At 62.1% G+C, this 111,788-nt stretch carries 109 protein-coding genes, 1 tRNA gene and 2 pseudogenes (2 of these 112 cut by a window edge); 77 read left to right on the forward strand and 35 right to left on the reverse strand.

Features of this window, described 5'->3' with window-relative positions; all coding sequences use genetic code 11:
* Positions 1 to 232: the 3' portion of a MarR family winged helix-turn-helix transcriptional regulator gene (locus D5400_RS02980; RefSeq protein WP_126007522.1), read on the forward strand. It extends 245 nt beyond the left edge of the window; 232 of the gene's 477 nt are visible here — the last part of the coding sequence; the start codon falls outside the window, past its left edge; its stop codon occupies positions 230 to 232.
* Complete coding sequence (locus tag D5400_RS02985) at positions 229 to 1,506, forward strand: multidrug effflux MFS transporter (RefSeq protein ID WP_245451409.1); 1,278 nt, start codon at positions 229 to 231, stop codon at positions 1,504 to 1,506. Before D5400_RS02980 ends, D5400_RS02985 begins: the two co-directional genes overlap by 4 nt.
* Positions 1,507 to 1,518: 12 nt before the next feature.
* Here the strand turns inward: D5400_RS02985 and D5400_RS02990 are convergent, their stop codons facing one another.
* Positions 1,519 to 2,745 (reverse strand): argininosuccinate synthase, encoded by a 1,227-nt coding sequence (locus D5400_RS02990; protein WP_126007524.1) that lies wholly within the window; start codon positions 2,743 to 2,745, stop codon positions 1,519 to 1,521.
* A gap of 169 nt (positions 2,746 to 2,914) precedes the next feature.
* Between D5400_RS02990 and D5400_RS02995 the strand changes: the two genes are divergently transcribed.
* Positions 2,915 to 3,556, forward strand: a complete 642-nt coding sequence (locus tag D5400_RS02995) for a LysE family translocator (RefSeq protein WP_126007526.1) — start codon at positions 2,915 to 2,917, stop codon at positions 3,554 to 3,556.
* Between the two features lie 23 nt (positions 3,557 to 3,579).
* On the opposite strand, the gene D5400_RS03000 is transcribed toward D5400_RS02995, so the two are convergent.
* The 3 genes from D5400_RS03000 to D5400_RS03010 form a co-directional block, all read right to left on the reverse strand.
* Positions 3,580 to 4,077: a hypothetical protein gene (locus D5400_RS03000; protein ID WP_126007528.1), complete on the reverse strand. Its 498-nt coding sequence runs from the start codon at positions 4,075 to 4,077 to the stop codon at positions 3,580 to 3,582.
* Positions 4,078 to 4,087: 10 nt separating this feature from the next.
* Positions 4,088 to 5,323: a dual-specificity RNA methyltransferase RlmN gene (gene rlmN, locus D5400_RS03005; protein ID WP_126007530.1), complete on the reverse strand. Its 1,236-nt coding sequence runs from the start codon at positions 5,321 to 5,323 to the stop codon at positions 4,088 to 4,090.
* Between the two features lie 154 nt (positions 5,324 to 5,477).
* A complete protein-coding gene (locus D5400_RS03010; protein WP_126007532.1) occupies positions 5,478 to 5,981 on the reverse strand; it encodes an invasion associated locus B family protein in 504 nt (167 codons plus the stop codon).
* Between the two features lie 379 nt (positions 5,982 to 6,360).
* On the opposite strand from D5400_RS03010, the gene D5400_RS03015 reads away from it, so the two are divergent.
* Positions 6,361 to 6,936, forward strand: coding sequence for a sigma-70 family RNA polymerase sigma factor (locus D5400_RS03015; protein ID WP_126007534.1), 576 nt, complete (start codon positions 6,361 to 6,363; stop codon positions 6,934 to 6,936).
* Positions 6,937 to 6,956: 20 nt separating this feature from the next.
* Here the strand turns inward: D5400_RS03015 and D5400_RS03020 are convergent, their stop codons facing one another.
* The 4 genes from D5400_RS03020 to D5400_RS03035 form a co-directional block, all read right to left on the reverse strand.
* Complete coding sequence (locus D5400_RS03020; RefSeq protein WP_126007536.1) at positions 6,957 to 7,355, reverse strand: YkvA family protein; 399 nt, start codon at positions 7,353 to 7,355, stop codon at positions 6,957 to 6,959.
* Between the two features lie 68 nt (positions 7,356 to 7,423).
* The gene (locus D5400_RS03025) at positions 7,424 to 7,717 is read right to left on the reverse strand and encodes a 4a-hydroxytetrahydrobiopterin dehydratase (protein WP_126007539.1); all 294 of its coding nucleotides are present in this window, start codon (positions 7,715 to 7,717) and stop codon (positions 7,424 to 7,426) included.
* A 40-nt stretch (positions 7,718 to 7,757) separates the two neighbouring features.
* On the reverse strand, positions 7,758 to 8,354 hold the full coding sequence (thpR, locus tag D5400_RS03030; protein ID WP_126007541.1) for an RNA 2',3'-cyclic phosphodiesterase: 597 nt from the start codon (positions 8,352 to 8,354) through the stop codon (positions 7,758 to 7,760).
* A 110-nt stretch (positions 8,355 to 8,464) separates the two neighbouring features.
* Positions 8,465 to 9,109: an arylesterase gene (locus D5400_RS03035; RefSeq protein ID WP_126007543.1), complete on the reverse strand. Its 645-nt coding sequence runs from the start codon at positions 9,107 to 9,109 to the stop codon at positions 8,465 to 8,467.
* An 84-nt stretch (positions 9,110 to 9,193) separates the two neighbouring features.
* Between D5400_RS03035 and D5400_RS03040 the strand changes: the two genes are divergently transcribed.
* From D5400_RS03040 to D5400_RS03055, 4 genes are all read left to right on the forward strand, one after another.
* Positions 9,194 to 9,916: an ABC transporter ATP-binding protein gene (locus D5400_RS03040; protein ID WP_126007545.1), complete on the forward strand. Its 723-nt coding sequence runs from the start codon at positions 9,194 to 9,196 to the stop codon at positions 9,914 to 9,916.
* Positions 9,913 to 12,483: an ABC transporter permease gene (locus D5400_RS03045; protein WP_126007547.1), complete on the forward strand. Its 2,571-nt coding sequence runs from the start codon at positions 9,913 to 9,915 to the stop codon at positions 12,481 to 12,483. The genes D5400_RS03040 and D5400_RS03045 overlap by 4 nt, the downstream gene beginning before the upstream one ends.
* 208 nt (positions 12,484 to 12,691) lie before the next feature.
* On the forward strand, positions 12,692 to 13,426 hold the full coding sequence (locus tag D5400_RS03050; RefSeq protein ID WP_126007549.1) for a Bax inhibitor-1/YccA family protein: 735 nt from the start codon (positions 12,692 to 12,694) through the stop codon (positions 13,424 to 13,426).
* 139 nt (positions 13,427 to 13,565) lie between these two features.
* The gene (locus D5400_RS03055) at positions 13,566 to 14,135 is read left to right on the forward strand and encodes a GNAT family N-acetyltransferase (RefSeq protein WP_126007551.1); all 570 of its coding nucleotides are present in this window, start codon (positions 13,566 to 13,568) and stop codon (positions 14,133 to 14,135) included.
* 20 nt (positions 14,136 to 14,155) lie between these two features.
* On the opposite strand, the gene D5400_RS03060 is transcribed toward D5400_RS03055, so the two are convergent.
* The 3 genes from D5400_RS03060 to acnA all read right to left on the reverse strand — a co-directional run bounded on the left by D5400_RS03060 (position 14,156) and on the right by acnA (position 18,548).
* Positions 14,156 to 14,485 carry a DUF2794 domain-containing protein gene (locus D5400_RS03060; protein ID WP_425364908.1) on the reverse strand — a complete coding sequence of 110 codons (330 nt, stop codon included), beginning with the start codon at positions 14,483 to 14,485 and terminating at the stop codon, positions 14,156 to 14,158.
* 399 nt (positions 14,486 to 14,884) lie between these two features.
* Complete coding sequence (locus D5400_RS03065; RefSeq protein WP_245451410.1) at positions 14,885 to 15,637, reverse strand: DUF1223 domain-containing protein; 753 nt, start codon at positions 15,635 to 15,637, stop codon at positions 14,885 to 14,887.
* 220 nt (positions 15,638 to 15,857) lie between these two features.
* Positions 15,858 to 18,548, reverse strand: coding sequence for an aconitate hydratase AcnA (acnA, locus tag D5400_RS03070; RefSeq protein ID WP_126007555.1), 2,691 nt, complete (start codon positions 18,546 to 18,548; stop codon positions 15,858 to 15,860).
* A 362-nt stretch (positions 18,549 to 18,910) separates the two neighbouring features.
* Between acnA and ccmA the strand changes: the two are divergent.
* The 5 genes and pseudogenes from ccmA to D5400_RS03095 all read left to right on the forward strand — a co-directional run.
* Positions 18,911 to 19,468, forward strand: a pseudogene (gene ccmA, locus D5400_RS03075) (heme ABC exporter ATP-binding protein CcmA); the annotation flags it as partial.
* Positions 19,465 to 20,124 (forward strand): heme exporter protein CcmB, encoded by a 660-nt coding sequence (gene ccmB, locus D5400_RS03080; protein ID WP_126007557.1) that lies wholly within the window; start codon positions 19,465 to 19,467, stop codon positions 20,122 to 20,124. The pseudogene ccmA and the gene ccmB, both read left to right, overlap by 4 nt.
* Positions 20,125 to 20,171: 47 nt before the next feature.
* Positions 20,172 to 20,924 carry a heme ABC transporter permease gene (locus tag D5400_RS03085; RefSeq protein WP_126007559.1) on the forward strand — a complete coding sequence of 251 codons (753 nt, stop codon included), beginning with the start codon at positions 20,172 to 20,174 and terminating at the stop codon, positions 20,922 to 20,924.
* A 9-nt stretch (positions 20,925 to 20,933) separates the two neighbouring features.
* Positions 20,934 to 21,104, forward strand: a complete 171-nt coding sequence (ccmD, locus tag D5400_RS03090) for a heme exporter protein CcmD (protein WP_126007561.1) — start codon at positions 20,934 to 20,936, stop codon at positions 21,102 to 21,104.
* Entirely contained in the window at positions 21,101 to 21,715 is a 615-nt protein-coding gene (locus D5400_RS03095; RefSeq protein ID WP_126007563.1) for a DsbE family thiol:disulfide interchange protein, read from the forward strand. Before ccmD ends, D5400_RS03095 begins: the two co-directional genes overlap by 4 nt.
* A 16-nt stretch (positions 21,716 to 21,731) precedes the next feature.
* Here the strand turns inward: D5400_RS03095 and D5400_RS03100 are convergent, their stop codons facing one another.
* The 7 genes from D5400_RS03100 to D5400_RS03130 all read right to left on the reverse strand — a co-directional run bounded on the left by D5400_RS03100 (position 21,732) and on the right by D5400_RS03130 (position 27,797).
* Positions 21,732 to 22,022: a type II toxin-antitoxin system RelE/ParE family toxin gene (locus D5400_RS03100; RefSeq protein WP_126007565.1), complete on the reverse strand. Its 291-nt coding sequence runs from the start codon at positions 22,020 to 22,022 to the stop codon at positions 21,732 to 21,734.
* Positions 22,019 to 22,252 carry a type II toxin-antitoxin system ParD family antitoxin gene (locus D5400_RS03105; RefSeq protein ID WP_126007567.1) on the reverse strand — a complete coding sequence of 78 codons (234 nt, stop codon included), beginning with the start codon at positions 22,250 to 22,252 and terminating at the stop codon, positions 22,019 to 22,021. The genes D5400_RS03100 and D5400_RS03105 overlap by 4 nt, the downstream gene beginning before the upstream one ends.
* Before the next feature lie 62 nt (positions 22,253 to 22,314).
* Positions 22,315 to 22,992, reverse strand: coding sequence for a septation protein A (locus tag D5400_RS03110; RefSeq protein ID WP_126007569.1), 678 nt, complete (start codon positions 22,990 to 22,992; stop codon positions 22,315 to 22,317).
* A gap of 73 nt (positions 22,993 to 23,065) precedes the next feature.
* The gene (gene ftsY, locus D5400_RS03115) at positions 23,066 to 24,487 is read right to left on the reverse strand and encodes a signal recognition particle-docking protein FtsY (RefSeq protein ID WP_126007571.1); all 1,422 of its coding nucleotides are present in this window, start codon (positions 24,485 to 24,487) and stop codon (positions 23,066 to 23,068) included.
* A gap of 34 nt (positions 24,488 to 24,521) precedes the next feature.
* Positions 24,522 to 25,802 (reverse strand): tRNA (N(6)-L-threonylcarbamoyladenosine(37)-C(2))-methylthiotransferase MtaB, encoded by a 1,281-nt coding sequence (gene mtaB, locus D5400_RS03120; protein ID WP_126007573.1) that lies wholly within the window; start codon positions 25,800 to 25,802, stop codon positions 24,522 to 24,524.
* Complete coding sequence (dapF, locus tag D5400_RS03125) at positions 25,799 to 26,689, reverse strand: diaminopimelate epimerase (RefSeq protein ID WP_245451513.1); 891 nt, start codon at positions 26,687 to 26,689, stop codon at positions 25,799 to 25,801. The genes mtaB and dapF overlap by 4 nt, the downstream gene beginning before the upstream one ends.
* 70 nt (positions 26,690 to 26,759) lie before the next feature.
* Entirely contained in the window at positions 26,760 to 27,797 is a 1,038-nt protein-coding gene (locus tag D5400_RS03130) for an MBL fold metallo-hydrolase (protein WP_425364899.1), read from the reverse strand.
* A gap of 175 nt (positions 27,798 to 27,972) precedes the next feature.
* Here D5400_RS03130 and D5400_RS03135 point away from each other — a divergent pair, with 175 nt between their 5' ends.
* The 12 genes from D5400_RS03135 to D5400_RS03185 all read left to right on the forward strand — a co-directional run bounded on the left by D5400_RS03135 (position 27,973) and on the right by D5400_RS03185 (position 38,116).
* Positions 27,973 to 28,500, forward strand: a complete 528-nt coding sequence (locus tag D5400_RS03135; RefSeq protein WP_126007577.1) for a MarR family winged helix-turn-helix transcriptional regulator — start codon at positions 27,973 to 27,975, stop codon at positions 28,498 to 28,500.
* Positions 28,501 to 28,756: 256 nt separating this feature from the next.
* Positions 28,757 to 30,328 (forward strand): signal recognition particle protein, encoded by a 1,572-nt coding sequence (gene ffh / locus D5400_RS03140; protein ID WP_126007579.1) that lies wholly within the window; start codon positions 28,757 to 28,759, stop codon positions 30,326 to 30,328.
* Positions 30,329 to 30,338: 10 nt separating this feature from the next.
* Positions 30,339 to 30,677: a chorismate mutase gene (locus tag D5400_RS03145; protein WP_126007581.1), complete on the forward strand. Its 339-nt coding sequence runs from the start codon at positions 30,339 to 30,341 to the stop codon at positions 30,675 to 30,677.
* 66 nt (positions 30,678 to 30,743) lie between these two features.
* Positions 30,744 to 31,151, forward strand: a complete 408-nt coding sequence (gene rpsP, locus D5400_RS03150) for a 30S ribosomal protein S16 (RefSeq protein ID WP_126007583.1) — start codon at positions 30,744 to 30,746, stop codon at positions 31,149 to 31,151.
* Positions 31,152 to 31,243: 92 nt separating this feature from the next.
* Positions 31,244 to 31,852, forward strand: coding sequence for a ribosome maturation factor RimM (rimM, locus tag D5400_RS03155; RefSeq protein ID WP_126007585.1), 609 nt, complete (start codon positions 31,244 to 31,246; stop codon positions 31,850 to 31,852).
* Entirely contained in the window at positions 31,852 to 32,553 is a 702-nt protein-coding gene (gene trmD, locus D5400_RS03160) for a tRNA (guanosine(37)-N1)-methyltransferase TrmD (RefSeq protein WP_126007587.1), read from the forward strand. Before rimM ends, trmD begins: the two co-directional genes overlap by 1 nt.
* Before the next feature lie 172 nt (positions 32,554 to 32,725).
* Positions 32,726 to 33,238 (forward strand): 50S ribosomal protein L19, encoded by a 513-nt coding sequence (gene rplS / locus D5400_RS03165; RefSeq protein WP_126007589.1) that lies wholly within the window; start codon positions 32,726 to 32,728, stop codon positions 33,236 to 33,238.
* Between the two features lie 144 nt (positions 33,239 to 33,382).
* Positions 33,383 to 34,186, forward strand: coding sequence for a transporter substrate-binding domain-containing protein (locus D5400_RS03170; RefSeq protein WP_126007590.1), 804 nt, complete (start codon positions 33,383 to 33,385; stop codon positions 34,184 to 34,186).
* Positions 34,187 to 34,239: 53 nt separating this feature from the next.
* Entirely contained in the window at positions 34,240 to 35,094 is an 855-nt protein-coding gene (locus D5400_RS03175) for an amino acid ABC transporter permease (RefSeq protein ID WP_126007592.1), read from the forward strand.
* A 35-nt stretch (positions 35,095 to 35,129) separates the two neighbouring features.
* Positions 35,130 to 35,282, forward strand: coding sequence for a hypothetical protein (locus tag D5400_RS21045; RefSeq protein WP_164527765.1), 153 nt, complete (start codon positions 35,130 to 35,132; stop codon positions 35,280 to 35,282).
* 68 nt (positions 35,283 to 35,350) lie between these two features.
* Positions 35,351 to 36,760 carry a 3-isopropylmalate dehydratase large subunit gene (gene leuC, locus D5400_RS03180; protein ID WP_126007594.1) on the forward strand — a complete coding sequence of 470 codons (1,410 nt, stop codon included), beginning with the start codon at positions 35,351 to 35,353 and terminating at the stop codon, positions 36,758 to 36,760.
* 105 nt (positions 36,761 to 36,865) lie between these two features.
* On the forward strand, positions 36,866 to 38,116 hold the full coding sequence (locus tag D5400_RS03185; RefSeq protein WP_126007596.1) for a GGDEF domain-containing protein: 1,251 nt from the start codon (positions 36,866 to 36,868) through the stop codon (positions 38,114 to 38,116).
* On the opposite strand, the gene D5400_RS03190 is transcribed toward D5400_RS03185, so the two are convergent.
* From D5400_RS03190 to D5400_RS03200, 3 genes are all read right to left on the reverse strand, one after another.
* On the reverse strand, positions 38,117 to 38,980 hold the full coding sequence (locus D5400_RS03190) for a COG3904 family protein (protein WP_126007598.1): 864 nt from the start codon (positions 38,978 to 38,980) through the stop codon (positions 38,117 to 38,119).
* A 4-nt stretch (positions 38,981 to 38,984) separates the two neighbouring features.
* A complete protein-coding gene (locus D5400_RS03195) occupies positions 38,985 to 40,343 on the reverse strand; it encodes a hypothetical protein (protein ID WP_126007601.1) in 1,359 nt (452 codons plus the stop codon).
* 126 nt (positions 40,344 to 40,469) lie between these two features.
* Entirely contained in the window at positions 40,470 to 40,949 is a 480-nt protein-coding gene (locus D5400_RS03200) for a hypothetical protein (RefSeq protein ID WP_126007603.1), read from the reverse strand.
* Positions 40,950 to 41,288: 339 nt separating this feature from the next.
* On the opposite strand from D5400_RS03200, the gene sdhC reads away from it, so the two are divergent.
* From sdhC to D5400_RS03225, 5 genes are read left to right on the forward strand one after another with little or no spacing between them, the layout of a single operon-like run.
* Positions 41,289 to 41,690 (forward strand): succinate dehydrogenase, cytochrome b556 subunit, encoded by a 402-nt coding sequence (gene sdhC / locus D5400_RS03205; protein WP_126007605.1) that lies wholly within the window; start codon positions 41,289 to 41,291, stop codon positions 41,688 to 41,690.
* 9 nt (positions 41,691 to 41,699) lie between these two features.
* Positions 41,700 to 42,080, forward strand: coding sequence for a succinate dehydrogenase, hydrophobic membrane anchor protein (gene sdhD / locus D5400_RS03210; protein WP_126007607.1), 381 nt, complete (start codon positions 41,700 to 41,702; stop codon positions 42,078 to 42,080).
* 7 nt (positions 42,081 to 42,087) lie between these two features.
* On the forward strand, positions 42,088 to 43,938 hold the full coding sequence (sdhA, locus tag D5400_RS03215; protein ID WP_126007609.1) for a succinate dehydrogenase flavoprotein subunit: 1,851 nt from the start codon (positions 42,088 to 42,090) through the stop codon (positions 43,936 to 43,938).
* Positions 43,939 to 43,953: 15 nt separating this feature from the next.
* Entirely contained in the window at positions 43,954 to 44,733 is a 780-nt protein-coding gene (locus D5400_RS03220; RefSeq protein WP_126007611.1) for a succinate dehydrogenase iron-sulfur subunit, read from the forward strand.
* Between the two features lie 6 nt (positions 44,734 to 44,739).
* Positions 44,740 to 45,819 carry a glycosyltransferase family 4 protein gene (locus D5400_RS03225; protein WP_126007613.1) on the forward strand — a complete coding sequence of 360 codons (1,080 nt, stop codon included), beginning with the start codon at positions 44,740 to 44,742 and terminating at the stop codon, positions 45,817 to 45,819.
* Positions 45,820 to 45,881: 62 nt separating this feature from the next.
* On the opposite strand, the gene D5400_RS03230 is transcribed toward D5400_RS03225, so the two are convergent.
* Positions 45,882 to 46,319, reverse strand: a complete 438-nt coding sequence (locus tag D5400_RS03230; protein WP_126007615.1) for an OsmC family protein — start codon at positions 46,317 to 46,319, stop codon at positions 45,882 to 45,884.
* 178 nt (positions 46,320 to 46,497) lie between these two features.
* Here D5400_RS03230 and msrA point away from each other — a divergent pair, with 178 nt between their 5' ends.
* The 10 genes from msrA to D5400_RS03285 all read left to right on the forward strand — a co-directional run bounded on the left by msrA (position 46,498) and on the right by D5400_RS03285 (position 59,518).
* Positions 46,498 to 47,097 carry a peptide-methionine (S)-S-oxide reductase MsrA gene (msrA, locus tag D5400_RS03235; protein ID WP_126012651.1) on the forward strand — a complete coding sequence of 200 codons (600 nt, stop codon included), beginning with the start codon at positions 46,498 to 46,500 and terminating at the stop codon, positions 47,095 to 47,097.
* Positions 47,098 to 47,253: 156 nt separating this feature from the next.
* Positions 47,254 to 47,790: a protease inhibitor Inh/omp19 family protein gene (locus D5400_RS03240; protein ID WP_126007617.1), complete on the forward strand. Its 537-nt coding sequence runs from the start codon at positions 47,254 to 47,256 to the stop codon at positions 47,788 to 47,790.
* Positions 47,791 to 47,848: 58 nt separating this feature from the next.
* Positions 47,849 to 49,009 (forward strand): cell division protein ZapE, encoded by a 1,161-nt coding sequence (gene zapE, locus D5400_RS03245; protein WP_126007619.1) that lies wholly within the window; start codon positions 47,849 to 47,851, stop codon positions 49,007 to 49,009.
* Between the two features lie 162 nt (positions 49,010 to 49,171).
* Positions 49,172 to 50,134: a malate dehydrogenase gene (mdh, locus tag D5400_RS03250; RefSeq protein WP_126007621.1), complete on the forward strand. Its 963-nt coding sequence runs from the start codon at positions 49,172 to 49,174 to the stop codon at positions 50,132 to 50,134.
* Positions 50,135 to 50,181: 47 nt separating this feature from the next.
* The gene (gene sucC, locus D5400_RS03255; protein WP_126007623.1) at positions 50,182 to 51,375 is read left to right on the forward strand and encodes an ADP-forming succinate--CoA ligase subunit beta; all 1,194 of its coding nucleotides are present in this window, start codon (positions 50,182 to 50,184) and stop codon (positions 51,373 to 51,375) included.
* 21 nt (positions 51,376 to 51,396) lie between these two features.
* The gene (sucD, locus tag D5400_RS03260; RefSeq protein ID WP_126007625.1) at positions 51,397 to 52,308 is read left to right on the forward strand and encodes a succinate--CoA ligase subunit alpha; all 912 of its coding nucleotides are present in this window, start codon (positions 51,397 to 51,399) and stop codon (positions 52,306 to 52,308) included.
* A gap of 146 nt (positions 52,309 to 52,454) precedes the next feature.
* The gene (locus D5400_RS03265; protein WP_126007627.1) at positions 52,455 to 55,463 is read left to right on the forward strand and encodes a 2-oxoglutarate dehydrogenase E1 component; all 3,009 of its coding nucleotides are present in this window, start codon (positions 52,455 to 52,457) and stop codon (positions 55,461 to 55,463) included.
* Between the two features lie 57 nt (positions 55,464 to 55,520).
* A complete protein-coding gene (odhB, locus tag D5400_RS03270) occupies positions 55,521 to 56,768 on the forward strand; it encodes a 2-oxoglutarate dehydrogenase complex dihydrolipoyllysine-residue succinyltransferase (RefSeq protein WP_126007629.1) in 1,248 nt (415 codons plus the stop codon).
* Between the two features lie 84 nt (positions 56,769 to 56,852).
* Positions 56,853 to 58,259, forward strand: coding sequence for a dihydrolipoyl dehydrogenase (gene lpdA / locus D5400_RS03275; protein WP_126007631.1), 1,407 nt, complete (start codon positions 56,853 to 56,855; stop codon positions 58,257 to 58,259).
* Between the two features lie 158 nt (positions 58,260 to 58,417).
* Positions 58,418 to 59,518, forward strand: a complete 1,101-nt coding sequence (locus D5400_RS03285) for a transferrin-binding protein-like solute binding protein (RefSeq protein WP_164527766.1) — start codon at positions 58,418 to 58,420, stop codon at positions 59,516 to 59,518.
* A gap of 43 nt (positions 59,519 to 59,561) precedes the next feature.
* On the opposite strand, the gene D5400_RS03290 is transcribed toward D5400_RS03285, so the two are convergent.
* Together D5400_RS03290 and D5400_RS03295 are read right to left on the reverse strand one after the other, a co-directional pair.
* Positions 59,562 to 60,560, reverse strand: a complete 999-nt coding sequence (locus tag D5400_RS03290) for a TraB/GumN family protein (RefSeq protein WP_126012654.1) — start codon at positions 60,558 to 60,560, stop codon at positions 59,562 to 59,564.
* A 202-nt stretch (positions 60,561 to 60,762) separates the two neighbouring features.
* Positions 60,763 to 61,662, reverse strand: coding sequence for a tyrosine recombinase XerC (locus D5400_RS03295; RefSeq protein ID WP_126012657.1), 900 nt, complete (start codon positions 61,660 to 61,662; stop codon positions 60,763 to 60,765).
* Between the two features lie 208 nt (positions 61,663 to 61,870).
* On the opposite strand from D5400_RS03295, the gene D5400_RS03300 reads away from it, so the two are divergent.
* The 11 genes from D5400_RS03300 (at position 61,871) to D5400_RS03350 (ending at position 75,745) form a co-directional block, all read left to right on the forward strand.
* Positions 61,871 to 62,767 (forward strand): GNAT family N-acetyltransferase, encoded by an 897-nt coding sequence (locus D5400_RS03300; RefSeq protein ID WP_126007635.1) that lies wholly within the window; start codon positions 61,871 to 61,873, stop codon positions 62,765 to 62,767.
* A 112-nt stretch (positions 62,768 to 62,879) separates the two neighbouring features.
* Entirely contained in the window at positions 62,880 to 63,572 is a 693-nt protein-coding gene (locus D5400_RS03305; protein WP_126007637.1) for a response regulator transcription factor, read from the forward strand.
* On the forward strand, positions 63,562 to 66,039 hold the full coding sequence (locus D5400_RS03310; RefSeq protein ID WP_245451411.1) for an extracellular solute-binding protein: 2,478 nt from the start codon (positions 63,562 to 63,564) through the stop codon (positions 66,037 to 66,039). The genes D5400_RS03305 and D5400_RS03310 overlap by 11 nt, the downstream gene beginning before the upstream one ends.
* A 194-nt stretch (positions 66,040 to 66,233) precedes the next feature.
* A complete protein-coding gene (locus tag D5400_RS03315) occupies positions 66,234 to 67,187 on the forward strand; it encodes a Bug family tripartite tricarboxylate transporter substrate binding protein (RefSeq protein ID WP_245451412.1) in 954 nt (317 codons plus the stop codon).
* A gap of 1 nt (position 67,188) precedes the next feature.
* Positions 67,189 to 67,719: a tripartite tricarboxylate transporter TctB family protein gene (locus tag D5400_RS03320; RefSeq protein ID WP_126007641.1), complete on the forward strand. Its 531-nt coding sequence runs from the start codon at positions 67,189 to 67,191 to the stop codon at positions 67,717 to 67,719.
* 155 nt (positions 67,720 to 67,874) lie between these two features.
* Positions 67,875 to 69,404 carry a tripartite tricarboxylate transporter permease gene (locus tag D5400_RS03325; RefSeq protein WP_126007643.1) on the forward strand — a complete coding sequence of 510 codons (1,530 nt, stop codon included), beginning with the start codon at positions 67,875 to 67,877 and terminating at the stop codon, positions 69,402 to 69,404.
* An 85-nt stretch (positions 69,405 to 69,489) separates the two neighbouring features.
* Positions 69,490 to 70,734: a 3-methyl-2-oxobutanoate dehydrogenase (2-methylpropanoyl-transferring) subunit alpha gene (locus D5400_RS03330; protein ID WP_126007645.1), complete on the forward strand. Its 1,245-nt coding sequence runs from the start codon at positions 69,490 to 69,492 to the stop codon at positions 70,732 to 70,734.
* Positions 70,735 to 70,825: 91 nt separating this feature from the next.
* Positions 70,826 to 71,839, forward strand: a complete 1,014-nt coding sequence (locus tag D5400_RS03335) for an alpha-ketoacid dehydrogenase subunit beta (protein ID WP_126007647.1) — start codon at positions 70,826 to 70,828, stop codon at positions 71,837 to 71,839.
* 4 nt (positions 71,840 to 71,843) lie between these two features.
* Entirely contained in the window at positions 71,844 to 73,163 is a 1,320-nt protein-coding gene (locus D5400_RS03340) for a dihydrolipoamide acetyltransferase family protein (protein ID WP_126007649.1), read from the forward strand.
* 10 nt (positions 73,164 to 73,173) lie between these two features.
* Positions 73,174 to 74,571 carry a dihydrolipoyl dehydrogenase gene (gene lpdA, locus D5400_RS03345; RefSeq protein WP_126007651.1) on the forward strand — a complete coding sequence of 466 codons (1,398 nt, stop codon included), beginning with the start codon at positions 73,174 to 73,176 and terminating at the stop codon, positions 74,569 to 74,571.
* A gap of 16 nt (positions 74,572 to 74,587) precedes the next feature.
* Positions 74,588 to 75,745, forward strand: coding sequence for an AAA family ATPase (locus tag D5400_RS03350; RefSeq protein WP_126012663.1), 1,158 nt, complete (start codon positions 74,588 to 74,590; stop codon positions 75,743 to 75,745).
* 53 nt (positions 75,746 to 75,798) lie between these two features.
* Here the strand turns inward: D5400_RS03350 and fsa are convergent, their stop codons facing one another.
* Positions 75,799 to 76,452, reverse strand: coding sequence for a fructose-6-phosphate aldolase (gene fsa / locus D5400_RS03355; protein ID WP_126007653.1), 654 nt, complete (start codon positions 76,450 to 76,452; stop codon positions 75,799 to 75,801).
* 94 nt (positions 76,453 to 76,546) lie between these two features.
* On the opposite strand from fsa, the gene D5400_RS03360 reads away from it, so the two are divergent.
* From D5400_RS03360 to D5400_RS03390, 7 genes are all read left to right on the forward strand, one after another.
* The gene (locus D5400_RS03360; protein WP_126007655.1) at positions 76,547 to 78,781 is read left to right on the forward strand and encodes a primosomal protein N'; all 2,235 of its coding nucleotides are present in this window, start codon (positions 76,547 to 76,549) and stop codon (positions 78,779 to 78,781) included.
* An 86-nt stretch (positions 78,782 to 78,867) separates the two neighbouring features.
* Entirely contained in the window at positions 78,868 to 79,227 is a 360-nt protein-coding gene (locus D5400_RS21345) for a DUF4345 domain-containing protein (protein ID WP_205665508.1), read from the forward strand.
* Positions 79,228 to 79,433: 206 nt separating this feature from the next.
* Positions 79,434 to 80,000, forward strand: a complete 567-nt coding sequence (locus D5400_RS03370) for a F0F1 ATP synthase subunit delta (protein WP_205665509.1) — start codon at positions 79,434 to 79,436, stop codon at positions 79,998 to 80,000.
* Positions 80,000 to 81,529: a F0F1 ATP synthase subunit alpha gene (atpA, locus tag D5400_RS03375; RefSeq protein ID WP_126007658.1), complete on the forward strand. Its 1,530-nt coding sequence runs from the start codon at positions 80,000 to 80,002 to the stop codon at positions 81,527 to 81,529. Before D5400_RS03370 ends, atpA begins: the two co-directional genes overlap by 1 nt.
* Before the next feature lie 34 nt (positions 81,530 to 81,563).
* The gene (locus D5400_RS03380) at positions 81,564 to 82,463 is read left to right on the forward strand and encodes a F0F1 ATP synthase subunit gamma (RefSeq protein WP_126007660.1); all 900 of its coding nucleotides are present in this window, start codon (positions 81,564 to 81,566) and stop codon (positions 82,461 to 82,463) included.
* A 28-nt stretch (positions 82,464 to 82,491) separates the two neighbouring features.
* Positions 82,492 to 84,045, forward strand: a complete 1,554-nt coding sequence (gene atpD, locus D5400_RS03385; RefSeq protein WP_126007662.1) for a F0F1 ATP synthase subunit beta — start codon at positions 82,492 to 82,494, stop codon at positions 84,043 to 84,045.
* 90 nt (positions 84,046 to 84,135) lie between these two features.
* Positions 84,136 to 84,543 carry a F0F1 ATP synthase subunit epsilon gene (locus D5400_RS03390; protein WP_126007664.1) on the forward strand — a complete coding sequence of 136 codons (408 nt, stop codon included), beginning with the start codon at positions 84,136 to 84,138 and terminating at the stop codon, positions 84,541 to 84,543.
* A gap of 77 nt (positions 84,544 to 84,620) precedes the next feature.
* Here the strand turns inward: D5400_RS03390 and D5400_RS03395 are convergent.
* The 4 genes and pseudogenes from D5400_RS03395 to D5400_RS03410 form a co-directional block, all read right to left on the reverse strand.
* Positions 84,621 to 85,135: pseudogene (locus D5400_RS03395) on the reverse strand (RNA pyrophosphohydrolase).
* Positions 85,132 to 86,316 (reverse strand): divergent polysaccharide deacetylase family protein, encoded by a 1,185-nt coding sequence (locus D5400_RS03400; protein ID WP_245451413.1) that lies wholly within the window; start codon positions 86,314 to 86,316, stop codon positions 85,132 to 85,134. The pseudogene D5400_RS03395 and the gene D5400_RS03400 overlap by 4 nt, the downstream one beginning before the upstream one ends.
* A 105-nt stretch (positions 86,317 to 86,421) precedes the next feature.
* Positions 86,422 to 87,747, reverse strand: a complete 1,326-nt coding sequence (locus tag D5400_RS03405) for a S41 family peptidase (protein WP_126007668.1) — start codon at positions 87,745 to 87,747, stop codon at positions 86,422 to 86,424.
* Positions 87,737 to 89,023 (reverse strand): murein hydrolase activator EnvC family protein, encoded by a 1,287-nt coding sequence (locus D5400_RS03410; RefSeq protein ID WP_245451414.1) that lies wholly within the window; start codon positions 89,021 to 89,023, stop codon positions 87,737 to 87,739. The genes D5400_RS03405 and D5400_RS03410 overlap by 11 nt, the downstream gene beginning before the upstream one ends.
* 397 nt (positions 89,024 to 89,420) lie before the next feature.
* Between D5400_RS03410 and D5400_RS03415 the strand changes: the two genes are divergently transcribed.
* Positions 89,421 to 91,130: a TadE/TadG family type IV pilus assembly protein gene (locus tag D5400_RS03415; RefSeq protein ID WP_126007670.1), complete on the forward strand. Its 1,710-nt coding sequence runs from the start codon at positions 89,421 to 89,423 to the stop codon at positions 91,128 to 91,130.
* A 21-nt stretch (positions 91,131 to 91,151) separates the two neighbouring features.
* On the opposite strand, the gene rlmH is transcribed toward D5400_RS03415, so the two are convergent.
* A complete protein-coding gene (rlmH, locus tag D5400_RS03420) occupies positions 91,152 to 91,634 on the reverse strand; it encodes a 23S rRNA (pseudouridine(1915)-N(3))-methyltransferase RlmH (RefSeq protein WP_126007672.1) in 483 nt (160 codons plus the stop codon).
* A gap of 159 nt (positions 91,635 to 91,793) precedes the next feature.
* On the opposite strand from rlmH, the gene obgE reads away from it, so the two are divergent.
* From obgE to rsfS, 5 genes are all read left to right on the forward strand, one after another.
* Positions 91,794 to 92,858: a GTPase ObgE gene (gene obgE / locus D5400_RS03425; RefSeq protein ID WP_126007674.1), complete on the forward strand. Its 1,065-nt coding sequence runs from the start codon at positions 91,794 to 91,796 to the stop codon at positions 92,856 to 92,858.
* Positions 92,824 to 94,017, forward strand: coding sequence for a glutamate 5-kinase (gene proB, locus D5400_RS03430; RefSeq protein ID WP_164527768.1), 1,194 nt, complete (start codon positions 92,824 to 92,826; stop codon positions 94,015 to 94,017). Before obgE ends, proB begins: the two co-directional genes overlap by 35 nt.
* Before the next feature lie 28 nt (positions 94,018 to 94,045).
* Positions 94,046 to 95,332 (forward strand): glutamate-5-semialdehyde dehydrogenase, encoded by a 1,287-nt coding sequence (locus tag D5400_RS03435; RefSeq protein ID WP_126012669.1) that lies wholly within the window; start codon positions 94,046 to 94,048, stop codon positions 95,330 to 95,332.
* A gap of 43 nt (positions 95,333 to 95,375) precedes the next feature.
* On the forward strand, positions 95,376 to 95,969 hold the full coding sequence (locus tag D5400_RS03440; RefSeq protein ID WP_126012674.1) for a nicotinate-nucleotide adenylyltransferase: 594 nt from the start codon (positions 95,376 to 95,378) through the stop codon (positions 95,967 to 95,969).
* A gap of 177 nt (positions 95,970 to 96,146) precedes the next feature.
* Positions 96,147 to 96,560 (forward strand): ribosome silencing factor, encoded by a 414-nt coding sequence (gene rsfS, locus D5400_RS03445; protein ID WP_126007676.1) that lies wholly within the window; start codon positions 96,147 to 96,149, stop codon positions 96,558 to 96,560.
* Between the two features lie 62 nt (positions 96,561 to 96,622).
* Here rsfS and D5400_RS03450 read toward each other — a convergent pair whose 3' ends face one another.
* The 4 genes from D5400_RS03450 to D5400_RS03465 form a co-directional block, all read right to left on the reverse strand.
* On the reverse strand, positions 96,623 to 97,120 hold the full coding sequence (locus D5400_RS03450; RefSeq protein WP_126007678.1) for a DUF3833 family protein: 498 nt from the start codon (positions 97,118 to 97,120) through the stop codon (positions 96,623 to 96,625).
* A 70-nt stretch (positions 97,121 to 97,190) separates the two neighbouring features.
* Positions 97,191 to 97,820 (reverse strand): GNAT family N-acetyltransferase, encoded by a 630-nt coding sequence (locus D5400_RS03455; protein ID WP_126007680.1) that lies wholly within the window; start codon positions 97,818 to 97,820, stop codon positions 97,191 to 97,193.
* Between the two features lie 126 nt (positions 97,821 to 97,946).
* Complete coding sequence (gene rpmA, locus D5400_RS03460; RefSeq protein WP_126007682.1) at positions 97,947 to 98,216, reverse strand: 50S ribosomal protein L27; 270 nt, start codon at positions 98,214 to 98,216, stop codon at positions 97,947 to 97,949.
* Between the two features lie 30 nt (positions 98,217 to 98,246).
* A complete protein-coding gene (locus tag D5400_RS03465) occupies positions 98,247 to 98,846 on the reverse strand; it encodes a 50S ribosomal protein L21 (protein WP_126007684.1) in 600 nt (199 codons plus the stop codon).
* Positions 98,847 to 99,210: 364 nt separating this feature from the next.
* On the opposite strand from D5400_RS03465, the gene D5400_RS03470 reads away from it, so the two are divergent.
* The 5 genes from D5400_RS03470 to D5400_RS03490 all read left to right on the forward strand — a co-directional run bounded on the left by D5400_RS03470 (position 99,211) and on the right by D5400_RS03490 (position 102,947).
* Positions 99,211 to 99,300: transfer RNA gene (locus D5400_RS03470), tRNA-Ser, on the forward strand.
* A 61-nt stretch (positions 99,301 to 99,361) separates the two neighbouring features.
* On the forward strand, positions 99,362 to 101,386 hold the full coding sequence (locus D5400_RS03475; RefSeq protein ID WP_126007686.1) for a site-specific integrase: 2,025 nt from the start codon (positions 99,362 to 99,364) through the stop codon (positions 101,384 to 101,386).
* 604 nt (positions 101,387 to 101,990) lie between these two features.
* A complete protein-coding gene (locus D5400_RS03480; RefSeq protein ID WP_126007688.1) occupies positions 101,991 to 102,524 on the forward strand; it encodes a hypothetical protein in 534 nt (177 codons plus the stop codon).
* A complete protein-coding gene (locus D5400_RS03485) occupies positions 102,517 to 102,747 on the forward strand; it encodes a hypothetical protein (RefSeq protein ID WP_126007690.1) in 231 nt (76 codons plus the stop codon). Before D5400_RS03480 ends, D5400_RS03485 begins: the two co-directional genes overlap by 8 nt.
* The gene (locus D5400_RS03490) at positions 102,690 to 102,947 is read left to right on the forward strand and encodes a hypothetical protein (RefSeq protein ID WP_126007692.1); all 258 of its coding nucleotides are present in this window, start codon (positions 102,690 to 102,692) and stop codon (positions 102,945 to 102,947) included. Before D5400_RS03485 ends, D5400_RS03490 begins: the two co-directional genes overlap by 58 nt.
* Before the next feature lie 503 nt (positions 102,948 to 103,450).
* Here D5400_RS03490 and D5400_RS03500 read toward each other — a convergent pair.
* On the reverse strand, positions 103,451 to 104,077 hold the full coding sequence (locus tag D5400_RS03500; RefSeq protein WP_126007694.1) for a GntR family transcriptional regulator: 627 nt from the start codon (positions 104,075 to 104,077) through the stop codon (positions 103,451 to 103,453).
* A 224-nt stretch (positions 104,078 to 104,301) separates the two neighbouring features.
* On the opposite strand from D5400_RS03500, the gene D5400_RS03505 reads away from it, so the two are divergent.
* The 8 genes in view from D5400_RS03505 to D5400_RS03540 are tightly spaced (at most 53 nt apart) and all read left to right on the forward strand, a layout consistent with a single transcriptional unit that may run on beyond the window.
* Positions 104,302 to 105,288 (forward strand): TRAP transporter substrate-binding protein, encoded by a 987-nt coding sequence (locus D5400_RS03505; RefSeq protein ID WP_126007696.1) that lies wholly within the window; start codon positions 104,302 to 104,304, stop codon positions 105,286 to 105,288.
* A 4-nt stretch (positions 105,289 to 105,292) separates the two neighbouring features.
* Positions 105,293 to 105,772, forward strand: coding sequence for a TRAP transporter small permease (locus D5400_RS03510; RefSeq protein WP_164527769.1), 480 nt, complete (start codon positions 105,293 to 105,295; stop codon positions 105,770 to 105,772).
* 4 nt (positions 105,773 to 105,776) lie between these two features.
* A complete protein-coding gene (locus tag D5400_RS03515) occupies positions 105,777 to 107,054 on the forward strand; it encodes a TRAP transporter large permease (RefSeq protein WP_126007700.1) in 1,278 nt (425 codons plus the stop codon).
* A gap of 15 nt (positions 107,055 to 107,069) precedes the next feature.
* On the forward strand, positions 107,070 to 107,762 hold the full coding sequence (locus D5400_RS03520) for a hypothetical protein (RefSeq protein WP_126007702.1): 693 nt from the start codon (positions 107,070 to 107,072) through the stop codon (positions 107,760 to 107,762).
* Entirely contained in the window at positions 107,749 to 108,705 is a 957-nt protein-coding gene (locus D5400_RS03525) for an NAD-dependent epimerase/dehydratase family protein (protein ID WP_126007704.1), read from the forward strand. The genes D5400_RS03520 and D5400_RS03525 overlap by 14 nt, the downstream gene beginning before the upstream one ends.
* Complete coding sequence (locus D5400_RS03530) at positions 108,702 to 109,439, forward strand: SDR family oxidoreductase (RefSeq protein ID WP_126007706.1); 738 nt, start codon at positions 108,702 to 108,704, stop codon at positions 109,437 to 109,439. The genes D5400_RS03525 and D5400_RS03530 overlap by 4 nt, the downstream gene beginning before the upstream one ends.
* Entirely contained in the window at positions 109,439 to 110,254 is an 816-nt protein-coding gene (locus D5400_RS03535) for a sugar phosphate isomerase/epimerase family protein (RefSeq protein ID WP_126007709.1), read from the forward strand. The genes D5400_RS03530 and D5400_RS03535 overlap by 1 nt, the downstream gene beginning before the upstream one ends.
* Before the next feature lie 53 nt (positions 110,255 to 110,307).
* Positions 110,308 to 111,788, forward strand: partial view of a bifunctional sugar phosphate isomerase/epimerase/4-hydroxyphenylpyruvate dioxygenase family protein gene (locus D5400_RS03540; RefSeq protein WP_126007711.1) — the 5' portion only. 409 nt of this gene lie beyond the right edge of the window; 1,481 of the gene's 1,890 nt are visible here — the first part of the coding sequence; it begins with the start codon at positions 110,308 to 110,310; the stop codon falls past the right edge of the window.

A 111,788-nucleotide genomic window follows, 5' to 3' on the forward strand; every position in this document is an offset into this window, starting at 1 on the left:
GGAGCGTCGGGTGGACCCCAGCGATCGCCGCGCACGGCTCGTCTATGCGACGGATGCCGCCGACCAGGTGATCGATGAGGCGCGCGCTGTCGCCGGCTCGGTGCTGGGTGCGGCCATGGAAGGGGTGGCGCCTGCCGACAAGGCCGTCTTCGAAGCGGTTCTGCGCAGTATGAGAGGGTCGCTTCAGAGCATGCTCGGCTGTGATCGCTCAACCAGCGGACAAGCCGCATGACCGACGCCGTCGAACCCGCGGACCGGCCGCTGCTTCAGCCGGGGCGCATGTCGGAGCGCCGCACGAGCCTGATTTCCGCGCTGCTCGTGGCGATCGGTCCCGTGTCGATGGCGCTCTACACCCCGGCGATGCCGGAACTGGTGCAGGCCTTCGACAGCTCGAATGCGGCCATCAAGACCACGCTGACGGTTTATTTTGCCGGCTTTGCGGTGGCGCAACTCGCCGCCGGGCCGCTTGCCGACGCCTTCGGGCGGCGCAAGACGACGCTCGGCTTCCTTCTCGTCTATCTGATAGGTGGCGTGCTCGCTGCCCTGTCGCAAAGCGTTGAAATGCTGCTCGTCGCCCGGCTGATCCAGGGGATCGGCGCTGCCGTCGGCGTCACTGTCGCGCGCGCCATTGTGCGTGATCAGTTTGCGGGCGAGCAGGCAGCGCGCATCATGAACATGGTCGGCATCATCCTCGCCATCGCGCCTGCGCTGTCACCGGCGATCGGTGGCGTGACGCTCAGCATTGCCGGGTGGCATGCGATCTTCGTGCTCATGGTTGGCTTCGGCGTGGTGTCGGGCATCATCGTCTGGTTCGCCATGCGCGAAACGGTCATTCCGAGCACGGCGCTGGCGCGGCCGGGCATGGTGCTGCGCGCCTATCGCACGGTGCTCGGCAGCTCCGAATTCCTGTTCGCGAGCTTGACCTGCGGCTTTGCCGTAGGCGCGCTCTATGCGCAGGCGACTATCCTGCCCTTCGTGCTGATCGACAGGGTGGGGCTGACGCCGACCCAGTTCGGCCTGTCCATGCTGATGCAGTCGGGCTCGTTCTTTCTGGGCTCGCTCACCGTGCGCTCCCTGATGCGGGCCCGAAAGGCTGAGGCACTAGTACTGCCCGGCCTCGCCTTCATCGGCGGCGGTGCGCTGCTCCTGATTGCCCTGCTGCTGATGGCGGGCCCGTCCTTCTACACGGTCATGGTGCCGGTTGGGCTCGCCGCATTCGGCATCGCCTTCGTCATGCCGCACATGCAGGTGGCAGGGCTCGTGCCGTTCCCGCAGATCGCGGGTTCCGCCTCTGCGATGATGGGGTTTATCCAGATGGGATCCGGCTTGCTCGGCGGCTCGGTCGCTGCGCTGATCGGCGATCCGGTGGTCGGCATCGGCGTCGTTGTTCCCGCCATGGCGGCCGTGGCGGTGGCGTCCTATGCAGCCTACCGGTTCACGCGGCGTCGCCACGCGAGCCTTGTCGCTCAGCCGCAGGCGCTCGATCAAACGGCGCCTGCGGAATAGCGTTCGTCTCGATTACTTCGAAGAGCGGTTGCGTGCGGCCAGCGTGCGCAGGCGCAGCGCATTCAGGCGGATGAAGCCGGCGGCGTCCTTCTGGTCGTAAGCGCCACGGTCGTCCTCGAAGGTGACGAGCGCGTCCGAGTAAAGCGATTTCGGCGACGAGCGGCCGGTGACCATGACGTTGCCCTTGTAGAGCTTGAGCGTCACTTCGCCTTCCACATGCTCCTGGCTCCGGTCGATCGCCGCCTGCAGCATTTCGCGCTCGGGCGAGAACCAGAAACCGTAATAGATGAGCTCGGCATAGCGCGGCATCAGCTCATCCTTGAGGTGCGCCGCGCCACGGTCGAGCGTGATCGACTCGATTGCGCGGTGCGCTGCAAGCAGGATCGTGCCACCCGGGGTTTCGTAGACGCCACGCGATTTCATGCCGACGAAACGGTTTTCGACGAGGTCGAGGCGACCGATGCCGTTGTCGCGGCCGTAATCGTTGAGCTTGGCCAGAAGCGTCGCCGGCGACAGACGCTCGCCGTTGATCGATACGGCATCGCCGCGCTCGAAGCCCACCGTGATGATTGTTGCCTTGTCCGGCGCGGCCTCCGGCGAAATCGTGCGCATATGCACATATTCCGGAGCCTCGACGGACGGATCTTCCAGAACCTTGCCCTCTGACGAGGAGTGCAGGAGGTTCGCGTCGACCGAGAAGGGCGCTTCGCCCTTCTTGTCCTTGGCGACCGGGATCTGGTGCTGCTCGGCGAAATTCAGAAGATCGGTGCGGCTCTTGAAGGACCAGTCGCGCCAGGGCGCGATGATCTTGATGTCGGGGTTCAGCGCGTAGGCGGAAAGCTCGAAGCGGACCTGGTCGTTGCCCTTGCCGGTCGCGCCATGGGCGATCGCGTCGGCGCCGGTCTTTTCGGCGATCTCGACAAGGTGCTTGGAGATCAGCGGACGGGCGATCGACGTGCCGAGAAGGTAAACGCCTTCATAGACGGCATTGGCGCGAAACATCGGGAAGACGAAGTCGCGCACGAATTCCTCGCGCACATCCTCGATGAAGATCTCCTTGATGCCGAGCATCTCGGCCTTCTTGCGCGCTGGCTCCAGCTCTTCGCCCTGGCCGAGATCGGCCGTGAAGGTGACCACTTCGGCGCCAAGCTCGGTCTGCAGCCATTTCAGAATGATCGATGTGTCGAGGCCGCCCGAATAGGCGAGAACGACTTTCTTGACGTCTTTCAGAGCGCTCATGGAATATCCGCTTCGGAGAGATTGGCAGGGGGTCGAATGTGGCGCGCACTTTATTCAGAACGCGCCCTGACACAAGCCACCGGCATGGCGTGACGACGCGAATCGGGTGGCGGACGGTCGGTTTCGGCGCTAGGGAATGCGCATCACGCTTCCTCCAGGACCGACCGTCATGTCCTTCATTCCCGACTGGCCGACGCTGGCAGCATTTTCCGCTGCTTCGATCTTTCTTGCGATCACGCCCGGGCCGGACATGACGCTCTTCATAAGCCGCGCGCTTTCCGATGGAAGGCGAGCCGGCATTGCCTGCATTGCGGGTGCAATGACCGGCTGCCTGGTCCACACGACGCTGGTGGCGCTTGGCCTGTCGGCGCTGATCGTGGCGTCGCCGACGGCATTCCTCGTGCTGAAGATCGTTGGCGCCGGCTATCTGTTGTATCTCGCAGTCCAAGCGGTGCGGCACGGGTCCACGCTGACGGTCGAGACCGGCCCCGTGCGCAGGCGGTCTTTCTTCAGCAACTGGGCGGTCGGGCTTGGGGTCAATCTGCTCAACCCGAAGGTCGCGCTGTTCTTCATGACCTTCCTGCCGCAATTCGTGTCGGTTCGGGATCCGAACGTCGCCAGCAAGCTGTTCTTCCTCGGCTTTCTGTTTGTGGCTCTGTCGCTGCCGATCGTGATTGCGATCGTGCTCGGCGCCGAGCGCCTGGCCGACTGGCTGAAGCGGAACACCAAGGCGATGCGCGCCGTCGATTACGGTTTTGCCGGGATCTTTTCGGCTTTCGCCATCAAGGTGCTGCTGACGCAGGGGCGCTAAAGCGTTTCCTGCTCCGAGCGAAACTATTCCGCAGTGCGGCTGGCAGCCTCGCGCTCCATGCGCCGCCGCTTGATCTGGCGCGGTAGCCAGCCGCCGGCGTGGCGTCCGGCGATGACCCAGTAGGCCAGGCCGCCAAGCATGCCGGAAACGATGATGACGGCCACGAAGCTGATCGAGGGATTGCCGTCCTGCTGCGGGTTCAAAAGCAGGAAGGCGAGGCAGAGCGCCGCGACGACGCCACCCGAGAGGCAGTAGAACAACCAGCCGCGGCGGCGCTGCATCTCTGAGTAGAGCGCGATGAACATCGCAGGGATCAGCGATGCGTAGGCGACGAGGCCGGCAACGGTAAGAACGCCGATCATGACGCTGATCCACGTGCCGTCGCCGGTGATGTTGCGGACGTCCTCGGGCGTTACCGCGCGTGTCAGGAAGGCAAGCGTGGCGCCGGTGACGATGCAGGCTACGAAAAATGCAAACGCCATCATGAGCAGGCGCAGAAAGAACAGAAAGAAGCGGTTCACGCCCTTTGCCTCACTCGGCGCCGTGTCCGGCGATCATCATGGATTCCAGAGCTAGTCTTTCCGATTTACGCAGCCGCTCCGATTCGGATTTCAGCTGACCACAGGCGGCGAGAATATCGCGGCCGCGCGGTGTGCGGATCGGCGATGCATAGCCTGCATGATTGACGAAGTCGGCAAAGCGCTCGATCTGCTCCCAGTCGGAGCACTCGTATGCGCTGCCCGGCCACGGGTTGAAGGGGATCAGGTTGATCTTGGCCGGGATGCCCTTCAAGAGCTTCACCAGATCGCGGGCATCTTCCAGGCTGTCGTTGACGCCTTTCAGCATCACATATTCGAAGGTGATGCGCCGCGCGTTGGAGAGGCCCGGATAGTCGCGGCAGGCCTGCAGCAGATCCTTCAGCGGGTACTTCTTGTTGATCGGAACGAGTTCGTCACGCAGATCGTCGCGCACGGCATGCAGCGAAATCGCCAGCATAACGCCGATTTCCTCGCCGGCCCGGCGTATTTCCGGAACGACGCCAGAGGTCGACAACGTGATGCGGCGGCGGGAGATCGAGAGGCCTTCGCCATCCGAGGCGATCAGCAGAGCCTGCTTCACGTTTTCGAAATTGTAGAGCGGCTCGCCCATGCCCATCATCACGATGTTGGACACCTTGCGGCCTTCGCTCGGCACCATCGTGCCCGGCGCGGCTTCGACATCGGGGAAATCACCAAGGCGATGGCGGGCAAGGATCAGCTGCGAGAGGATTTCGCCGGAGGTGAGGTTACGCACAAGCTTCTGCGTGCCGGTGTGGCAGAACGAACAGGTGAGCGTGCAGCCGACCTGGCTCGAAACGCAAAGCGTGCCGCGGCCTTCTTCGGGGATGTAGACCGTTTCGACCTCGACGGGTCGGCCGGCACCGCGCGATGGAAAGCGCAGCAGCCATTTGCGGGTGCCATCGTTCGAGATCTGCTCATCGGCGATTTCCGGCCACCCGATGGTGAAGTTGGCCTTGAGGAGCGCGCGCATCTCCTTGGAGATGTTCGACATGCGGTCGAAATCGTTGACGCCGCGCATATAGAGCCAGTGCCACAGCTGACTGACGCGCATGCGCACCTGTTTCTGCGGTACGCCGACATTGGCGAGCGCAGTGCCGAGGTCTTCCCGCGACAGGCCGACCAGGTCGAGCGGTTCTGCACGCACAGGCGCGCGCTGAGCCAGCTGTTCGCGCTGTGCCGGATCGCTGAGTTCGAGTGTCAAAGCCATGTTAATCTGCCGCTTTCCAATGCGAAGCGCCCCCGCAGATCAGGACTGCGGCGGCGCATTATTAGCTTTAGCGATGTCGTTGGCGGGCCATGTATCACACATGGGCCGGATCGTCACCCTTGCAGGCTCAAAGCCGCAAGGGTGAGCGCGATCATCAATTGCAGTTTTGAATTTCGTTCAAAGCTGCGGTCACGCCGGAGAGCGAATAGGAATAGCTCGTTGCAGTGCCGCGTCCGGACACGGCCTGGACCGTCATGGACGAGCCGCCGCGCATCGCCGTTACGAGGGCAGGCTCCTCAGCCGCATTCTCGACCCAGGCGGAATTGCCACGCGAGAACAGGGTGAAGGCGCGCCCGTCGACCGTGACATTGACCTTGGAGGCATCCTGCAGCGGGTAGCCCATCATCGCCTGCGGTTCATAGGAGACGTTCTGGCCGGGGCGCTGGGAGACGAGGAAGAAGTTCTCGCCGTGGTTGACGGAGCTCGGTTCGGAGCTGGTCGGGACGGAGAGGATGTAGCACACCTTCCCGTTGCCGCTGTCATAGGAATAGGCACCCCAGGCATTGAACTGATTCATGCGTGTGGGAGATTGGGCGTAGGCGGTCGCCGTTGTCGCCGCCGTGAGCGCGAGTGCGGTGAGAAGAGTCTTCACGAACATTTTATCCTGCCGGTTGCCTGATCAGAATTGACGAAGCGTCGTCCGCCGCAACGCCCTTTGGCGGGCAAACAACACCGCTTCGGTTTAATTTTACTTAATCGCGGTTACCAAACCGTAACCCTATGGTTTTTTTACCACGATCATGCGCTTGCTTGACGAAACCCCCGAGGCCTGAACCGGCTGACAGCCACACTCTGTCTGCCGGCCAAATGCACCGGCGGAAAGCCCCATCGCTCCTCATCGAAACGATGTTGCGACTATGCGGCAAAGAATCCGGCAACAGTTTGACCTTTGCAAAAAGCTGTGTACCTGTCTGCACTTGGTGCCGGTCGGCAGACTTCACCGAACCGCACCGCGTTAATCAGGACGACGCCCACGAATGACTGTCGAGTTGAATGAGCGCTTTGCCCGGCTCGCCCGAGCCGTCGCCGTCGAGCGCGACAAGTCGGCGTTCGCGCAGCTGTTCGATTATTTCGCGCCCCGCATCAAATCCTACCTTCTGCGCCTGAACATGCAGCCGCAGGAAGCCGAGGAGCTGGCGCAGGAAGTGATGATCGTCCTGTGGCACAAGGCAGGGCTTTTCGACCCGGCGAAGTCGTCTCTGGCCACCTGGCTGTTCCGCGTCGCCCGAAACCGCCGGATCGATGCGCTGCGTCGAGATCGCGGCAAGGACCTCGATGCCGAAGATCCGTCGCTCCTGCCGAGCGCGCCGGAAGCGCCCGATCTGGTGATGGATGCGGAGCAGCGCGACGAGCGGGTGCGCCGCGCCATGAGCGTGCTGCCGACCGAACAGCTCGAGCTGGTGCGGCTGGCCTTCTTCATCGGCCTTTCCCACAGCCAGATTGCGGAAGAAACCGGATTGCCGCTCGGCACGGTCAAATCCCGCATCAGACTGGCTTTTGGTCGGCTGAAGAAGGCGCTCGAAGACGATCCGAGGATCGATACGGACGACTGATCCTCTGCCGGTTCTGGCGATCAGAAGGTCGATGCGGTTCCTGCTGCTTCGGCTTCTTTGCCGAGCGTCTCGCGGGCGGCGGCATAATGCGCTTCGGTCATGTGGCTGCGCACGGCCGTGATCGCGGCGGCGAGAACCGCCAGATCATCGCCGAAGCCGATGATGGCGATGAAATCCGGCACGAAATCGAACGGCAGAACGAAGTAAGCGAGCGCCGCCAGGAGCGTTCCGCGCACCCGCGTCGGCGTCTTCGGATCCAGCGCGCAATAATAGGCTGCGACCAGATCTTCGATGAACGGCACATACTGAGCCGCGCGCCGCAGTGTCTCGAAGAACTTCGCGCGAACGCGGCTTTCCTGCTCGCGCTGGCCCTGCGTGTCTTCGACCGTCAGAATGTCGGCGATCTTTTTGTCGTCCATAGACGTGCCTCTTAACGTTCAATCCGCTCTGACAAATCGTGGCCTAAAGCGGCCTCTTCAAGTTTCCGTCAGGCGGTGATGGTATCCATGAAATGCGCCAGCTGAATGTCGAGTCGGCTCACGCCACCCACATCGTGGGTTCGAAGCGTCACGTCCACGTTCTTGTACACATTCGACCATTCGGGATGATGATTCATCGTTTCGGCCTTCAGCGCGACGCGGCTCATGAAGCCGAATGCCTCGTTGAAATCTGCAAAGACGAAGCGCCGTTCAATCGCCTCTCCCGATGCTGAGAGCGTCCATTGCGGCAAGCCCGCCAACGCTTCGCGCACGGCATCTCCGCCCATCTTTTCGACAGTCATGACTGGTTCAACCTTTCGAACGTTCCCGCTCCAATAAAGGCTAAAGCGGGCTGTAATAGGCGTTTGGCAGCAGGCTGCTCCCCGTGCCGGCCGATGCATTGGCCTCGTCGAGAGGGAACGCTTCCTCCGTCACATAGGGTCCCCCGCCGACGGAATCCCGCGAGGACATGAGGACGAAGCGGGTGACCGTGAACGCCTGCGTGTGGAAATCGCCGCGCCCCTGGAGGTAGCGCACCACGTCGCTTTCTCTTGCCGTCTTGATGCGCGCCAAGGTGACATGTGGTTTGAACTTGCGCGGATCGGCCGGCAGTCGCAACCGCTGGCACACCCGCTCTATTTCGGCCTGAAGGGCCATGAGTTCGGCGGTCGGCGTGACGCCGGCCCAGATGGAATGCGGCTTCTTGGCGCCGAAAGACCCCATGCCCTGGAGCCGTACCGGAAATTCGGTCCGGCGGATGCGGTCGAAAGCGTTGACGATCTCGTCGGCTGTGGGACCGTCCACGTCACCGATGAAGCGGAGCGTGATGTGATAGTTTTCCACGTCGATCCATCGCGCGCCGGGAAGCCCGCCGCGCAAGAGGGAAAGCGACATTGTGGTGTCACGCGGGAGTTCGAGGGCGGCGAATAGTCTCGGCATGGAGATCTCCCCGAATCGAAAGGCACTCTCAGCGAATCATGCGACGCAGCCGTCGACAATCCCTAAATATTCAGCGTCCACTTTTGCCTTATCGGGTTCCAACGCGCGTCTCAGGCATCTGGTTTCAAGCGCTGCAGCAATTCTTCTGCGGCAGGAATGAACCGCTCGACCATCACGTCGATGCCGTCTTCATTCGGGTGGATCCCGTCGTCGAGATTGAGTGCGGCCTCAGCGGCAACGCCATCGAGGAAGAAGGGGTAGAAAACCAGATCGTGCTTTTCGGCGAGACGCTCGAAAAGACCGTTGAATCGCGTCTGATAGTCAGCACCCATATTCGGCGACGCCAGCATGCCGGCTAGCAGCACTTCAATGTTGCGGGCCTTCAGCCGTGTGATCATTTCCTCGATATTGGCTTCGGTCCGCGCCGGGTCGATGCCGCGCAGCATGTCGTTGGCACCGAGTTCGAGGATCACCGCATCCGTGCCGTCCGGCACCGACCAATCGAGCCGCGACAGGCCGGCCGAACTGGTATCGCCGGATACGCCGGCATTGGCGATCACGACATCGTGTCCGCGTTCCTGAAGTGCCGCTTCCAGGCGAACCGGGAACGCATAGGCGGCATCGAGCTGGTAACCGGCCATGAGGCTATCGCCAAAACCCACGATCTGAAGGGTTTCAGCACGCGATGCGGTCACGCTTGCCATCAAGGAGACACAGAATGCGAGGAGGAAAGCGGAAAGCCGTTTAACATTCATTGCACCGTTCCTAAATCTTTTTGCGGCCTTGCAGCGTAGACGCCGGGGCAGCCGCCATATCCGGACATATAGGAAGCTTCCGCCTTGACCCAACACATCATCGATCTCGCCGACGCCGATCTGACCCTCGGAAACGGCGCTTCGTCGGTTCATGTCATGAAGCGAATGTCCCTCAAGATTAACGCCGGAGAGTCGGTCGGGATCATCGGTCCTTCGGGATCGGGCAAGTCGACCCTGCTCATGGTTCTCGCGGGCCTGGAAAAGATCGACAGCGGCGCGATCACCATCGCAGGCGCCGAATTGCACAGCATGAGCGAAGATGCGGTCGCCGATTTTCGGGGTCGGCATATCGGCATCGTCTTCCAGTCCTTTCACCTCATTCCGAACATGACCGCGCTCGAAAACGTCGCCGTGCCGCTCGAGCTCGCCGGACGCAACGACGCGTTCGAGGTGGCGGAGCGGGAGCTTCGGGCCGTCGGACTCGGCGAGCGCCTGTCACACCATCCCGGCGAGATGTCGGGCGGCGAACAACAGCGCGTAGCGATTGCACGGGCGCTGGCGCCGTCGCCGGCCGTTCTGATCGCGGACGAGCCGACGGGCAACCTGGACGCGGAAACCGGCCGGCAGATCGCCGACCTTCTCTTCGCAAAGCAGGCCGAGCGCGGCACCACGCTGCTGCTGGTGACGCATGATCCGCAGCTTGCGGCGCGCTGCAACCGGCAGATCAAAGTGCGCTCCGGCGAGATCGTCGATGACGGTCTTGGCCAGGGGCAGCCGGTTGCTCAGGCGCGCGGAGCCTATGCATGAGCCAGGCGAAAACCAGCCGGGCGGCTTCGAGCCAGAATTTCAAGTTGGCCTTCCGTTTGGCGCTGCGCGAAATGCGCGGCGGCCTGTCGGGCTTCTACATCTTCCTCGCCTGCATCGTTCTCGGAACAGCGGCGATCGCGGGCGTCAATTCGGTGTCGCGGTCGATCACCGAGGCAATCGCGGCCGAAGGCCAGGCCATTCTCGCCGGTGACATTCGCTTCGAGATCGACAACCGACCGGCGACCGGCGACGATCTCGCCTTCGTCGAAGGCCTCGGCGATGTGGCGCAATCCGTCAATCTGCGTTCCATGGCCAGGCTCGAGGATGGCAGCGACCAGTCGCTCGTCGAAGTGAAGGCGGTGGATGACCTCTACCCGCTCTACGGGTCCCTCGTCACCGAACCGGCGCTCGATTTCGATGCGCGGCATGGTCTTATCGAAGGCGTCTACGGCGCGGTCGTTGCGCCTGTGCTTCTGGAACGGATGGGCCTTTCGATCGGCGATCGCCTGACGCTCGGCAGCGCAACTTTCGAGGTGCGCGCGTCGCTGATCAACGAGCCCGACCTCCTGTCCGAAGGCTTTGCATTCGCGCCGCGCTTCCTCGTTTCGGTGGATGCGCTTGAAGCGGCAGGTCTTCTCCAGCTCGGCAGCCTTGTCGAATATGTCTACAAGGTCCGCCTGCCGGAGCCTGCGACCTATGATCAGCTGCAGGCTATCCGTGACGAAGCGCGGGCGGACTACACGGATGCCGGCTGGGCCGTGCGCACCAGCGCCAACGCCGCGCCGCAGCTGACCGAAAACATCGAACGCTTCTCGCAGTTTCTCACGCTCGTGGGCCTGACGGCGCTTGTCGTCGGCGGCGTTGGCGTCGCCAATGCCGTGCGTGCTTTCATGGATTCAAAGCGCGGCGTGATCGCAACGCTCAAATGCGTCGGCGCATCGAGCCGCTTCGTGGTCATGGTCTATCTGGTCCAGATAGGCATCGTGGCCACCATCGGTGTCCTGATCGGCGTGGTCATCGGGGCGATCGTACCCTTCGTGGCGGCAGTGTTTCTTGCGGATCTGCTTCCGATCGGCAGCGGTGTCTCCGTGCATCCGGGCGCGCTCTTGCTCGCTGCAGTCTTCGGTCTGCTGACCGCGCTCGCCTTCGCAATCCTGCCGCTTGGCCGCGCACAGGATGTGCCGGCAACCGCACTGTTTCGAAGCCAGGGTTTCGACGGTGCAGGCTGGCCTGCCAAGCGCTACCTCGCGGCAACCGCCGTCACCATGGTGGCGCTAGCGGCGCTTGCGATCCTCACATCGTTCGATCGCTTCATCGCGATCATCTTTCTGGCGGCGATCGCGTTCTCCTTCGTGGTTCTCCGCTCGGTGGCAGTGCTCATCCAGTGGGCGGCAAAGCGCAGCCCGCGCGTGAATTCCGCAGCGCTTCGACTCGCCATCGGCAACATTCACCGGCCGGGCGCCTTGACGCCGTCCGTCGTTCTCTCTCTTGGGCTCGGGCTCGCGCTGTTGGTGACGCTGGCGCTGATCGACGGCAATCTGCGGCGCGAACTTGCCGGCAATCTGCCGGAGCGCGCGCCGAACTTCTTCTTCGTCGACATCCAGTCGAGCGAGATCGACCAGTTCAGGGAGATCGTCGCGACCGCTGCGCCGGAAGGCGACATCGATGCTGTGCCGATGCTGCGCGGGCGGATCGTCGGCATCAATGGCGAAGTGCCGAATCCCGAAGATTACGCCGAGGGTCGCTGGGTCCTACGCGGTGATCGCGGTATCACCTATGCGCCAACACTGCCCGCCGGCACGGCGCTGACGGAAGGGGAGTGGTGGGCCGAAGACTATGACGGTCCTCCACTCGTCTCGTTCTCGGCCGAAGAGGCTGGCGAACTTGGCCTCGGCATCGGCGATTCCATCACCGTCAATGTGCTCGGCCGCGAAGTGACCGCAGAGATCGCCAATCTGCGCGAGATCCAGTGGGAATCGCTGTCGATTAACTTCATCATGGTCTTTTCGCCCAACACATTTGCCGGCGCACCGCATGCGTGGCTTGCGACGCTGACCGATCCGAGCCTCGATGCGGCGCAGGAAGGGCAGATCCTGCGTGAGGTGACGAATGCGCTGCCGACGGTCACGAGTGTGCGTGTCAAGGACGCGATCGACGTGGTCGATCGTCTCGTGGAGCAGCTGGCCGTCGCGATCCGCGCTGCTGCGGCCGTCGCGCTGATCGCCTCGATCCTCGTGCTTTCAGGTGCGCTGGCTGCGGGAAACCGGGCACGGACCCACGATGCGGTGGTGCTGAAGACGCTCGGGGCGACGCGCAGCACACTGATCCGCGCGTTTTCCTACGAGTATCTGATCCTCGGGCTGGCGACGGCGATCTTTGCGCTGTTCGCTGGTGGCGTGGCCGCCTGGTACATCGTTGCGCGCATTATGACGCTGCCCTCGAGCTTCCTGCCCGACGTTGCCATATCCACGCTCGTGATTGCGATCGTGGTGACGGTGGGGATCGGCCTTGCCGGCACATGGCGGGTTCTGGGCCAGAAAGCAGCACCAATTCTCCGCAATCTTTAACGTTTGACACACTGCGCGACTATTGGGCGCAGGATGTTAGCGTTTCCGCGGCGGGAATCGGCGTTCTGCCTAGAGCCGAGGGTCTTGCTCTTGGCTCAGCTAATCCTCATATTATCCACAGGCATGCTGGAGCCCCGCAGCGGCGCCTGGGTTGGTCGATGACACGACCCGACACCGTTTCACTTCCGGGGCTTTGAAAGAGGAAACTATGGCTGACCTTCGTAACTACCAGACCCGCTCGGCCCCGGCCGGGATGCAGGCCGGAGCTGCGATCGACCAGGGCCTGCGCAGCTACATGCTTCGCGTCTACAATCTGATGGCCCTCGGACTGGCGATCACGGGTGTTGCTGCCTATGCGACATTCGCATTGGCACAGAGCAATCCTGCGTTTGCGCAACTCATGTATGCCAGCCCGCTGCGCTGGGTCGTGATGCTCGCTCCGCTGGCGCTCGTCTTCTTCCTGAGCTTCCGCATTCAGAACATGAGCGTCAGTGCGGCGCAGACCACGTTCTGGATCTACTCGGCCGTCATGGGCCTGTCTCTATCGTCGATCTTCCTGGTCTTCACGGGCCAGAGCATCGTACAGACATTCTTCATCACCGCCGCATCGTTCGGCGCACTGTCGCTTTACGGCTACACGACGAAGCGCGATCTGTCAGGCATGGGTTCGTTCCTTTTCATGGGCTTGATCGGTCTGATCATCGCCATGGTCGTGAACATCTTCCTTGCTTCGAGCGCTCTGCAGTTCGCGATCTCGGCAATCGGCGTCCTGATCTTCGCAGGCCTGACGGCTTACGATACGCAGGAAATCAAGACGATGTACTATGAAGGCGACTCAAGCGATGCCGCCGGCCGCAAGGCCATCATGGGTGCGCTTCGCCTGTACCTCGACTTCATCAACATGTTCATGTTCCTGCTGCAGTTCATGGGCAACCGCGAATAAGCAGAACACGGATAGGTGTTTCGAAAGGGCGGCCTGCGGGTCGCCCTTTTTCGTTGCGGGATCGTCATCATGCGCGCTGGTATCAGACCTGAAGCTAGGCTATCTGGCGAGCGAAACCGAACGCGATGGTGCTTGCCCCATGTCTTTCTCAATCCGTCCCGCCACGTCCGCCGATCTCGATGCGATCACCGCAATCTATCGGGAGAATGTGCAGAACGGCACGGCAACCTACGAGCTTGATGCGCCCGATCGCACCGAGATGGAACGTCGGTTTTCAACGATCACGGGCAAGGGATACCCCTATCTCGCGGCAGAAGGAGCCGACGGGGCCTTGATCGGCTACGCCTATGCATCCGCTTTCCGGGACAGACCGGCCTATTCGTGGCTGGTTGAGGATTCCATCTATCTCGCACCAGAGGCGCGCGGGCAGGGTCTGGGCAAGGCCCTGCTCGCAGACCTGCTGTCGCGGACCGAGGCGCTTGGGTTCCGGCAGATGGTTGCAGTGATCGGCGGTGCCCATCCCGCATCGGTCGCCGTGCACCGTGCCTGTGGCTTCGACTTGATCGGCACGATGCCAGGCACAGGTTTCAAATTCGGCCGATGGCTGGATACCGTCATCATGCAGAAGGCGCTGGGCGCGGGTAACGAAACGCCGGCGGATTTGACGCGCTATCCGGGCACGCTGGCGAACGGCATCGCTGGTCGGTGAGATATATGACGGCTCGACGGTTAGATACCGACGAGCTTCGGCTTCTTGTCGAGCACGCGCAGCACGGTTTCCAGTTCGTGGCCGCGCTTCAGAATCATACCATTGGCCGCAACGACGCTGAACGCTCCCTGTCGACGGGCATTCTTCGGGCATTTTTCGATCCGGTAGAGCGGGACCTCACTTGTGCGTCGAAATGCGGAAAATACGGCCTTCTCGCGAAGATGGTCGAGCGCGTAATCGCGCCACTCTCCGGACGCAACCATGCGGCCATAGAGTCTCAGGATCGTATCGAGTTCGCGGCGATTGAAGGTGACGGGAAGAGGCTCGGCGCCGCTTTTGTAATCCGTCATATGGACGATGTTTGCGCCCTGTTCTGGCACGTGATCCGTCATCGGGTCTCCTGGGATTTCCGACCTTGGGCATGACAACCGTGTGACAGTTTGCCTGCCGGCTGCCGAAATGCAAGGAAAAGAAAGCGTTAAAAGGCCGATCACGAAAGGCGACCGTGCGCGTTACCAAGTGAACCGAAACGGTTACTTGAGCGGGTTTTGGCCGCAATTGGGCCGCACCGATGCCCGAATTGGAGACGAGATTCCGATCGTTGCCTCAGACGGCTCGGTCCGGTGACTTTCGAATTCAAAGCCCCCCAGCCCCTCGAAACCGCTGGGCCGAGCCAACTCCCTGATGCAGCATTCGAAAAGGTCGCTTCGGCGACCTTTTTTTGTGTCCGCTCTTCCTGAGGAATGCTCTCAATCAGTTCTTGCAGAAGGCTCGATGAGCGCTGCACCGATAATCGCGCCGGGCGCGCGGCCGTTCACCATTCTCTGCAGCAGGATTGCGCCATTCCGGTTGACCCAGTCGTCGATCATCATGGCGGGCAAGGTGATGCGCTCGGCGTCGCCCTTCCAGACACCAACGATCTGAAGTTCGCGTACGCTGTTCACGTAGGTGTAGCTTGCGCCATCGTTTTCGCCGGCCTCGATCGGCACGGTGTTCTCGCGATCGAAGACGACGAGCACCACATGGGCCTTTCCTTCGCCCTCGCCGACATCGATGACGAGCGTATCGTCATCATGGGCGACGTCGACGTCGACCACGAGGCCGCGGCCGTCGCGCTCCATCGCGGAAAGGGTGGTGTCGATATGCCCGCGCGAGGCGCCATTGACGTGGTCGCGGCCATTGAGAACGGCCTGGGGAGTGTAAACGCTCTTGCGCTCGAAGGTCGTTGCATAGGCCTTTTGGCGCGCGGTGTTTTCCGGCGAGGCCAGCGTGTCCTTCCAGCCGAGATAATTCCAGTAGTCGACATGATAGGCGAGTGCGATCACGTCGCCTTCTTCGGCCAGATCGGCGAGCACGGCATCTGCCGGCGGGCAGGAGGAGCATCCCTGGCTTGTGAAGAGCTCGACGACACCCAGCGGCTTGTCGCCTGCTATGGTGGCGGTTGGGCAGACGGCGAGCGACAGAAGCAGCAGCGCCGGCGCAATCTTCGATCTGACCATCATCAACTTGACCATTCTGGCGCACGCCATGGCGCATATGGCCCGAAACTGTCGATCACGGGTCCTTCTTGCGCTGTCCATCCGTTAAAAACGCTACAGGCCGCGCAGATCAAGCAAAAGTCACGTTCGAGTGACGCGCGCGCCCCGAATTTTTGATCCGGGGCGGACATCGAAGTCGAAGCTCGAGGCCGCACTGCACGGCCTCAAGCGGATTCAAGCAGTATCAGGCAGCAAGATCGCGCAGAACCGTCTGCAGAATCCCGCCATTTTCCATGTAGGTGACCTCATCCAGCGTCTCGACGCGGCTGATGATCGTGACGTCCTTGACCGTGCCGTCGCCGTAGGTGATGCGGGCGGTCTTGGTTTCGCGGGGCTTCAGCTTGGTGAGGCCTTCGATAGTCACGGTTTCGTCACCACGCAGGTTGAGGCTTGCCCAGCTCGTTCCTTCTTCGAGAACGAAGGGGATCACGCCCATGCCGACGAGGTTGGCGCGGTGGATACGCTCGAAGCTCTGCGCGATCACGGCGCGTACGCCGAGAAGGACAGTGCCCTTTGCAGCCCAGTCGCGCGACGAGCCGTTGCCATACTCGGCGCCGGCGAAGATGACGAGCGGCACGCCCTCTTCCTTGTACCGCATGGCTGCGTCGAAGATCGACATCTCTTCCTTCGACGGATAGTGGATCGTGTATCCACCTTCCTTGCCGTTCGGGCCCATCATGTGGTTGCGCAGACGGATGTTGGCGAAGGTGCCGCGCATCATGATCTCGTGGTTGCCACGACGGGTGCCGTACTGGTTGAAGTCGGCAGCGCCGACGCCACGCTCCATGAGATATGCACCGGCAGGCGATGCCGCCTTGATCGAACCGGCCGGCGAGATGTGGTCGGTGGTGATCTTGTCGCCGAGCAGGCCGAGAACGCGTGCACCGACGATGTCGCTCGTGCCGCCTGCGCCCTTGCCCATTCCGACGAAGTACGGCGGGTTCTGCACGTAGGTCGATGAATCGTCCCAGGTGTAGGTGTCGCCGGCCGGAACCTGAACGTTCTGCCAGTTCTCGTCGCCACGGAACACGTCGGCATACTTGCTCTCGTAGACGTCACGGGTGACGTATTTCAGGATGAAGTCCTGAATTTCTTTCGAGGTCGGCCAGATGTCGCGCAGATAAACCGGCTGACCGTCGGAGCCTTCGCCGATCGGCTCGGTGGTCAGGTCCTTCTTCACCGTTCCGGCCAGCGCGTAGGCAACGACCAGCGGCGGCGAAGCGAGGTAGTTCGCCTGGACGTCCGGCGAAATGCGGCCTTCGAAGTTGCGGTTGCCCGAAAGCACGCCGGCAGCGATGAGGCCCTTGTCGTTGATCGTCTTCGACACCGGAGCCGGCAGCGGGCCGGAGTTGCCGATGCAGGTCGTGCAGCCGAAGCCGACGAGGTTGAAGCCGAGCGCGTCGAGGTCTTTCTGCAGACCGGCCTTTTCGAGGTAGCCGGCAACGACCTGGCTTCCGGGAGCGAGCGATGTCTTCACCCAGGGCTTCGTCTTCAGGCCCTTGGCAACGGCGTTGCGTGCAAGCAGACCGGCACCGATCAGAACCGATGGGTTCGACGTGTTTGTGCAGGACGTGATGGCGGCAATGGCGACATCGCCGTGGCCGAGATCGTAGTCCGCGCCTTCGACGGCATAGCGCATGTCGATCTGGCCCGGCTTCTTGTACTCTTCAGCCAGCGACTTTTCGAAACCGGATGCGATGCCTTCGAGCGGAATGCGGCCTTCGGGACGCTTCGGGCCGGCCATGGAGGGCACGACGGTGCCGAGGTCGAGCTCGAGCGTGTCGGTGAAGACCGGATCTGCCGAACCTGCCTCGCGCCACATGCCCTGCGCCTTCGAATAGGCTTCGACGAGCGCGATGCGGTCGCGATCGCGGCCCGAAACGGTGAGGTAGTTGATCGTTTCGGAATCGACCGGGAAGAAGCCGCAGGTCGCGCCGTATTCAGGGCCCATATTGCCGATCGTCGCGCGGTCGGCGAGCGTCATGTTGTCGAGGCCGGGGCCGAAGAATTCGACGAACTTGGCGACGACGCCCTTCTTGCGCAGCATCTGGACGACGGTGAGCACGAGGTCGGTGGCGGTGACGCCTTCCTTCAGTGCGCCGGTGACCTTGAAGCCGATGACTTCCGGCAGGAGCATCGAGATCGGCTGACCGAGCATGGCCGCTTCGGCTTCGATGCCGCCGACGCCCCAACCGAGAACGCCGAGACCGTTGATCATGGTCGTGTGGCTGTCGGTGCCGACGCAGGTGTCCGGATAGGCGACGGTTTCGCCGTCCTCATCCTTCGTCCAGACGGTCTGGCCGAGATATTCGAGGTTTACCTGGTGGCAGATGCCGGTACCGGGCGGAACGACGCGGAAGTTCTGGAAGGCCTGCTGGCCCCACTTCAGGAAGCGGTAGCGCTCGCCGTTGCGCTCATATTCCTTCTCGACGTTGTTCGCGAAGGCCTGCGGCGTGCCGAACTCGTCGACGATGACCGAGTGGTCGATGACGAGGTCGACCGGGACGAGCGGGTTGATCTTCTGTGGGTCACCGCCGAGCGATGCCATGGCGTCGCGCATGGCTGCGAGGTCGACGACGGCGGGAACGCCGGTGAAGTCCTGCATGAGCACGCGGGCAGGACGGTAGGCAATCTCGCTGCCGCCGGTGCCCTTGTCGTCGAGCCATTTGCTGACATTGATGATGTCGTTCTTGGTGACCGAACGGCCATCTTCATTGCGCAGGAGGTTTTCGACAACGACCTTCATCGAGAAAGGCAGGCGCGAAACGCCTTCGAGGCCGTTTGCCTCTGCCTTGGTAAGGTCGAAATAGACATAGTCTTTGTCGCCCACCTTGAGGGTGGAGCGGCAATTGAAGCTGTCGAGCGATTTGGACAAGTGAAACCCCGTCTTCGTCTGATCAGCCGAAGCTGCCGGGCGAACGCCTATACGCTTGATCCCGCGAGGGGATGCGTGAGGATGCGGGTACGGTCATTTCCGCTGTCCGCCCGTGATCGTGAATGCCTTCCGGCAGATCATGTTCGGCGCAAGGATGGTGATCACGCCGACCGCTGGCGTGGTTGCAGGCCTTATAGATAATTTCTATGAAGGGTTCCAGTGCATCGGGGCAAAATGCGACGGATTTCGCAGCCACGCCGCAAGCTGCCCTCACGGGCAATTTCGCCCAGGGGAAAAGCATGCGGCTGATCGCCGAAAGACTGACGGCAAGCCGGGGAAGTGAGCCGATTTTCGCGGATCTGTCGCTGACAGTCGAGGCGGGCGAAGCGCTGATCGTGACGGGTCCGAACGGCATCGGCAAGTCCACGCTGCTCAAGGTCATCGCCGGGTTGCTCAAGGCTGATTCGGGAATCGTGACGTTGGACGGCGGCCCGCAAGAGGCAGAGACGCTTGCCGAAGCCTGCCATTATCTTGGCCATCGCAACGGCATGAAGCGCGAACTGACGGTGGCCGAAAATCTGGGCTTCTGGCAACGCTTCATGGCAGCGCCTGCGCTTGGTGTCGAAGAGGCGGCAGATGCGGTCGGGCTCGCAACAGTTCTCTCGTTGCCTTACGGATATCTTTCCGCCGGCCAGCAGCGCCGGATCGCGATGGCGCGGCTTCTCGTCTCGCATCGCCCGATCTGGATCCTCGATGAACCGACCGCCGCACTGGATGTTGCTTCGGAAGCGCGATTCGGCGGCATGGTGGAGGCCCATCTTCGAACGGGAGGGCTGGCTCTCATCGCCACGCACCAGCCCCTCGCGATCTCGACGCAGCGCGAATTTGCCATGACGCCAGGCCTCACGGTGAGCGCATGAGAGCGTTGATCCTGCGCGACATCCGGCTCGGCATCCGTGCAGGAGGCGGGGCGCTTATCGGCGTGTTGTTCTTCCTGACTGTCATTGCCGTGGTGCCCTTCGGCGTGGGGCCGGATCTCAACCTTCTCGCCCGCATCGGGCCGGCAATGCTCTGGATTGGCGCGCTTCTCGCCTCGCTTCTCGGCCTGGACCGGCTGTTCCAGGCCGATCGCGAGGATGGCGCGCTGGATATCCTGCTGATGCAGGAGCATCCGCTGATGCTGACGGTCTTCTCCAAATGCCTGGCACACTGGATCGCAACCGGCCTGCCGCTGGTGCTCGCTGCGCCGCTTCTCGCGCTCTTCATGAATGTCGAGCCGCTGGCGATCGGCGCTGCGACCCTGACGCTGGCCGTCGGCACCCCGGCGATCACCTTCATCGGCGCAGTCGGCGCCGCTGTCGCCGTGTCGCTGCCGCGGGGCGGCCTCCTGGTTTCCATCCTCGTGCTGCCACTCACCGTGCCGGTCCTCGTTTTCGGCGTGAGTGCCATCTATGCGGCGGTGGAGGAGCCGGCACCTTTCATGCCGCCTTTCCTCATTCTTGCTGCGATCACGTTGTTCTTTGCAGTGCTGGGGCCGCTTGCCGCCGCTGCGGCATTGCGCGCATCGACCGACTGAGCCGGGCGCGTTGCCGCCTGTCACGATCCGCGATATGAGTTTCAGGAATGAGCGACACGAGCCTATCCATCGGACGCATCGGCGATCTGGCAAACCCCACCCGGTTTCTTGCCTTGGCGGGGCGATTGTTGCCATGGCTTGCCGGGTTGACCCTCCTCGTTGCCGTGATCGGCCTCTGGATGAGCTTTGAGGCCCCTGAAGACTATCAGCAGGGCGCGACCATCCGCATCATGTTCATCCATGTGCCTTCGGCCTGGCTTGCGATGATGTGCTACACGGTGATGGCGGCTTCCGCGATCGGCACGCTCGTCTGGCGTCATCCCCTCGCAGACGTTTCAGCGCGCGCGGCCGCTCCGATCGGCGCAGCGTTTACCGTACTGGCGCTCGTCACCGGCTCGCTCTGGGGCAAGCCCATGTGGGGAACCTGGTGGGTCTGGGACGCGCGGCTGACTTCGGTCTTCGTTCTGCTTCTTATGTATCTCGGGCTGATCGCCCTGCAGCGGGCGATGGACGATCCGACGAAGTCGGCGCGGCTCTCGGCGATCCTGATCCTCGTCGGTTTCATCAACATCCCGATCATCAAGTTCTCGGTCGACTGGTGGAACACGTTGCACCAGCCGGCGAGCGTGGTGCGGCTCGACGGACCGACGATCCACCCGTCGATGCTCTATCCGCTGCTGGTCATGGCGGTCGCCTTCACGCTTCTGTTCTTCACGCTGCATCTTGCCGCCATGCGCAACGAGATCTGGCGCCGTCGCGTGGCGGCCTTGCGCCGCCAAGTGGCACGGCAGGCGGCCTGAGGCGGGATCATGCAGTATTTCGGGTTCATCTTCGCGTCCTACGCCATCACTGCCCTCGTTCTGGGCGCCCTGATCGCGTGGGTGATCCTCGACCATCGCGGTCGGCGCGCCGAACTGGCGGCGCTCGAAGCGCAGGGCGTTCGCAGGCGCTCCGATCGGGTCAGCGAGAGCAGCCGATGAGCGAGACCCCGATCGAGGAACGCGAAGAGGCGGTCGGTCAGGCCAAGCGCAACAACGCACGCGCCCGACTGATCGCGCTGTTGCCGCTGCTCATATTCGGCGCATTGGCGGCAGTCTTTCTCGGGCAATTGCTGTCCGGCCGCGATGCTTCGGTCATACCATCGGCGCTGGTCGGTCAGCCGGCGCCTGTGCTCGATCTTCCGGAACTCGCGGGCCTGACGCGCGATGGCGCGCCGGTGCCCGCGCTGACCAACGCCGCGCTGGATGGGCAACTGACCCTCGTCAATGTCTGGGCATCCTGGTGCGTGCCGTGCCGGCAGGAACATCCGCTCCTGATGGAGCTTGCCGCGCAGGAAGATATCCAGGTCGTGGGCATCAATTACAAGGACCAGAACGAAAACGCGATCCGCTTCCTTGGCGAGCTCGGCAACCCCTACGATGCCGTTGGCGTGGACGACAATGGACGCACCGCGATCGACTGGGGCGTCTATGGCGTGCCCGAGAGCTATCTCGTCGGGCCAGATGGCACGATCCTCTACAAGAAGGTCGGCCCGTTCTCGCCGGAAACCTATCTGACCGAACTGCTGCCGGCGATCGACGCGGCGCGGTAAGCCCCGGTTCACAGTCTCAGAGATGGCGGTTCACATCCATCCGCTGATGCAGGATGCGCAGGACGATGAGGTGTTCCTCGTTTCTCTCCCGAAAAAAGATCACGTGCGATCCGACATTCGTTTTGCGGTAGCCCTCCCGGATGTCGACTGGCCTTGTCATCTGCTGACCCGACGCCACCGATAAACAGGCATCACGCAGCAACTGAACATACGTGACTGCCTGGCTGGTGCCCCAGCGTTCCTCGGTATAGTGCCAGATGCTGTCGAGGTCGCGCTTGGCGGCTGGGGAGAATTGAATGGACTTCAACGAGTGTACGGAGAGATCTTGCCGGCGATAAAATCATCGAAGTCAAAAACTTCGGGCGGCCCTGAGTTCTCGCCTTCCATCAAAGCATCCTCAAGCGCTTTCACCTTCGCTTCATGCTGCTCGAGCAGGCGAAGACCGTCACGAAGAACATCGTCCGGCGACCGGTACCGACCAGACGCCAACTGGGCTTCGACGAAACCATCGAAATGCTTGCCAAGCGATACCGCCATGGGAACATCTCCGCGTTCAGATTGAGTGAAGCTAGATCGGAACGACGGCTGCTTCAACCCGATCACCCCTCCGTCGGCTTCTCCATGGCCTTTTCGACTGTCTGCTCCTTCGGCTCCAGCGAGTGGCGCATGATCAAGGGCATTTGGGCCATGGTGAAGGCGATGGTGATCGGCATCGTTCCCCAGACCTTGAAAGCAACCCAGAAATCGGTCGAAAATGCGCGCCAGACGACTTCGTTGAGGACTGCGAGGAACAGGAAAAACACGCCCCACCGCAACGTCAGCTTGCGCCAGCCCTCACTGTCGAGCTTGAAGGCGCTGTCGAAGACATAGCCCAGCAGAGATTTGCCGAAGTACAGACCGCCAAGCAGGATTGCTCCGAACATCGTGTTCACGATGGTCGGCTTCATCTTGATGAAGGTTTCGTTCTGCAGATAGAGCGTCAGCGCGCCGAAGATGAAGACAACGACGCCGGAGATCAGCGGCATCATCGGCACGGTGCGCAGCAGCAGCCAGGATACTGTCAGCGAGACGGCCGTCGCGACCATGAAGAGCCCGGTCGCGATGAAGATTGGATCGCCGAGATCGGCCAGCATCGGGAATGTGGAGGCCAGCCACTCGCCGCGCGAGTTGGCGAAGAAGAAGACGAGCAGCGGGCCGAGCTCGAGCACGAGCTTGAGGAGCGGGTGCGGTTCGGCCTTCTTGGCCGGTGCCACGGGTTCGATCGGTTCAACGCTCATGCAGTCCTCTTCATTCCTGATGCCCGTCATCGTCTACAACGTCATGATGCTGAAGTGATGGCACGAACGCACTCTATTTCAGCGGCGTTCCGGCAATCGCCGCGGCGAATTCCCGCGCTTCGAAGGGCTCGAGATCGTCGATACCTTCGCCGACGCCGATGAAATACACCGGCAATTTGTGCTTGGCCGCAATTGCCACGAGAATGCCGCCGCGGGCCGACCCGTCGAGTTTCGTCATCACGAGACCGTTCACGCCGGCGACGTTCCTGAAGATTTCGACCTGGTTCAGCGCATTCTGGCCGGTCGTCGCATCCAGCGTCTGCAGCACGGTGTGCGGGGCGTCCGGATCGAGCTTGCCAAGCACGCGTACGACCTTTTCCAGTTCCGCCATCAGCTCCGCCTTATTCTGCAGGCGGCCGGCCGTATCGACGATGACGACGTCGGAGCCGTTGGCCTTCGCTTTCTCGAAGGCATCATAGGCAAGGCCAGCCGCGTCGGCGCCAAGCTTGGAGGAGATGACGGTCGCGCCTGTGCGCTCGCCCCAGATCTTCAGCTGCTCGATGGCGGCAGCGCGGAATGTGTCGCCGGCGGCGAGCGTGACTTTCAGGCCGCCGCGCGTCAGCTTTGAGGCGAGCTTGCCGATCGTCGTTGTCTTGCCGGTGCCGTTGACACCGACCACGAGAATGACATGCGGCTTGTGGTCGAGATTGAGTTCGAGCGACCTTGCGACGGGCGCCAGCACCTTCTCGATCTCACTTGCCATGATCTTCGCGACATCGGCGGAATCGACGCTCTTGCCGTAGCGGCCGGAGGCGAGCGTGTCGGTGACCCGCATCGCTGTCTCGATGCCGAGATCGGCCCGGATCAGCACATCTTCCAGATCCTGCAGCGTGTCCTCGTCCAGCTTCCGCTTGGTGAAGATCGAGGTGATCTGGTCGGTCAGCTGCGCAGAGGTGCGAGAGAGGCCCTGGCGCAGGCGCTGGAACCAGGAAAGTTTCTGCGGCGGCGCAATGTCGGTCAGTTCGGTCGATGGCGCCGAGCCACGCGAAATGCGGATACCGCCTTCGACGGTCGGCAAAGGAGCCGGGTCGGTGTCGATGCCATCGTGGGTCGCGGTCGATTCGTCGGCTAAGGACGGCAATGCCGCGCTCTCTTCCGGCTCTGCTGTGTCCGGATCGAGCGATACCTCGCCGGCCGTCTCGATGGTCTCGACAATGGGCTCGGGCGTTTCGACCGGCTCTGCTGTCGCTTCCGTCGGAAGCGTTTCAGGCGTGAAGGCGGGCGCGCCGTCGATGACGGGTGCTTCCACGGGCTCCCGGCGGATCAGCGTGACTGCTGCCACGCTTTCTGCTGTGGGTATGGCCTTCGGCGCTGCGGGTTCTTCGGTTGGAGCGAGCGGGGCAAGCGTGTCCGGGAGCGCGGCCGCTTCGGCCGGCTTTTCCTCTTCCTTCGTGCGACCGAAGGAGAACATGCGTTTCACGAAGCCTAAGGCCATAATCTGTCTTTCAGTCCCTTAGGGGTTCGAATGGTCAGGCGGCCGAGCGGTGTCGGATGTCGGCGCTGAGGATGCCGTCATCATGGCCGACGATCTCGACGCCGATCAATGTTCCCGGCCGGCCGAGATGCTCGGGAAAGGATGTCAGAGCGAAGTTCTCGGTGCGGCCGATGCCGGGCTTTTCGATCAGCAGGGTTTGCCGCGTGCCGACGAGCGACGTCAAATGCGCGTGGTGGGCCTCGTCACCCTTGGCGCGCAGCCGGCGGGCGCGCTCCTTGATCAGCGAACGGTCGAGCTGCGGCATGCGGGCGGCCGGTGTGCCGTCGCGTTGGCTATAGGGAAACACGTGGAGATGGGAGAGGCCGCAGGCGTCGACGATCGACAGCGCGTTTTGAAACATCTCCTCGGTCTCGGTCGGAAAGCCGGCAATGATGTCCGCGCCGAAAGCGATGTCGGGGCGCAGCCGGCGAACGTCCTCGCAGAACCGGATCGCATCGTCGCGCAAATGGCGCCGCTTCATCCGCTTCAGGATCATATCGTCGCCGTGCTGCAGGGAAAGATGCAGATGCGGCATAAAGCGCGGCTCGTCCGCGATCAGCTGCATCAGATGCTCGTCAGCCTCGATGCTGTCGATGGACGACAGGCGGATCCGGGCGAGTTCCGGCACCTGGGCGAGGATGGTGCGCACCAGCTTGCCGAGCGAGGGCTGGCCCGGCAGGTCGGCGCCGTAGCTCGTTGCATCGACGCCGGTGATCACCACCTCGATATAGCCGTTGTCGACAAGCCGGCGGACCTGGTCGACGACGGCGCCCATCGGCACCGAGCGCGAGTTGCCGCGGCCATAGGGGATGATGCAGAAGGTGCAGCGGTGGTCGCAGCCATTCTGCACCTGGACGAAGGCACGGGCGCGACCTTCGATGGCATCGACCATCTGCGGCGCGGTTTCCTTCACGGCCATGATGTCGTTGACGCGGACTTTCGCCTCGGCCGAAACGCCAAAATCCGGCAGCTTGCGGTAGCTCGCCGCCTTCAGCTTCTCCTCGTTGCCGAGAACCACGTCGACTTCATCCATGCCGGCGAAGGTTGCGGCCTCGGTCTGGGCGGCGCAGCCCGTCACGATGATGCGGGCATGGGGATTGTCACGCCGTGCCTTGCGGATCGCCTGCTTGGCCTGGCGCACGGCTTCGGCGGTCACCGCGCAGGTGTTGACGAGCACGGCGTTGTTGAGGCCGGCCGCCTCGGCCTCACGCCGCATGATCTCGGACTCGTAGGTATTCAGCCGGCAACCGAAGGTGAGGATGTCGACGCCGCTCATTGCGCGGCCTCGCTCTGCTCGGCGTCTCGGGTGAATGCGCCGGTCCTGGGATCGAGCGCTCCGGAGAATTCCCACTCAGCCGGGCCGGTCATCACTACATGGTTGTTTTGAAGCCACTCGATCACGAGCGGGCCGCCGGGGACATGCACCGTCACGGTCCGGTCGGTCATGCGCTTGCGGATGGCTGAAACGGCAGCCGCACAGGCGGCGGAGCCACAGGCGCGCGTCAGCCCGGCGCCGCGTTCCCAGGTGCGGAGCGTCATCTCGCTGCGCGAGGTCACCTGTGCGATCGAGATATTGGCGCGTTCCGGAAACAGCGGATGATGCTCGAGGATCGGGCCGAAGCGATCGAGCTCATAGCCCCAGACGTCGTCGTCGACCCAGAAGATCGCATGGGGATTGCCCATGGAGGCGACCGAAGGCGAATGCAGGACCGGCGCATCGATCGGGCCGATCTGCAGCTCGATCATGCGCGTATCGCGGAATTCCTCCGAGAGCGGGATCTTCTGCCAGTCGAAAATGGGCTCGCCCATGTCGACGGAGATCAGCCCGTCCTCGTGCTCCTGCGCCGTCAGGATGCCGGCGATGGTCTGGAAGGTGAACAGCGACTTGCCGGTTTCGGCGGCGAGTGCCTGGACGACACAGCGCATGCCGTTGCCGCAAGCCTGGGCTTCAGAGCCGTCGCAGTTGAGGATGCGCACATAGGCGTCGGTCAGGTCGCGCTTGGGATCATGGATTGCCATGATCTGATCGAACCGCGTTGCTGGATCGGCCGCGAGCGCGATGGCGGCCTCGGGCAATACCTGATCGTCGCGGCCGCGCATGTCGACCACGAGGATCTGGTTGCCCAGTCCATTCATCTTGGCGAAGGGAACGCCGGCGTTCATCGTCTCATCAAGCCCTGTCACTTGCCGGCTTATATGGCCGAAACGGCTTGAGATTACCAGTGCGCCGGGCTCAAGCCTGTTCTGCGGGGACGTCCCACACTTCGCCGGGCCGCATCGGGCGGAACCGCTCGCGCGCGATCGACCGTCCGTCGAGTGCGGCATGGAGCGCCGTCACCGGATCCTCGATGCCTTCATTGGTGAGCCGGAAGGTGCCCCAATGATGGCCGGCGACATGCGCGGAACGGGACAGCAGCATGCCTTCCACCGCTTCGGCCGGATTCTGGTGCTGGCCCTGCATGAACCAGCGCGGCTCATAGGCGCCGAAGGGCAGGATGGCGAGGCGGAAGCCGCCATATTTTTCAGCTGCCGCGCGGTAATTGATGCCGGAATGAAAGCCGGTATCGCCGATATGGTAGATGCGGCCGCCCGGCGTCTCCACGACGAAGGCGGCCCAAAGCGCCATGCGGCGGTCGCGCGTGCCGCGTGCCGACCAGTGGTGTGCCGGCTCCAGGCGAACATTGATGCCCGGCGCGACCTCGACGCCTTCTCCCCAGTCGTGAACCGCGATCCACGCATCGGCCACGCGCTCGCGCACGATCACATCATTGCCGAGCGGTGTGACGATCAGGGGTCGATGGGCGGCGTGAAGGGCTGCGAGCGTATCGAGATCGAGATGGTCGTAGTGATTGTGCGACAGCAAAATCACATCGATCGGCGGTAAGGCATCCAGTGCGATCCCCGGCTGATTGATGCGGCGCGGGCCGGCGAAGGAGACGGGACTTGCGCGTTCCGACCAGACGGGATCGGTGAGAATATTGAGGCCAGCGGTCTGGATCAGCATCGTCGCATGGCCGACCATGGTGATGCGAAGCTCGGTACCACCGACGCGCTCATCCGGCCGGGCAGGCGGGAAGGGGCTGTCGAAGGTCTCGGGCCAGGGCGTCTTCGTCTCGCCCAGCTGCCATTTCAGAAGGTCGAGGAAGGACCCCGGCTCCCGACCGCCTGGATTGAAGAAGTACGTTCCGTCGAAATGATCGCTGACGGGGCCATCGTAATAGGGATTGGCCGAGGCGCGGCGCACGCCGAACAGGCCAAAGCCAGCTGCCATGGCACCCAATCCTGCAAGTGAGAGAAAATGTCGACGTTTCATGGCGCCGATATAGGGGACGGCAGGGTCTACGTCGACGGCACCGTCGGAACGACCGTCGAGTTCACGGGAAGTTTATGAGTACCTCCTAAGGTGCAGTTGTCCCAGTGCAACGCCGTTGCTAGTTTGATTTGCCATGCAAACACGCTTCGACAAGCAAGACCGGCTCTATCAGGTCATCAGGCTCATCCGGCCGGTTCATCTCAACATCCAGCGCACCCTCGAAGCGCAACTGGAAGGCACCGGCATTTCGGTCGCGCAGCGCGACGTGATGGAAGTGCTGCATGGCTGCGGGCCGATCACAGTGCCCACTGCGACACGCATGCTTGGCATGAAACGGCAATTCGTGCAGCGCACGATGACGGACCTGATCGCGCTCGGCATGGTCGAGCGCCGGCGTTCGAGCCGGCAGAGCCGCGCCTATCTCTGCAAGCTGACGGAGAAGGGCGAGCGGCTGTTCGAAACGGTCCACCATCGCGAGATGGCCTTGCTGCGCCAGCGGCTCGGCGACATCAACATCACCGAGGTCATCGTCGCGTTGCGGGTCATGGCGCGCGTCGCCGCCGCCTATGAGGCTGCCGCGGCCGACACGCTGACGCGGGACGAGGTGCCCACTCGGCTGAACCGCGACGACGCGCCGAAGAGCGCGCTCGTGGACGGTTGAAGCCGGCGCTCTGGAGAGCGCAAGCCGCCTGCGCTTGACTTTCGGGAGCATATCCTGTTGAAGCGGGCCAATTCCATGCGACGAGCGTAAGCTTCGAAGCCGCCGACCGGGACCCGTCAAGGTATAAAGAGAGCCCGGAGGTCAACACCCGACAGCGCGATGCGCCCTCGGGTGCTTTCGTGCTTTGGCTTGCATTCGGGTGCGGACATAACGACCTTCGAGGCTCTCCTGTTTCGATGGTTTGAAGGACTGAGCCATGTTCGATAATCTCCAGGAACGCCTGGGTTCCATTCTCAACGGCCTGACCGGCCGTGGCGCGCTGTCCGACAAGGATGTGCAGGCAGCGCTGCGCGAAGTGCGTCGCGCGCTTCTGGAAGCCGACGTGGCGCTGGAAGTGGTGCGCGACTTCACCGACCGGGTGCGTGAGAAGGCCGTCGGCGCCGAGATCGTCAAGTCGATCAAGCCCGGCCAGATGGTCGTCAAGATCGTGCATGACGAGCTTGTCTCCATGCTCGGTTCGGAAGGCGTCACGCTCGATCTCAATGCACCTGCACCCGTCGTCATCATGATGGTCGGCCTTCAGGGCTCGGGCAAGACGACCACGACCGGCAAGATCGCCAGCCGGCTGACGAAGCGGGACAAGAAAAAGGTCCTGATGGCGTCGCTCGACACGCGTCGTCCGGCCGCCCAGGAGCAGCTGAAGCAGCTCGGTGAGCAGACCGGCGTCGACACGTTGCCTATCATTCCGGGCCAGTCACCGACCGATATCGCGTCGCGTGCAGTTCAGGCGGCCCGTCTCGGCGGCCATGACGTCGTCATTCTCGATACCGCCGGCCGCACGCACATCGACGAGCCGCTGATGGTCGAGATGGCGACCATCAAGACCAAGGCCAACCCGCATGAAATCCTGCTGGTCGCCGATGCGCTGACCGGTCAGGACGCCGTCAATCTGGCACGCAACTTCGACGAGCGCGTCGGCATCACCGGCCTCGTGCTGACCCGCATGGACGGCGATGGCCGCGGCGGTGCGGCACTTTCCATGCGTGCCGTCACCGGCAAGCCGATCAAGCTGATCGGTGTCGGCGAAAAGATGGACGCGCTGGAGGAATTCCATCCCCGCCGCGTCGCGGACCGCATTCTCGGCATGGGCGACATCGTCTCGCTGGTCGAGCGCGCCGCCGAAACCATCGACCAGGAAAAAGCCCAGGCGATGGCCGACCGGATGAAGGCCGGCAAATTCGACCTGAACGACCTGTCCGACCAGCTCAAGCAAATGTCCAAGATGGGCGGCATGGGCGGCATCATGGGCATGATGCCTGGCATGGGGAAGATGAAGGACCAGATGGCTGCCGCCGGGTTCGACGACAAGATCTTCGGTCGCCAACAGGCGATCATCTCGTCGATGACACCAGCCGAACGCGCCAATCCCGATCTTTTGAAGCACAGCCGCAAGAAGCGCATCGCCGCCGGCTCCGGCACCAATGCCGCCGACATCAACAAGCTGCTCAAGATGCACCGCCAGATGGCCGACATGATGAAAGCCATGGGCGGCAAGGGCAAGAAGGCCGGCCTTTTCGGCAAGATGATGGGCGGCCTCGGTGGTGGCATGGGTGGTGGTCTTGGGGGCCCGGGCGGCATGATGGGCGGCGGCATGCCCGATCTGTCGAAGATGGACCCGAAGCAGCTCGAAGCCCTGCAGAAGCAGGCTGAAGCCGCCGGTCTCGGCAAGGGCATTGGTGGCATGGGTGGTGGCGGACTGCCTGGGCTTGGCGGCCCGCGTTTGCCCGGCCTCGGCGGGCTTCCAGGCCTGCCCGGACGAAAGAAGTGAGGGGAGTGGCATGAGCGAGCCGAGCGCGATCGAACAGCTGAAGGGACTGCGCAAGTCCATCGACAACATCGATGCGGCGTTGATCCACGTGCTTGCCGAGCGCTTTCGCTGCACGCAGGCGGTCGGGGTGTTGAAGGCCACGCACGGCCTTCCGGCCTCCGATCCGAACCGTGAGAGCCAGCAGATCGAACGCCTGCGTCGCCTCGCGCGCGATGCCGAACTCGATCCGGATTTCGCAGAGAAATTCCTGAATTTCATCATTCAGGAGGTCATCCGCCATCACGAGGCAATCGCCGCCTCGGCCAATGGCGCGGTGACGGAGAATTCCGCTCCCTCCGGAGCGGCCTGAGACCAAGACTTTTACGAAACCTCTTCGCCGCAGATGCGGCAGCCACGATCGCAAGGAGTATTTGACATGGCACTGAAGATTCGTCTCGCCCGCGGCGGCGCCAAGAAGCGCCCTTACTACCACATCGTCATTGCCGACGTGCGCTCACCGCGCGACGGCCGCTTCATCGAGAAGGTCGGCCGCTGGGATCCGATGCTGTCGAAGGAAGAAGGCGCCCGCGTTCAGCTGAACGAAGACCGCATCAAGCATTGGCTCGATCACGGCGCGCTGCCGACCGACCGCGTGCTGCGCTTCCTGGACGAGGCCGGCGTTTCCAAGCGTGAGGCCCGCAACAACCCGGACAAGGCGAAGCCCGGCAAGAAGGCCCAGGAGCGTCTGGCCGAGAAGAAGCAGAAGGAAGAGGAAGCAGCCGCAAAGGCCGCCGAGGCTGAAGCTGCAAAGAACGCCCCGGCTGAAGAAGCCGCTGCGGAATAAGACTTTTCCGGATTTTCGGGACTTTGAACGGGCGGCCCATCGGCCGCCCGTTCGTGTATGATGAGATGACGCGGACAGAGGACTTCGGCGACATGAATTCCAAGCAGATGCTGCTGATGGCACGGATCGGCGGGGCGCACGGCATCAAGGGCGAAGTGCGCGCGCAGGCTTTCACCGGGGACCCGTCTGCGGTCGGAGATTACGGTCCGCTGACTGCCGCCGATGGCCGGACATTCGAAATCCTCAAGGCAAAGCCTTCCAAGAACATCGTGCTCTTGACGATCAAGGGGGTGTCGGACCGCAATGCCGCCGAGGCGCTGAACGGGTTGGAGCTCTTCATCGACCGGGACAGCCTGCCGGACGATGCGCTCGACGATGGCGAGGTCTATCAGGACGATCTGATCGGCCTTTCCGTCAAGGACGGCGAGGGTACGGCCCATGGATCGGTCATCGCTGTGCACGATTTCGGCGCCGGCATTGTGCTGGAGATCAAGCCGGAGCGTGGTCCGAGCGTCATGATCCCGTTTTCGGAAGCTGCCGTTCCCGAACTGGACGTCGATGCCGGCTGGTTGCTGGTCGATCCGATCGCTGCCGGGCTCGTCAACGATGGCGAGGACGAGCGCGGTGAGGAGGAGGCGGCGTCTCGCTCCAACCCGGGCAGCCGCAGGCGGCGTCCGCCGAAGGGCCCGGGAGCGGATTGATGGCGTTTCGCGCCAGTATCCTCACGCTCTACCCGGACATGTTTCCCGGGCATCTCGGTACGTCTCTCGCCGGCCGTGCGCTCGAGCGCGGCGACTGGAGCCTCGAGGCGGTCCAGATCCGCGATTTTGCCGAGGATCGGCACCGCACCGTCGATGATACTCCGGCGGGTGGTGGCGCAGGCATGGTGCTGCGGCCCGACATCCTTGCGCGGGCGATAGACCACGCTTCTCCCGAGGGCGATCCGCGGCCGCGCCTGCTGATGAGCCCGCGCGGGGAGGTGTTGCGGCAGCCCTTGGTGCGGGAACTTGCCGAGGGACCAGGCGCCGTCATCGTCTGCGGTCGGTTTGAAGGCGTGGATCAACGTGTAATCGAAGCGCGCGGCCTGCGTGAAGTCTCGATCGGCGACTATATTCTTTCCGGCGGCGAGCCGGCGGCGCTCGTTCTTCTTGATGCGATCGTGCGGCTGCTTCCGGGCGTGATGGGCAATGCGCTTTCCGGCCAGTCCGAGAGCTTCGAAGACGGGCTTCTGGAATATCCGCACTATACGCGCCCGCAGCTCTTCGAAGGTCGCGCAATCCCCGAGGTGCTGACATCAGGCGACCACGGCGCAGTCGCGCGGTGGCGCAGGGCAGAGGCTCAGAAACTGACCGAGACCCGTCGGCCGGACCTGCTCGCGGAGAAAAAATTCCACGGCGAATGATGACATCCGGCGCCACTTGGTGTAACGACCCGGCGCGAAGGGTAATATCTCTTCGCGACAATCAAGCAAAGAACCGTGCATCGCTTCCGCCGAAAGGCACACGACCTGGCGTCTTGTCACAAAGGGTCACGCAAGCGCTCTGGCAGTTTCAGAAGAACGAAAGGTCATCATCATGGATATCATCCGTGAACTGGAAGCCGAGCAGGCAGCCAAGATCGAAGCGACACGCAAGCTTCCCGAATTCTCCCCCGGCGACACGGTCCGCGTCATGGTGCGCGTGACGGAAGGTACGCGTACCCGCGTGCAGGCCTATGAAGGCGTCGTCATCGCTCGCTCCGGCGGCGGCATCCATGAGAACTTCACAGTTCGCAAGATTTCTTACGGCGAAGGCGTCGAGCGCGTATTCCCGGTCTATTCGCCGCTGGTCGAAGCCGTTGAAGTCGTGCGCCGCGGCAAGGTCCGTCGCGCCAAGCTCTATTACCTGCGCGATCGTCGCGGCAAGTCGGCCCGTATTGTCGAGAACACCGGCACGCGCGCCCGCAAGCTGAACGACGCCGAGCGCCAGTCCGCTGCCGACGAAAAGGCACGTCTGGAAGCTGAAAAGGTTGCTGCAGCCGAGGCTCTGGCCAAGGAAAAGGCCGCTGAAGACGCAGCGAAGAACGACGCACCGGCTGCTGCCGAATAAGCGTTCGTTCGAAACAATCGGATTTCGAAAATGGCGGCCATTGGTCGCCATTTTCATTTGGACGTCGCAGCGCGCATGGCAGTTGCTTGCTTCGTTGCTGGCCGCAGCTAGGATGGGCCAGCCGATCGCCTCAGGAGCCCGACCATGATCCGTTCCACACTGCTTGGCAGCCTCGCCGCCATCGCCGCCGTCCTGGCTTTGCCCGATGATGCCGAGGCGCAGGAGCTTCCCGATCTCGGCGGCCGGTCGATCGTGGTCGTTACCGAAAACGCCTATCCGCCGCTGCAGTTCGTCGACCCGATGTCGGGCGATGCGATCGGTTGGGAATATGACGCCGTCGCCGAGATCGCCGCGCGGCTGAACCTGACGGTGACATACCAGAACACCAGCTGGGACGCGATGATCCAGGCAGTGGCGGACGGCCAGTACGACATGGGCATGACCGGGATCACGATCACCGAGGAACGCGCCCAGCTCGTCGATTTTTCCGACCCCTACATGCGCTCGGAAATGTTCATGCTGGTGCGGGCCGATGAAGACCGCTTCACGGATGCTGCGAGTTTCGCCGCTTTCGAAGACGGGCTCGTCGGCGCTCAGTCCGGGACGACGCCGTTTTACGTGGCGGTCTATGACGTTCTCGACGGCAATGAGCAGAACCCGCGCATCCGGCTGTTCGAGACGTTCGGTGCGTCCGTGCAGGCGCTGAACACCGGCGACGTCGATCTCGTTCTCACCGATGGAACGGCTGGCCGCGGCTATGTGAATGCCTCCAACGGCGCGCTGAAGCTGATCGGCGATCCGCTCGGCACCGAGGATTTCGGCTTCATCTTCCCGAAAGGCTCCGACCTCGTCGCGCCGATCAACGCGGCGATCGCGTCCATGCGGGCTGACGGCACGCTGGAGACGCTCACGACGAAGTGGTTCCTCGACTACGAACTGGGCAACTGACACTTGCCGCATCGTTGGAGTAACGGCCCGAGCGACGGGCAGGGCGCTGCCTGATGGCCCATGGCGAAGCGCCGGCGGGCGACAAGGATTTTCCGTACTGGCTGGTTGCAGCAGGTGCGCTCGCCATCGCCATTGCGGTGCTGATCGCGTCGAACGATCTCTACTCGCAAGTTCTGACGATCGTCTCGCGCGGGCTCTGGATCACCATCTTCGTGACGATCGTGGCGTTTGCGCTGGCGACGCTGCTCGGGCTCGGGCTTGCGCTCATGGCGCTGTCCGGATCGGTCGCGCTGCGCCAGATCTCGCGGTTTTACGTCGAGATCATCCGGGGCGTGCCGGTTCTGGTGCTGTTGTTCTACATCGCCTTCGTGGGCGCGCCGGCTTTCGTCGTTGCGTGGAATGCCGTGACGACACCGCTCAGGGAAGCCGGGCTTGTCGGTGAACTGCTGGTGCGGGACGTGTCGCTGCTCTGGCGCGCGATCATAGCGTTGACGATTGGCTATTCGGCCTTCATCGCGGAAGTGTTTCGGGCCGGCATCCAATCGGTCGATCCTGGCCAGGTGGAGGCGGCAAAGGCACTCGGGCTCGGCCGCTGGCACCGGTTCAGGCTGGTTATCCTGCCGCAGGCGATCCGCACCATCCTGCCACCGCTCGGCAACGACTTCGTCGCGATGGTCAAGGATTCCTCCCTCGTTTCGGTGCTCGGCGTCGCCGATCTCACGCAGATGGGCAAGGTCTACGCCTCGGGTTCGTTTCGCTTCTTCGAGACCTATTCCATCGTTGCCTATCTCTATCTTTTGCTGACGGTCGGCCTTTCGATCGCTCTGAGGGCGCTGGAGCGGCGGTTGCGCCGCTCGACGGGCCAGCCGGACGATCGGCGCGGCGGCTGGCGTTCGAAGCCCCACTGATTGCCTCATCCGCCGAAGATTGGTATGAGCGGCGCATGAATTTCGATCGGCCAGAGACGACAGAGCGCTTCAGTGGGAAAATGCGTTTTCCGACGACGCTCAGCTTCGCGCCTCTGCACGATCACAAGCGCCTGCCCGGCCGCTTTCATGCGCGGCTGACCGGCGCCGACGGCAGCGATATCGGCTGATTCCAGTTGCCGCCGGTTTTACGGCGCAATGCTGCCCAACACCTTTTTCAGTTTGACGGATGAACACCATGTCCAAGCCCACGACGCTTTATGACAAGATCTGGAACGACCATCTGGTCGACGAACAGCCCGACGGCACCTGCCTGCTCTATATCGACCGCCACCTCGTCCACGAAGTGACGAGCCCGCAGGCTTTCGAGGGCCTTCGCATGACCGGCCGCAAGGTGCGCCAGCCGGAAAAGACGCTTGCCGTCGTCGACCACAACGTGCCGACCACGCCGGACCGGGCGCTCGGCATCAAGAACGAGGAAAGCCGCATCCAGGTGGAGGCGCTTGCCAAGAACGCAGCCGATTTCGGTGTCGAGTATTATGATGCCGCCGACATCCGGCAGGGCATCGTGCACATCGTCGGCCCCGAGCAGGGCTTCACGCTGCCCGGCACGACGATCGTCTGCGGCGACAGCCACACCTCGACCCATGGTGCCTTCGGTGCGCTGGCGCACGGCATCGGCACGTCGGAAGTCGAGCACGTGCTCGCCACCCAGACGCTGATCCAGAAGAAAGCCAAGAACATGCTGGTGCGCGTCGACGGGCAATTGCCCGAGGGCGTAACGGCGAAGGACATCATCCTTGCCATCATCGGTGAGATCGGCACCGCCGGCGGCACGGGCCACGTCATCGAGTTTGCCGGCGAGGCGATCCGCTCGCTCTCCATGGAAGGCCGCATGACCGTCTGCAACATGACGATCGAAGGCGGCGCCCGCGCCGGCCTCATCGCGCCGGACGAGAAGACCTTCGCCTATATCAAGGATCGCCCGCGCTCGCCCAAGGGCATGGCCTGGGACATGGCGCTTGAGTACTGGAAGACGCTGAAGACCGATGAAGGCGCCCATTTCGATCGCGTCGTCACGCTCGATGCAGCAAGCCTGCCGCCGATCGTCTCCTGGGGTTCTTCGCCCGAAGACGTTATCTCCGTGACCGGTGCGGTGCCGAACCCCGACGAGATCGAGGACGAGAACAAGCGCATCTCCAAGTGGCGCGCATTGGAATATATGGGCCTGACACCGGGCACCAAGATCACCGACATCAAGCTCGACCGCGTGTTCATCGGATCGTGCACCAATGGCCGCATCGAGGATCTTCGCGCAGCCGCGAAGGTCGTTGAAGGCCGCAAAGTCGCCAGCACCGTGGAAGCCATGGTCGTGCCGGGATCCGGCCTCGTCAAACAGCAGGCAGAGCAGGAAGGCCTCGACAAGATCTTCCTCGATGCAGGCTTCGAGTGGCGCGAGCCCGGCTGCTCCATGTGCCTGGCGATGAACGATGACCGGCTGAAGCCCGGCGAGCGGTGCGCCTCCACGTCCAACCGCAACTTCGAAGGCCGTCAGGGCTTCAAGGGCCGGACGCACCTCGTGTCGCCGGCCATGGCTGCTGCGGCTGCCGTCGCGGGCCATTTCGTCGACATTCGCGAGTGGCACTGAATTTTTATCCGCGACCCGTTCTGGGACGGGTCGCGGATGTTGGCGTTTACTTCGCCTTAGCCTGACGGGCGTAAGCTCCGCCCCATTCACTCGGGGAATGAGTTTTTGGGCGCGTCTCTACTTTTGGCCATCAACGTGGCGCTCGGCGTCGCCATCATGGTCTCGTTTCTCGCCTTCGGGCTGTTCGATCGCAATCAAAAGCCAGCATTGTGGTGGTTTGCGGCCTGTATTGCCGGCGTCGCCTCTGGTCTGATCGAGTATTCGATGCCACCGCTCGAATACACGGCGATCGCCCGCTTCGCGATCTATGCCTGTTTCGCGGTCTGCCTTTCCTGCATCTCCATCGGGTTGTGGCTGCGCTATCTGCGCCGTGTGCCGGTGCTGCCGATTACGATCGTCTTCATGGCAGCCATTGTCAGCTACGCCCTCATCTCCGAACTCCCGCGCGGTTCACTTCTGCGCGCCTTTGTCTACCAGGGCTCCTATAGCACCATCGCTCTTGTCGGGGTCGCCGCCGTGTGGAGAGGCATGGACCGCAGTGCGCTCGATCGCACCCTCTTGGCGGTGATGCTGCTTTTTGCGCTGAACTTCCTGATGAAACCACCGATCATGGTTTTGCTCGGGGGAAACGGCGGCCTCGCGCAGGATTATCTTGCGACCGACTACGCGATGGTCAGCCAGACGATGATGGCGATCGTGACCATTCTGCTGGCTTTCGCGCTTGGACTTCGTACGATGGCCGATATTCTCGGCACCATCCAGAAGCGCTCCGACATCGATCGCCTGTCAGGCGCGCTCACCCGCGACGCGTTTCACCGGGAGGTGTCGCGCAGCCTCTGGCAGGCGGACCGAGAGCGCACGCCGAAGGCGCTGATCCTATGCGACCTCGATCATTTCAAGCTGGTCAACGACACGTTCGGCCACCAGGTCGGCGATCTCGTCATCGCACAGTTCGGAGCCCTGCTGGAAAGCTTCCGGCGGCCTGGCGACGTCGTGGGTCGGATTGGGGGCGAAGAGTTTTGCATTCTCCTGTCGCGCTGCGACGAGGGGACGGCGCGGCTTTTTGCCGAGCAGCTGCGGTCGACATTCGAATCGCTGGATGCGACGGGCGGACGTTCGGCGCATCGCTGCACGGCAAGTTTCGGGGTCACGGAAATGCGGCCCGCAGAAGCGTTCGAGGCAGCGTTCTCGCGCGTCGACAAGGCGCTTTATGAAGCCAAGAGCGCTGGGCGCAACTGTGTTCGCCTCGCGCGACCCGACATCGATGATCAGGACGCAGAGGCTGGCGGGGCAGTGGAGCCCGACGCTCTGCAGAAAAGGCGAAGCTTTCGCGTCGTCGGCCGAACGCAGGGCTGATCAGGGATCAATCGCCTCGGCGGTGGCCGTTGCAGTGACCATGTCGTATTCCAGAAGTTCCTCCGGGCTCAAATAGTAGAGCCGGTCGGGCGGTGTATCCAGGGCGTGAAGCCAGAGGCCCTGGTCGATGCCCATCGCCGCGAGATGGCGGCTGACGCGAGCCGTCACGTTCTGGGCGCGCGACATGGCCTCGGCAGAAGAGACAGCACCATCGCTGACGCCATAGACCTGATGGACCCCTATGACTGCTTCAGGTTCTGCGCTCCGCTCTACACCGCCTGCCATGATCAGGGGGCAGGACGAGGCGCAGAGATCGCCGCTTTCGACACGTGTCGAGAATTCGTTGTCGCGGATGATCTGAGACATCCGCAACGCATCATCGACCGATCCGCCGGGCGAATTGAGGACGATCGTCGTCACATACTCGCCTCGGGCAGCAATCTCCGTTTCGAAACGGGCGGCTGCGCCCGGATCGATCGCACCCTGGACACGCAACACGCCGCCCCCGATGAGGTCGAAACTCGCCGCGTTTTTCAAGATGTCCGGATCGGTTGTGATCTGGTGCGGCGGGGCCGGGGCCTCACCATCGCTGAGCGCAGGAGGCAGCATCGTTTCCCGCGAGGCCGGCGAGATCGGCGCGTCTTGTGTACCGTCGCGCAATTCGCCGAGATCGAGCGCCAGAACCACGACCGAGCCGAGCAGGATCAGCCGGAAGGCCCATCCAAGCACGATGCCGTCATCCAGCCTGTCGGCCAAGGAAGGGCGTTGCTTGTCGGAAGGGGCCGTGCCCCCGGCATCATTGCTGTTGGCGGGATCGAGGTCTTTTTCGGGAAGTTGCGCGCTCAGGCGCGCCGGCGCTGCCATGGCGTCAGCTGCCTTCCTTGCGGGTGCGGGGATTTGCGGCCTGCACGATCGGCATGATCTTGTCGCTCACCCGCGACGGCGCACCGGTCTGGGCCTCGGGGCGCTCTGTCGCATCCCGCGCTGCTGCCGGCGCCGGCACGTTTTCTTGCTGGTCGACTTCCGGTTCCGGGGCCGACGGGATGCCCGAAAGCGCCCTGTGAACTTCCATCGCGGCGATCAGATCAGCCGCGCTGACTCGCTCGGCATAGGGCAGGCGCCGCTCCGCATCGCGCAGCACGGCATGGGCCACCGCAAGCATGAGGACGAGCACCGATGGCAGCAAATCGATCGAGATCGCACCGGCCCAGCTTGGAATGAAATCTCCTGCGTAACGCAGCACGGCTTCAGCGCTCGACATCGGCACGAAACGGCGTTCAGCAACGGGCTCGCGCGCCAGGATGTCGTCGGCAGCCTGCGACAGAACGAGCGACTGGGCAGCGACAGATTCCTGAATTGAGCCCATCACACGGTCCTGGCGATCGACAAGGCCCAGATCCCCGCCGTCGGCGATCGGTGCGATGAAGCCCAGGGAAAGATCTTCCGCCGCGCGTTTGACGGACGGTGCGACCGACGTTTGCTCCATGGCGGAAATCACGCCGGCCAGCATGACCGCGTTTTCCGCAAACGAATCGGCACGTGGCTCGATCGCGCCGCTGGCGGAGACGAGACTGCGCATGGCAACCAGATGCTCCTGCCCCGTTTCGAACAGCGTCTGCGCCTCGTCGCGCGAAGAGGCGATGCTGCCTTCAAGTTCACGGAGCTGGCTCGACATCTGGCTCAGAAGTTGAACGACGCTGCCGGATCCAGATGTGCCAGTGAGCGCGCCGCTTTCACGCTCCTGCGCGGCCAGACGGGCAAAGCGTTCGGAGGCGAGCTGGATATCGGGCAGCAGACTTTGGGCCGCGAGGGCATTTTCGTGAGCGCGATCAAGGTCGGATGTATAGTCCTGGAGCGTGACGGCGAGGTGCTGCTCGAGCGCCGCCGAACCGGCCAGAGCGGCCGCGTTCAACCAGGACGACATCGCGATGATCATCACGCTGCCGAGCGCCATCACACCGAGAAGAGCCGCGCGTGCCGATGCGCTCGCCACATGCGGAAAGAGCCGCATCAAATAAGTCCAGAAGGCGTAGATGCCGACGGAGACGGCTGCGGAGTAGATGATGGCGGCGAAGAAGACGATGGTGGCCGTTCCATCCAGAAGGCCGCGCACGCCGAGATAGGTGTAGACGCCGCTGGCCAGCGCCAATGTCGCCAGCGCAAACCGCGTCATCGTTTCCAGCTTGCCGAGCGAATCCCGCAGCTGTGTAACCAAAGCACCTGACATCAACATCCAACCCCGACGATAATGGGTGCCCAGTCTCTGCCGAAACGGGACGAATTCAAGGCCACTTCGCAACGACGGCGCGGCAGCTCATCACGGTTTAGTCAGAGCGACCCGCCGCGCGCCGGCTCACTGTGGTCGGATCACACAGACGCCGGCTTCGTCCGAACAGGCCGAGTTGCCGCTTGCCGGGCTCACGACCTTGGGACCGGCCGACAGAGGTTCGAGGCTCTCAAGCCGGGAGCGATCCGTGTCGCGACGGTCGATGTAGTAGTAATTGCCGTTGCCGCGATCCCGGTAACCGGAAACGTTGCCAGTAAACGTGCCGCCGCGCGGCGACGAACCGTACCGGTCACGGCGGTCTCTGTCGGCACGGTGCGAGCGGTCGCGTTCGCCCCAGCGCCGATGATAGTCGCGGTCGCCGTCGCGGCGGCCATATCGGTGGTCACGATCGTGACTGCGGCTTCGGCTGAGATCGGGGTTGAAGCGGCTATTCAACCCTTGCGGGCTGGCGAGATCGGATTGCGCATGCGCGATCGTCGCCGGCGTTGCTGCAAATGCGAGAACCGCTGCCAATGCCGCTGACAGAATTCGCAAACGCTGAGACATGTCGAACTCCTCGAAATCGGCCACCCGAAAGCCCTTGGAGGACTGAAGATGGCGTCGTGAGGGCATAATGTCACGCCTGCGTCTGCGAATTGTTACAATATCGTTAAGACCGCAACCGCAAGAGCCGGTCTTCGACAAAGTGTTGACAATCCGTTGGCTGTTTCAATCGATTAACCGCAAGTCTCTGATTTTTCGAGCATTCGGCTCGCCATATTTTGGCTAAAGTGCAACAAACGCGCTTTGACGCGCTGCACATAACAGATTAAAACGCTTCCAAACTTTCAAAGAGCCGCTTCCCGCTTCGGCCTTGTGCGCCGGGGGAAACGTGATGAGGTCATAATGGCAAGCGCGACAGGAACGAAGCGAGAGCGCCCGCTTTCGCCGCATCTCACGATCTATCGACCCTACCCGACCATGGTGATGTCGATCGTCCATCGTATCACCGGTGGCGCGCTTTACGTCGGCACCTTCTTCGTGGCGTGGTGGCTGGTGGCAGCAGCCTCCGGCGAGGCCTATTTCAACTGGGTGAACGGCATTCTGGGCTCGGTGCTCGGTCTCATCGTGCTCTTCGGCTACACCTGGGTGCTGGTTCATCACATGGCCGGCGGCATTCGCCATCTCGTGTGGGACACCGGCAAGGGTCTCGAGAAAGAGACCGCTACCACGTTCGCGTGGGTCACGCTCGCCGCATCCGCATCGCTCACCGTGATCATCTGGATCGCGGTCTTCATCGTTCGCTAGGAGGCGTCCATGTCCTTGCGCACCCCACTCGGCAGAGTTCGCGGCCTTGGTTCCGCCCGTGAAGGCACGGAGCACTTCTGGCGCCAGCGCCTGACGGCAGTCGCCAACATTCCGCTGATCGTCTTCTTCGTCGTCTTCCTCGTCGCCCATACCGGCGCACCTTACGCAGAGGTGACGGCGTCATTGTCCAACCCGATCGTCGCCGTGCTCATGGGCATGGTTCTCGTCTCGGCGCTCATTCACATGCGCATCGGTATGCAAGTGATCATCGAGGACTATATCCACGGCGAAGGCGCCAAGGTGGCGCTGCTGATGCTCAATACATTCTTCACCGTGCTGGTCGGCGCATTGTCGATCTTTGCGGTTCTCAAGCTCGGCTTTGGAGGCTGAACGCTCAATGGGTCAGACAAACGGACATGCGGCACCGGGCCAGAACGGCCGCGCCTATGAATTCGTCGATCACGCATTCGATGTCGTCGTCGTCGGTGCCGGCGGCGCCGGATTGCGTGCAACACTCGGTATGGCGGAGCAGGGGCTGAAAACTGCCTGCATCACCAAGGTGTTTCCGACGCGCTCGCACACGGTTGCAGCCCAGGGCGGCATCGCTGCCAGCCTGCGCAACATGACGCCGGACAGCTGGCAGTGGCACATGTACGACACCGTCAAGGGCTCCGACTGGCTCGGCGACGTCGACGCCATGCAGTATCTCGCCATGGAAGCGCCGAAGGCGGTCTATGAGCTCGAGCATTACGGCGTGCCCTTCTCCCGTACGGAAGACGGTCGCATCTACCAGCGCCCATTCGGCGGCCACATGCAGAACTTCGGCGAAGGTCCGCCCGTGCAGCGCACCTGTGCCGCAGCCGACCGCACCGGCCACGCCATTCTGCATACGCTCTACGGCCAGTCGCTGAAGAACAACGCGGAGTTCTTCATCGAGTATTTCGCGATCGATCTGATCATGTCGGACGATGGACAGTGCACGGGCGTGATTGCCTGGAACCTGGACGACGGCACGATCCACCGCTTCGCGGCCAAGATGGTCGTGCTCGCCACCGGCGGCTATGGCCGCTCCTATTTCTCCGCCACCTCTGCCCACACCTGCACCGGTGACGGCAACGGGATGATCGCACGCGCCGGCCTGCCGCTGCAAGACATGGAGTTCGTGCAGTTCCACCCGACCGGCATCTACGGCGCGGGCTGCCTCATCACCGAGGGCGCACGCGGCGAAGGCGGCTATCTGGTCAACGGGGAAGGCGAGCGCTTCATGGAGCGCTACGCTCCGTCGGCCAAGGACCTTGCCTCGCGCGACGTCGTCTCGCGCTGCATGACGATGGAGATCCGTGAAGGCCGCGGCGTCGGCAAGAACAAGGATCACATCTACCTGCATCTCGACCATCTGGATCCGGCCGTTCTTCACGAGCGCCTGCCGGGCATTTCGGAAAGCGCGAAGATCTTTGCAGGCGTCGACGTGACCCGCGAACCGATCCCGGTTCTGCCCACCGTTCACTACAATATGGGCGGCATTCCCACGAATTATTGGGGCGAAGTGCTGAACGCCAATTCGGAAAACCCAGAGCGGCTGGCACCGGGCCTGATGGCTGTCGGCGAGGCCGGCTGCGCGTCGGTTCACGGAGCCAACCGTCTTGGTTCGAACTCGCTGATCGACCTCGTCGTCTTCGGTCGCGCCGCCGCGATCCGCGCTGGCCAAATCATCGACCGCGACAGTGCGATCCCGTCGATCAACGAGGCGCAGTCCGAGCGCATCATGGATCGCTTCGACAGGCTGCGTCACGCCAACGGCTCCTCGCCGACGGCCGAGGTTCGCGGCACGATGCAGCGTATCATGCAGGAAGACGCCGCCGTTTTCCGCACGCAGGAATCGCTGGAATCGGGCTGCAAGCGAATGAGCCAGCTCTGGGGCGCGCTCGGCGACCTCAAGGTCACCGACCGGTCGATGATCTGGAATTCGGATCTCGTGGAAACGCTCGAGCTCGAAAACCTCATGGCGTGCTCGATCACGACGGTCTACGGCGCGGAAGCCCGCAAGGAAAGCCGCGGAGCCCATGCCCGTGAAGACTACAAGGACGGCCCGCTCGGCGGCCGCGACGACGAAAACTGGCGCAAGCACACGCTCGCCTGGGTCGATGACAGCGGTGGCATTAAGCTCGACTATCGCCCCGTGCATACGGAGCTGATCGCCGAAGGCATCGCGATGGAGAAGATCGCGCCGAAGGCGCGCGTCTACTGATCAGGAAAAGCCAACATGGTTGAACTCGCACTCCCCAAGAACTCGCAGATTTCCGAAGGCAAGACCTGGCCGAAGCCGGCGGGCGCCGGGAATCTTCGCGAGTACAAGGTTTATCGCTGGTCGCCGGACGACGACGCCAATCCGCGCATCGACACCTATTACGTCGACGTCGACGATTGCGGACCGATGGTTCTCGACGCGCTGCTGTGGATCAAGAACAAGATTGACCCGACGCTGACGCTGCGCCGTTCCTGCCGCGAGGGCATCTGCGGCTCGTGCGCGATGAACATCGACGGCACGAACACGCTTGCTTGCACCAAGGGCGCCGACGACATCCACGGTGCCGTCAAGATCTATCCGCTGCCGCACCTGCCGGTCGTCAAGGATCTCGTGCCCGACCTCACGACCTTCTATGCCCAGCACAGGTCGATCGAGCCGTGGCTGAAGACGGTTTCGCCGACGCCGGCCAAGGAATGGAAGCAGAGCAAGGACGACCGGGCGAAGCTCGACGGCCTTTACGAATGCATCCTGTGCGCCTGCTGCTCGACCTCCTGCCCGAGCTACTGGTGGAACGGGGATCGTTACCTCGGCCCCGCCGTGCTCCTGCAGGCCTATCGCTGGCTGATCGACAGCCGGGATGAGGCGACCGGGGAGCGTCTGGACAATCTGGAAGACCCCTTCCGTCTGTATCGTTGCCACACGATCATGAACTGCGCTCAGACCTGCCCGAAAGGCCTGAACCCGGCGAAGGCGATCGCCGAAATCAAGAAGATGATGGTGGAGCGGAGGGTCTAGCAACCCGTGAGGGTTCTGACACTCAACAGGGGTCGATCGAGACTGAACCTCTCGATCGAGCCGATCCTCGAGCAGCGCGGCGTGGAATTTCACCACATCGCACTCGACGAGGTGCAGCGTCCCAGCGGCAGCAAGATCTCTCAAAAGCTCCAGAGCTATTTTTCGCGCCAGGCCATCCGGTCGATTCGTGCCGCCGTCGACGAATTTCGGCCCGATCTCGTGCATGTTATGGCCGGCCGGTCTACGGCGCTGCTCGCCGTGCAGGCGCTGCGCTCGCGGCCGGACATTCCCATCGTTCTCTATCATGGCGCGATCGGCGGGCTGAACGTCGCGAGCCCCATCGAATGGGCCACCTATTTCAACAGCCGCATCGCCAAGATCGCTGTGCCGTCGCATGCATTGGTGAACAATTGGCTGGGGCGGCCATTGCTCGGCAAGCTGATCGGAGCCGACAGGCTCTCAGTGCTGCCGCATCCCGTCGAAGTGCCGGAGCGGCTCGACGATGAGGCGCGCGCAAAGCTGCGCGCTGCTTTCGGCTTGAAACCGGACGACATCGTCATCGGCTCCGTCTGCAGCATCAGGCCCGTGAAGAATCTGGAGTTCCTGGCGCGGGTCGTGCGCGACATCGGTTCACCTTACAAACTGCTGATCATCGGGGGTGGTGACGCCGGCGAGATCGAGGCGCTGGAAGAAATCGGCGGCGACAGCATCGACGTTGCGGGCTTTCGTCCGGGCGCAGCGAAGCTGATGCCGATCTTCGATATCTACGCGACCCCGACGCGACCGGCCGGCGAATCCTTCGGCCTGGCGCCGGCGGAAGCCATGGCGGCTGGCGTTCCGGTCCTGACGATGAATTACGGGGGCACCGCGGAGATCGTCGAACACGGCGTATCGGGCTTCTCGCTGACCGCGGATCCTGCAGACTGGGCGGCATCCATTGTGCAGCTGCAAGACCCGGACGTCAGGCGCAGGATGGGTGAGGCGGCGCGGGAGCGGATCCAACAACGCTTCTCGCCCGAGATCATCGCGGATGTCTGCGAGGAGCTCTATAGGCTCGTGTCCGCTCGAAACGCAGTTCACACGTGAAAAAGCCGCCGGCCGGAGGGCCGACGGCTTAGGTCATCGTCTTAGAGAGACGGCTGCCGTGGTCAGCCGAGCTTTGCGTCGAGCGTGACCTTGATCGCGCCGTAGGCCTTGGAGACCGGGCAAGTATCCTTTGCCTGTTTGGCGAGCCGCTGGAAATCATCTTCGCTGATGCCGGGAACGCTGCCGACCAGAGTCAGCACGCTTTCCGTGATCTCGAAACCGCCACCTTCAGCTTCCTGCACGTTCACGACGGCCTTGGCATCCAGCTTGTCGGCGGGCGTGCCGTTTTCGGCAAGGAAGTGCGAGAGCTGCATGGCGAAGCAGCCTGCGTGGGCGGCGGCCATCAGTTCCTCGGGATTGGTGCCGGACTTGCCTTCTTCGTCCTGAAAGCGGCCCTTGAAGGAATAGGGGGTCTTGGAGAACGCGCCACTTTGCGTGTCGAGGGTGCCTTTGCCGTCAACCAGCGCACCTTGCCATATGGCGTTTGCGTGCCTTTTCATTCCAATCACCTCTCTGTTGGGGGAAATTCACTCCAGAAACGATCGGGTGGCGGTGCGGTTCCGGACGAACTCATCACACGCTCGTGCAAAGCCTTGAATTGCAAAGCAGGATCGGTGAACTAGTTTGATAGCCATGGTCGAAGGAGGATTTCCCATGCGCTTGCCATTCAATACCGCCATGTTGCTCGCCGGTGCGGCCACCGCACTCCTCTTTGCCGGCGGCGCTTCGCAAGCGCAGGAGCAGGCCAAGGCCATCTTCGCCGGCGGCTGCTTCTGGTGTGTGGAATCGGATTTCGACAAGGTTGCCGGCGTCACGTCGACCATTTCTGGCTATATCGGCGGCTCCAGCGACAACCCGACATATGAGAACCACACGGCAGACGGTCACCGCGAGGCTGTCGAGATCACCTACGATCCCAGCCAGACCGATTTCGAAACATTGCTGGCGACCTTCTGGCGGACGGTGGATCCGACAGACGATGGCGGCCAGTTCTGCGACCGAGGCTTCAGCTACACGACGGCGATCTATGCCGTGGACGGCGAGCAGGCGACACTGGCCGAGCAGTCAAAGGCGGAAGCCGAGGCGGCACTCGGTCAACCGATCGTGACCGAAGTGGTGGAAGGCCAGACCTTCTGGCCGGCGGAAGACTACCATCAGGACTACTACGTCAAGAATCCGGTCCGCTATAATTACTACCGACGCGCCTGCGGGCGGGACGTTCGCCTGGTCCAGCTCTGGGGCAATGAAGCCATGAAGGGTGTGATGGCCAAGAACTGAACACCGACTGTGCCATTTTGTTGCAAAATTCGCACAGGGTTGCTGCTTCTCTCGCCTGCACTTCTTGCAAAATGGACCTTTGATCCCTCTTATGGGTTTCGAAGGGCAGAGGGTCGGCTAAAGGCCCCGCGCGTAGGCGTTGCAAGGAGACCATGAATGCGCATTTCCATCGCCATCACGATCGCTATGGCTGGTCTGGCGATTGCCGGCTGCCAGCGGACATCACCCGGCCCGATGCCGCAGCAGCAGGCAGCGGTGCTGCCGCCGCCGATCAACCCAGCACCGCTTGGTGGTGTTCAGTCGAGCCAGCTGCCACCGCCTTCCGCAACCGAATTTCCGAGTGCACCGGCTTCCACGACGCCTGATCCGGCTGCGGCCAACCAGGCTTTCGAAACCGCTGCTGCCTCTGCGCCTGCCGTTTCGCGCGAGGCACTCCTCGGCACGTGGCAGACGGCCGTCAATGGCGGCAACTGCCAGCTGGCGCTCTCGCTCACCCAGTGGACCGGCGGTTACCGCGCGGCGTCGCTGCGGTGCCCTGGCGAGGCTGCAAACATCGCGTCGTGGGATGTCTCGGGTAACCAGGTCGTTCTCAACGACCGGGATGGCAACAATGTCGCGCGGCTCTACCAGGCCGGTGCCCAGAACTACCAGGGAACGCTGAGTTCGGGCGGCTCGATCACGCTTTCGCGCTGATTGGGGCGCCGGCTCCCGCCTTCGGGTGGCCGGCGAATGCCCAGCTCGGTTCGGCTGAATGGATACCAGAACATATGTGAGTGTCGCCGAGCGCTATGAAGCGCTCTGCGACGCCGGTCGGATCGAACGCGACGCGCGCCAGGAGAAGTTGGCGCGCGCCCTTGATCGCGTCTTGACCGAGGTTCGGGAAAAGCGGGTTTCGACGAAATCCAGCGCGCTGGGCTGGTTGTTCGCCAAGCGCAGGCCCGTACAGGATTTTCCAAAAGGGCTCTATGTCTTTGGCGGCGTCGGTCGCGGCAAGACAATGATGATGGATCTTTTCCTCGCAACGCTGCCGGTGCGGCGCAAGCGGCGGGTGCATTTCCACGATTTCATGTCGGATGTGCATGGACGGATCCAGGCGCATCGAGCGGCGCTGAAGCGCGGCGAGGTCAAGGAAGACGATCCGATCCCGCCTGTGGCGCGCGCTATCCACGAGGAGGCCTGGGTTCTCTGCTTCGACGAATTCTCCGTCACCGACATCGCGGATGCGATGATCCTGGCGCGGCTGTTCGAGCAATTGTTCAAGCTCGGTACCGTGCTGGTGACCACATCGAACGTGCATCCGGATGATCTTTACCGTGAGGGCCTCAACCGCGATCTGTTCCTGCCCTTCGTCGATCTCTTGAAGACGAGGGTCGAACTTTTCGATCTCGATGGCGATACCGATTATCGGCTGCTCAAGCTGACGCGCCGGCCGGTCTACATGACGCCGCTCGATGCGGATGCCGACGAGATGTTCGATCAAGCATGGGCCGAGCAGGTCGATGGTTTGACCGTGCAGCCCGAGAGGATCAAGCATCGCGGTCGGGAAATTCTGGTGCCGGCCGCGGCTAATGGTGCTGCCCGGTTCAGCTTCGACGACCTGTGCCGAAATCCGCTCGGGGCGTCGGATTATCGCGCCATCGCCGACCGATACGAAACGATCTTCGTCAGCCATGTGCCGGTGCTCAAGCGCGCGGAGCGCAACGAAGCCAAACGCTTCATCATGCTGATCGATACGCTCTACGACATGAAATCACGGCTCGTCGTCTCGGCAGCGGCGGAACCAGACGCTCTTTATGCTGCCAAGGACGGGACGGAGGGCTTCGAGTTTGCCCGCACGGCATCCCGGCTGATCGAGATGCAAAGTGTAGACTACCTGAAAGAAAGTCGTGAGCGAAACGCACGAGCTGCGTAAAAACTCTTACCCTTACGTAAATCAGCGAGTATATAACCGTTTGAAATCGTTGGGCGCCAAAGTTTTGGTTGCCATTTTTGCCTCATCCGTCTATCCCCGGGGCGACTTTTCCGGGGAGCTTCAGGGCTCCCCTATGGCTCCACAGACAGGGGATTTCCATACATGGCGCGTAACAAGATCGCTCTCATCGGTTCCGGCATGATCGGCGGCACGCTTGCCCATCTGATCGGCCTCAAGGAACTCGGGGACGTCGTGTTGTTCGACATCGCCGACGGCACGCCGCAGGGCAAGGCGCTCGACATCGCCGAAAGCTCGCCGGTCGATGGCTTCGACGTCAGGCTCAAGGGCGCGAACGACTATTCTGCGATCGAAGGTGCCGATGTGTGCATCGTCACCGCAGGTGTGCCGCGCAAGCCCGGCATGAGCCGCGACGATCTTCTGGAAATCAACCTCAAGGTCATGGAGCAGGTCGGCGCCGGCATCGCGAAATACGCGCCTGACGCCTTCGTCATCTGCATCACCAACCCGCTCGACGCGATGGTCTGGGCCCTGCAGAAATTCTCCGGCATGCCGAAGAACAAGGTCGTCGGCATGGCCGGCGTTCTGGACTCGTCGCGCTTCCGTTACTTCCTCGCCGAGGAGTTCAAGGTCTCGGTCGAAGACGTCACGGCCTTCGTGCTCGGCGGCCACGGCGACACGATGGTGCCGCTCGCGCGCTACTCCACCGTTGCCGGCATTCCGCTGACGGACCTCGTCGACATGGGTTGGGTCACCAAGGATCGCCTGGAAGAAATCATCCAGCGTACCCGTGACGGTGGTGCCGAGATCGTCGGCCTGCTCAAGACCGGTTCGGCCTATTATGCGCCGGCTGCGTCTGCGGTCGTGATGGCGGAATCCTACCTCAAGGACAAGAAGCGCGTCCTACCTTGCGCTGCGTATCTCTCCGGCCAGTACGGCGTGAACGACATGTATGTCGGCGTGCCGACTGTCATCGGCGCCGAGGGTATCGAGCGTATCATCGAGATCGAACTGAATTCCGCCGAGCAGAAGGCCTTTGACAAGTCCGTCGAGTCCGTTGCCGGCCTGTGCGAAGCCTGCCGCAAGATCGCTCCCTCCCTCGCTTGATTTGGCTTCCGTCCGATCTGGCAACCTGAAACCACAGGAACCCTCTCATGAATATCCACGAGTATCAGGCCAAGCGCCTCCTCGGCACATTCGGTGCGCCGATCGCCGAAGGGGTCGCCGTCTACTCCCCTGAGCAGGCGGAAGAATGGGCAGCCAAGCTGCCCGGACCGCTCTATGTGGTGAAGAGCCAGATCCATGCCGGCGGCCGCGGCAAGGGCAAGTTCAAAGAACTCGGCCCTGACGCCAAGGGCGGCGTTCGCCTTGCGAAGTCGACGGAAGAAGTCGTCGCTTTCGCCAAGGAAATGCTCGGCAACACACTGGTGACGAAGCAGACCGGCCCGGCCGGCAAGGTCGTCAACCGCCTCTACATCGAAGATGGCGCGGACATCGAGCGCGAGCTTTACCTCTCGATCCTGGTCGACCGTTCGGTTGGCCGGCCTGCCTTCGTCGTTTCGACCGAAGGCGGAATGGACATCGAGGCCGTCGCCGAAGAGACGCCGGAGAAGATCGTCAATGTCGCGATCGACCCTGAGCAGGGCGTGACGGATGCGGATTCCGCGAAGCTGTGCGATGCGCTGGAGCTGAAGGACGAGGCGCGCGCCGATGGCATGACGCTCTTCCCGATCCTCTACAAGGCGTTCATGGAGAAGGATATGAGCCTTCTCGAGGTGAACCCGCTCATCGTCATGAAGAACGGCCGCCTGCGCGTCTTGGATGCCAAGGTGTCGTTCGACGGCAATGCGCTCTTCCGCCACGACGACATCCGCGAATTGCGCGACGAGACCGAGGAAGATGTCAAGGAAATCGAGGCCTCGAAGTGGGACCTCGCCTATGTGGCGCTCGACGGCAATATCGGCTGCATGGTCAACGGTGCCGGTCTCGCCATGGCGACGATGGACATCATCAAGCTCTACGGCAAGGAGCCGGCTAATTTCTGCGACGTCGGTGGTGGCGCATCCAAGGAAAAGGTCGCTGCGGCCTTCAAGATCATCACGGCCGATCCGCGCGTCGAAGGCATCCTCGTCAACATCTTCGGCGGCATCATGAAATGCGACGTCATCGCCGAGGGTGTCGTCGCGGCCGTCAAGGAAGTCGGTCTCAAGGTGCCGCTCGTCGTGCGCCTCGAAGGCACCAATGTCGAGCTTGGCAAGAAAATCCTCAACGAGTCCGGACTGGCCATCACGGCTGCCGACGATCTCGACGACGCAGCGAAGAAGATCGTTGCGGCGGTCAACGGCTAACGGATTGAAGGATCAGGATTGATGTCCATTCTCGTCAACAAAGACACGAAGGTCCTCGTTCAGGGCCTGACCGGCAAGACCGGCACGTTCCACACGGAGCAGGCGCTCGCCTACCACGACACCAAGATGGTCGGCGGCATCCATCCCAAGAAGGGTGGTGAGACCTGGACCGGCGCAGTGAACGGCGGCTCGCGCGACCTGCCGATCTTCGCTTCGGTCGCCGAAGGCAAGGAACGCACCGGCGCCAACGCATCGGTCATCTACGTACCGCCGGCAGGCGCAGCAGAAGCGATCATCGAAGCGATCGATGCGGAAATTCCGCTGATCGTCTGCATCACGGAAGGCATTCCGGTGTCCGACATGGTGAAGGTGAAGGCGCGGCTCGACCGCTCCTCGTCGCGGCTCATCGGCCCGAACTGCCCAGGCGTTCTCACGCCGGAAGAGTGCAAGATTGGCATCATGCCGGGCTCCATCTTCAAGAAGGGCTCCGTCGGCATCCTGTCGCGCTCGGGCACGCTGACCTATGAAGCCGTGTTCCAGACATCCAACGAAGGCCTTGGCCAGACGACGGCTGTCGGCATCGGCGGCGACCCGGTCAAGGGCACCGAGTTCATCGATGTGCTCGAGATGTTCCTCGCCGACGACGCCACGGAATCCATCATCATGATCGGTGAAATCGGCGGTTCTGCCGAAGAAGATGCCGCCCAGTTCCTGAAAGACGAAGCCGCCAAGGGCCGCAAGAAGCCGATGGTCGGCTTCATCGCCGGCCGCACGGCGCCTCCCGGACGCACAATGGGCCATGCGGGCGCCGTGATTTCCGGCGGCAAGGGCGGAGCAGAAGACAAGATCGCGGCCATGGAATCGGCCGGCATCCGCGTCTCTCCTTCGCCGGCACAGCTCGGCAAGACGCTGGTCGAAGTCCTCAAGGGCTGACTTTTACGCAAGGGTGCCCGGGTTCGTCAGAAATCCGGTCACCCGCCCCGCGACGGGCACATTCGTCGCACAAAACGGGGCCGCTTTCGAAAGAGCGGCAGCACCCGAATCAACGAAGGAGGCGGAGCGATCCTCCGCAGGCACCGATGGCCAGGCAAGACGCCAACGAATTCTTTCAGTCCACGTCGTTCCTCTATGGCGCGAACGCCGCCTATATCGAGGAACTCTACGCCCGCTACCAGGATGATCCGGCCAGCGTGGATGGCGAGTGGCAGGCCTTTTTCGGTGCGCTGAAAGACGAGCCGGATACGGCGCGCAAGGCAGCGGACGGCGCTTCCTGGAAGCAGAAGAATTGGCCGATCCACGCCAATGGCGAACTGGTTTCCGCCATGGACGGCGACTGGGGCCGCGTCGAAAAGCACTTCGAGAAGAAGATTTCCACCAAGGGATCTGCGTCGGCGGCGCCTGCCGCTGCCGGCCAGCAGGCGCAGATGACCAGCGAGGAAGTGCTGCGCGCGACGCGCGATTCGGTCCGCGCCATCATGATGATCCGCGCCTACCGCATGCGCGGCCACCTGCACGCCAAGCTCGATCCGCTGGGCATCGCGGAGGAGAACGAGGATTACAACGAGCTGTCGCCGGAGGCCTATGGCTTCACCGAGGCGGACATGGATCGCAAGATCTTCCTCGATAACGTCCTTGGCCTCGAATACGCGACCGTGCGCGAGATGCTCGACATTCTGAAGCGCACCTATTGCTCCACAATCGGCGTGGAGTTCATGCACATCTCCAATCCGGAAGAAAAGTCCTGGATCCAGGCCCGCATCGAAGGGCCGGACAAGGGTGTCGACTTCACGCCCAACGGCAAGCGCGCGATCCTGCAGAAGTTGATCGAGGCGGAAGGCTTCGAGCAGTTCATCGACGTGAAGTACAAGGGCACGAAGCGTTTCGGCCTCGATGGCGGCGAAGCGCTGATCCCGGCGCTCGAGCAGATCATCAAGCGCGGCGGTCAGCTCGGCCTCAAGGAAATCGTTCTCGGCATGCCGCACCGCGGGCGCCTCAATGTGCTCAGCCAGGTGATGGCGAAGCCGCACCGTGCGATCTTCCATGAGTTCAAGGGCGGGTCGTTCACGCCGGAGGATGTCGAGGGTTCGGGCGACGTCAAATACCACCTCGGTGCCTCGTCGGACCGCGAATTCGACGGCAACAAGGTGCACCTGTCGCTGACGGCCAACCCGTCGCACCTGGAAATCGTCAACCCGGTCGTCATGGGCAAGGCGCGCGCCAAGCAGGACATTCTCTCTGGCTCGCCGCGTGACGAGATCGTGCCGCTGGAGACGCGGGCTCAGGTTCTGCCGTTGCTCCTGCATGGCGATGCGGCCTTTGCGGGCCAGGGCGTCGTTGCCGAGTGCTTCGGCTTGTCGGGCCTTCGCGGCCACCGCGTTGCCGGTACGCTGCATTTCATCGTCAACAACCAGATCGGCTTCACGACCAATCCGCGCTTTTCGCGCTCGTCGCCCTATCCTTCCGACGTGGCGAAGATGATCGAAGCGCCGATCCTGCATGTGAACGGCGACGACCCAGAAGCTGTCGTCTACGCCGCGAAGATCGCGGCTGAATTCCGCATGACGTTCCACAAGCCGGTCGTCATCGACATGTTCTGCTACCGCCGCTTCGGCCACAACGAAGGCGACGAGCCGGCGTTCACGCAGCCGAAGATGTACAAGAAGATCCGCAGCCACGAGACCGTGGTGCAGATCTATTCCAAGAAGCTGATCGAGGAAGGCCACATCGATCTCGGCACGTTCGAGAAGATGAAGGCCGACTGGCGCGCGCATCTGGAACAGGAATTCGAGAGCGGCCAGTCCTACAAGCCGAACAAGGCCGACTGGCTGGACGGTGTCTGGTCGGGCATGCGCGTTGCCGACAATCAGGACGAGCAGCGCCGCGGCAAGACCGCCGTTCCGATGAAAACGCTGAAGGATATCGGTCGCAAGCTCTGCGAAGTGCCGGAAGGCTTCGAGACGCACCGCACCATCCAGCGTTTCCTGGCGAACCGCTCGCAGATGATCGAAAGCGGCGAGGGAATCGACTGGGCAACGGGCGAAGCGCTTGCCTTCGGCTCGCTGCTGCTCGATGGCCATCCGGTCCGGCTGTCCGGCCAGGACGTGGAGCGTGGCACCTTCTCGCAGCGCCACTCGGTGCTCTACGACCAGCAGAGCGAAGACCGCTACATCTCGCTGAACAATCTCGCCAAGGGCCAGCAACTTTATGAAGTCATCAACTCGATGCTTTCGGAAGAGGCGGTGCTCGGTTTCGAATATGGCTACTCGCTGTCGGAGCCGAATGCGCTGACGCTCTGGGAAGCCCAATTCGGTGACTTCGCCAATGGCGCGCAGGTCGTGTTCGACCAGTTCATCTCGTCGGGTGAGCGCAAGTGGCTGCGCATGTCGGGCCTCGTCTGCCTTCTGCCGCACGGCTACGAAGGCCAGGGTCCCGAGCACTCCTCGGCCCGTCTGGAGCGCTGGCTGCAGATGTGCGCGGAAGACAACATGCAGGTCGCGAACTGCTCGACGCCGGCTAACTATTTCCACATTCTGCGCCGGCAGATGAAGCGCGACTTCCGCAAGCCGCTGATCATGATGACGCCGAAGTCGCTGCTGCGCCACAAGCGTGCGGTGTCGACGCTGTCGGAACTGTCGGGCGACACGTCCTTCCACCGCTTGTTGTGGGATGATGCGGAAGTTCTGAAGAATGAAAAGATCAAGCTCCAGAAGGACAGCAAGATCCGTCGCGTCGTCATGTGCTCCGGCAAGGTCTATTACGACCTTTACGAAGAGCGCGAGTCCCGCGGCATCGACGACATCTACCTTCTGCGCCTGGAGCAGCTTTATCCGTTCCCGGCCAAGGCGCTCATTAACGAGCTGTCGCGCTTCCGGGGTGCGGAGATGGTGTGGTGCCAGGAAGAGCCCAAGAACATGGGCGCCTGGGCCTTCATCGATCCTTATCTCGAGTGGGTGCTCGCTCATATCGACGCGAAGTACCAGCGCGTGCGCTACACGGGCCGTCCGGCTGCCGCTTCGCCGGCAACGGGCCTCATGTCCAAGCACAAGGCGCAGCTCGACGCCTTCCTCGAAGATGCGCTCGGCGACTAAGCCGGGCTTCACTCGCCTCTCATTTCGATCCCCTATTGAACGGAAAAGCTGACAGCCATGGCCACCGAAATCCGCGTCCCGACATTGGGCGAATCCGTCTCCGAAGCCACGATCGGCACCTGGTTCAAGAAGGTTGGCGACACGATCACTGCCGACGAGCCGCTGGTCGAACTTGAGACCGACAAGGTCACGGTCGAGGTGCCGGCACCGGCGTCCGGCACGCTGACGGAAATCCTGGCCCAGACGGGCGACACGGTCGAAGTCAACGCGCTGCTCGGCCAGATCGGCGCCGGATCGGGTGCTGCCGCCCAGCCGGCCAAGACGGAAGAGCCAAAGGCGGAAGCTCCGAAGGCCGAAGCTCCGAAGGCAGCTGAAGCCAAGCCAGCCGCCCAGCCTGCCGCAAAGTCCGGCGACATGCCGCCCGCACCGTCCGCCGCCAAGATGATGGCGGAGAAGAACGTTTCGGCCGATCAGGTTTCGGGTAGCGGCAAGCGCGGCCAGGTTCTCAAGGGCGACGTGATCGACGCGATCAACAAGGGCAGCTCGGCCGCACCGGCTGCAGAAGCACCGAAGGCGCCGCGCCCTGCTTCCAGCGAAGCCGACGAGGCGCGCGAAGAGCGCGTGAAGATGACGCGCCTGCGCCAGACGATCGCCAAGCGCCTCAAGGATGCGCAGAACACCGCTGCCATGCTGACCACCTACAACGAGGTGGACATGACGGCGGTCATGGATCTGCGCAAGAAGTACAAGGATCTCTTCGAGAAGAAGCACGGCGTGAAGCTCGGCTTCATGGGCTTCTTCACCAAGGCCGTGACGCACGCCTTGAAGGAGATTCCGTCCGTTAACGCCGAGATCGATGGCAACGACATCGTCTTCAAGAATTTCTGCCACATCGGCGTCGCCGTCGGCACCGACAAGGGCCTCGTCGTGCCGGTCGTGCGCGATGCGGACCAGATGTCGATTGCCGAGATCGAGCAGGAAATCGGTCGTCTCGGTGTTGCAGCACGTGACGGCAAGCTCGGCATGGCCGACATGCAGGGCGGCACCTTCACCATCTCGAACGGTGGCGTCTACGGTTCGCTGATGTCCTCGCCGATCCTGAATGCGCCGCAGTCGGGCATCCTCGGCATGCACAAGATCCAGGAGCGTCCGGTCGCGATCGGCGGCCAGGTCGTCATCCGTCCGATGATGTATCTGGCGCTTTCCTACGATCACCGCATCGTCGACGGCAAGGAAGCCGTCACCTTCCTGGTGCGCGTCAAGGAAAGCCTCGAAGATCCGGAGCGTCTCGTTCTCGACCTTTAGGAATAACAGCACGACGGCCGCGCTTCATCTTCAGCCAGGCGCGGCCGGCAGACTGCCCGCTTCAGAGTATAAGGATTTCATTCAATGGCTTACGATGTCGTCGTCATCGGTTCTGGACCGGGTGGATATGTCTGCGCCGTGAAGGCTGCGCAGCTTGGTCTCAAGACCGCGATCGTGGAGAAGCGCCCGACGCTTGGCGGCACCTGCCTGAACATTGGCTGCATTCCCTCCAAGGCGATGCTGCATGCTTCGGAAGTGTTTCACCAGGCGGGCCACAGCCATGCCGAGCTTGGTGTCGAGGTCGGAACACCGACGCTCAACCTGCCGGCGATGATGGCGCACAAGGATGCGGTCGTTAAGGCCAATGTCGATGGCGTCTCCTTCCTCATGAAGAAGAACAAGATCGACGTGCTCGTCGGCACCGGCAAGGTGCTCGGCGAAGGCAAGCTGTCGGTGACGACGGAGGGCGGCGAAAGCCAGGAAATCGAGGCGAAGAACATCGTGATCGCCACCGGTTCCGACGTCGCGAACATCCCGGGCGTTGACGTTGCCTTCGACGAGAAGGTCATCGTGTCCTCGACCGGCGCGCTGGAACTGGAGAAGGTGCCCGGTCACCTCGTGGTTGTCGGCGGCGGCGTCATCGGTCTCGAACTCGGCTCGGTCTGGGCGCGTCTCGGTGCCAAGGTCACCGTGGTCGAATATCTCGATGCGATCCTCGGTGGCATGGACGGCGAAGTCTCCAAGCAGTTCCAGCGCATGCTGGCCAAGCAAAGCCTCGACTTCAAGCTCGGCCAGAAAGTAACGGCCGTCACGCGCAAGGATGCAGGTGCTTCCGTCACGTTCGAGCCCGCCAAGGGCGGCGAGGCGCAGACGGTGGACGCGGATATCGTGCTCGTTGCGACGGGACGCCGGCCTTACACGGACGGGCTCGGCCTCGAAGATGCAGGCGTCGTCATGGAAAAGGGCGGTCGCGTGCAGATCGATGCGCATTTCCAAACCTCGGTGCCCGGCGTCTACGCGATCGGCGATGTCGTCGCAGGTCCGATGCTTGCCCACAAGGCCGAGGACGAAGGCGTGGCCGTGGCCGAGATCATCGCCGGCCAGGCCGGTCACGTGAACTACGAGGTCATTCCGAGCGTCGTCTACACGCAGCCGGAAGTCGCCTCCATCGGCCGGACCGAAGAACAACTGAAGGCTGACGGCGTCGCTTACAAGGCCGGCAAGTTCCCCTTCACCGCGAACGGCCGTGCCCGCGCAATGCTTGCCACCGAAGGTTTCGTAAAGATCCTCGCAGACAAGGACACCGACCGGGTGCTTGGCGTGCACATCGTTGGCGCCGGTGCGGGCGACCTCATCCATGAGGCAGCTGTGCTGATGGAGTTTGGCGGATCGGCGGAAGATCTGGCGCGCACCTGCCATGCCCACCCGACCTTGTCGGAGGCGGTCAAGGAAGCCGCGCTCGCCACCTTCTTCAAGCCCATCCATATGTAGGAAGATCGAAAGCGGTGTCTTTCCCGAGACGCCGCTTTCTCACCTGTACGGGTGATTGTACCCGTGCGCGCTCTGTCGTCTCTCTAGTCCCGCAAAGCGTGCGCCGAACCTGAACCAGGCGGCGCGCGTCTCAACATATGGGCTGGGGACGACAGACAATGACCACGAAAATTCTGCCAGTGCTTGCGCTGGCGCCTGTGCTGGCGCTTGCCGCGTGCGGTGGTTCGACCACGACCGGATCGATCGGGCCTGGCGCCGGTGCCGGCGGCGCGCCCGGCGGTGGTGGCGCAGGAGGCGGCGGTGATGCCGGTGGCGGCGCAGGCGGTGGAACCGGCAGCGCCATTCGCGGCGTTTCGACGAAGTTTGCGCGTGCGCAGCAGCCGAGCCCCACACCGGTTCCGATCTATGAGCAGGGCAAGTTCGCCTATGTGCCAACCGGCGATCTCGTGACCTCGAGTGCTCCGATCGAAGGCACGGCAGATTTGACGACCGCGAAGCAGGGCGATGGCTCGATCACCATCACCACCGGCGGGCTCTACCGTGACGGTTCGGCTGTTCCGGGCGCAACGGCCAATGCGCAATATCCGGCGCGGGGGACATCGACGACCAATGCGCAGCAATCCGAGTTCGTCGGAAATGTCGGCGCGTCCGTCGCCGATGTGATGGTCACCTATTACGACCTCGACCAAAACGGCAGCGACGAGTTCTTCACGATCGACCACCACCAGGACCGGGTGAACATCACCCAGCCGATCGACACGATCAGCATCTTCTATGGCGGCGACTTCGCACCAGCCTCGACCGTTGCAGGCCGCACAGGAACGGCGATGTTCACGGCGACGGATACCGGCAATGCAGACAAGGGTGCCGCTTACGTGCGCGTGGCGACCGGCACGGGCGTTTCCAACAGCCAGGTCGATTACGGCGGCGACGTGCGCATGGTCGCCGATTTCGGTGCGGGGACGGTGGACGGCGAGATTACCAATCTGCGTCGCTTCGGCACGCAGGACGCCGCGGACTTCTCGCTCCGGCTCGATGGCTCGCAGATCAATGGCCAGCATTTCGATGGTGGCGCGGTGACCATGTTGCAGGGGGCGACACCCGTTGCAAGCTTCACGGATTCTGCGGTGACCGGCTCGTTCCTAGGCCAGAACGCGGATGCCGTCGGTGGCGTATTCCAGGGGAACGGAACGCGCGGCGGCCAGGATGTGTATCTCGGCGGCCAGTTCATCGCGCGGGAAGGTCAAACGACCAACTGAGCTTCGAGCATGACAATGGAGCGGCGGCTGATCGGCCGCCGCTTCAATCGGCCCGTTCGACCGAATAGCCGGCATCGCGCAGGAGTTCGATCACGCCTTCGTCGCCGGGCAGGTGCAGCGCACCGACGGCGATGAAGGCGTGGCCTTCATTCAGAAAGGGTTCGGCGCGTTCGGCCATGATGCGATTGCGGGCAAGGACGATCCGCTCTTCGAAATCGGCATAGCCCTGCGCGTCTCTTTCGTGACCCTCAGGTGCAGCCTCGCGGAGCATCGGCATGATCATGCCGGTTTCGCCCGCGACGTAGAGATCCGTCATCGTCGCCGTGACGTCCTCGAGCAGGGGCCCGAGCGACAGCGTTTCCACCAGACCGCGCACATGAAATTCGAGCGACAGGCTGGCCATGGCGTCCAGCTGCTCGGCGATGGTCTCGAGCCCATCGACCGCCTTGCCTTCCTCCAGCGCCTGTTCGGCCAGCATCTGGTCGAGGAAGGCTGCGCCCTCGGCCTTTCTCGCGTGTTCGCAGGCCGGAAGCGCAACGAGACCGGCGATCATCCACGGCTTCATGTGCACGAGAGCGTCGACGGGCAGTCCGAGCTCATCGAGTCGGGTTTCGACAAGCGCGAAATCCTCGTCGCTCATCACGGTGCGCAAGGTGCGGCCATCGGTGAACATCGTCAGTTCGGGACGCGCTATGAGCGCCGCCTGCGCCACTTCGGGATCGAGGATCTCGTCGGTCTCGATGACGACGGTTTCCGATGCGTCGAGCGCTTGGCTCACGGTGTAGGTCAGTTCCGTCACGCGCGGATCGGCGACATGCATGGTGCCGAGAAGATAGGAGGCGACGCCTTGGTCGTTCTCGACGCGCCACAGAAGCCCTTCACCATTGGGCGTCGCCGCTGCCGCTTGCAGCAATGCCGGCAGACGTGGATCGTCTTCGGCGCGCATGCGGTCGATGAGGTTTTCGCCGCCGCATGCGGCTGGCTGCTCCTGCGCGTCGGCGCGCTCAAGCGTCGCCAGCACCATGAGGAGGCTCAGCGCCATGACGAGGTGGATCAATCCGAGCAGGCCGATGACGCCGCGCGCCAGATGCTCTTCGGTGACGGTTTTGATGCGTGCGATCACGAGACATCCCGGTGCTGTTGATCGCTCTGCGATAGCATTCGCCCGCGCAAGAAATCGTTAATGCCGCTCCGATCTCACGATTCCAGACGGTGAAACTGTGCCCAGTTCGCCTGGCAACGCTCTATGCGCGCGGATGGGCTGCGCGGTAGGCGGCAAGGAGCCGGGCGCTGTCGACGCCCGTATAGATCTGGGTTGTGGAAAGACTTGCGTGCCCGAGCAGTTCCTGGATCGTCCTGAGATCGCCACCACCTGCGAGAAGGTGAGTGGCGAAGGAGTGTCGCAGCGCATGCGGGGTCGCCGTATCGGGGAGACCCAGCGCGGACCGCATCTTGCGCATTTCCTTCTGGATGATTGCCGCATGAAGCACGCCGCCTCTAGCGCCGCGAAAGAGCGGTTCCGACGCTGCGAGATGATAGGGGCAAAGTCTTAGGTATTCGGCAATTGCCTGTCTGGCGACATCCATGAGCGGAACGAGCCGCGTCTTGCCGCCTTTGCCTGCTATGCGCAGCGTCGTCGTGGTCGGACCAACCGACGCCGGCGTCAAGGCAAGCGCTTCCGAGATGCGAAGACCGCAGCCGTAGAGCAGCGTCAGCAAGGCGGCATTGCGGGCAGCAACCCAGGGTTCGTCGGACATCTGATCATCGAGATTCGCGACGGCGACGGCCTGCTCTTCCGACAGGGGCTTCGGCAGGCTTCGCCCGGTCTTGGGGGCGCGCACATGGCGGGCGCCGGCTGCGTTCACGAGGCCTTCGCGTTCCAGATGGCGCAGGAACGAGCGGACGCCTGCAAGCCCGCGTCCGAGCGTGCGTGCCCCCGCCCCGCCGCGGCGTCGGCTGGCGAGGAAGGCACGCAGATCTGTCGGACGAAGATTTGCGAGATCGGCGATCGCAGGCATGGAACCTATGTGCCGGCTCATGAATTGGAGGAATTGCCGGAGATCACGCTCGTAAGCCTCAAGTGTGTTTGCTGACAGACGCCGCTGCATGCTGAGGCCATCAAGCCATAGCTGACGCTGCATCATCACATCCGGCGCGGCAGGGAGCAGTTCGGTTGTCACGCTACGTTACGCCCGAGAAACGTCATTTGATATCCGGTGGCTTTCCTCGAAGCCTCTGCGACAATGGTTATATAAGGGTTACGATGTTAGTGAGTGATGTCGGAAAAGCGGCTGTCATGCTGTCTTTACAAGAGCATGCGATGTCCGGTTGGACGCGATAACGGGGACACTTATGGTGCAGAAGCGCGATATTCACGGCGTGGTCGATGCCATTGCACTGCTGTCCCAAGGCCGTCCCGGACACATCGTCGACGAGCTCATCGCCGAGCGCGGACAGCGCCTGGTCAATCATCCGCTCTGGCCGGTGATGCGCCCATTCCTCTACAGCGCGCTGCATTACGGCAAGGCGCTGCAGTTTGCAGACGCCGTTGCCAACATGCCGGGGTTTCAGGCGTTCGAATATGCCAGTGCCCAGCTGAACCTGAATGTCGAGGTGAACCGCGGCGAGCGTATCCCTGACAAGGGCGGCTTCATCATGGTGTCGAACCACCCGACCGGGATCGCGGACGGGATCGCCGTTTTCGATCTTCTGAAGAATCGCCGGCCGGACATGATGTTCTTCGCCAACCGCGATGCTATCCGCGTCAATCCACGCTTCGTCGAGATGGTGATCCCCGTCGAGTGGCGCGAAGAGCACAAGAGCAAGCTGAAAGCGCGCGAAACGCTGCAGCTGACGACGCGCGCGGTGAAGGAAGAAAAAGCGACGGTGCTGTTTCCCTCGGGCCGCATCGCCTATTGGGCCAACGGCACGCTGAACGAGCGGCCGTGGAAGTCTTCGGCGATTTCGCTGTCGCGCAAATACGGGCTGCCGATCCTGCCGGTCCACATGACTGCGCGCAATTCCGGTCTGTTCTACTGGCTGTCGAAATGGTCGACCGAGCTGCGCGACATGACGGTCTTTCACGAGCTTCTCAACAAGAAGAGCCAGACCTTTGAGTTCACTATCGGCGAATTGCTGCAGCCTGATCAGCTCGAGGGCGATCCGGCAGTCGTCACCAAAGCGCTCGAATATCACTCTGTCTATGGGCTGAAGGCCGATCCTGACCGCGCATTTCGCGTCCAGTTCTGATCGGGTGCTGCTGCCGAGCGATCCCTCACGTCAGAATTGCTTTTTGCGCGCTACGGCTTGAAAATCCGTCTCGCTGCGAATGCCGCGGCGAAGAGGAGGATCATTCAGGCCGATGCGCATTCTGCTGGTCGAAGACAATCGCGATCTGGGCGAAGCGGTGGAAGGACGGCTCAAACGCTCCGGCCATTCGGTCGATTGGGTGCGCGACGGAGAAGCGGCGCTCGCTTTTGCGCGCGATGCGTCGTTCGATGCCATCGTCCTTGATCTCATGCTGCCGCAGCGCGACGGGATTTCGGTGATCTCGGCATTGCGAAGCGGCGGCGACGATACGCCAGTGCTCGTCGTCACGGCGCGCTCGGAAATCGACGACCGCGTCAGTCTGCTCGACATGGGGGCTGACGACTATCTCGTCAAACCGTTCGATCTGCGCGAGTTGGAAGCACGCTTGCGCGCGCTCATGCGCCGGCCGGCGGGGCACGCAACCAGCCGCATGGTGCTCGGCGATCTTGTGATGGAAACCGCGGCGCACTCGATCACGATTGCAGGCGTGCCGGTCGAGATCGGCCGACGGGAGTTTCGACTTCTGGAGATCCTGCTGTCGCGCGCCGGACAGGTGGTTGCGAAGGAGCGCCTGATGCAGCAGCTCTTCTCGATCGACGAGGATGTCGCGGTCAATGCACTTGAGCTCTACGTCTCTCGCTTGCGCCGCAAGATCGAGAACTCCGGCGTGTCGATCCTGACCGTACGTGGCATCGGGTATCTCGCCAGGGCCGATGCGGAGGCTCGCCCCGCCGATGCGCGCTGACAGCTTTTCGATCCGCCGTCGGATCACCGCCCTTGCCGCGTTTCTTCTCGTTGCCGCTGCGCTGATCCTTTTGGTCTTCATCAGGGACTATGCCGAGCGCGCCTCCGATCGCGCCTTCGACCGGCTGCTTGCAGCCTCGGCACTGACCATCGCCGGCGCGGTGCAGATCGAAGATGGCGACGTGACGGTGGAGCTTCCCTACGCATCCTTCGCGATGGTGTCGGGCGACGACCGGGTCTTCTATGCGGTGCGCGCGCCGGATGGCGCGCTCGTCACCGGCTATGACGATCTTGCTGCCGACATGCCGCTTGCGCAAACGCTCGATGCTGAGTTCGATGACGTGCGCTATGGCGGCGAAGTCGTGCGGGTCGCAAGCGTCGGTCGCCTGATTTCGACGGCGGACGGGACCGGATGGGTCACGATCCGTGTCGCCGAAACGCAAGGCGCGCGCGAAACGCTGTCGCGCGAGATCGTCAACAACGCGCTGGTGCCGCTCTTGGTGCTGACCCTGCTCGCCGCATGGCTCGTCTGGTACCTCATTCGGCGGACTTTCGCGCCGCTGCTCACGCTGGAACGTGAATTGCGCGCCCGCTCGCCCGACGATCTCTCGCCGGTGGACATTCCGGTGCCGGTGGAGGTGCGCCACGTCGTCGGCGCGCTGAACGAGTTCATGGCACGGCTGAACCAGTCGATGGTGCGCCTCAGCGAATTGGTGGCTGAGGCGGCCCACCAGGTGCGCACGCCGCTCGCATCGCTGCGCGCGCAGGCGGAGGTCGCAATGGACGAAACGGATCCGGCTGCCATGCGGGCCCGGGTCGAGCGGATCCACCAGGGCGCCGTGCAGTCGAGCCAGCTTGTGACCCAGTTGCTGATGGATGCGACGGTCTCGCATCGCCTCGATCTGCGCGACGTGCAGGTGATGGCTATCGGCGCGCTGGTCAACGAAGTGGCGCAGCGGCTCGATCCGGACCAATTGATGCGCATCAGCGTCGAGATGGAAGCCGATGTGGCGGAGATCGGCTTTCCTGCCGATCGCGTCGTCATGCGCGAGATGCTGAAGAACGTGGTCGACAACGCGCTCGCCTATTCGCAGGGCGACGTGATCATCCGCGTGGAACGCGCACAGGAAGAAAACCGTGACGTGCTCAATTTGTCGGTTCTCGATCGGGGGCCTGGTATCCCCGATGCGGAGAAGGAGGCCGTGATGGAGCGCTTTCGTCGCGGCGCGAGCGCCGGCGTTCAGCCGGGTTCAGGCTTGGGGCTGGCGATCGTGCGCCGCGTGGCCGAGGCGCATCGCGGGCGCTTCACTTTGAAGGACCGTGCCGGTGGTGGCCTCGTTGCCGAGATATGCCTGCCGCTTTCCGGGCGCGGAAGCGATCGCCGGGAGGGTCGGGCCGGACGAGGGGCGATCCCTGCGGCGATCGCGCTTCTGGTCGGCGCATGGTTCATGCCGTCGCACGAAGCTGCTGCCGAACCGCTCGTTTTCCCCGCAAGATCCGTGGAAACGGCAACGCTGACGATTGTTGGGACGACGGATACGCGGCTCTTCACGCTGTTCGTCGAGGCCTTTCAGGAGCGTTATCCTGACGTCGCTGTTCGTTACGACGAGACCGACACGCTGTTGATGTACGAGAATTATCTTGCCGGCACGCTCGATCCCCCGGCGGATCTGATGATCAGTTCTTCGTCTGACCTGCAGGTGAAGCTCGCCAATGATGGGCATGCATTGCGGCATGAACCCGCCGCGGTGTCGGTGCCGGATTGGGCGACGTGGCGGAACGAAGTTTTCGGGTTTACCTTCGAGCCCGCAGTGATCGTCTACAATCCTGATCTCGTCTCGCAGGATGAAGCGCCGCGCACGCATCTGGCGCTTGCGGAGTTTTTGGAAGCCAATGTCGCGCGCCTGACGGGAAAGGTCGCGACCTACGACATCGCAACGAGCGGGGTCGGCTATCTGCTCGCCGTCCAGGATCAACTGATTTCATCGCAGTTCTGGCGTCTCGCTTCGGCCTTCGGGCGGACAGGCGCCGTTCTCAGCGGATCGAGCCCCGATATTCTCGACCGGGTCGACGCCGGCGAACTGGCGATCGCCTACAATGTGCTGGGCTCCTACGCGTTTGCCCGGCAGGCGGAGGGCGCGAATATCCAGATCATCGTGCCCGATGATTACGTGCTGGTGCTGACCCGCAGCGCGGTGATCGCACGCGATGCGCCGAATGCGGAAACGGCAAGACTCTTTCTCGATTTTCTCCTCTCCGATGAGGGTCAGGCGGTGGCAGCAGGACCGACGGCGCTCGGCGCGGTGCGCGGTGGCGTGCGCGGCATCTGGACGGCTGCGAACATTACAGAGATGGGGCGAGGCGCGGTGCAGCCGATCGCGCTTGGCCCGGCACTCATGGTCGCGCTCGACCAGCAGCGGCGCGCGCGTTTTCTGGAGACCTGGCGCGGCATCGTCTCGCCTCCATGACCAGGACGGGACATGGCTGACAGGTGGACGACAGGTTGGCGTGTTAGTTTCTGCCGTGATCGGGTCTGGGAGGGCCTCAACGATCCTTGGGAGGAGGTTGCTCAGCGCCCCCCCCATTTGACAGTTTCATCGCCCTTCCAGCCGTTCGAAGCGACGCCGCATGGCGTCCGAAACAGAACACCTGGGAGGTCATCTTGAAGAAATCCGTATTCGCTGCTGCTTTCGCGGCACTGCTCACCAGCACATCCGCTTTCGCGCAGATGGACGAACTGAAGATTATGGCGCCCGCAGCGCCAGGCGGTGGCTGGGATCAGACGGCCCGTTCGATCCAGTCGGTGCTCCAGGCTGAAGGCCTCGCGTCCAACATCCAGGTCGAGAACGTTGCCGGCGCCGGCGGCACGATCGGTCTCCAGCAGTTCGTCAACCGCTCGGCAGGCGATCCGACGGCAACGATCGTCGGCGGCTACGTCATGGTCGGCGCGATCATCGCCAACGCCGCTCCGGTCACGCTTGCCGATGTCACGCCGATCGCCCGTCTGACCGGCGAGTACGTCGTCGTCATCGCACCGGCCGACAGCGAAATCGACAATGCCGAAGAGCTAGCCGAAGCCATGCGCGCCGATCCTGGTTCAGTGACGTGGGGCGGTGGTTCCGCCGGCGGCGTCGACCACATCGCGGCCGGCCTCTTCGCCCAAGCAGCCGATGTCGACCCGCGCGCCTTGAACTACATCCCGTTCTCCGGTGGCGGCGAAGCGCTTGCGGCAATCCTCGGCGGCCAGGTCACCGTTGGCATTTCCGGTTACAGCGAGTTCGCATCGCAGATCGAAGCCGGCGAAGTGAAGGTGATCGCGATCACCGCTCCTGAGCGTCAGGACTATGTCGACGCGCCGACCTTTGCCGAGCAGGGCTTCGACCTCGACGTCCAGAACTGGCGCATGATCGCAGCCGCCCCGGACATTTCGGATGAAGAGCGCCAGACACTGACCGACACGATCCGGACGATGTCGGAATCCGAAGCATGGGCCACCGAACTCGAAACACGCGGCTGGGTGAACACCTATCTCGACGGCGAAGAGTTCCAGACCTACCTGAACCAGGAGATCGAGGCGACGACTGCCATCCTCTCCGACCTCGGCATCAGCCAGTAAGATGGCGACGCACGAACAGGGCGGGGCCGGCATGCGCCGGCCCGACGAGGCGGCCCGTCGCAAGTTCGACCTCGGTGGATTGGCGATCGCGATCGGGCTGTTTCTGTTCTCCGCCCTGATCGCGCTCGACGCGTCCTCCTATCCCGAACGGCGCAGCTATGCGCAGATCGGGCCGGAGATATTTCCTTACATCGTCGCCATCGGCATCGCCGTTTTCGGCGTTCTGACAGTCGTAATGGCACGGCGCGGGGACTTTCCCGAACGCGAAGCCTTGAACTGGGGTCCGGTAATCTGGATCATCGGGGCACTCGCCGGCATGACCGCGCTGCTCTATGCGGGCGCCGGTTTTATCATCGCGTCCGGGGTCCTGTTCGGTGGTGCCGCGCGCGGTTTCGGCCGCAAGCCAGTGATCCTGACCGTGTTCGTCGGCGTGGTGATCTCCGCGCTGCTTTACGTGCTCTTTCGCCAGGGTCTCGGGCTGTCGCTGCCGGCCGGGCTGATCGAGCCGTATCTCAACGCGCTGTTTCGTTAGAGGTGTCGCGTTGCTGTGCGGTGAACCCGTTCTCGCCGCACCTGGAAACGCACCAGCCACTTCCGTCCTTGCAGAATTGCAGCTTGCCGAGCGACGCCTCTGAATTTCAGGCTTGAGCCAGCGGTCGCTGCCCAAACGAGAGTATTCCGACGATCATGGATACGTTCGCGCTTCTTTTCGATGGTCTGCTCATCGCAGCACAGCCGGCCAATCTCGGCTTCGCGCTGCTCGGTGTTCTGCTTGGCACGGCCGTCGGTGTTCTGCCGGGCCTCGGACCGGCACTGACCGTAGCCCTTCTTCTGCCCGTCTCGCTGTCCTTCGGGGCCACCGGCTCCATGATCATGTTCGCCGGTATCTATTATGGCGGCATGTATGGCGGGGCGATTTCCTCGATCCTCCTGAACACCCCCGGCGAGACCGCGTCGATCATGACGGCGCTCGAGGGAAACAAGATGGCGAAGGACGGGCGCGGCGGCAAAGCGCTCGGCGCTGCGGCCATCGGCTCCTTCTTCGGCGGCACCTGTGCCACGATCGGCCTTGCGATCATCGCGCCGCTGATGGTGAAGGTGGCGCTCTCCTTCGGTCCGGCGGAATATTTCGCGCTGATGGTGCTGTCGTTCCTCACGGTTTCGGCGGCCTTCGGCGGTTCGCTCATCCGCGGCCTGACGGCGCTCTTCATCGGCCTTTCGATCGGCCTTGTCGGCATCGACAGCCTGACGGGCCAGGCGCGCCTCTCCTTCGGCGTTCCCCAGCTTCGCGACAACATCGATATCGCCATCATCGCCGTCGGCCTGTTCGCCATCGGTGAAACGCTGTTCATCGCCTCGCAGGCGAGCACGATCAACGAGAAGCTTCAGGCCGTGAAAGGCTCCGTCTGGCTGAGCCTTGCCGAGCTGAAGCGCTGCTTCAAGCCGTTCCTGCGCGGCACGGGCCTCGGCTTCCTGTTCGGCCCGCTGCCGACCGGCGGCGCCGAAATCCCGACCTTCCTTTCCTATTCGTTCGAGCGGAAATCGGCCAAGGGCATTGCCCGCGAAGAGTTCGACAGCGGCAAGGGCGCCATCGAAGGCGTGGCCGGCCCCGAATCAGCCAACAACGCATCGGCCGCCGGCACGCTCATCCCGCTTCTGACACTCGGCCTGCCGACATCGGCGACCGCTGCCGTCATGCTCGCCGGCTTCCAGCAGTACGGCCTGCAGCCGGGCCCTCTGCTCTTCACAAACAATCCTCAACTGGTCTGGGGCCTGATCGCCAGCCTCTTCATCGCCAATCTGATGCTGGTGCTCCTCAACCTGCCGTTCGTCGGTATCTGGGTGAAGCTTCTGACGATCCCGCGCCCGTGGCTTTACGCTGGTATCATGACCTTCGCCTCGCTCGGCATCGTCGGCGCGCAAGGCTCTGCCTTCGCACTGATCCTGTTGCTGGTCTTCGGCATCATCGGCTTCATCATGCGTCGCTTCGATTATCCGCTGGCACCGGTTCTCGTCGGCGCCATCCTCGGGCCACTGGCCGAAGAGCAATTGCGCCGTGGATTGATGATCAATCAGGGTGATTTCACGTTCCTCTTCACCTCCTGGATTGCCCTGACGATCTATGCCGTCGCCATCGCTGCCGTTGCGGGCCCCATCCTTTGGACCAAGCTGTCCAAGCGGGGCCGGGCCGCCGCCGAGGCGCTCCACGAGCATTGATCTTACGTCTTGATTGCGCGCGGGGGCATGGATTTCGCGCGCGATCGCCTCTACCGTTCGGCAGGACATCGAACGGGAGGTGCTGATGGCCGGAAGTTCAACCGGAAACGGGCCGCTTCAACTGCATGTGCCGGAGCCTTCGGTCAGGCCCGGCGATCAGCCTGACTTCTCTTCGGTGAAGATACCGCAGGCTGGGACCGTCGAGCGGCCCCCAGTCGATGTCGATCCTCGCGATATCCGCGATCTCGCCTTCTCGATCATTCGCGTGCTCAATCGCAAGGGCGAGGCTGTCGGCCCGTGGGCGGGAAGCCTCACCGACGAGGAACTGCGCGACGGCCTGCGCGACATGATGACCCTGCGCGCCTTCGATGCCCGCATGCAGACGGCGCAGCGCCAAGGCAAGACCTCGTTCTACATGCAGCATATGGGCGAGGAGGCGGTCTCCTGTGCGTTTCGCAAGGCGATGGAGCCGGGCGACATGAACTTCCCGACCTATCGGCAGGCCGGTCTTCTGATCGCCGGCGGCTATCCGATGGTCGACATGATGAACCAGATCTATTCCAACGAAGCCGATCCGCTGAAGGGCCGGCAGTTGCCGATCATGTATTCGTCGAAGGAGCATGGCTTCTTCTCCATCTCCGGCAATCTCGGCACACAGTTCATCCAGGCTGTCGGGTGGGCGATGGCGTCGGCTATCAAGCGCGACACCAGAATTGCCGCCGGCTGGATCGGCGACGGCTCTACGGCGGAGAGCGATTTTCACGCAGCACTGGTCTTCGCCTCCACCTATCAGGCGCCCGTCGTGCTCAACATCGTCAACAACCAGTGGGCGATCTCCACCTTCCAGGGTATCGCGCGCGGTGGTTCCGGCACGTTCGCGGCGCGGGGTCTCGGCTTCGGCCTGCCGTCGCTCAGGGTCGACGGCAACGACTATCTGGCCGTCCATGCGGTGGCGAAATGGGCGGTCGAGCGGGCGCGTCGCAATTTGGGTCCGACGCTTGTCGAATACGTCACTTACCGCGTCGGCGCGCACTCCACCTCCGACGACCCGTCCGCCTACCGTGCCAAGACCGAATCGGACGCCTGGCCGCTTGGCGATCCTGTCATCCGGCTGAAGAACCATCTCATCGTCAAAGGGCTGTGGAGCGACGAACGCCACAAGCAGGCCGAGGCGGAAGTCATGGACAGCGTGATCGCGGCCCAAAAGGAGGCCGAGAGCCACGGCACGCTGCATTCGGGCGGCAAACCCTCCACGCGCGACATGTTCGAGGGCGTCTACGAGACGATGCCGCCGCATCTGAGGCGCCAACGCCAGGAGGCGGGGGTCTGATGGATCGCAGTCTTGAAAACGTGTGCGGCGGTGCCCTGTCGTCACGGTCGGGCGCGTCCAATCCAGGCAGCCTGATGCAGGGAGCTCGCTGATGGCGCGCATGTCCATGATCGAAGCCATCCGGTCGGCCATGGATGTCTCCATGGAGCGCAATGACGATGTGGTCGTGTTCGGCGAGGATGTCGGCTATTTCGGCGGAGTTTTCCGCTGCACGGCTGGACTTCAGCAGAAATACGGGAAGACGCGGTGCTTCGACACGCCGATTTCCGAACTGGGCATTGTCGGTGCGGCGATCGGCATGGCGGCCTACGGCCTCAGGCCCTGCATCGAGATCCAGTTTGCCGACTATGTGTATCCAGCCTTCGACCAGATCGCATCGGAGGCCGCGCGCATTCGCTATCGCTCCAACGGCCAATTCACCTGCCCGATCGTGATTCGCATGCCGACGGGCGGCGGCATCTTCGGCGGGCAGACGCACAGCCAGAGCCCGGAAGCGCTGTTCACCCATGTCTCAGGTTTGAAGGTCGTCGTTCCGTCCAATCCGGTCGACGCGAAAGGTCTGCTGATCGCGGCGATCGAGGATCCGGACCCGGTGATTTTTCTGGAACCGAAGCGGCTCTATAACGGGCCGTTCGACGGGCATCACGACAAGCCTGTCACGCCCTGGTCGAAACATGCCTTGGGCGAGGTGCCGGAAGGGCACTTCACCGTGCCGCTCGGCAAGGCGGAGGTGCGCCGGGCGGGCGCGGAACTCACCGTGCTCGCCTATGGCACGATGACCTATGTGTCGGAGGCCGCCGCTGCCGATACGGGCATCGATGCCGAAATCATCGACCTCAAGACGCTGCTGCCGCTCGATCTGGAAACGATCGTTGCTTCCGTTTCAAAAACCGGACGGTGCGTGATCGTGCATGAAGCGACGCTGACATCCGGCTTCGGCGCGGAGCTTGCCGCGCTCGTGCAGAAGCATTGTTTCTACCATCTTGAAGCGCCGATCACGCGCGTGACCGGCTGGGACACGCCCTATCCGCATGCGCAGGAGTGGGATTATTTCCCCGGGCCCGCACGTGTCGGCCGGGCGATGATCGAGACGATGGAGGGCTGAGGCGATGGGCGAACGCGCAATCAAGCTGCCCGATGTCGGCGAAGGCGTCGCCGAGGCCGAACTCGTCGAGTGGCATGTGAAGATCGGCGATGCCGTGCGGGAAGACGATATCGTCGCCGCCGTCATGACCGACAAGGCAACGGTGGAAATTCCGGCACCCTGCGATGGCGAGATCGCCTGGCTCGGCGCGGACGTTGGCGATGTCGTCGCCGTCGGCTCGGTGATCGTGCGCATCAGGACGGGTGAGGCCGGATCGGACGAAGACCCGACCCCGAAGCCGATGGATGACGGCGCGGAGGAAGCGCTAATCGCTGACGGGCTGAGCGGCGAGGGCGAGGATTTGCCGCCACCGCCTGCAACCGAACCCGAAACAGTCGATACAAAGCCGGCAAAGGATTCTGAGCCGAGGGAGCCAAGCCTCAAACGGCCTACCCGCCCCGTTGCGGCAATCAGTGCCGACAAGCCGCTGGCTTCGCCGGCCGTGCGGCTGCGTGCCCGGGATGCGGGCATCGATCTGCGTCAGGTGGTGGGGTCCGGTCCAGCGGGCCGAATCACCCATGACGATCTCGATCAGTTCGTTGCCAAGGGTCCGAGCGCGGCATCGCCGGCCGGTCTCATGCGACGCACCGATGTCGAGGACATCAAGCTCGTTGGCCTCCGCCGCAAGATCGCGGAGAAGATGGCTATCGCCAAACGCCACATTCCCCACATCACCTATGTGGAGGAAGTGGACATGTCGGCGCTCGAGGATCTGCGGACGGCGCTGAACCGTGACAAGCGCCCCGACCAGCCGAAACTGACGCTGCTGCCGTTCCTCATGCGGGCGATGGTGAAGGCGATCGCTGCACAGCCGCAGTTCAACAGCCATTTCGACGACGAGGCGAACATCATCCACCGCCATGGCGGTGTCCATATCGGCATCGCGGCGCAAACGCCGTCCGGGCTCGTCGTGCCCGTTGCCAAGCACTGCGAGGCGCGGGACCTCTGGGAATGCGCGGCGGAAGTCGGCAGGCTTTCGGACGCGGCGAAATCGGGTACGGCGACGCGCGAGGAGCTTTCGGGTTCCACGATCACGATCACCTCGCTCGGCGCGCTCGGCGGCATCGTGACGACACCCTTGATCAACCATCCGGAAGTCGCGATCATCGGGGTCAACAAGATGGCGATCCGCCCCCATTGGGACGGCACCGCGTTCGTGCCACGGCGCATGATGAACCTGTCCTGCAGTTTCGATCATCGGATCATCGACGGCCATGATGCGGCGGTCTTCGTCCAGCGGATCAAGACGCTGATGGAAACGCCGGCCATGATCTTCGTGGCATGAGGGGGCGGTGATGAAAGACATTTCCTGCAAGCTTCTCGTCATCGGCGCCGGTCCCGGCGGCTATGTCTGCGCCATTCGTGCCGGCCAGCTCGGCATCGATACGGTCATCGTGGAGGCGGTGAAGCCCGGCGGCACCTGCCTCAATGTCGGCTGCATCCCATCCAAGGCGATCATCCATGCGGCCGATCAGTTCGCCGAGACAAAGGCTATGGCGGCCGGCGAAAGCCCGCTCGGCATCACGCTTGCCGAGCCACGCATCGATCTCACCCGTACGATGGCCTGGAAGGACAAGATCGTCGGGCGACTGACGACGGGCGTGGCGGGACTCTTGAAGAAGGCCGGCGTGAAGACCGTGCAAGGCTGGGCGCGGTTTCGCGACGGCAAGACGGTCGAGGTCAAGACCGAAACCGGCGTTCAAGTCATCCGGGCGGAATCGATCGTGATCGCCACCGGCTCGGAATCGGTGCCGTTGCCCGGGCTCCCCTTCGGCGGTTCGGTGATTTCCTCGACCGATGCGCTGGCACTCAAAGCCGTGCCGGAGCGGCTCGCCATCGTCGGCGCCGGCTATATCGGGCTCGAACTCGGCACGGCCTTCGCCAAGCTCGGCTCACAGGTGACCATCGTCGAAGCCGCCGATCGCATCCTGCCGCTCTATGACGGCGAACTGACGCGCCCTGGCGCGAAGCGGCTGGGCGAGCTCGGCATAGAGGTCGTCCTCGGGGCAAAGGCGCGCGGGCTTTCCGGCAAAGGCGATGCGCTTCTGGTTGAGGGGGCACACGGCAACGATCTGCGCATCGCAGCCGACAAGGTGCTGGTGACGGTGGGCCGGCGGCCGCTGACGGAAGGCTGGGGCCTCGAAGAACTCGATCTCGACCGCTCCGGTGCTGCGATCCGCATCGACGAGACCTGCCGCACCTCGATGCGCGGCGTCTACGCGATCGGCGACGTCACGGGCGAGCCGATGCTTGCGCATCGGGCCATGGCGCAAGGCGAAATGGTGGCGGAAATCATCGCTGGCCACCGCCGCGCTTTCGACAAACGCGTGATCCCGGCAGTGTGTTTCACCGATCCGGAGATCGTGACGGCGGGGCTCTCGCCCGACGAGGCGCGTCGCGGTGGCCGCGAGGTCAAGATTGGCCTCTTCCCGTTCCAAGCGAATGGCCGGGCGATGACGATGGAAGCCGAGCAGGGTTTCGTGCGGGTGGTTGCCCGGGCGGACAACCATCTCGTTCTTGGTATTCAAGCAGTGGGGAAAGGCGTTTCGGAGCTTTCCGCTGCCTTCGGCATCGCGATCGAGATGGGCGCGCGGCTGGAAGACATCGCCGGCACGATCCATGCCCATCCGACACAAGGCGAGGCGCTGCAGGAAGCGGCGCTGAAGGCGCTGGGCGCGGCGCTCCATATCTGATGGCCGCGCCATGTCGATGAAACTCCGGTCGCTGACCGTTGCCGGCTATCGCTCGCTCAAGTCGATCCGCATGGAGATCGGCGACGTCAATGTCTTCGTGGGCGACAATGGCGTCGGCAAATCCAATCTTTATCGGGCGCTGCATCTCGCCCAGTCAGCGGCCGAAGGGACGTTCGCGCGCGAAATCGCTGCGGAGGGCGGCATGGCGGCCGTACTCTGGACCGGCACGCGCAAGAAGGGGCGGCCGGTGCGCCTGTCGATCGCCGTCGAACTTATCTACGAGGACACGGCGCTTGGCTGGCGCTACACGATCGATGCCGGCCTGACGCCGCCGATGGGCGCCGGATTTCCGTTCGAGCCGCAGATCAAGGAAGAGCGGCTCTCGATCGACCAGGGCCGGCGTGTCGTGGACGTAATGAAGCGCGCCGGTCAGGGACTGTCCTACCGCGATGCCGACGGGCGGATGCAGGAGTATCCCGTCAGGCTTCTCTCATCCGAAACGGGCTTGGCTGCGCTTGGCGGATCGGGGCTGCATGCGGAAGCGGCGATCGTGCGCGATACGCTTGCCCGGTTCCGCTTCTACCACGGCTTTCGCAGCGACGCCGGGTCGCCCTTGAGGGCAGCATCGCTTGCCGTGACGGCGCCCATGCTCGACATGGACGGCAGCAATCTCGCGGCTGTGATGGCGACGTTGAAACATATCCGTGGCGATACGGTCGATCTCGACCGGGCCGTTGCCGATGCCTTGAAAGGTGCCTGGCTCGACATTCCGCTACCGGATCGCGAAGCGCGCTTCGGCGTCGTCTTCCCGCAATTCCCGCAGCGCGGTTTCTCGGCTGCCGAGTTGTCGGACGGGCAGATCCGGTTCCTGGGCCTTGCCGCAGCCCTGCTTGCCTATCGCATACCGCCCTTCATTGCGCTGAATGAGCCCGAAGCGAGCCTGCATCCGTCTATGCTCTCGCCGCTTGCCGACATGATCGCGCGTGCGGCGAAGGATGCGCAGATCTGGGTCGTCACCCACGCGCCGGAACTGGCAGACCTCATCACGGACCGCACCGGTGTGCGGGCGAAGACGGTGATCCGGCAGGAGGATGGATCGACCTGGATCGAGAGCATGCGTCTGACGGGGCAGCTTCCGGACGAGGCCGACGAAATGGATGATGACGACGCATGAAAAAAGCCGGCGGACGGGGCCCGCCGGCTTGATGCTCTTGAACCAGGTGCCGATCAGGCGATCGTCTGGCCGGTCTTCTTCCAGTCTTCCAGGAACGTCTCGAGACCCTTGTCCGTCAGCGGGTGCTTGACGAGCGACTTGAGCGTGGCCGGCGGCGCAGTGACCACATCGGCGCCAATGAGAGCGGCGTCCTTGATGTGGTTCGCGGTGCGGATCGACGCTGCGAGGATTTCGGTGTCGAAGCCGTAATTGTCGTAGATCTGGCGGATCTCGCGGATCAGGTCCATGCCGTCGAGATGGATGTCGTCGAGGCGGCCGATGAAGGGCGAGATGAACGTTGCGCCGGCCTTGGCAGCCAGGAGCGCCTGGTTGGCGGAGAAGCACAGGGTTACGTTGACCAGCTTGCCCTGTTCGGTGAGGGCCTTGCAGGCCTTGAGACCGGCGAGCGTGAGCGGCAGCTTGATGCAGACATTGTCGGCGATCGCACCGAGAACTTCTGCTTCGCGCATCATGCCGTCATAGTCGACCGCAGTGACTTCGGCAGACACGGGACCTTCGACGATGTCGCAGATTTCCTTCGTGACTTCCTTGTAGTCGCGGCCGGACTTCATGATGAGCGAGGGGTTGGTCGTCACGCCGTCGAGAAGGCCGAAATCGTTCAGCTCCCGAATTTCGGCGACGTCGGCGGTATCGACAAAGAATTTCATCAGATTGTCTCTTCTGCTTTGCTTTGGCTGCCTGTTGGCCGGTAAGGCCGTTTCGGGTTCCCTTTAGACCAAACAGGGGGCAAGGTCACGCATCATGACCCGCCATTCCGCTGCCGATTCTCAGAGCGTTCTGTTCGACGCGCCACCAACGCCCGTCGTCCCCGTGCCGGTCGTCTCCGTGCTCGTGCCGCTTCCGGCGCCCGAGCCATATTCCTATGTGGTGCCTGAGGGTCTGCAAGTCCAACCCGGATCGCTGGTACAAGTTCCGCTCGGCCCCCGTCAGGTGCTCGGCGTCGTGTGGGATGGGCCGCCGGGGCGTGAGATCGATGCGCGCAAGCTCAGGCCCATCACGCATGTCTTCGATTGTCCGCCGCTCGATGCGGTGATGCGCCGGTTCATCGAATGGGTTGCCGATTATACGCTGTCGCCGCCCGGTCTCGTCGCGCGCATGGCGCTGAGGGCCCCGGCGGCGCTCGATCCGGAGCCGATGATCGAGGGGTTGGCCGCGACCGGTGCCGTGCCCGAGAAGCTGACGCCTGCGCGGCGGCGCGTGCTGGACACGGCACAGGAAACCGGCGCCTGGACGAAATCGGGCCTTGCCCATGCGGCTGGCGTCTCGTCTTCCGTCGTCGACGGGCTCGTGAAGCAGGGCGCGTTCGCACCCATCCTTCTGCCGCCGCCGCCCGTCGTCGCTTTGCCCGATCCGACCTATGGCGGGGCGGAGCTCAGCGACGGGCAGGCTGGGTCTGCTGCGATCCTGCGCGAGGCGGTCGGCAAAGCACGGTTCGGTGTGCATCTTCTCGATGGCGTCACCGGTTCGGGCAAGACCGAGGTCTATTTCGCCGCCGTTGCAGAGGCCATCGAGCAGGGCAAGCAAGCGCTGATCCTGCTGCCGGAAATCGCGCTGACGCCGGCCTTTCTCGCTCGCTTCGAGGCCCGGTTCGGCGCGCCGCCGGCGGAGTGGCATTCCGAACTTGCGCCCCGTACCCGTGAAAGGGTCTGGCGGCAGGTGGTAGACGGGCGCGTGCGCATCGTCGTCGGCGCCCGCTCGGCACTCTTCCTGCCGTTCAAGGAGCTTGGCCTGATCGTCGTCGATGAAGAGCACGATCCGGCCTACAAGCAGGAAGATCGGGTGTTTTATCATGCGCGCGACATGGCGGTGGTGCGCGCGCGGCTGACCGATTGCCCGGTGGTGCTCGCCTCGGCCACGCCGTCGATCGAAAGCCGGGTCAATGCGGAGGAGGGGCGTTACGGTCTCCTGAAGCTTTCCAGCCGATATGCCGAAGCGGCAATGCCGGATTTGAAGCTGATCGACATGCGCCAAAGCCCACCCGCGCGGGGCGGCTTCCTGTCGCCGCTGCTTCTCAAGGCTGTCGCTGGTCGATTGGAACGCAAGGAGCAGTCGCTGCTCTTCCTCAATCGCCGGGGTTATGCGCCGCTGACGCTCTGCCGGGTCTGCGGACACCGCTTCCAGTGCCCGGATTGTTCAAGCTGGCTCGTCGAGCATCGGTTCCGCGGCCAGATCCAGTGCCACCATTGTGGCCATGCCGAACCGACGCCCCAGGCCTGCCCTGAATGCGGGACGCTCGATCATCTCGCAGCCTGCGGCCCGGGCGTCGAACGCATCGCGGAAGAGGTCGTCGGGCATTTTCCGGACGCGCGTATCGTCGTCATGTCGTCGGATCTGCTCGTCGGGGCAAAGCGCGTACGGCTGGAACTGGAGGCCATTGCCAAGGGGGAGGCCGACATCGTCATCGGCACACAATTGGTCGCCAAGGGACACAATTTTCCTCTGATGACGCTCGTCGGGATCGTCGATGCCGATGTCGGGCTGACGAGCGGCGACCCGCGGGCGGCGGAGCGCACGTTCCAGCTTCTCTCGCAGGTCACCGGGCGCGCCGGGCGCACCGGCCTCAAGAGCCTTGGTCTCATCCAGACCTACCAGCCGATGCATCCGGTGATGCAGGCGCTGGTATCGGGCGATGCGGATACGTTCTACGAGCGCGAAATCGCCGAGCGGGAACGGGCCAAGCTGCCGCCGTTTGGGCAACTGGCCGCGATCATCGTTTCGGCGAACACCCGCGCCGAAGCGGACGAGCACGCGCGTGGCTTGCGCCGCGTTGCGCCTGCCGCCCGGGGCCTCACTGTGCTCGGACCGGCGGAAGCGCCACTCGCGCTCATTCGGGGGCGTCACAGGTTTCGGCTGCTGGTGCACGGCGAGAAGCGGGCCGACATGCAGGCCTATCTGAAGGCGATGCTCGCCAGCGGTCAGAAGGAGCGGGGATCGGTGCGCGTGCAGGTCGATATCAACCCGCAGAGCTTTCTCTGACGGCAAAGCGGTGCGGCGTCACGCAGCGCTTTACCTGACGTTGCGCCTATCCTATCGGTGCGAAGCGCAAATCAGGAGGTGCTTCGTTGGAATTTGCTTTTCCCTGGCCGGGCAGCCAAGGCGAATGGCTGGCGTTCGGTGCCGCCGTCGCGACCGCGCTTCTCGGGCTCTGGCACTTCGTTGCGCTGCTGTTTACCCATTTTCCAAACGCCTTGGCGGTTCGCGCGCAGGCCGCGGGCCTGCAATTCGGCGCAGGCGCCGTCGCCGTCCTGATGGCGCAGCCGCTCGTCTATCTGGCGATCGGAGCGGGATGGGCGGCCGCGGTTCTGATCAAGATCGTCGCGATGGCGCGCCACGGCAGGGCCGATGGCACCACACTGCTTTCGCTGATCCTGGCACTCGTTCTTGCCGTCCTGCCGCTCGGATACGTCTTCGGAATGCTCTGACTGCGACGGAATGCGCCAAGAATGCGCCCAAAGCAGGCGTCCTGGCGTGTTGCGGGGGCGGAATTCCTATGTTAGACGAACCCCGAATTTCGGAGCGGGCGTGCCTTTCAGGCATTTGCTCTTGAAAATTACAGCAACAAATTCAAGGTGTTGTGGTTGGCCAGATTTCAACCGGCGGCGCTCTTGGGTACATTTGAGAGATTTGGGTGCCCGTGGCAGACACATCCCAGCTAATTTCCGGTGTTGCAGAACGGTATGCCTCCTCGCTTTTCGATCTTGCGAAAGAGGCCGGTGAAATCGATTCCGTCACGCGCGAACTCGACGCGTTCGAGGCGATGATCGCGGAAAGCACCGACCTGAAGCGACTGGTGATGAGCCCGGTTTTCTCGGCCGAGGATCAGGCGCGTGCCATTGGCGCAATCGTGGACCAGGGCAAGATTGCTGGTCTCGCCGGCAACTTCCTGAAGGTCGTCGCGGCCAATCGCCGTCTCTTCGCTCTTCCGGGCATCATCCGCTCCTTCCGCCAGCTTGCTGCCGCCGATCGCGGCGAAGTCGCTGCCGAGGTGACGAGCGCTCACTCGCTGGACGAGGCGCAGCAGCGCGAGCTTGCAGCGGCCCTTAGAGACGTCACGGGTAAGACCGTGTCGCTCAATATTCATGTCGATCCGTCAATACTCGGCGGCCTGATCGTCAAGGTCGGCTCGCGTCAGATCGACACATCGCTTCGTACGAAACTCTCATCGCTTAAGCTTGCACTGAAAGAGGTCGGCTGATGGATATCCGCGCCGCGGAAATTTCCGCAATTCTCAAAGATCAAATCAAGAATTTCGGCCGCGAAGCCGAAGTTTCCGAAGTCGGCCAGGTGCTCTCCGTCGGTGACGGTATCGCTCGCGTCTACGGTCTGGACAACGTTCAGGCCGGTGAGATGGTCGAGTTCCCAGGCGGCATCCGCGGCATGGCGCTTAACCTCGAAGCCGACAATGTCGGCGTCGTCATCTTCGGCTCGGACCGGGACATCAAGGAAGGCGACATCGTCAAGCGGACGGGCGCCATCGTGGACGTGCCGGTCGGCAAGGGTCTCCTCGGCCGCGTCGTCGACGCGCTTGGCAACCCGATCGACGGCAAGGGCCCGATCGTTGCCGACGAACGGAAGCGCGTCGACGTCAAGGCGCCGGGCATCATCCCCCGCAAGTCAGTGCATGAGCCGATGTCGACCGGCCTCAAGGCCATCGACGCGCTCATCCCGGTTGGCCGCGGCCAGCGCGAGCTCGTCATCGGCGACCGTCAGACCGGCAAGACTGCGATCATTCTCGACACGTTCCTGAACCAGAAGTCGCTGAACGAAGGTACGGACGAGAGCCAGAAGCTCTATTGCGTCTACGTCGCCGTCGGCCAGAAGCGCTCGACCGTCGCGCAGTTCGTCAAGGTTCTGGAAGAGCGCGGCGCGCTGCCCTACTCGATCGTCATCGCCGCGACCGCATCCGATCCTGCACCGATGCAGTATCTGGCGCCGTTTGCCGGCTGCACGATGGGCGAGTATTTCCGCGACAACGGCATGCATGCCGTGATCGGTTATGACGATCTGTCCAAGCAGGCTGTCGCCTACCGCCAGATGTCGCTGCTGCTGCGCCGCCCGCCAGGCCGCGAAGCTTATCCCGGCGACGTTTTCTACCTGCACTCGCGCCTTCTCGAGCGCGCCGCCAAGCTCAATGACGAGCAGGGCGCCGGTTCGCTGACGGCTCTGCCGGTCATCGAAACGCAGGCAAACGACGTGTCGGCCTACATCCCGACCAACGTGATTTCGATCACCGACGGTCAGATCTTCCTCGAAACGGACCTTTTCTACCAGGGTGTCCGTCCGGCCGTGAACGTCGGTCTGTCGGTTTCGCGTGTGGGTTCGTCGGCTCAAATCAAGGCGATGAAGCAGGTTGCCGGCTCGATCAAGGGCGAGCTTGCGCAGTACCGCGAAATGGCGGCGTTCGCGCAGTTCGGCTCCGACCTCGATGCCTCGACGCAGCGCCTCCTGAACCGTGGCGCACGCCTGACCGAACTTCTGAAGCAGCCGCAGTTCTCGCCGCTGAAGACGGAAGAGCAGGTCGTCGTGATCTATGCAGGCGTGAAGGGCTATCTCGACAAGCTGCCAGTCAGCGATGTCGGCAAGTTCGAGCGTGGGCTGCTCTCGCACATGCGCAACGAAGGCAAGGGCATCCTCGACGCCATCCGCACGGACAAGGCGCTCAAGGAAAACACCGAAGCCGACCTGCGCAAGGAACTCGACAAGTTCTCCAAGAACTTCGCTTGAGTTAATCAGACTCCGAGAAACGGACGGATAGCGGATGCCTTCACTCAAGGATCTGAGAAACCGGATCGCCTCAGTCAAGGCGACGCAGAAGATCACCAAGGCGATGCAGATGGTCGCCGCGGCGAAGCTGCGTCGTGCGCAAGAGGCGGCGGAAGCTGCGCGGCCCTACTCGCAGCGCATGGGGGCGGTCCTCGCCAACATCGCGAATGCAGTGGGTGACGGCGAGGATTCGCCGCGTCTGATGACGGGCACGGGCAAGAGCGACGTGCATCTGCTCGTCGTCTGCACGGCCGAGCGTGGTCTTTGCGGCGGTTTCAACTCGCAGATCGTGCGCCTGGCGCGCGAGCACATCCGCCGGCTCGTTTCGGAAGGCAAGCAGGTCAAGATCCTCTGCGTGGGCAAGAAGGGGTATGACATCCTTCGCCGTGACCACCGCGAGAAGATCATCGACCGCGTCGATCTTCGTGAAGTGAAGGCTGTCGGCTTCGTCGATGCCGACAAGATCGCACGCCAGGTCATCGCTCTGTTCGACCAGGGCGAGTTCGACGTCTGCACGCTGTTCTATTCGGAGTTCCGTTCGGTGATCTCGCAGATCCCGACGGCACAGCAGCTGATCCCCGCAAGCGCGCCTTCGGGCGACACTGCGGTGACGGAAGCGATGAATGCCCGTCTCGGCGGCGCGATCTACGAATACGAGCCGGATGCCGGCGAAATCCTGACCGATCTGATTCCGCGCAACATCGCGGTCCAGATCTTCCGTGCTCTCCTTGAGAATGCTGCGTCCGAACAGGGTGCGCGCATGTCCGCCATGGACAACGCGACGCGCAATGCGGGCGAGATGATCGAGAAGCTGACGCTTTCCTACAACCGCCAGCGTCAGGCTCAGATCACCAAGGAACTGATCGAAATCATTTCGGGCGCGGAAGCGCTCTGAGGCTCTTTGAAGAAGAGGTTTGAACGATATGGCTAAGGCAGCGACACCACAGACGCCGGCGGCTGAAAAGAAGCCCGCCACCAGAAAGGCGCCGGCCAAGGCAGCCGCCGCTGCACCGGCAGCAACCACGACATCGGCACCGGCTTCAGCCGTTGCGACCGGCCGCGTGACGCAGATCATCGGCGCCGTCGTCGACGTATCCTTCGATGGCCACCTGCCGCAGATCCTGAACGCGCTGGAAACCGACAACCTCGGCAACCGCCTCGTTCTGGAAGTCGCGCAGCACCTCGGCGAGAACAGCGTACGCACGATCGCCATGGACTCCACCGAAGGTCTGGTTCGTGGCCAAGCGGTCGCCGACACCGGCGCACCGATTTCGGTGCCGGTTGGCGCCGGTACGCTCGGCCGCATCATCAACGTCATCGGCGAGCCGATCGACGAAGCTGGTCCGGTTCCTGCCACGACGCGTCGCGCCATCCACCAGGAAGCGCCTGATTTCACGGAACAGTCCACCGAGGCCGAAATCCTCGTGACCGGCATCAAGGTGATCGACCTTCTCGCACCTTATGCCCGTGGCGGTAAGATCGGCCTCTTCGGTGGCGCAGGCGTCGGCAAGACCGTTCTCATTCAGGAACTGATCAACAACATCGCAAAGGCGCACGGCGGCTACTCGGTGTTCGCCGGCGTGGGTGAGCGGACCCGCGAAGGCAACGATCTCTATCACGAAATGATCGAATCCGGCGTGAACAAGGACCCCAAGCAGCATGACGGCTCCACGGAAGGCTCCAAGTGCGCCCTCGTGTTCGGCCAGATGAACGAGCCGCCCGGCGCCCGCGCCCGCGTTGCGCTCACCGGCCTGACGATCGCCGAGCATTTCCGCGATGAAGGCCAGGACGTGCTGTTCTTCGTGGACAACATCTTCCGCTTCACGCAGGCCGGCTCGGAGCTGTCGGCTCTGCTCGGCCGTATCCCTTCGGCCGTGGGATATCAGCCGACGCTCGGCACCGACATGGGCGCCATGCAGGAGCGCATCACGACCACGACCAAGGGTTCGGTCACTTCGGTGCAGGCCGTGTACGTCCCCGCCGACGACATGACCGACCCGGCTCCCGCCTCGACCTTCGCCCACCTCGACGCAACGACCGTTCTGTCGCGTTCGATTTCGGAAAAGGGCATTTACCCAGCCGTGGATCCGCTCGACTCGACGTCGCGCATGCTCGACCCGATCATTCTCGGCGAAGAGCACTACAACGTTGCCCGTCGCGTCCAGGAAACGCTGCAGCGCTACAAGTCGCTTCAGGATATCATTGCCATCCTGGGCATGGACGAGCTCTCGGAAGAGGACAAGCTGACGGTTGCCCGCGCCCGTAAGGTCGAGCGCTTCCTGTCGCAGCCGTTCTTCGTCGCCGAAATCTTCACCGGTGCACCTGGCCAGCTCGTCGATCTCGAAGACACGATCAAGAGCTTCAAGGGTCTTGTCGAAGGCGCATACGACCACCTGCCCGAAGCTGCCTTCTACATGGTCGGCGGTATCGACCAGGCGCTCGCAAAGGCCGAAAAGCTGGCTGCGGAAGCAGCCTGATCATTAGAGCAGATGGCGAATAGGGAGCGGTTGACGGACGCGCATTGCTGATACCCCGGTATCACCATGGTTTCCGTCGGCCGACGAGATATGGCTGACACATTCAAGTTCGAACTCGTATCGCCTGAGCGTCTGCTCGTCTCGGCCGAAGCCGTCGCCGTCGTCCTGCCGGGTTCGGAAGGCGAAATGACGGTCATGGCGAAGCACGCGCCGCTGATGTCGACGCTGCGTCCGGGTGTGATCACGGTCGAACTGGCAGATGGCCAGAAGCAGTCGTTCATCGTGTTCGGCGGTTTCGCCGACATTCTGCCGGATGGCTGCACCGTGCTCGCCGAGGCTGGTTACGACCGCGCGGCCTTCGATGGTGCTGAGCTGGCACGTCGCATCGAGGCTGCCCGCGCCGAGCGTGAACAGGCTTCTGGCGACGACCAGGCTTTCAAGCTCGACGAATATCTGAGCCAGTTGACGACGCTGCAGGGCTCCGTGCCTCCGGCATAGGCTCCAGCGACCGATGAACAAAGGAGAACGCCGGCCTGAACAGGTCGGCGTTTTTCATTTTGGGCAACAGTGTGCGTCTAGCGGGCGGCGAGTGTTGAGAATGTCGAGACGACCGTCTCGTAGACACCGCGCTTGAAAGGCACGATGAGGTCCGGCAACGCGGCCATGGGCTTCCAGTCCCAGGCATCGAACTCGGCCTCATGGCCGCCCGGGGAGGATTGATGGTGATTTCGCTCTCGTCGCCTTCGAAGCGGAACGCGAACCATTTCTGAGTCTGTCCCCGATAGCGGCCTTTCAGGCCGATGCCGATCAGATCAGCAGGAAGGTCGTAGTTGATCCAGTCCGGCGCTTCCGCAAGGAGGCTGACGGTTTTCATGCCGGTCTCTTCGTACAGCTCGCGCAGTGCAGCTGGATAAGGGTCTTCACCGGGATCGATGCCGCCCTGCGGCATCTGCCAGAGCTTTGACGTTCCAGCATGCTCCGAATCAGCGATGGGGATACGGCGCCCGACCCAGACGAGGCCTTCAGCATTCAGGACCATGGCCCCAACGCAGGGGCGATAGGGCAGGTCTTCAGCATTCACGCGGCTCATCGGCTCGCAGCTCTGGATGAAGCCGGATCGAGCGCGATCGCAGATACGCTGACGATCTCGATGTTGCGGCGTGACGCCTGCCGCACCCATTCTGCAATCGCATCGACGCTCACATCGAAAGCGGAGGCAACGCCGATCGCTGCACCGTTGCGCACGGCGCTGCGTTCGAGCGCATCGAGTGCTTCCATGATCGCGCCGCGTTCGCGCCGGCTGTCGAGCACGATCTCGGCTTGACCGAATGGCGCACCGAAGGTTCTGGCGAGCATCTCGGAGCGCGACTGCGGCGCAGATCCGTCATCAAGGAACAGCAGGCCACGGTCAGCGATCTCGCGCATGACCGGCTCGAAGGCTTCGATGTCGGACATGAAGCGTCCGCCCATATAATTCATGACGCCCGTATAGTTCGTCATGCGGGCCAGTGATTTGTGAAGCGCCTCAATGTTGCTTTCCAACGGCGCTTCGACGGTAAGCGTGTTGGCGCCCGGGTCCACGGAGGGATAGTCGAAGGGTTCCAGCGGGATCTGCAGCAGGATTTCATGGCCACCACGGCGGGCGTCCTGCATCCAGCGCGTCAGGCTGTTGCCGCTTGCCGCAAAGGCAAGCGTGATCTCTTCGGGCAGCTTCTCGATCGCGTACTGGGTGCCCGTTTGGCTGAGCCCTAGCCCGCCGACGACGATCGCGATCTTCGCGCCGTTCGTGCCGGACCATGACCGTGCATAGGCTTCTGCCGAACGCTTACCGCCTGGAGAAATGGTGGGGATGGCACCGAATTCGGTTTCTTCGAGAAGCGCATCTTCCGGCAAATGCGCGACGCGCAGATCCTGGCCGACCGCGCCGCCGTCGATGATGAGCGGTCCGAGCCCTTCGCGGCTGCCCGGGCGGTAGGTCGTGACCATGACGCCGTCGCCGGTCATTTCGGAAGCGATGTTGCCGCCTGCCGTGCCTGCCGTGCGGGCGGGGACGGTGCCTGTCTGAAGGTTTGCGTATTCGTCCGTTTCATCGGGCGCGACAACGGGTGTGTCGGCGGTTGCGACGGGCGCCGGTGAGCCGCTGAGGCCACTGGGCGACATGGCACTGTAAATGGAACCGGCGAGAAGCAGCACCACGGCCGCAGATGTGCCGAGCGCGAAGCGACCCGGCCACGGCCGGCGCCTCTGCCTCGACTTTCGGGCTTGGCCCAATGGAGTATCTAGCTTGTTACGCACCGCTCACCGGTCTCATGACTGAGGGTGATTCGGCAAGACGCGGCGCTCAAAGAACGCCGCGTCGAAAGGATCCAGAGACCCTTATTGGTTGGTGACGGCAGCCTGATCCGGGTTGGGCGGGAAGGACGCATCCGTGCGGTCGCCACGTAGAAGATCGAAGGCGTGGTTCAGCTGGATGTCGTCTTCCTGCTCCGGCGGCACGTAAGCGATCGAGCCTGAGCCTTCTTCGGTCTCGCTCTCACCCTGGATGTGGCCACGCAGCTGTGATTCGCCGGATGCTTCCACCTGGCCCATGAGTTCCTCGGGCAGGGGCTGCTCCACGATGATGTCCGGCGTGATGCCCGTGCCCTGGATCGACTTGCCCGACGGCGTGTAATAGAGCGCAGTCGTCAGACGAAGCGCGCCGTTTTCGCCGAGCGGAATGATCGTCTGGACGGAGCCCTTGCCGAAGGAACGTGTGCCGAGAACGGTCGCCCGCTTGTGGTCCTGCAATGCGCCGGCCACGATTTCGGACGCCGAAGCGGAACCGCCATTGACGAGAACGATGAGCGGCTTGCCGCCGGTGAGGTCGCCTGCACGCGAATTGAAGCGGCGGCTTTCCTCTTCGTTACGGCCACGAGTGGAGACGATTTCGCCACGATCCAGGAACGCGTCGGAAACGCTGATCGCCTGATCGAGCAAGCCGCCTGGGTTGAGGCGCATGTCGAGGACGTAGCCTTTCAGCTCATTCTCAGGCACTTCTTCCTGGATCTGCTCGATGGCTGCGGCGAGGTCGTCATAGGTCTTTTCGGTGAAGGAGATGAGGCGGAGATAGCCGACATTCTCCTCGACGCTATGGCGAACGGCCTTCACCTGGATGATGGCGCGCGTGACTTCGATCTTCAGCGGTTGAGCAGCGCCTTCGCGGATGACCGTGAGCTCGACCGTCGTGTCGACCGGTCCGCGCATGCGGTCAACGGCATCCGACAGGGTTAGGCCCTGCAGCGATTCGCCATCGATTTCGGAAATCAGATCGCCTGCCAGCACGCCTGCCTGCGCGGCGGGTGTGTCGTCGATGGGCGTGATGACCTTGACGAGGTCGTTTTCCATCGTGACTTCGATGCCAAGGCCGCCGAATTCGCCACGCGTCTGGGTGCGCATGTCGTTGGCATCGTCAGCATTGAGATAGCTGGAATGGGGATCGAGCGAGGTAAGCATGCCGTTGATGGCACTCTCGATCAGCTCTTTCTCTTCCGGCGGTGTCACATATTGCGAACGCACGCGCTCGAACACGTCGCCGAAGATCGACAGTTGGCGGTAAGTATCCGACCCAGCGGCTTCCGCCGGCATGCTGAACTGCTGGGCAGTGCTCAGGGCGGTAGCGCCCATGAGGGCGCCGACGAACAGAAGCGATATTTTACGAATCATTGCTTGCCCTTCCCGAAGTATCGTTTGCCCACCAGGGGTCAGGATCGACCGGCTGTCCATCTTTCCTGAATTCAATGTAAAGCGTCGGCTGCCCGGAAACCAGAGCCAAAGCAGCAGCGCCCGCGAGCCTCGTTTCACCCATCGCAGCGACCGGTTCGCCGGTCACCACGAACTGGCCTGGTGAAACATCGATACGGTCCATACCCGCCATGACGATATGATATTCGTCACCTGCGTTGAGGATCAATAGCTGCCCGTAAGTCCGAAAGGGGCCGGCATAGACGACCCAAGCGTCGGCCGGGGCTTGCACGAGTGCCCCCGATCGGCTCGCGACCATAATGCCTTGAAGCGGGTGGCCGGTGCCGTCATCGTCACCATACCATCGCTCTACGGCCCCTTCCACGGGCAATTCCAGGGTTGCCGTGCGCGATGCGAAAGGAACTGCCGGCGAAAATCTCTCCATGTCGAGGTCGCCGCTGGCGGCACGATTTCGTGCCCGCTCAAGCTCTTCCTCGCTTTGCTGTTCACGCAATCGTGTTGCTTCGCGGGCCTGCTCGGCGGCTTCGCGGACGGACGAAATCTCCGTTTCGAGCGAAGCGATGAGTTCGCCGAGCGACGAGGCACGTTCCGCGAGACGGGCCGCCGCGACGCGCTCTTCCTCGATGCGTCTTTCGCGGTCGCCCTGCATGTCGCGCTTCTCGGCGAGAAGCAGGGCAAGGCGTTCCTCTTCGACGATCTGGTCCGTTCGCGCGGAGACGAGCTTCGCGCGCTCCTCTTCGATGTCTTCACGAACCGCCTTCAGACGAGCCAGATCCAGCGCGAGTTGTTCCGTCTCCTCGCGCATTTCGGGTACGACGGCTCCGAGCAGGATGGCGCTTCTCACCGAGGCAAGCGCATCCTCCGCCGCAACGAGGAGAGCCGGAGGCGGATTTCGGCCCATGCGCTGCAATCCGGCAAGAACTTCGGCGAGCAGCACCCGCCTTTCCCTCAGCGACGCAGTAATCTCGTCTTCGTCACCGCGCAGCGTGGAGAAGCGATCTTCGGCTTCGGCCATGCGCGTGGTGAGTTCGCGCTGCCGGTCTGCCGTTTCGATCATGCTTGCGCGAATGGCCGCCTCGTCCTGGCGCAGCGCATCAACCTCGGCGCGTAGATCGGCCATGCGCTGTTCGGACAGCGTGATGGCTCGGCTCAAGCGGTCGAGTTCCTCGGCCGTTTCGGCGCGCTTGGCATCGAGAGACTGGGTCGGATCAGCTGCATCCGCCTGAGGGGCGGCCAAAGCAGGAGCGGCCTCCTGGGCGTGGGCTGAAGAAGCCGAAGCGGTGGAGAGAAGCCCAACAACCAAAGCTTTGCCGGCGAACCAGGCAGCGAGCCTGACCTGTCGATTTCGCGAATGATCCGGCGCGGCGCAGTGACCGCGGCTCCGTGGTGCTGGCTTCAAGTCTCAATCCGATCTTGGCCCGAGTTCCCTCCATCGGCTGCAAGCATGTCGAGTTTGAGGCGAAAGGAAGTGCTCACGATGCCACTCTAAAATATGTTTGCAGGAAGAAACGGCTGATTAACCGCAGCATTAGAATTCCCTTGGACAGCCCTTTCTCATGGGCTGATTCTCCATCAAGCAAAGCATGTCTTAATTGCTCGCGCGTATCCACAAATGGATAGCTGGGGATCAAAGCATGAAGCGCTTTCTTCAAGATCGTAGCGGCCAATTTGCACTCATGTTCGGCATTTCCCTGCCGGTCATGCTGCTTTCGGCCGGATTGGCAGTCGATACGACCCGCATGATGGCGGCCAAGACTGCATTGCAGAACAACGTCGATGCCGCGCTTTTGGCGGCAACGCGGCTCAACGATCGTGACCAGAGCCGCGAGAGCTACTTCGATACGTATCTCGCCGCTCTCATTGAGGCTGACCCGACGATCAGCAATCTCGATACGGATTTCGATGCTGAGATCGGCGCCAACTTCATCCGGACCGAGGCGACGGCCACGGCGGATGTGGCGCTGACAATCATGAACAGCTTCATGGGCGGCCCGGCGCGTATTTCTGTCAGCTCGGACGCTTATGAAGCGACGGATGCGCTGGAAGTCGTCATGGTGTTGGACAACACCGGATCGATGGCGACGAACAATCGCATCGGGGCGTTGCGCACGGCTGCAACCACGCTGGTTAATACTTTGGAGACGGTCGCGGAGAACAACCCGAACCGCCGCATCCGAATGGCGCTGGTGCCATTCGTTACGGCGGTCAATATCCGCGGCCCGGAGTTCGATTGCTCATGGCTCGATCTGCATGCGACCGCCGAATATCATGGCGCGAATTTCGATGGCATCCAAGTTGACTTCGACCGCAATAAAACCGTCAAGACCGCCGGTCTCGGTGCAATTGCCGCCAAGCCTTGCACGATCCCGGCCGTCCTGCAAAGCAATGCGACAGGTGTGACGCAACTCAACGGCAATCAGGGGTCGCGCGGGCAGGTCAAGGCCAATCACCTGCGGCTCTTCCACCAGATCGGTTTGGAATGGAAGGGATGCGTCGAAGCCCGGCCGCGTACGGTTGCGGTTGATGCGGCGCCGACGACCGGAAGTACGCTCTTCGTTCCGTATTTTGCGCCTGACGAACCTGATAAGGACGTGTCTAACAACAAGAACACGCCTGTTGCGGGCAATAATGCCGCGAACCTCAACACCTCCTATCTCAAAGACACTCTCACGGGCGACTTTGCCGTGGTCCAGCGCTCGCTTGCCAAATACACGTCTGCGAACGCGCAAGCATCCAGCCTCAACACCGCACCACAGCCCGGTCCGCTGACCGGTGGTCCAAACCGCGCCTGCCCGACTCCTGTTCAGCCGCTGACCGAAGACTTCGAGGCGCTTAAAACCGCCGTGTCACAAATGCGGGAGTGGAACGGCTCCGGGACCAACGTATCGGAGGGGCTCGCATGGGGCACGCGCGTGCTTTCGCCGGAAGCGCCCTACACGACTGCCGATCCGTTCGACACTCCAGGTACGAAGAAGATCGTGGTTCTCCTCACGGATGGCGAAAACGTCGTCTACGGTTCCAGCAACACGGCCAACAAATCGGACTACGGGTCCAACGGCTTCATGTCGTCCAATCGCTTCGGTTCCACCAATCAGGGGACGGCCGCGCGAACCGTCGATACGTGGACGAAGGCAAACTGCACCATGCTCAAGAACAATGGCGTGGAGATCTACACAGTTCTCCTGCAGTCCGATGGCGCCAATAACCGAGCACTCTACGGCAGCGCAAATGGGGGCTGTGCGTCTGCTCCTGAAAACTACTTCCCGACCAACGATGTCAGCCAACTGGACAGCGTCTTTGCCCGCATCGCCAGCATGGTTGCGCAGCTGCACTTCACCAACTGAGCCGCGAGCGATCTTGTTCGGTCATTCCCTGTGATAGGGATGGCCGGACAGGATCGTGACGGCGCGGTAAAGCTGCTCGGCGAGAAGGACCCTGACGATCTGGTGCGGCCATGTCAGGCGGCCGAAGGAGAGCGTCAGGTCGCTTTCCTGCAGCAGCGACGCATCCAGGCCGTCGGCGCCGCCGATCACGAACGTGGCGTTGCGGGCGCCATCGTCGCGCCACTGGCCGATATCGGCTGCGAATGCCTCAGACCCGGGGGTCTTGCCGCCCTCGTCGAGCAGGATCAGCTTGCCGCCCTCGCTCCGTGCTGCGCGGATTGCGTCGGCTTCCTCGCGCTTGCGGGTACTCGTGCTGGAGGCGCGGCTTTCGGGGCGCTCGATCAGGCGGCCAAACTCGATGCCGATGGCGGGGCCTGATTTGGCGAGGCGATCCACGTAGCGGGAGACGAGCTCGCGTTCCGGTCCCGATTTCAACTTGCCGATGGCGATGATGTCGATCTTCATGTCGGTTGGGTTCTGGCAGGCCAACGGCGTGCCGTAAAGGCGGGGTCGCCGGCATTTCGGCGATTGTCTTTGACCTCTCGGGCCGTCGGCTATATCACCGCCGGCAGAACCCGGTCCCGCAGGCTTTATCCTGCGCGCGTGACGATAAGTGGCAACATCATGAAGTTTCTGGATCAGGCGAGAGTCTACATCCGCTCTGGTGACGGAGGCGCAGGCAGCGTCTCGTTTCACCGCGAAAAATTCATCGAATTCGGTGGACCGGACGGCGGCGACGGCGGCCGAGGCGGCGACGTGTGGGTGGAGGCGGTCAACGGCTTGAACACGTTGATCGACTACCGCTTTCAGCAGCACTGCAAAGCCGAGACGGGTGGTCACGGCATGGGCCGCAACCGCACCGGTGCCAAGGGCGGCGAGGCTGTCCTGAAGGTGCCGGTCGGCACGCAGATCTTCGAAGAAGACAACGAGACGCTGATCGTCGACATGACGAAGGAAGGCCAGCGCTATCGGCTGGCTGCCGGCGGCAATGGCGGTTTCGGTAACGCGCATTTCAAGACATCGACCAACCAGGCGCCTCGCCATGCCAATCCGGGCCTGGAGGGCGTCGAAAAGTGGATCTGGCTGCGGCTGAAGCTCATCGCCGACGCTGGCCTCGTCGGCCTGCCGAATGCCGGAAAGTCGACATTCCTCGCGGCTGTCACCCGCGCGCGGCCGAAGATCGCGAATTATCCCTTCACCACGCTCCATCCCAATCTCGGCGTCGCGTCGGTCGATGGATCGGAATTCGTGCTGGCCGACATTCCGGGCCTGATCGAAGGCGCCCATGAGGGTGTTGGGATCGGTGACCGCTTCCTTGGCCATGTCGAGCGCAACCGCGTGCTTCTGCATCTCGTTTCGGGCCAGGAAGAGGATGTGGCGAAAGCCTACCGGACCGTCGTCAACGAGCTCGATGCCTATGGCCATGGCTTGACGGACAAGCCCGAGATCCTTGCGCTTTCGCAGATCGACACGCTGGACGAGGACGAGCGCCGCGAGAAGCTCGAAGCGCTCGCTGCTGCCTCCGGCAAGACGCCGATGATGCTTTCGGCTGCGACCGGGGAAGGCATGCAGGCGGCCTTGCGGGCGTTGCGCACGATCATTCTGGAATCGAAAGGCAGCGAGCCATCCGACGGCTCCGACGATTTCCAGGACGATGCCGACTGGGCTGCCGACGCGGACCGGCGATAGGCAGATCGCGCCCGTGGAAACATCCAGAAAACCCGTCGCAGCGCACCGTCGCGTGGTCGTGAAGATCGGCTCGGCGCTGCTCGTCGACCGCAGCCTCGGTCTCAAGCAGGAATGGCTGGAGGCGCTTTGCGCCGATCTCGCTGCATTGCGCGCAAGCGGATGCGACGTGCTCGTGGTCTCCTCCGGTGCCATTGCCCTTGGACGTTCCGTGCTCGATCTGCCCGCAGGCATGCTGAAGCTCGAGGGCAGCCAGGCGGCGGCCGCCGTCGGGCAGATCGCGCTGGCCCGCGCCTGGTCCGCAGCACTCGCCGAACGGTCGATCATTGCCGGGCAGGTGCTTCTGACGCTCGGCGATACCGAAGACCGGCGGCGCTACCTCAATGCACGGGCGACGCTGACCGAATTGATGAAGCTCGGCGCTGTCCCCATCATCAACGAGAACGACACGGTCGCCACTACCGAAATCCGTTATGGCGACAATGACCGCCTTGCAGCCCGCGTCGCGACGATGATCGGCGCCGATCTGCTGATCCTTCTCTCCGATGTCGACGGGATGTACAGCGCGTCTCCTTCGATCGATCCCGATGCGCAGTTCTTCGACGTCGTGTCGTCGATCACGCCGGAGATCGAGGCAATGGCGGGTGGGGCTGCTTCCGAATTGTCGCGCGGCGGCATGCGCACCAAGGTGGAAGCCGGCAAGATCGCCACCAATGCCGGCTGCGCCATGATCATCGCATCCGGCAAGGATTTGCATCCGATCAGCGCCATCGACCAGGGCGCACGCTCCACCTTCTTTGCGCCCAGCGGTCAGCCCGTGACGGCGCGCAAGACCTGGATCGCCGGTCAGTTGACGCCGATGGGCACGCTGCGCATCGACAAGGGTGCCGAGCGGGCGCTGCGCATGGGCAAGAGCCTGTTGCCGGCCGGCGTTCGCTCGCTGACCGGAGATTTCGCGCGCGGCGACACGGTGGCGATCTTCGACGAAGCGGGTCGTGAAATCGCCCGCGGGCTGATCGCCTATGATGCCGAAGAGGCGACCCGGATTGCCGGCTGCAAGACTGCGGAAATCGAGGCGATCCTCGGCTATTCCGGCCGGGCGGCGATGGTTCATCGCGACGACCTGGTGTTGACAGGCGCATCGCGAGAGCCGATGGCATAAGTCTCGAGAAATGAGGCGGAGCATGAGCATGCTGCACCAGGTCCAAACCAACGACAACACCATCGCCGACGTGATGGAAGACATCGGCCGTCGCGCAAAGGCGGCGAGTGGACCATTGGCGATCGCCTCCCCGCAGACGAAGACCAAGGCGCTTCTTGCCATGGCCGATGCCGTTTTGGCCGATGAAGACAAGATCCTTGCTGCCAACGCGATCGATCTTGCCAATGCCAAGCAGGCTGAGCTCGCCGAGTCCCTCGTCGATCGGCTGAAGCTCGACACCCAGCGCATCGCCGGCATTGCCGAGGGCATCCGCACGATTGCCGAACTCGACGATCCCGTCGGTGCCGTGATCGCTGCTTGGGAGCGCCCGAACGGTCTCCAGATCGAGCGCGTGCGCACACCGCTCGGTGTGATCGGCGTCATCTACGAAAGCCGGCCGAACGTCACCGCCGATGCCGGTGCGCTCTGCGTGAAGGCAGGCAATGCGGTGATCCTGCGTGGCGGCTCCGACAGTTTGAACTCATCCCGCGCAATCCATGCGAGCCTGGTTCGCGGCCTGAAACAGGCCGGTCTTCCCGAGGACGCGATCCAGCTTGTTCCCGTTGCCGACCGCGCTGCCGTCGGCGCCATGCTGACAGGCCTTTCCGGCGCGATCGACGTGATCGTGCCGCGTGGCGGGAAGAGCCTCGTGGCGCGTGTTCAGGCCGAGGCGCGGGTGCCGGTCTTCGCGCATCTCGAGGGCCTTTGCCACATCTACGTGGATCAGTCCGCCGACCTGGAAATGGCAAAGAGCATCGTGGTGAACGCGAAGATGCGGCGCACAGGCATCTGTGGTGCAGCCGAAACGCTTCTGGTGGACGGTGCCGCTGCCGGTACGCATCTAATGCCGCTTCTCGAAGCGCTGACCGAGGCCGGCTGCGAGATTCGCGCTTCTGCTGCGGTCCTGAAAGTGTTTCCGGCGCTCAAGCCGGCGACGGAGGAAGACTGGTCGACGGAATATCTCGACGCCATCATCTCCGTGGCGCTGGTCGACGGGATTTCGGGCGCGATCGCGCACATCAAGCGCTATTCCTCGCACCATACCGAAGCGGTGATTGCCGAGGACTCGGCCGTTGCCGAGCGCTTTTTCAACGAGGTCGATTCCGCGATTCTGCTGCACAACGCCTCGACGCAGTTTGCCGATGGTGGCGAATTCGGCATGGGAGCCGAAATCGGCATCGCAACGGGAAAGATGCATGCGCGTGGCCCAGTCGGCGTGGAGCAACTAACCTCGTTCAAGTACCGCGTTCACGGCACCGGCCAGACGCGACCTTGACCCCTTGAGCCGATCGCTATCTCCCCTGTCGCCTTACGGCCGCATGCCCCATGTCGAGCAGGGCATGCGCGTCGGGCTGTTCGGCGGGTCCTTCAACCCGCCCCATGGCGGCCACTGGCTCGTGGCGGAAATCGCGCTCAGGCGCCTTAGGCTGAACCAGCTGTGGTGGATGGTGACGCCCGGCAATCCGCTGAAGGATCACGGCAAGCTTCTGCCGCTTGCGAAGCGCATTGCGCTGAGCGAGGCGATCACTCCCGATCCGCGCGTGAAGGTGACGGCGTTCGAGGCCACTTATGGGCTGCGCTACACGGCCGAGACGCTGGCGGTGATCAAGCAGCGCAATGCCGGCATCCATTTCGTCTGGGTCATGGGGGCCGACAACCTGGCCGGTTTTCACCACTGGCAGGACTGGCAGGCCATTGCCAGGACGTTTCCGATCGCCGTGATCGACCGCCCCGGCTCGACCCTTTCCTACCTCTCTTCGAAAATGGCCAAGACTTTCGCGCATGCGCGGGTCGACGAGGATGATGCAGGGCGACTTGCGTTGATGGAAGCGCCGGCCTGGACCTTCATCCACGGGCCGCGATCGCTTCTTTCCTCCACCGAATTGCGCAGCCACTGGCCCGGGAAATCCTGAGGCCGACCCAAGGTATCCTGAGAAATCGGTGATGGACCAAGAAAATTGGTGATGGGACGGCAACTTCTTGTGTCTTGAAACCTTTAACGAGACGCGCCTATCATTACATTCTGCTTTGGACCTTGAAGGAACAAGGCAAGTGAAGCTGGTCCTGTCACTGCTGAAAGGGTAACGACACTGACAACAGCACACGCGAAGGGAAATGCGCCAAGCAGTTTCTCCTCAGCCACGGGTCGCGGCACGGACGCCGAAACCCGCGTGCTCCACCAGATCCTCGAAAGCCTCGAGGATTCGCAAGCGGAAGACATCGTCTCCATCGACATTGCCGGAAAATCGGCGCTGGGCGACCACATGGTGATCGCATCCGGGCGCTCCAGCCGTCATGTCAGCGCTATCTGCGACGAGCTCTTGCGGCAGATCAAGGAAGCCGGTTACGGCAATGCGCGGGTAGAGGGTCTGGCGACCGGCGACTGGGTGTTGATCGACACCGGCGACGTGATCGTTCATGTCTTCCGGCCGGAGATCCGGGAATTCTACAATCTGGAGAAGATGTGGATGACGCCGGAACTGGGCGACGAGACGCTGCACTAGGTCAGAAGGCGGCTAAAAGCCGCCGGCGGTGCCTCGATTTACGATCGGCAGAGGCCGACCGGTCAGTCGCGCTCGAAATTCACCTCGACGCGCGCAACCGGTACGCCGAACTTCGTAACGAGGGCGGTGTTGGTGATCGTGCCATCTCTGTTCAGAACGAGCTTGTCGAAGAACCGGACGATGTTCGGGTCTTCTCCCGGCGCAAGATCGACGCGGTAGGTGAAGTCAGCCTCGTTGCCGGCGAGATAGACGGTCGTCGTTCCGATGACGTCTTCCCGCGTGCCGCTATAGGTTCTCTCGGACGTCTTTTCGAAAATCCAGGTCTTGGTGTCGCGTTCGCCGTCGTCATAGGCGAAATCTTCGCGCAGCCGCAGCGTGGTTCCGTCCCAGGTGCCGGTCAGGTCGACCGTGAAGCGCCGATGCGTGCCGTCGATGGCGGAAAAGCTTCCTTCGGCCCGCGTCTTGCCGAGAAACCATTCCTCCAGGAGAAGCTCGGCGCGTGCCGGCAGGGCAAGTACGAGACCAAGCGCGGCAATCAGAACAAAACGAACGGCTTTCATGGCGATGATCCTTCAAGGCAACTCCACCGGCTTCTACGCACGAGCCGGTGGAGAGGATCATCATGCAGCGTCAGGCCCGACGGTGAGGCGCAGCGCTCCAGCTCTTCAGCGACAGCCACGTCTTGCGATCGAGCCGATACCACTCGACGGGCAGGGCGCCGCCGAGCGCCATGGAGGGCACCATGCCGTTGCCCTGGTGCTGGAAGCCGGACTTCTGGATGACCCGGCGCGACGCATGGTTCGTCACCCGGCAGCGGGCTTCGATCGCTTCGATCGTGCGGGTGCGGAAAACCATGTCGATGACGGCGTGGGCAGCTTCGGTCGCGATCCCGCGGTTCCAGTAGGGTTCGCCAATCCAGTATCCCAGCTCGACCGTATCGGTGTCGTCATGCGGCTCGATGCCGGCACAGCCGACGAATGCACCATTATCGGCCAGGGTGATCGCGTAGACGCATTTGCCAATACCGCCCGTCTTGGCGCGTCGGATAAAGTCCGACGCATCTTGTGCCGTGTAGGGATGCGGCATGCGCGACACCATGGAGGCCACGCGCATGTTGTTGGCGAGATTGGCAAGCGCGTCGGCGTCTTCCGCGTGGGGCCGGCGCAGAACCAGCCTTTCGGTCAACAGGACGGGACAATCGGGCCGGGTGTCGTCGGGCAATAAGTCGTCCCGACAGTCGTCATCGAGATCCATGAGCATGGGAACAGTCCTTCGTTCAATGAGAAAAGGGGAGATGGATTGCCCCATCTCCCCTTTTGAACGTGGTCTGAACCTTGGTGCTCAGCCGGGTCGATGAGACGCCGGCTTTTTGAAGAAGCGGTCCGGCTATTCCGCTGCGTCCGCGATTGGCATCACGGACACGTAGGTACGACCATTGGCTTTCGTACGGAACGAAACCTGGCCGTCGGTGACTGCGAAAATCGTGTGGTCCTTGCCAAGGCCGACGCCCGTGCCCGGATGCCACTTCGTGCCGCGCTGGCGCACGAGGATGTTGCCCGAGATGACGTTCTCGCCACCGAACTTCTTTACGCCAAGGCGCTTGGACTCAGAGTCGCGGCCGTTGCGCGACGAACCACCAGCTTTTTTATGTGCCATCGGTGTTCTCCTTAAAGTTTCTCGTCGCTATCAGTTGTTCTCGGCCAAAGCCTTGGCCTGCTCGCGCCAGTCTTCGATCTGGGCGGCGCTGAACGGCATGGCTTCGTCGATCTTGGCGATGTCCGCATCCGTGAAGGCGGCGATCTGGGCGAAGGTGGTGATGCCCTGCTCGTTGAGCTGCTCGGCAGCCTTCGGGCCTATGCCCTTGATGACCGTCAGATCGTCGCCGGCACCCTGGGGTGCGTTGAAGAGCGTCCCGGCTGCAGGAGCGGCTTTCGTTTCCGGCTTGGCAGCGGCCTTCTTGGACGGCTTCTTGCCTTCGGTCAGGATCTCGGCAATGCGGATGACCGTCTGGTGCTGACGGTGGCCGCGGGTGCGCTTGGAGTTCTGGCGGCGACGCTTCTTGAACGCGATGACCTTGCGGGCGCGACCGTGCTCGACGACTTCTGCCGTGACGAGCGCGCCCTGAACGAAAGGTGCGCCGATCGTGGCATCGGCGCCGACGCCGACCATGAGAACTTCTGCGAATTCGATGATGTCGCCGATTTCGCCGCCGGTCCGTTCGACCGTCAGCTCATCGTTTGCGGCGACGCGGTACTGCTTACCGCCGGTCTTGATGACTGCGAACATTTTTTAACCTTTCATGTTCGTTCCGGCTTCTTCGACCACATGGCCGCGAGCCGTCTTTTTGTCAGTCGTATGGCATCAGCCATGATCGAAGACGCTTGCGCGCCAACAGCCGATCATGGTTCAGCCGGTGAAACATCGCACCCATGGCCATTTGTGCCTGTCGAAAGGGCAAGCGGACAGGAAGCTTGGAGGTCGATGCATGATCGAGGACGGACTTCGCCATCTCAAGATGCTGCGCGGATAAGCGATGGGGCCCGTCGAGTCAAGATGTACGGTAGAAATTTGCCTGTCACATGCCCTTGTGTCCCGGCGCTCATCCCGCTATGGAAACGCCCGCACGCGACCACCGTGCAACATGGCCCCTGGAGAGGTGGCAGAGTGGTTGAATGCACCGCACTCGAAATGCGGCATACGGGCAACCGTATCGGGGGTTCGAATCCCCCCCTCTCCGCCAGCTCAAACTGCCCCGCTCTGTCCGCAGTTGTCTACGTGAAGGCCGTTCAGGAGCCTTCCCGATGGGCAAACATTCGTCCAGTGTGTCTGACGTACATCCCGATGTATCGCGCGATGTATCGCAAACTGGCGCGGCCGATCCAGCGCCAGTGCGTTCTCGCAAGCGCGCTGCAAAGCAAAGACCAGCTGGCCGCTATCTGGTGAGGGCGGGGGCTGCCTTCCTATTTCAGTTGCGTGTGCCGACCGTTTTGGTCTTGCGCGGTTTTCCGCCGCTGGTCAGACTTAGCATCGGGCCGGTCACGCATCTTGAGGCGCGGCGCATCGCCGATTTTCTGGCGGTCAATGCCCGCATGAAGATGAGGGAAATGATCGATCGCCCGATGACGACAGTGACTGATGAACAGACCGACGATGGTCACCTGGCTACCGAAGCCAATGGTGAAGCCTACGACAGCGCCGAGGCCGAAGTGCAGCGCCGCATCAAGCAGGCGGAGATCAAGACCTATCTGAACACATGCTTAATGATGATTAGAGGAAGTGCGGCTCTGCACGCTGCTCATCCGATAATCATTCCTGAACAGGAGGCGTTTGGACAGATCATTGAGGTCAATCGGCAGCTCGATGCTCGACAGGCTGGCACTCCACATCTCACGGTCGTGACGGAAAATGCGGAGGTTTTGAAGGGACTGGCGATCTGTAGCATGGAGCGCAGTCTCGGGCTGGACGATGCGGACAGCACAGAGCCGGTTGTTGTTTCGGCGGTCGAATCGGGCCGTGGTCTATCCGCACTCCCGTCAGTTGCGGAACAAACGCCAAAAAAACCGACCGGGCAGCCAGAGGTCAACGTCACCGACGGTTTTTCTTCGGCTTCGATGTCGTTGTCACTCGAAGACAGCTGGCTCGACCACGACGGAGACGATGTCGAATACAACGATCCGGCAGATGAAGATCGTAAGAACGTGCCGCGCGGCTCGTCCACACGACCTTTCTTCAGTGTGGTAGCACGCGACTATTTGCGCGGACGCGCTGAGGCGAAGTCGAAGGGAAAGTTGAAGGACATTCAGACCGCGGAGGGGCGTATCAAGCTTTTCATCGAACTCATCGGTGACCACCCGGTTGACACCTATACCGCCCGCGATCTGCAAGCGTACGTGAACAAGCTGCGCTACTGGCCAAGCGATCCTAAACGACGGCCATCGCAGCTTCCTGCTGAGGCCGTGATCGAAAGCAATCGTGACCTGCGGTTTAAGCCCCTGGCTAAAGCGACGCTTCAGGATGGCTATCTTGCCGTCATTAAGCCGGTATTCGGCATAGCCGCCACTCGGTATGAGTTCATCAATCCCATGATCGGTGTTCGGCTAAACTATCCGGATACTGCTAAGGCCAGTCGTCCTGTAGAGCCACTCGGTGCGGCGAAAATCTCAGCAATCTTCAAGACTGGCATTGAGTCCGGCTATCTTGATCTCGCCCTTCTGCCGCTCCTCGGACATTTGACTGGTCGACGTCTGGGCCTTCTCATCTATTTGAGAGGGTCCGATATCCGCGAGAAATACGAAGGCGTCTGGGTGGCCAATACGGCGGGCGTCATCTTCGGTGACGGCAGTTGGCAACGCATCGGTTATAAGACAGACGCAAGTCTCTCATTTTACGTGCTGCATAATATCCTGCGTGAGGTCGGGTTCATTCAGTGGGCGCAAGCTCAAGGGGACCGGTTCCTTTTCCCCGAGCTGATGCGCCTCGTCCGACCCGCCAATTCCGCATCCTCCTACATGCAGAGGTTGTTCCAACGGGCGGGTATCAAACCCGGCAACAGAGAGGTTTTCCACTCTTTGCGCAGCAACAAGATTGCTGAGCTTCAGGACAACCATGAAATCGACGGGAAGACGGCAAGGCTTCTAGCAGGACACAGCCTCGGTGATGATGAACACACGCTCTATGGCTGGAGATATCTAAGCGAACCCCGGGCCCGACAGCTGGCAACTCTGGCACTTGATCCGGCGATCGACTTTGCTCAGTTCAAAGGACTGGATTACAAGCGCCTCGCTGCCGCGAAGAGAAGAAATGGCAAGCGCTGGCCAGCCGCGTAGCCTCTGCTCCCGATCGTCGAATGGTTCTGAAAGCGGCCTGCATCATGGTAAGCCCGCTCTGCAGATTGTCACTTCGCTGTTAGCGGTGGGGTGACTGAGATTAGTGATGTCAGTCAATCCTCTTGCTACCGCTCTTCACCATTGGCGAAGCGCAAGGTCTAGCGTTTTCGAAGACTGAACGGAGCAAACCATCCTCAGCCTAGAGGTGGCGATAATACATTTGCGTCTTGTAGGGCTTCCGCTCCGCTGCGCATGCTTAAGGAAAGAGGAGCGGCACCGGGCACAATGCCCTAGGCCCACGCTCAAGAACCCAAGTTATTATGGCTGGTTAGATCTTTATCGGCCGCAAGCAGTGTTCTTATAGAGGTCGGCCATGGAGAGGATATCTGATTGACACGAAGCAAGTCGCCAAGACGGATTTGTCTGGATGATAATGTATCCATTAAAAACAGCAGAAGTGTTGACATATGTTCGATTACAATTTGATGAGGGTAAATAATATCCGAAATAGATGAAATCTTCTATTGCGGCCCACTAAAATTAGGGGAACCATAAAAGGGCATCAATTGAAAGGAATTGCCGATGCCTCATAGTTTAATGTTCAATGCTCTTCGTGGCCCAGCCCCCCTTCGTATCGATGCTGTCGCCGGACATGCTCTCCAGCAAAGCAAGACCCGGAGGACAGGCGATGACTGAATGTGAGAGCGATTACGAACTATCGATGGGCTATTACATGGACGTCGAAGACATTTGGATCGGCGGACGGCGGTGCAAGGAAGCGGTGATAACGTATGTCGCCGCGAACGGCGATGAGTGCCGTGTCGAAGGCATCAAATATGTTGCGCCCGCACACCCGAAATGGGCATTCAGCGAGACTGATGCGCTCGCGATACTCGAGCCCGCTGTGGAATTTTTGCGGGATTACAAGCGGCGCACGGGTAAGCGTTTCGAGATCGTCGACGAGCGTTCGCTCGCACGAGTTGTCGCTGTTTGGAAGCGGCAAAAGAGGGTGCATGCATCAGCGGGGGTTAAAGCTGTCTCGGGGGATGATGGCCCGACAACCATCTCGATGAGCCGCGGACATACCAAAAATGCGCCAAGGCGAGCAGGCCGATCGGAGGACAGCGACTATGGCTGACCAAAAGACTTATTCCGTTCTGCTTGCCTGGAGCGACGACGACATAGACCAAGGCGAATTTGGGGAGGTCGTGCGCGCCGCGAACGAGGAAGAAGCGGAGGCGAAGGCGCGTGCGGTGATGCGCAATGGCACATTGCGAAATATTGTGATTTGGACGGAGACGCGATGGAAATCGCGCAATCCTGTGCTCACTATGAGCATGAAGAATTTGACGGCGAAGTGATCTTCGGCGGTCGCCTTCTCGATGTCCATGAAGGCGCGATTTGGAAAGCGCACGACCTTGAATGTCGGCTTCGCGCTCTTCTTGCGGCAATTGATCAACTGTCCGCTCGCAACGGGTGGTCCGACAATGGCGAACGTGAAGCCGCCCGCAGTATGATTGCGGAGATCGAATCTCTGGGACGACTGAAAGCGGACAAGTAGTCTAGCTCTTTTGAAGGATGGCAGCTTCGCGCTTCAGCAGCGCCATTAAGGCAAGATAAGCCTTCGCCTCGCAGCGGACGTCCGGTCGTTCCTTATAGATGGCAATGTGCCCCCAGGTCAGATTTACACTTAAACCTTGCCGTTGTTGACCCGTTTCTGAATCGTCATCCCTTGTGGATTAGAGCCGCGACCGCTTCTGTTAAGCCGTGGGGCGCGGGTGCAACAACCCGCGGAGACGAATTGGAAGTGGCATGACCGCACCACACATTATGATCGCGATCATCGCGAGCGAAGAGAGGGCTCGGGAACTCCAGTTCCTGATCTTTCAATCGCGGTCAATGATTTCGACGACGCGCAAGACCGAGCCAAGGCGGCGTGGTTTAACATTGAATTTGGACTGCAGCATGAACCCTGAGGGTTCGCCGCTTCGATCTCCGCGATCCCTTCGGCAAATTCGACAACATTCAGGCTCACAGCGACCAGAGGCCAAGTGGGTCTAGACCCTAAAGATGCTTCAAGGCTGCGACGTAATTGTTGCTCATGGCGGTAATATGCCGTTCGAGAACATTGAGCAAAGTTGCTTCGTCACGCTCTTCAAATGCTTTGCCCATCGCTAAGTGCTCGTCATAAGCACGTGTGCGGTAGATCTGCAAAGGGATGGATAGATGCGCACGCAATGCGCTTATTCGACCCGAAACAAGATCATAAGCCTGGCTATAATGGGGGTTTCCGCAATGGGTGAAGAAAGCTGCGTGGAAAGCGTCGTCTGCGCGTGTGTAGCTGAGCAGCTCGTCGCGATCGCGGGCTTTATCCATCAGCTCGATCGTTCTCGCCAGATCGTCCGCCGTTTCCGCAGGAGCGCGACGCAGCGCTAATCGGGCTGCACCCAACTCCATGTGGCGTCGAAAATCGACCAGCATCTCTATGTCCTGAGCATTCGGTCGAAAAACAGCGCTTCCGCGTTGTGGCAAGATTGTAAGCAGTCCTTGATGCTGAAGGATTGAAAAGGCTTCTCGCACCGGTGTTCTGCTGACGCCCATTTGGCTTGCGACACGCTCTTCAGACAGAATTTCTCCAAGCGCAATATCGGTCGCGATGATGGATGCTTTCAGCTCGTCCGCCACTTCCATGGCGAGAGTTCGGGGTCGATCAAGCCTTCTGAAGTTATGCGATTTTCTTTCCAAGACGGGGTCCGTTGCTGGTGAGTTTTGCTGAACGCTAGAGCAGGCGTCCCTTACCACGCGCGCTCCGAACACACTAGCATACAGTATGCCAACATTGACATACTGTATGCTAGTGTGTCAGTGAAGTTTCTGAGGCGTCAAATGCCTCGTGAGCCTGGGAGGAGGAATACGTGTTCAAAGCCAAAACGCTGTACGCAACTGCATTCTTTATGGCCGCTGGAACCGCTGCCACGTTGGCGCAAGACGTTGTGACCATTCGCTTCGCGCATGCCATGCCTGCATCGCACAGCTACGAAACGTGGGTTACCGAATTTGCCGAAGAACTGGAGCGGCTCGCGCCGGGAGAGTTCGAGATCGTTTCCTATCCGAGTGCCCAGTTGGGCACCGAAACAGAATATCTCGAAGGTATTCGGTTCGGAACGATCGAGGGCGCAGTCATGGGTCGTCATGGGCAGATCGACCAGCGGCTAGAGGTGCTCAACCTGCCGATGATCTATCGAGATGCCGATCATATGGATGCCGTTCTCCGGTCGGCTGGACCCGTACAGGATGAACTCGATAGCATCATGTACGAGAACGGGTTCAAGGTGCTTGGATGGGGCGAGCTGGGCTTCAGGGATATTACGACAAACGGCGTGCCGATCCGCTCCGCATCGGATTTGCGGGGGATCAACATTCGTGTTCCCAACGTAGAGCCTTGGCTGATCGCATTCCGGGAGTGGGGCGCTAACCCAACTCCGCTGGATCTCTCAGAGCTCTATTCAGCTCTGCAGCAGGGAGTCGTGGATGCGCAAGAGAATCCACCGGAAGTGGTCGTCACGTCCCGACTGAATGAAGTTCAGGACACGCTGTCGCTTACGGAGCATGCTTCGATCCCGTCTGAGATGGTTATATCCACACGCGTCTGGGAAAGCCTTGATGAGGACCAGCAGGCGGCCGTCATGGAAGCGGCGACGATTAGCCGGGACAATCAAGTGTCTGCGACCCGTGAAGCCAATGAGGCGCTGCTGGCTGAACTCGAAGAGCAAGGCATGGCGATCGTCAGGGACGTCGATCGCGAAAGCTTTCGCGAAGGAGCCCAGGCGTCGTGGGCTGCTTTTGAAGACCGCATAGGTGCGGATCTCATTGCCAATGTCCAGGCGGCGGGCCAGGACTGATTCAATGGACACGATAAGCCGGGTATTGAGGGCCGCCATCGGCGGCCTTCTGGTAGCTCTCGTCGTCATCGTCGCCCTGGGGGTCGTCTATCGCTATTTCCTCCAGTCGTCGCTCTCATGGGGGACTGAAGTCCCTTCTCTACTGCTGGTCTGGCTTGTCTTTCTAGGCAGCGTCGTGGCGTACCACGAGCGATCGCACATAGCATTCACGATTGTTACGGATGCGCTGCCACCCGCACTTGGCAGGTGGAGTGAGGTGCTGGTGCTGCTGGTTACGCTTGTCTTCTTCGCGATCATGGCGTGGCTGGGTTTACGGCTCACCCAGCAGACCACGACATCTCTAACGCCCGCTCTGCGAATTTCGCAGGCTTGGATCTATGGCGCCGTGCCGGTGGCTTCCGGGTTGATCGTTCTGATGTCGTTGCCGCGGCTTGTCGCTGCGATTAGGGCCGCCACAGCTACACCTTCGGCTGAAGGGCGTTGATGCCATGCTTTTGATTGTTGCAGTCGTCTTCTTCGTTCTTCTCATCATCGGTTTACCGATTGGCTTTGGTATTGGCCTCGCTGCAATCGTCGCGCTGTGGGTTGACGGTGGCTACCCGCTTCTCGTGGTCGGACACCGGATGGTGAACGCTGTTTCTTCTTTCTCCCTCGTTGCCGTGCCACTTTTTATCCTTGCTGGCGCCCTTGCCGGGGAGACGTCGATCGCCCAGAGGCTCGTACGTTTTGCCGATGCGCTTGTCGGCCACATCCGAGGCGGTCTTGGTCAGGTCAATGTCGCGGCATCGATGTTCTTCGGAGGGATTTCCGGCTCGGCGGTTGCAGATACGGCGGCGCTCGGTTCACTGCTTATTCCACCAATGCACAAGCAGGGATATTCACGTGAAGATGCCGGTGCAATCACCATCTGCTCCTCAACGATCGGTGTGCTTATTCCTCCGTCTATTCCGATGGTGCTGTACGGCATAACGGTTGGCGAGAGCGTAGGGCAGTTATTCCTCGCAGGCCTCATTCCCGGAATTCTCGTCGGTCTCATGTTGATGGTCGCGGTGTTCACCATGGCCAAGCGGAAGAACTGGCCCCGCAACGACCGCAGAGCGACCGGTGGAGAGTTGTGGGAGAGCTTCAAGGGAGCGTTTCTGTCACTGCTTTTGCCCGTCTTCCTGCTCGGCGCAATCGTCAGTGGCCTGACGACTGCAACGGAAGCGGGCGTGATTGGTGTTGTCTACGCCCTGGTTCTTGGCGGTCTTGTCTATCGCGACCAGAGCCTTGGGGAAATGTGGCGGACCTTGGTGAACTCCGCAATTAACACCGCGGTGCCGCTTTTCATCCTTGCCACCACATCCGTCACAGCCTGGATCGTGGCGATCGAGCGGTTTCCCACCCTGCTTGTTGGGTTCTTCGAGGCGGGCGGGTACGGTCCATGGACAGTCATTTTGCTTATCATTCTGTTCTTGTTGATCGTCGGCATGCTGATGGATCTTGTCCCAGCACTGATCCTCTTCGCGCCCATATTACTGCCTGTCGCCCAGGCGGCGGGCTACGATCCCATCCATTTCGGCATCATCATGATCATGACCCTTGGTGTAGGCCTGGTGACGCCTCCAGTCGGCAACTGTCTCTATCTCGGTGCGGTCATTGCTAAGGTTGGCGTGGGTCGGCTGGCGGTGGCGACACTGCCCTTCCTGGCGGTCAACTTTCTAGCACTGCTTCTGGTCGCCTTTTGGCCTGCATTGACCCTGGCCGTTCCCAGCTTCTTCTATTGATCAAGGACTATAAGCATGACTGGTTTGCTTGGACGCGGTGTTCTCGCTAATTGGGGCGGAATCACAGACGATGCCGAGGTGGACTACAACGCTTGGCACAGTCTCGAGCATATGCCTGAGCGGCTGGCCATTCCTGGTTTTCGACGCGGACGCCGCTGCATCGCAGTGGATGGCGTGCCTCAGGATCGACGTTACTTCATGATGTATGAAACAGACGAGATCGACACACTCGCTTCCGCGCCATATTTGGCAAGACTCAATGATCCTACGCCTTGGACAACGCGCGTTCTCTCCGCCTATGTGGCGCCTTCCCGCACCGTCTGTCGTGTCCTGCAGACACGCGGGCGCGGAGTTGGCGGATGGCTCGCGACCTACGAGTTCAACGAACCATCTCGCGATGATGCTCGTGGCTTTGCAGTCGGCGGTTGGCTTGACCTTGTCTGCAAGCTTGATGGCGTGCTTGGGGCGCATGCTTTGGAAGGGGACCCGCAGTTCGGCCAACAGCCGACCAAAGAGAAGACGTTTCGTGAAGCTCGCGGCGACAAGGATGTCACCGTGGCGATCGCTTTGCTGGTCGAAGGCATGGATCGAAAATCGACAGAAACTGCAATGGCAGCACTTGATGCTGACATGGGCGCTCTGCGTGCAGATCGCGTGACTCTCTACGAAACGCAACACGTTCTGAGCGATGCCGATGCCCATCTCTGATTTGCCGGCGCTGGCAAGACCAGCGGAAGGTGCGCGTCGGGTGCTTGTCACCGGAGCTGCCGGATTTATCGGCGCCTGGATCTTGCGGACGCTTGTCCGAGAGGGCTGGGAACCCGTCGTCTTTGATCTCAGTCGCGATCGCCGGCTCGTGGCCGAAATTTGCGGAGCCGCGATCGCGGAAACACTGGATTGGATAACAGGAGATATTGCGAACGCCGAAGACTTGCACAGCGCTGCACGCGGAACCGACGCGATCATCCACTTGGCCGGACTCTTGACGCCAGGATGTCGCGCCAATCCGGCACGTGGGGCGCAAATCAACCTGATCGGATTGCTCAACGTTTTTGCCGCGGCGAAGGCCCTCGGTCATGAACGTGTCCTCTATATGAGTTCCGCCGGTGTTTATGGCCCCGATGGTGGCTCCATCCCTCAGCCGACGACCCTCTACGGTGCGTTCAAGCTAGCCGGCGAGATCTGCGCAAAGGCTTTTGCAGCCGATGACGGGATCTCTTCCATTGGGATAAGGCCCTACGTCGTCTATGGACCCGGTCGCGAACAAGGATTGTCGGCGGGGCCGAGTCTCGCTGCGCGAGCTATCGGTGAGGGACGGTCCTACACGATCCCATTCACTGGGCCGCTCGACATGATCCATGTCGGTGATGTGGCGGAAGCCTTTGTGACCGCGCTCAATACGAAATTCGAGGGTGCGCACATTGTCAATCTGTTCGGCCAGCGTCTTGAAGCGGAGGCGGTCGCGCGTGAGCTTCAATTGCTCGCGCCTTCAGGTCTGACAGTAAGCGCTGAAGGTCCTGCAATGCCGATCGTTCTGCCGCAAGCGGATAACAGCTCGAACCTGCTCAAAACGTGGTCACCGCGACCGCTCGCCGAAGGTCTTGCCCAGACGATTGAATTCTACCGGACACGAGCAAGGATCGTCGCATGAGGAAAGGTTTGTCGGGACAGGTCGCGGTCGTCACAGGCGCTGCCCGCGGTATCGGCGCCGGCATCGCCAAGCGTCTATCCGAAGATGGCGCACTTGTAGTGGTTTGGGACCTGTCAGACCAGGTTGACCCAACAGCAATCGGTTTCGAGCCTGCTGCGGTGGTCGCTGTCGATGTTGCGGATCCAAGGAGTGTGGAGGCTGCTGCCAAGCAAACAATCGCATTGGTGGGAGCGCCCCAGATCGTCGTTAACAACGCAGGTATCAACGGACCCGTCATGCCGGTGGTCGACTACGCCTACGATACATGGCGGCGAGTTGTTTCGATAAATCTCGACAGCGTCTTCTTGGTAAGTCAGGCGTTTATCCAGCCGATGGTGAACGCAGGTTACGGCCGGATCGTCAATGTTGCCTCGATCGCCGGTAAGGAGGGGGTGCCCGGTATTTCAGCCTATGCAGCCGCCAAGGCGGGAGCAATCGGGTTTACGAAATCGCTGGCAAAGGAGCTGGTTACCACAGGTATCACGGTGAATGCAGTCGCCCCTGTTATGGTTGAAACGCCACTGCTACAGCAGATGACGGCAGATCATATCGCGGCGTCCAAAGCAAAGATCCCGATGCAGCGGTTTCTTTCCATCGGCGAGCTCTCCGAACTCGTCTGCTTTGTCGCGAGCCCAGAATGTTCGTTCACGACCGGATTTGTTTTTGACGCCTCCGGCGGACGAGCCACTTACTGATGGCCCGGCAACAAGTCGGGCTTGCCCATCTGAGCGCTATCGATCTGCCGCCTGTGTCCTTGATTGATCTCGCGGTGGAGACTGGCTGTGATTCCGTGGCGTTGCGCCTTTACCAAGCAGCGCCAGGCACGCCCGTGTATCCTTATGCCCCGGGGACCGCTGAAACTGATCACTTAAACGCTCATGCTAAAGCAAGTGGAGTGAGGATCAGCGAAGTCGAGCTTTTGCCGCTGACGTCTGAAATCGACATCCGAGCTTTGAAGCCCCTGCTCGAAGTTGCAGCCGAGCTCGGCGCAAATGGCATAATAGTGACGGGTGATATCGAAGACCCGATCCTCATGCAGGAGCGGTTCACCCGACTGTGCGATATGGCCGGTCTATACGGCCTCAAGGTACACCTGGAATTCATGCGATGGCGTCCCATCGGCACACTCGAAGATGCATTGTTGCTGCTGTCACGCGCCAACTGCGACAATGCACATGTTCTCATAGACATTCTGCATCTTATTCGATCCGGCGGATTGGCCAGTGATGTTGCGCGCATCCCATACCGCTGGCTTGACATTGTGCAGGTCTGCGATGCCGCGAAAGAGTTGCGTGGGGACATCATTGCGGAAGCAAGGGGTGGCCGCCTGGGCTTAGGAGAGGGAGCACTTCCAATCCGTGAGCTTCTTGAAGCTCTCCCTGTAGAATGCTCGTTCTCGCTCGAAATACCCACCCAGGGTGATGTTTCCGACCGTAGTCGCATTCTCCAGCATTCTCGCTCCGAACTGTTGAACATTCTCGCCAGCGTTGATCCATGCGAAAGGACTTAGGGACCGGCTGACCAACTGAATGGGCTCTGTCTAAGTAAAGTTTGGGACGGTTTATGAAGACCTCAATTGCGACAGTATCTCTTTCCGGCGATCTTCGTGAGAAGCTCTCTGCCATCGCGGCGGCAGATTTTGACGGGGTTGAGATCTTCGAAAACGACTTTCTCGCATTCGACGGTTCGCCACGCGACGTTGGAGCGATGGTGCGCGACCATGGGCTCGAAATTACTCTCTTTCAACCATTCCGCGACTTTGAAGGATTACCAGAGCCGCAGCGAGCAAGAGCATTTGAGCGCGCGCGGCACAAGTTCGAGTTGATGAACCAGCTTGGTACGGATCTGATGCTGGTGTGCTCGAACGTATTGCCTACATCGCTTGGCGGCATCGATCGGGCAGCTGCCGATTTCAACGCGCTCGGAGATATTGCCAAGGAGCATGGCGTGCGGGTTGGTTATGAAGCACTCGCTTGGGGACGCCACGTGAATGATCATCGTGATGCGTGGGAGATCGTTCGGCGGGCCGATCACTCCAAGGTCGGGCTGATCCTGGACTCGTTTCACACGCTGTCGCGCGGCATCCAACTCGACACTATCCGCTCCATTCCCGGCGACCGCATTTTTATCGTCCAACTGGCGGACGCGTCGATGATGAGTATGGATCTTCTTTATTGGTCACGGCACTTTCGATGCATGCCCGGCGAAGGTGATCTTGATGTTGTAGGTTTTATGAGTGCGGTGGCTGCGACCGGCTATAGGGGCCCACTCTCACTCGAGATATTCAATGACCAGTTCCGGGGTGGATCATCTCGATCGATTGCCGTTGATGGACGACGTTCGCTCGTAAATCTAATGGATAGAGTTCGTCGGATCGAGCCTGAGAACGCGATTGCAGTCACGAAAATGCCGGATCGCATCGCCATCGTCGGCATCGAGTTCGTTGAATTCGCTAGTTTCGGCGACGAGGCGACAGAGTTGGAAGGAGTTCTGGCAAGTCTGGGATTCGTCAAAACATCGCTTCATGTTCATCGTGATGTTGCCTTTTGGAGGCAGCCTGAAGGCGGTGCAATCAATCTGGTGGTCAATAGGTGTTCTGAGGGATTCGCCCATTCCTCCTATTTGGTCCATGGAACGAACGCCTATGCGATCGGACTGCGTGTCGCAGACGCGTCAGATGCCCTTGAGCGAGCACGAGTGCTTGGCGCTGAAACATTCCATGAAACGCGCGGCGCGGGAGAGCTATCGATCCCCGCGATCCGGGGTGTCGGCGGCGGCATCATCTACTTCATCGACGACGCTCTCACAGCCATTTGGAGCCTAGAGTTCAACCAGGTTGAGGTTCCGGTATCCTTCGGGGCCGGACTAACAAAGGTCGACCATCTCGCGCAGTCCATGAATTACGACGAGTTGCTGACGTGGCTTCTCTTCTACATCTCCATCTTCCGAACGACCAAATCTGCAATAGTCGACGTCGTCGACCCCTCGGGGTTAGTCCGCAGCCAAGTCGTCGAAAGTGATGGATTTCGATTGACGATGAACGG

Origin of the sequence: Georhizobium profundi (genome assembly GCF_003952725.1) — a bacterium.
Lineage (GTDB): Bacteria > Pseudomonadota > Alphaproteobacteria > Rhizobiales > Rhizobiaceae > Georhizobium > Georhizobium profundi.

What these genes read in the sequence shown, in the direction of transcription:
- D5400_RS03360 (WP_126007655.1), top strand. Translation starts at nt 76,547, where the DNA reads ATGACCCGCCATTCCGCTGCCGATTCTCAGAGCGTTCTGTTCGACGCG.
- D5400_RS03085 (WP_126007559.1), top strand. Translation starts at nt 20,172, where the DNA reads ATGAGCGACACGAGCCTATCCATCGGACGCATCGGCGATCTGGCAAAC.
- D5400_RS03350 (WP_126012663.1), top strand. Translation starts at nt 74,588, where the DNA reads ATGAAACTCCGGTCGCTGACCGTTGCCGGCTATCGCTCGCTCAAGTCG.
- D5400_RS03500 (WP_126007694.1), bottom strand. Translation starts at nt 104,077, where the DNA reads ATGGAAGTGGCGGACGAGCTGAAAGCATCCATCATCGCGACCGATATT.
- D5400_RS03330 (WP_126007645.1), top strand. Translation starts at nt 69,490, where the DNA reads ATGGCCGGAAGTTCAACCGGAAACGGGCCGCTTCAACTGCATGTGCCG.
- D5400_RS03310 (WP_245451411.1), top strand. Translation starts at nt 63,562, where the DNA reads ATGCGCGCTGACAGCTTTTCGATCCGCCGTCGGATCACCGCCCTTGCC.
- D5400_RS03390 (WP_126007664.1), top strand. Translation starts at nt 84,136, where the DNA reads ATGGCTGACACATTCAAGTTCGAACTCGTATCGCCTGAGCGTCTGCTC.
- D5400_RS03135 (WP_126007577.1), top strand. Translation starts at nt 27,973, where the DNA reads ATGCAAACACGCTTCGACAAGCAAGACCGGCTCTATCAGGTCATCAGG.
- D5400_RS03465 (WP_126007684.1), bottom strand. Translation starts at nt 98,846, where the DNA reads ATGTTCGCAGTCATCAAGACCGGCGGTAAGCAGTACCGCGTCGCCGCA.
- D5400_RS03050 (WP_126007549.1), top strand. Translation starts at nt 12,692, where the DNA reads ATGGCTGACCTTCGTAACTACCAGACCCGCTCGGCCCCGGCCGGGATG.
- proB (WP_164527768.1), top strand. Translation starts at nt 92,824, where the DNA reads ATGCCGACTGGGCTGCCGACGCGGACCGGCGATAGGCAGATCGCGCCC.
- D5400_RS03145 (WP_126007581.1), top strand. Translation starts at nt 30,339, where the DNA reads ATGAGCGAGCCGAGCGCGATCGAACAGCTGAAGGGACTGCGCAAGTCC.
- D5400_RS03105 (WP_126007567.1), bottom strand. Translation starts at nt 22,252, where the DNA reads ATGGCGGTATCGCTTGGCAAGCATTTCGATGGTTTCGTCGAAGCCCAG.
- D5400_RS03195 (WP_126007601.1), bottom strand. Translation starts at nt 40,343, where the DNA reads ATGTCAGGTGCTTTGGTTACACAGCTGCGGGATTCGCTCGGCAAGCTG.
- D5400_RS03060 (WP_425364908.1), bottom strand. Translation starts at nt 14,485, where the DNA reads ATGACGGATTACAAAAGCGGCGCCGAGCCTCTTCCCGTCACCTTCAAT.
- sdhC (WP_126007605.1), top strand. Translation starts at nt 41,289, where the DNA reads ATGGCAAGCGCGACAGGAACGAAGCGAGAGCGCCCGCTTTCGCCGCAT.
- fsa (WP_126007653.1), bottom strand. Translation starts at nt 76,452, where the DNA reads ATGAAATTCTTTGTCGATACCGCCGACGTCGCCGAAATTCGGGAGCTG.
- D5400_RS03020 (WP_126007536.1), bottom strand. Translation starts at nt 7,355, where the DNA reads ATGGACGACAAAAAGATCGCCGACATTCTGACGGTCGAAGACACGCAG.
- D5400_RS03485 (WP_126007690.1), top strand. Translation starts at nt 102,517, where the DNA reads ATGGCTGACCAAAAGACTTATTCCGTTCTGCTTGCCTGGAGCGACGAC.
- D5400_RS21045 (WP_164527765.1), top strand. Translation starts at nt 35,130, where the DNA reads ATGAATTTCGATCGGCCAGAGACGACAGAGCGCTTCAGTGGGAAAATG.
- ffh (WP_126007579.1), top strand. Translation starts at nt 28,757, where the DNA reads ATGTTCGATAATCTCCAGGAACGCCTGGGTTCCATTCTCAACGGCCTG.
- D5400_RS03170 (WP_126007590.1), top strand. Translation starts at nt 33,383, where the DNA reads ATGATCCGTTCCACACTGCTTGGCAGCCTCGCCGCCATCGCCGCCGTC.
- sdhD (WP_126007607.1), top strand. Translation starts at nt 41,700, where the DNA reads ATGTCCTTGCGCACCCCACTCGGCAGAGTTCGCGGCCTTGGTTCCGCC.
- D5400_RS03265 (WP_126007627.1), top strand. Translation starts at nt 52,455, where the DNA reads ATGGCCAGGCAAGACGCCAACGAATTCTTTCAGTCCACGTCGTTCCTC.
- rimM (WP_126007585.1), top strand. Translation starts at nt 31,244, where the DNA reads ATGAATTCCAAGCAGATGCTGCTGATGGCACGGATCGGCGGGGCGCAC.
- D5400_RS03450 (WP_126007678.1), bottom strand. Translation starts at nt 97,120, where the DNA reads ATGAAAGCCGTTCGTTTTGTTCTGATTGCCGCGCTTGGTCTCGTACTT.
- D5400_RS03480 (WP_126007688.1), top strand. Translation starts at nt 101,991, where the DNA reads ATGCTCTTCGTGGCCCAGCCCCCCTTCGTATCGATGCTGTCGCCGGAC.
- lpdA (WP_126007631.1), top strand. Translation starts at nt 56,853, where the DNA reads ATGGCTTACGATGTCGTCGTCATCGGTTCTGGACCGGGTGGATATGTC.
- D5400_RS03535 (WP_126007709.1), top strand. Translation starts at nt 109,439, where the DNA reads ATGGCCCGGCAACAAGTCGGGCTTGCCCATCTGAGCGCTATCGATCTG.
- ccmD (WP_126007561.1), top strand. Translation starts at nt 20,934, where the DNA reads ATGCAGTATTTCGGGTTCATCTTCGCGTCCTACGCCATCACTGCCCTC.
- D5400_RS03320 (WP_126007641.1), top strand. Translation starts at nt 67,189, where the DNA reads ATGGCGACGCACGAACAGGGCGGGGCCGGCATGCGCCGGCCCGACGAG.
- D5400_RS03435 (WP_126012669.1), top strand. Translation starts at nt 94,046, where the DNA reads ATGCTGCACCAGGTCCAAACCAACGACAACACCATCGCCGACGTGATG.
- D5400_RS03515 (WP_126007700.1), top strand. Translation starts at nt 105,777, where the DNA reads ATGCTTTTGATTGTTGCAGTCGTCTTCTTCGTTCTTCTCATCATCGGT.
- D5400_RS03045 (WP_126007547.1), top strand. Translation starts at nt 9,913, where the DNA reads ATGAGCCAGGCGAAAACCAGCCGGGCGGCTTCGAGCCAGAATTTCAAG.
- msrA (WP_126012651.1), top strand. Translation starts at nt 46,498, where the DNA reads ATGTTGCTCGCCGGTGCGGCCACCGCACTCCTCTTTGCCGGCGGCGCT.
- sdhA (WP_126007609.1), top strand. Translation starts at nt 42,088, where the DNA reads ATGGGTCAGACAAACGGACATGCGGCACCGGGCCAGAACGGCCGCGCC.
- dapF (WP_245451513.1), bottom strand. Translation starts at nt 26,689, where the DNA reads ATGAACGCCGGCGTTCCCTTCGCCAAGATGAATGGACTGGGCAACCAG.
- odhB (WP_126007629.1), top strand. Translation starts at nt 55,521, where the DNA reads ATGGCCACCGAAATCCGCGTCCCGACATTGGGCGAATCCGTCTCCGAA.
- atpA (WP_126007658.1), top strand. Translation starts at nt 80,000, where the DNA reads ATGGATATCCGCGCCGCGGAAATTTCCGCAATTCTCAAAGATCAAATC.
- D5400_RS03065 (WP_245451410.1), bottom strand. Translation starts at nt 15,637, where the DNA reads ATGATGGTCAGATCGAAGATTGCGCCGGCGCTGCTGCTTCTGTCGCTC.
- D5400_RS02985 (WP_245451409.1), top strand. Translation starts at nt 229, where the DNA reads ATGACCGACGCCGTCGAACCCGCGGACCGGCCGCTGCTTCAGCCGGGG.
- D5400_RS03405 (WP_126007668.1), bottom strand. Translation starts at nt 87,747, where the DNA reads ATGATTCGTAAAATATCGCTTCTGTTCGTCGGCGCCCTCATGGGCGCT.
- D5400_RS03200 (WP_126007603.1), bottom strand. Translation starts at nt 40,949, where the DNA reads ATGTCTCAGCGTTTGCGAATTCTGTCAGCGGCATTGGCAGCGGTTCTC.
- ccmB (WP_126007557.1), top strand. Translation starts at nt 19,465, where the DNA reads ATGAGAGCGTTGATCCTGCGCGACATCCGGCTCGGCATCCGTGCAGGA.
- D5400_RS03025 (WP_126007539.1), bottom strand. Translation starts at nt 7,717, where the DNA reads ATGACTGTCGAAAAGATGGGCGGAGATGCCGTGCGCGAAGCGTTGGCG.
- lpdA (WP_126007651.1), top strand. Translation starts at nt 73,174, where the DNA reads ATGAAAGACATTTCCTGCAAGCTTCTCGTCATCGGCGCCGGTCCCGGC.
- sucC (WP_126007623.1), top strand. Translation starts at nt 50,182, where the DNA reads ATGAATATCCACGAGTATCAGGCCAAGCGCCTCCTCGGCACATTCGGT.
- D5400_RS03340 (WP_126007649.1), top strand. Translation starts at nt 71,844, where the DNA reads ATGGGCGAACGCGCAATCAAGCTGCCCGATGTCGGCGAAGGCGTCGCC.
- rlmN (WP_126007530.1), bottom strand. Translation starts at nt 5,323, where the DNA reads ATGGCTTTGACACTCGAACTCAGCGATCCGGCACAGCGCGAACAGCTG.
- D5400_RS03095 (WP_126007563.1), top strand. Translation starts at nt 21,101, where the DNA reads ATGAGCGAGACCCCGATCGAGGAACGCGAAGAGGCGGTCGGTCAGGCC.
- D5400_RS03490 (WP_126007692.1), top strand. Translation starts at nt 102,690, where the DNA reads ATGGAAATCGCGCAATCCTGTGCTCACTATGAGCATGAAGAATTTGAC.
- obgE (WP_126007674.1), top strand. Translation starts at nt 91,794, where the DNA reads ATGAAGTTTCTGGATCAGGCGAGAGTCTACATCCGCTCTGGTGACGGA.
- D5400_RS03015 (WP_126007534.1), top strand. Translation starts at nt 6,361, where the DNA reads ATGACTGTCGAGTTGAATGAGCGCTTTGCCCGGCTCGCCCGAGCCGTC.
- D5400_RS03440 (WP_126012674.1), top strand. Translation starts at nt 95,376, where the DNA reads ATGCCCCATGTCGAGCAGGGCATGCGCGTCGGGCTGTTCGGCGGGTCC.
- D5400_RS03010 (WP_126007532.1), bottom strand. Translation starts at nt 5,981, where the DNA reads ATGTTCGTGAAGACTCTTCTCACCGCACTCGCGCTCACGGCGGCGACA.
- D5400_RS03190 (WP_126007598.1), bottom strand. Translation starts at nt 38,980, where the DNA reads ATGGCAGCGCCGGCGCGCCTGAGCGCGCAACTTCCCGAAAAAGACCTC.
- D5400_RS03035 (WP_126007543.1), bottom strand. Translation starts at nt 9,109, where the DNA reads ATGAATGTTAAACGGCTTTCCGCTTTCCTCCTCGCATTCTGTGTCTCC.
- zapE (WP_126007619.1), top strand. Translation starts at nt 47,849, where the DNA reads ATGGATACCAGAACATATGTGAGTGTCGCCGAGCGCTATGAAGCGCTC.
- D5400_RS02995 (WP_126007526.1), top strand. Translation starts at nt 2,915, where the DNA reads ATGTCCTTCATTCCCGACTGGCCGACGCTGGCAGCATTTTCCGCTGCT.
- D5400_RS03525 (WP_126007704.1), top strand. Translation starts at nt 107,749, where the DNA reads ATGCCCATCTCTGATTTGCCGGCGCTGGCAAGACCAGCGGAAGGTGCG.
- leuC (WP_126007594.1), top strand. Translation starts at nt 35,351, where the DNA reads ATGTCCAAGCCCACGACGCTTTATGACAAGATCTGGAACGACCATCTG.
- ftsY (WP_126007571.1), bottom strand. Translation starts at nt 24,487, where the DNA reads ATGGCCTTAGGCTTCGTGAAACGCATGTTCTCCTTCGGTCGCACGAAG.
- D5400_RS03285 (WP_164527766.1), top strand. Translation starts at nt 58,418, where the DNA reads ATGACCACGAAAATTCTGCCAGTGCTTGCGCTGGCGCCTGTGCTGGCG.
- D5400_RS03530 (WP_126007706.1), top strand. Translation starts at nt 108,702, where the DNA reads ATGAGGAAAGGTTTGTCGGGACAGGTCGCGGTCGTCACAGGCGCTGCC.
- D5400_RS03055 (WP_126007551.1), top strand. Translation starts at nt 13,566, where the DNA reads ATGTCTTTCTCAATCCGTCCCGCCACGTCCGCCGATCTCGATGCGATC.
- rplS (WP_126007589.1), top strand. Translation starts at nt 32,726, where the DNA reads ATGGATATCATCCGTGAACTGGAAGCCGAGCAGGCAGCCAAGATCGAA.
- D5400_RS03380 (WP_126007660.1), top strand. Translation starts at nt 81,564, where the DNA reads ATGCCTTCACTCAAGGATCTGAGAAACCGGATCGCCTCAGTCAAGGCG.
- D5400_RS03130 (WP_425364899.1), bottom strand. Translation starts at nt 27,797, where the DNA reads ATGGCAGCTGGCTTTGGCCTGTTCGGCGTGCGCCGCGCCTCGGCCAAT.
- D5400_RS03300 (WP_126007635.1), top strand. Translation starts at nt 61,871, where the DNA reads ATGGTGCAGAAGCGCGATATTCACGGCGTGGTCGATGCCATTGCACTG.
- trmD (WP_126007587.1), top strand. Translation starts at nt 31,852, where the DNA reads ATGGCGTTTCGCGCCAGTATCCTCACGCTCTACCCGGACATGTTTCCC.
- mdh (WP_126007621.1), top strand. Translation starts at nt 49,172, where the DNA reads ATGGCGCGTAACAAGATCGCTCTCATCGGTTCCGGCATGATCGGCGGC.
- D5400_RS03455 (WP_126007680.1), bottom strand. Translation starts at nt 97,820, where the DNA reads ATGCTCATGGATCTCGATGACGACTGTCGGGACGACTTATTGCCCGAC.
- mtaB (WP_126007573.1), bottom strand. Translation starts at nt 25,802, where the DNA reads ATGAGCGGCGTCGACATCCTCACCTTCGGTTGCCGGCTGAATACCTAC.
- D5400_RS03305 (WP_126007637.1), top strand. Translation starts at nt 62,880, where the DNA reads ATGCGCATTCTGCTGGTCGAAGACAATCGCGATCTGGGCGAAGCGGTG.
- rpmA (WP_126007682.1), bottom strand. Translation starts at nt 98,216, where the DNA reads ATGGCACATAAAAAAGCTGGTGGTTCGTCGCGCAACGGCCGCGACTCT.
- D5400_RS03290 (WP_126012654.1), bottom strand. Translation starts at nt 60,560, where the DNA reads ATGGCGCTGAGCCTCCTCATGGTGCTGGCGACGCTTGAGCGCGCCGAC.
- sucD (WP_126007625.1), top strand. Translation starts at nt 51,397, where the DNA reads ATGTCCATTCTCGTCAACAAAGACACGAAGGTCCTCGTTCAGGGCCTG.
- D5400_RS03295 (WP_126012657.1), bottom strand. Translation starts at nt 61,662, where the DNA reads ATGATGCAGCGTCAGCTATGGCTTGATGGCCTCAGCATGCAGCGGCGT.
- D5400_RS03230 (WP_126007615.1), bottom strand. Translation starts at nt 46,319, where the DNA reads ATGAAAAGGCACGCAAACGCCATATGGCAAGGTGCGCTGGTTGACGGC.
- D5400_RS03335 (WP_126007647.1), top strand. Translation starts at nt 70,826, where the DNA reads ATGGCGCGCATGTCCATGATCGAAGCCATCCGGTCGGCCATGGATGTC.
- D5400_RS02990 (WP_126007524.1), bottom strand. Translation starts at nt 2,745, where the DNA reads ATGAGCGCTCTGAAAGACGTCAAGAAAGTCGTTCTCGCCTATTCGGGC.
- D5400_RS03510 (WP_164527769.1), top strand. Translation starts at nt 105,293, where the DNA reads ATGGACACGATAAGCCGGGTATTGAGGGCCGCCATCGGCGGCCTTCTG.
- D5400_RS03520 (WP_126007702.1), top strand. Translation starts at nt 107,070, where the DNA reads ATGACTGGTTTGCTTGGACGCGGTGTTCTCGCTAATTGGGGCGGAATC.
- D5400_RS03475 (WP_126007686.1), top strand. Translation starts at nt 99,362, where the DNA reads ATGGGCAAACATTCGTCCAGTGTGTCTGACGTACATCCCGATGTATCG.
- D5400_RS03415 (WP_126007670.1), top strand. Translation starts at nt 89,421, where the DNA reads ATGAAGCGCTTTCTTCAAGATCGTAGCGGCCAATTTGCACTCATGTTC.
- rpsP (WP_126007583.1), top strand. Translation starts at nt 30,744, where the DNA reads ATGGCACTGAAGATTCGTCTCGCCCGCGGCGGCGCCAAGAAGCGCCCT.
- D5400_RS03240 (WP_126007617.1), top strand. Translation starts at nt 47,254, where the DNA reads ATGCGCATTTCCATCGCCATCACGATCGCTATGGCTGGTCTGGCGATT.
- D5400_RS03175 (WP_126007592.1), top strand. Translation starts at nt 34,240, where the DNA reads ATGGCCCATGGCGAAGCGCCGGCGGGCGACAAGGATTTTCCGTACTGG.
- rlmH (WP_126007672.1), bottom strand. Translation starts at nt 91,634, where the DNA reads ATGAAGATCGACATCATCGCCATCGGCAAGTTGAAATCGGGACCGGAA.
- D5400_RS03220 (WP_126007611.1), top strand. Translation starts at nt 43,954, where the DNA reads ATGGTTGAACTCGCACTCCCCAAGAACTCGCAGATTTCCGAAGGCAAG.
- D5400_RS03325 (WP_126007643.1), top strand. Translation starts at nt 67,875, where the DNA reads ATGGATACGTTCGCGCTTCTTTTCGATGGTCTGCTCATCGCAGCACAG.
- atpD (WP_126007662.1), top strand. Translation starts at nt 82,492, where the DNA reads ATGGCTAAGGCAGCGACACCACAGACGCCGGCGGCTGAAAAGAAGCCC.
- D5400_RS03110 (WP_126007569.1), bottom strand. Translation starts at nt 22,992, where the DNA reads ATGAGCGTTGAACCGATCGAACCCGTGGCACCGGCCAAGAAGGCCGAA.
- thpR (WP_126007541.1), bottom strand. Translation starts at nt 8,354, where the DNA reads ATGCCGAGACTATTCGCCGCCCTCGAACTCCCGCGTGACACCACAATG.